120 protein-coding genes, 1 tRNA gene and 2 pseudogenes (1 of these 123 cut by a window edge) are annotated in these 110692 nt (G+C 63.3%); 86 read left to right on the forward strand and 37 right to left on the reverse strand.

Annotated elements, in window-relative coordinates:
- The 35 genes and pseudogenes from tuf to FJW07_RS26550 all read left to right on the forward strand — a co-directional run.
- Window positions 1-225, forward strand: a pseudogene (gene tuf / locus FJW07_RS26380) (elongation factor Tu); the annotation flags it as partial.
- A 69-nt stretch (window positions 226-294) separates the two neighbouring features.
- Window positions 295-603: a 30S ribosomal protein S10 gene (rpsJ, locus tag FJW07_RS26385; protein WP_006205468.1), complete on the forward strand. Its 309-nt coding sequence runs from the start codon at window positions 295-297 to the stop codon at window positions 601-603.
- Between the two features lie 108 nt (window positions 604-711).
- Window positions 712-1431 (forward strand): 50S ribosomal protein L3, encoded by a 720-nt coding sequence (rplC, locus tag FJW07_RS26390; RefSeq protein WP_127252190.1) that lies wholly within the window; start codon window positions 712-714, stop codon window positions 1429-1431.
- Window positions 1431-2051, forward strand: coding sequence for a 50S ribosomal protein L4 (rplD, locus tag FJW07_RS26395; protein ID WP_140646283.1), 621 nt, complete (start codon window positions 1431-1433; stop codon window positions 2049-2051). Before rplC ends, rplD begins: the two co-directional genes overlap by 1 nt.
- Window positions 2048-2341 carry a 50S ribosomal protein L23 gene (locus FJW07_RS26400; protein ID WP_040983033.1) on the forward strand — a complete coding sequence of 98 codons (294 nt, stop codon included), beginning with the start codon at window positions 2048-2050 and terminating at the stop codon, window positions 2339-2341. The genes rplD and FJW07_RS26400 overlap by 4 nt, the downstream gene beginning before the upstream one ends.
- 22 nt (window positions 2342-2363) lie before the next feature.
- Window positions 2364-3197, forward strand: coding sequence for a 50S ribosomal protein L2 (gene rplB, locus FJW07_RS26405; RefSeq protein WP_095818138.1), 834 nt, complete (start codon window positions 2364-2366; stop codon window positions 3195-3197).
- A gap of 16 nt (window positions 3198-3213) precedes the next feature.
- Window positions 3214-3492, forward strand: coding sequence for a 30S ribosomal protein S19 (gene rpsS, locus FJW07_RS26410; RefSeq protein WP_015317982.1), 279 nt, complete (start codon window positions 3214-3216; stop codon window positions 3490-3492).
- A 2-nt stretch (window positions 3493-3494) separates the two neighbouring features.
- Window positions 3495-3884, forward strand: coding sequence for a 50S ribosomal protein L22 (rplV, locus tag FJW07_RS26415; RefSeq protein ID WP_006205462.1), 390 nt, complete (start codon window positions 3495-3497; stop codon window positions 3882-3884).
- On the forward strand, window positions 3884-4618 hold the full coding sequence (gene rpsC, locus FJW07_RS26420; RefSeq protein WP_095765512.1) for a 30S ribosomal protein S3: 735 nt from the start codon (window positions 3884-3886) through the stop codon (window positions 4616-4618). The genes rplV and rpsC overlap by 1 nt, the downstream gene beginning before the upstream one ends.
- 27 nt (window positions 4619-4645) lie before the next feature.
- Window positions 4646-5059, forward strand: a complete 414-nt coding sequence (rplP, locus tag FJW07_RS26425; RefSeq protein ID WP_027170364.1) for a 50S ribosomal protein L16 — start codon at window positions 4646-4648, stop codon at window positions 5057-5059.
- Window positions 5060-5071: 12 nt separating this feature from the next.
- On the forward strand, window positions 5072-5272 hold the full coding sequence (rpmC, locus tag FJW07_RS26430; protein ID WP_140859324.1) for a 50S ribosomal protein L29: 201 nt from the start codon (window positions 5072-5074) through the stop codon (window positions 5270-5272).
- 11 nt (window positions 5273-5283) lie between these two features.
- Window positions 5284-5523, forward strand: a complete 240-nt coding sequence (gene rpsQ / locus FJW07_RS26435; protein ID WP_023675136.1) for a 30S ribosomal protein S17 — start codon at window positions 5284-5286, stop codon at window positions 5521-5523.
- Window positions 5524-5605: 82 nt separating this feature from the next.
- A complete protein-coding gene (gene rplN, locus FJW07_RS26440) occupies window positions 5606-5974 on the forward strand; it encodes a 50S ribosomal protein L14 (protein ID WP_006205457.1) in 369 nt (122 codons plus the stop codon).
- Between the two features lie 12 nt (window positions 5975-5986).
- The gene (rplX, locus tag FJW07_RS26445; RefSeq protein WP_095765510.1) at window positions 5987-6301 is read left to right on the forward strand and encodes a 50S ribosomal protein L24; all 315 of its coding nucleotides are present in this window, start codon (window positions 5987-5989) and stop codon (window positions 6299-6301) included.
- Window positions 6294-6872, forward strand: coding sequence for a 50S ribosomal protein L5 (gene rplE / locus FJW07_RS26450; protein WP_095765509.1), 579 nt, complete (start codon window positions 6294-6296; stop codon window positions 6870-6872). Before rplX ends, rplE begins: the two co-directional genes overlap by 8 nt.
- Before the next feature lie 26 nt (window positions 6873-6898).
- Window positions 6899-7204, forward strand: coding sequence for a 30S ribosomal protein S14 (gene rpsN / locus FJW07_RS26455; protein WP_042642199.1), 306 nt, complete (start codon window positions 6899-6901; stop codon window positions 7202-7204).
- Between the two features lie 12 nt (window positions 7205-7216).
- Complete coding sequence (rpsH, locus tag FJW07_RS26460; protein ID WP_042642201.1) at window positions 7217-7615, forward strand: 30S ribosomal protein S8; 399 nt, start codon at window positions 7217-7219, stop codon at window positions 7613-7615.
- A gap of 90 nt (window positions 7616-7705) precedes the next feature.
- On the forward strand, window positions 7706-8239 hold the full coding sequence (rplF, locus tag FJW07_RS26465) for a 50S ribosomal protein L6 (RefSeq protein WP_140646281.1): 534 nt from the start codon (window positions 7706-7708) through the stop codon (window positions 8237-8239).
- Between the two features lie 138 nt (window positions 8240-8377).
- Window positions 8378-8740: a 50S ribosomal protein L18 gene (rplR, locus tag FJW07_RS26470; protein ID WP_140646280.1), complete on the forward strand. Its 363-nt coding sequence runs from the start codon at window positions 8378-8380 to the stop codon at window positions 8738-8740.
- 148 nt (window positions 8741-8888) lie between these two features.
- Window positions 8889-9452, forward strand: a complete 564-nt coding sequence (rpsE, locus tag FJW07_RS26475; protein ID WP_032933400.1) for a 30S ribosomal protein S5 — start codon at window positions 8889-8891, stop codon at window positions 9450-9452.
- A 25-nt stretch (window positions 9453-9477) separates the two neighbouring features.
- Complete coding sequence (gene rpmD / locus FJW07_RS26480; RefSeq protein ID WP_027170355.1) at window positions 9478-9675, forward strand: 50S ribosomal protein L30; 198 nt, start codon at window positions 9478-9480, stop codon at window positions 9673-9675.
- Window positions 9676-9697: 22 nt separating this feature from the next.
- Window positions 9698-10171 (forward strand): 50S ribosomal protein L15, encoded by a 474-nt coding sequence (rplO, locus tag FJW07_RS26485; protein WP_140646279.1) that lies wholly within the window; start codon window positions 9698-9700, stop codon window positions 10169-10171.
- 258 nt (window positions 10172-10429) lie between these two features.
- Window positions 10430-11770 (forward strand): preprotein translocase subunit SecY, encoded by a 1341-nt coding sequence (gene secY, locus FJW07_RS26490; RefSeq protein ID WP_140657159.1) that lies wholly within the window; start codon window positions 10430-10432, stop codon window positions 11768-11770.
- The gene (locus FJW07_RS26495) at window positions 11767-12357 is read left to right on the forward strand and encodes an adenylate kinase (RefSeq protein WP_140657161.1); all 591 of its coding nucleotides are present in this window, start codon (window positions 11767-11769) and stop codon (window positions 12355-12357) included. The genes secY and FJW07_RS26495 overlap by 4 nt, the downstream gene beginning before the upstream one ends.
- A 210-nt stretch (window positions 12358-12567) precedes the next feature.
- Window positions 12568-12936: a 30S ribosomal protein S13 gene (gene rpsM, locus FJW07_RS26500; RefSeq protein WP_140646276.1), complete on the forward strand. Its 369-nt coding sequence runs from the start codon at window positions 12568-12570 to the stop codon at window positions 12934-12936.
- 141 nt (window positions 12937-13077) lie between these two features.
- Window positions 13078-13467: a 30S ribosomal protein S11 gene (gene rpsK, locus FJW07_RS26505; protein ID WP_006205444.1), complete on the forward strand. Its 390-nt coding sequence runs from the start codon at window positions 13078-13080 to the stop codon at window positions 13465-13467.
- Window positions 13468-13564: 97 nt separating this feature from the next.
- Window positions 13565-14575 (forward strand): DNA-directed RNA polymerase subunit alpha, encoded by a 1011-nt coding sequence (locus tag FJW07_RS26510; protein ID WP_040983001.1) that lies wholly within the window; start codon window positions 13565-13567, stop codon window positions 14573-14575.
- A gap of 104 nt (window positions 14576-14679) precedes the next feature.
- Window positions 14680-15111 carry a 50S ribosomal protein L17 gene (gene rplQ, locus FJW07_RS26515; RefSeq protein WP_140646275.1) on the forward strand — a complete coding sequence of 144 codons (432 nt, stop codon included), beginning with the start codon at window positions 14680-14682 and terminating at the stop codon, window positions 15109-15111.
- 193 nt (window positions 15112-15304) lie between these two features.
- A complete protein-coding gene (locus tag FJW07_RS26520) occupies window positions 15305-16792 on the forward strand; it encodes a DegQ family serine endoprotease (RefSeq protein WP_140646274.1) in 1488 nt (495 codons plus the stop codon).
- Window positions 16793-16839: 47 nt separating this feature from the next.
- Window positions 16840-18150: a replication-associated recombination protein A gene (locus FJW07_RS26525; protein WP_140708832.1), complete on the forward strand. Its 1311-nt coding sequence runs from the start codon at window positions 16840-16842 to the stop codon at window positions 18148-18150.
- Window positions 18151-18449: 299 nt separating this feature from the next.
- Complete coding sequence (locus FJW07_RS26530) at window positions 18450-19274, forward strand: aspartyl/asparaginyl beta-hydroxylase domain-containing protein (protein WP_140708834.1); 825 nt, start codon at window positions 18450-18452, stop codon at window positions 19272-19274.
- 152 nt (window positions 19275-19426) lie between these two features.
- On the forward strand, window positions 19427-20407 hold the full coding sequence (locus FJW07_RS26535) for an RluA family pseudouridine synthase (RefSeq protein WP_140859325.1): 981 nt from the start codon (window positions 19427-19429) through the stop codon (window positions 20405-20407).
- Between the two features lie 43 nt (window positions 20408-20450).
- Entirely contained in the window at window positions 20451-21326 is an 876-nt protein-coding gene (locus FJW07_RS26540; RefSeq protein WP_140859380.1) for a DMT family transporter, read from the forward strand.
- Window positions 21327-21429: 103 nt separating this feature from the next.
- The gene (locus FJW07_RS26545; RefSeq protein WP_140859326.1) at window positions 21430-22221 is read left to right on the forward strand and encodes an ATP12 family chaperone protein; all 792 of its coding nucleotides are present in this window, start codon (window positions 21430-21432) and stop codon (window positions 22219-22221) included.
- Window positions 22222-22416: 195 nt separating this feature from the next.
- The gene (locus FJW07_RS26550; protein ID WP_140859327.1) at window positions 22417-24306 is read left to right on the forward strand and encodes an MFS transporter; all 1890 of its coding nucleotides are present in this window, start codon (window positions 22417-22419) and stop codon (window positions 24304-24306) included.
- A gap of 82 nt (window positions 24307-24388) precedes the next feature.
- Here the strand turns inward: FJW07_RS26550 and FJW07_RS26555 are convergent, their stop codons facing one another.
- Window positions 24389-24580 carry a DUF2735 domain-containing protein gene (locus FJW07_RS26555; protein WP_140657175.1) on the reverse strand — a complete coding sequence of 64 codons (192 nt, stop codon included), beginning with the start codon at window positions 24578-24580 and terminating at the stop codon, window positions 24389-24391.
- Between the two features lie 83 nt (window positions 24581-24663).
- Window positions 24664-24846, reverse strand: coding sequence for a hypothetical protein (locus FJW07_RS26560; RefSeq protein WP_140859328.1), 183 nt, complete (start codon window positions 24844-24846; stop codon window positions 24664-24666).
- Between the two features lie 48 nt (window positions 24847-24894).
- On the opposite strand from FJW07_RS26560, the gene FJW07_RS26565 reads away from it, so the two are divergent.
- Window positions 24895-25932: a glutamine synthetase beta-grasp domain-containing protein gene (locus FJW07_RS26565; RefSeq protein ID WP_140646267.1), complete on the forward strand. Its 1038-nt coding sequence runs from the start codon at window positions 24895-24897 to the stop codon at window positions 25930-25932.
- Window positions 25933-26054: 122 nt separating this feature from the next.
- Here the strand turns inward: FJW07_RS26565 and FJW07_RS26570 are convergent, their stop codons facing one another.
- Together FJW07_RS26570 and FJW07_RS26575 are read right to left on the reverse strand one after the other, a co-directional pair.
- Window positions 26055-27221, reverse strand: coding sequence for a P1 family peptidase (locus FJW07_RS26570; RefSeq protein ID WP_140859329.1), 1167 nt, complete (start codon window positions 27219-27221; stop codon window positions 26055-26057).
- A gap of 30 nt (window positions 27222-27251) precedes the next feature.
- Window positions 27252-27854, reverse strand: a complete 603-nt coding sequence (locus FJW07_RS26575; protein ID WP_140646265.1) for a TetR/AcrR family transcriptional regulator — start codon at window positions 27852-27854, stop codon at window positions 27252-27254.
- A gap of 147 nt (window positions 27855-28001) precedes the next feature.
- On the opposite strand from FJW07_RS26575, the gene FJW07_RS26580 reads away from it, so the two are divergent.
- Window positions 28002-29426: an APC family permease gene (locus FJW07_RS26580; RefSeq protein ID WP_140859330.1), complete on the forward strand. Its 1425-nt coding sequence runs from the start codon at window positions 28002-28004 to the stop codon at window positions 29424-29426.
- A gap of 160 nt (window positions 29427-29586) precedes the next feature.
- Here the strand turns inward: FJW07_RS26580 and glnA are convergent, their stop codons facing one another.
- Entirely contained in the window at window positions 29587-30996 is a 1410-nt protein-coding gene (glnA, locus tag FJW07_RS26585; protein ID WP_140646263.1) for a type I glutamate--ammonia ligase, read from the reverse strand.
- 46 nt (window positions 30997-31042) lie between these two features.
- Entirely contained in the window at window positions 31043-31381 is a 339-nt protein-coding gene (locus FJW07_RS26590; RefSeq protein WP_018428041.1) for a P-II family nitrogen regulator, read from the reverse strand.
- A gap of 348 nt (window positions 31382-31729) precedes the next feature.
- On the opposite strand from FJW07_RS26590, the gene FJW07_RS26595 reads away from it, so the two are divergent.
- Both FJW07_RS26595 and FJW07_RS26600 read left to right on the forward strand, forming a co-directional pair.
- The gene (locus FJW07_RS26595) at window positions 31730-33247 is read left to right on the forward strand and encodes an NAD(P)H-hydrate dehydratase (protein WP_140859381.1); all 1518 of its coding nucleotides are present in this window, start codon (window positions 31730-31732) and stop codon (window positions 33245-33247) included.
- Window positions 33244-35238, forward strand: a complete 1995-nt coding sequence (locus tag FJW07_RS26600) for a hypothetical protein (RefSeq protein WP_140859331.1) — start codon at window positions 33244-33246, stop codon at window positions 35236-35238. Before FJW07_RS26595 ends, FJW07_RS26600 begins: the two co-directional genes overlap by 4 nt.
- A gap of 1 nt (window position 35239) precedes the next feature.
- Here FJW07_RS26600 and waaF read toward each other — a convergent pair whose 3' ends face one another.
- The 4 genes from waaF to FJW07_RS26620 all read right to left on the reverse strand — a co-directional run bounded on the left by waaF (window position 35240) and on the right by FJW07_RS26620 (window position 39262).
- Entirely contained in the window at window positions 35240-36313 is a 1074-nt protein-coding gene (gene waaF / locus FJW07_RS26605; protein WP_246680876.1) for a lipopolysaccharide heptosyltransferase II, read from the reverse strand.
- Window positions 36314-36319: 6 nt separating this feature from the next.
- Window positions 36320-37261: a glycosyltransferase gene (locus FJW07_RS26610; RefSeq protein WP_140859332.1), complete on the reverse strand. Its 942-nt coding sequence runs from the start codon at window positions 37259-37261 to the stop codon at window positions 36320-36322.
- Between the two features lie 56 nt (window positions 37262-37317).
- Window positions 37318-38850, reverse strand: coding sequence for an acyl-CoA carboxylase subunit beta (locus FJW07_RS26615; RefSeq protein WP_140859333.1), 1533 nt, complete (start codon window positions 38848-38850; stop codon window positions 37318-37320).
- Between the two features lie 64 nt (window positions 38851-38914).
- The gene (locus tag FJW07_RS26620) at window positions 38915-39262 is read right to left on the reverse strand and encodes a hypothetical protein (RefSeq protein ID WP_140646259.1); all 348 of its coding nucleotides are present in this window, start codon (window positions 39260-39262) and stop codon (window positions 38915-38917) included.
- On the opposite strand from FJW07_RS26620, the gene FJW07_RS26625 reads away from it, so the two are divergent.
- Entirely contained in the window at window positions 39261-40685 is a 1425-nt protein-coding gene (locus FJW07_RS26625; RefSeq protein ID WP_140859383.1) for a DEAD/DEAH box helicase, read from the forward strand. The genes FJW07_RS26620 and FJW07_RS26625 overlap by 2 nt on opposite strands.
- A 72-nt stretch (window positions 40686-40757) precedes the next feature.
- Here the strand turns inward: FJW07_RS26625 and FJW07_RS26630 are convergent, their stop codons facing one another.
- Window positions 40758-41747, reverse strand: a complete 990-nt coding sequence (locus tag FJW07_RS26630) for an alpha/beta fold hydrolase (RefSeq protein ID WP_140859334.1) — start codon at window positions 41745-41747, stop codon at window positions 40758-40760.
- A 69-nt stretch (window positions 41748-41816) separates the two neighbouring features.
- Window positions 41817-42668, reverse strand: coding sequence for an SDR family NAD(P)-dependent oxidoreductase (locus FJW07_RS26635; RefSeq protein ID WP_140859335.1), 852 nt, complete (start codon window positions 42666-42668; stop codon window positions 41817-41819).
- A 191-nt stretch (window positions 42669-42859) separates the two neighbouring features.
- Between FJW07_RS26635 and FJW07_RS26640 the strand changes: the two genes are divergently transcribed.
- The 6 genes from FJW07_RS26640 to FJW07_RS26665 all read left to right on the forward strand — a co-directional run bounded on the left by FJW07_RS26640 (window position 42860) and on the right by FJW07_RS26665 (window position 47382).
- Window positions 42860-43894: a cysteine synthase A gene (locus FJW07_RS26640; RefSeq protein WP_140708856.1), complete on the forward strand. Its 1035-nt coding sequence runs from the start codon at window positions 42860-42862 to the stop codon at window positions 43892-43894.
- Window positions 43894-44637 (forward strand): alanyl-tRNA editing protein, encoded by a 744-nt coding sequence (locus FJW07_RS26645; protein WP_140859384.1) that lies wholly within the window; start codon window positions 43894-43896, stop codon window positions 44635-44637. Before FJW07_RS26640 ends, FJW07_RS26645 begins: the two co-directional genes overlap by 1 nt.
- A gap of 32 nt (window positions 44638-44669) precedes the next feature.
- A complete protein-coding gene (gene sseA / locus FJW07_RS26650) occupies window positions 44670-45521 on the forward strand; it encodes a 3-mercaptopyruvate sulfurtransferase (RefSeq protein ID WP_140708858.1) in 852 nt (283 codons plus the stop codon).
- Window positions 45521-46084 carry a GNAT family N-acetyltransferase gene (locus FJW07_RS26655; RefSeq protein WP_140859336.1) on the forward strand — a complete coding sequence of 188 codons (564 nt, stop codon included), beginning with the start codon at window positions 45521-45523 and terminating at the stop codon, window positions 46082-46084. The genes sseA and FJW07_RS26655 overlap by 1 nt, the downstream gene beginning before the upstream one ends.
- Before the next feature lie 130 nt (window positions 46085-46214).
- Window positions 46215-46772 (forward strand): OmpA family protein, encoded by a 558-nt coding sequence (locus FJW07_RS26660; protein ID WP_140859337.1) that lies wholly within the window; start codon window positions 46215-46217, stop codon window positions 46770-46772.
- Window positions 46773-46914: 142 nt separating this feature from the next.
- On the forward strand, window positions 46915-47382 hold the full coding sequence (locus FJW07_RS26665; protein ID WP_140859338.1) for a DUF1203 domain-containing protein: 468 nt from the start codon (window positions 46915-46917) through the stop codon (window positions 47380-47382).
- A gap of 425 nt (window positions 47383-47807) precedes the next feature.
- Here FJW07_RS26665 and ald read toward each other — a convergent pair whose 3' ends face one another.
- A complete protein-coding gene (gene ald, locus FJW07_RS26670) occupies window positions 47808-48923 on the reverse strand; it encodes an alanine dehydrogenase (protein WP_140859339.1) in 1116 nt (371 codons plus the stop codon).
- Between the two features lie 206 nt (window positions 48924-49129).
- On the opposite strand from ald, the gene FJW07_RS26675 reads away from it, so the two are divergent.
- Window positions 49130-49603 (forward strand): Lrp/AsnC family transcriptional regulator, encoded by a 474-nt coding sequence (locus FJW07_RS26675; protein WP_040982960.1) that lies wholly within the window; start codon window positions 49130-49132, stop codon window positions 49601-49603.
- Here the strand turns inward: FJW07_RS26675 and FJW07_RS26680 are convergent.
- A complete protein-coding gene (locus FJW07_RS26680) occupies window positions 49600-50259 on the reverse strand; it encodes a 5-formyltetrahydrofolate cyclo-ligase (protein WP_140859340.1) in 660 nt (219 codons plus the stop codon). The two genes, FJW07_RS26675 and FJW07_RS26680, sit on opposite strands and share 4 nt — an antisense overlap.
- 173 nt (window positions 50260-50432) lie before the next feature.
- Between FJW07_RS26680 and FJW07_RS26685 the strand changes: the two genes are divergently transcribed.
- From FJW07_RS26685 to FJW07_RS26775, 20 genes are all read left to right on the forward strand, one after another.
- Window positions 50433-51698 carry an NAD(P)/FAD-dependent oxidoreductase gene (locus FJW07_RS26685; protein ID WP_140859341.1) on the forward strand — a complete coding sequence of 422 codons (1266 nt, stop codon included), beginning with the start codon at window positions 50433-50435 and terminating at the stop codon, window positions 51696-51698.
- 140 nt (window positions 51699-51838) lie between these two features.
- Window positions 51839-53827 (forward strand): bifunctional 2',3'-cyclic-nucleotide 2'-phosphodiesterase/3'-nucleotidase, encoded by a 1989-nt coding sequence (locus FJW07_RS26690; protein ID WP_140859342.1) that lies wholly within the window; start codon window positions 51839-51841, stop codon window positions 53825-53827.
- Between the two features lie 144 nt (window positions 53828-53971).
- Window positions 53972-54100 (forward strand): hypothetical protein, encoded by a 129-nt coding sequence (locus tag FJW07_RS32315; RefSeq protein ID WP_264296002.1) that lies wholly within the window; start codon window positions 53972-53974, stop codon window positions 54098-54100.
- A gap of 101 nt (window positions 54101-54201) precedes the next feature.
- Window positions 54202-54492, forward strand: a complete 291-nt coding sequence (locus FJW07_RS26695; protein ID WP_140646248.1) for a Dabb family protein — start codon at window positions 54202-54204, stop codon at window positions 54490-54492.
- A 70-nt stretch (window positions 54493-54562) separates the two neighbouring features.
- Window positions 54563-55447 (forward strand): VOC family protein, encoded by an 885-nt coding sequence (locus FJW07_RS26700; protein ID WP_140859343.1) that lies wholly within the window; start codon window positions 54563-54565, stop codon window positions 55445-55447.
- On the forward strand, window positions 55444-56289 hold the full coding sequence (kdsA, locus tag FJW07_RS26705) for a 3-deoxy-8-phosphooctulonate synthase (RefSeq protein WP_140859344.1): 846 nt from the start codon (window positions 55444-55446) through the stop codon (window positions 56287-56289). Before FJW07_RS26700 ends, kdsA begins: the two co-directional genes overlap by 4 nt.
- Before the next feature lie 86 nt (window positions 56290-56375).
- Window positions 56376-56582 carry a dodecin family protein gene (locus FJW07_RS26710; protein WP_140657211.1) on the forward strand — a complete coding sequence of 69 codons (207 nt, stop codon included), beginning with the start codon at window positions 56376-56378 and terminating at the stop codon, window positions 56580-56582.
- A 70-nt stretch (window positions 56583-56652) separates the two neighbouring features.
- Window positions 56653-57018 (forward strand): PRC-barrel domain-containing protein, encoded by a 366-nt coding sequence (locus tag FJW07_RS26715; protein ID WP_095818099.1) that lies wholly within the window; start codon window positions 56653-56655, stop codon window positions 57016-57018.
- A gap of 389 nt (window positions 57019-57407) precedes the next feature.
- Entirely contained in the window at window positions 57408-58682 is a 1275-nt protein-coding gene (eno, locus tag FJW07_RS26720) for a phosphopyruvate hydratase (RefSeq protein WP_140646244.1), read from the forward strand.
- Window positions 58683-58837: 155 nt separating this feature from the next.
- Complete coding sequence (locus tag FJW07_RS26725) at window positions 58838-59161, forward strand: septum formation initiator family protein (protein WP_140646243.1); 324 nt, start codon at window positions 58838-58840, stop codon at window positions 59159-59161.
- Window positions 59162-59336: 175 nt separating this feature from the next.
- Window positions 59337-60374, forward strand: a complete 1038-nt coding sequence (pdhA, locus tag FJW07_RS26730) for a pyruvate dehydrogenase (acetyl-transferring) E1 component subunit alpha (protein WP_140859345.1) — start codon at window positions 59337-59339, stop codon at window positions 60372-60374.
- Between the two features lie 15 nt (window positions 60375-60389).
- Window positions 60390-61784 carry a pyruvate dehydrogenase complex E1 component subunit beta gene (locus tag FJW07_RS26735; RefSeq protein ID WP_140859346.1) on the forward strand — a complete coding sequence of 465 codons (1395 nt, stop codon included), beginning with the start codon at window positions 60390-60392 and terminating at the stop codon, window positions 61782-61784.
- Between the two features lie 18 nt (window positions 61785-61802).
- Window positions 61803-62153 (forward strand): hypothetical protein, encoded by a 351-nt coding sequence (locus FJW07_RS26740; RefSeq protein WP_140859347.1) that lies wholly within the window; start codon window positions 61803-61805, stop codon window positions 62151-62153.
- Entirely contained in the window at window positions 62153-63529 is a 1377-nt protein-coding gene (locus FJW07_RS26745) for a pyruvate dehydrogenase complex dihydrolipoamide acetyltransferase (RefSeq protein ID WP_140859348.1), read from the forward strand. The genes FJW07_RS26740 and FJW07_RS26745 overlap by 1 nt, the downstream gene beginning before the upstream one ends.
- Before the next feature lie 189 nt (window positions 63530-63718).
- Window positions 63719-63970, forward strand: a complete 252-nt coding sequence (locus FJW07_RS32150) for a hypothetical protein (RefSeq protein ID WP_246680877.1) — start codon at window positions 63719-63721, stop codon at window positions 63968-63970.
- Window positions 63967-64605: an SGNH/GDSL hydrolase family protein gene (locus tag FJW07_RS26755; RefSeq protein WP_140859349.1), complete on the forward strand. Its 639-nt coding sequence runs from the start codon at window positions 63967-63969 to the stop codon at window positions 64603-64605. Before FJW07_RS32150 ends, FJW07_RS26755 begins: the two co-directional genes overlap by 4 nt.
- Window positions 64606-64623: 18 nt before the next feature.
- A complete protein-coding gene (gene lpdA, locus FJW07_RS26760) occupies window positions 64624-66090 on the forward strand; it encodes a dihydrolipoyl dehydrogenase (protein ID WP_140785015.1) in 1467 nt (488 codons plus the stop codon).
- Between the two features lie 156 nt (window positions 66091-66246).
- Window positions 66247-66504, forward strand: coding sequence for a GlsB/YeaQ/YmgE family stress response membrane protein (locus FJW07_RS26765; RefSeq protein ID WP_140646236.1), 258 nt, complete (start codon window positions 66247-66249; stop codon window positions 66502-66504).
- A 118-nt stretch (window positions 66505-66622) separates the two neighbouring features.
- Window positions 66623-67588: a lipoyl synthase gene (gene lipA / locus FJW07_RS26770; protein WP_140859350.1), complete on the forward strand. Its 966-nt coding sequence runs from the start codon at window positions 66623-66625 to the stop codon at window positions 67586-67588.
- 6 nt (window positions 67589-67594) lie between these two features.
- Window positions 67595-68050 (forward strand): type II toxin-antitoxin system RatA family toxin, encoded by a 456-nt coding sequence (locus FJW07_RS26775; protein WP_140785016.1) that lies wholly within the window; start codon window positions 67595-67597, stop codon window positions 68048-68050.
- Here FJW07_RS26775 and FJW07_RS26780 read toward each other — a convergent pair.
- Window positions 68047-68535 carry a CinA family protein gene (locus FJW07_RS26780; RefSeq protein ID WP_140859351.1) on the reverse strand — a complete coding sequence of 163 codons (489 nt, stop codon included), beginning with the start codon at window positions 68533-68535 and terminating at the stop codon, window positions 68047-68049. The genes FJW07_RS26775 and FJW07_RS26780 overlap by 4 nt on opposite strands.
- Window positions 68532-69761 (reverse strand): bifunctional 2-C-methyl-D-erythritol 4-phosphate cytidylyltransferase/2-C-methyl-D-erythritol 2,4-cyclodiphosphate synthase, encoded by a 1230-nt coding sequence (locus FJW07_RS26785; RefSeq protein ID WP_140859352.1) that lies wholly within the window; start codon window positions 69759-69761, stop codon window positions 68532-68534. The genes FJW07_RS26780 and FJW07_RS26785 overlap by 4 nt, the downstream gene beginning before the upstream one ends.
- A 140-nt stretch (window positions 69762-69901) precedes the next feature.
- On the opposite strand from FJW07_RS26785, the gene dusB reads away from it, so the two are divergent.
- The 8 genes from dusB to hflX all read left to right on the forward strand — a co-directional run bounded on the left by dusB (window position 69902) and on the right by hflX (window position 80110).
- Entirely contained in the window at window positions 69902-70930 is a 1029-nt protein-coding gene (gene dusB / locus FJW07_RS26790; RefSeq protein ID WP_140859353.1) for a tRNA dihydrouridine synthase DusB, read from the forward strand.
- Entirely contained in the window at window positions 70927-72069 is a 1143-nt protein-coding gene (locus tag FJW07_RS26795) for a nitrogen regulation protein NR(II) (protein WP_140859354.1), read from the forward strand. Before dusB ends, FJW07_RS26795 begins: the two co-directional genes overlap by 4 nt.
- Window positions 72066-73526 carry a nitrogen regulation protein NR(I) gene (ntrC, locus tag FJW07_RS26800; protein WP_140657239.1) on the forward strand — a complete coding sequence of 487 codons (1461 nt, stop codon included), beginning with the start codon at window positions 72066-72068 and terminating at the stop codon, window positions 73524-73526. Before FJW07_RS26795 ends, ntrC begins: the two co-directional genes overlap by 4 nt.
- A gap of 121 nt (window positions 73527-73647) precedes the next feature.
- Complete coding sequence (locus FJW07_RS26805) at window positions 73648-75939, forward strand: PAS domain-containing sensor histidine kinase (protein ID WP_140785018.1); 2292 nt, start codon at window positions 73648-73650, stop codon at window positions 75937-75939.
- A complete protein-coding gene (locus FJW07_RS26810; protein WP_140646227.1) occupies window positions 75929-77290 on the forward strand; it encodes a sigma-54 dependent transcriptional regulator in 1362 nt (453 codons plus the stop codon). The genes FJW07_RS26805 and FJW07_RS26810 overlap by 11 nt, the downstream gene beginning before the upstream one ends.
- 181 nt (window positions 77291-77471) lie before the next feature.
- On the forward strand, window positions 77472-78335 hold the full coding sequence (locus FJW07_RS26815) for a D-amino-acid transaminase (protein WP_140708902.1): 864 nt from the start codon (window positions 77472-77474) through the stop codon (window positions 78333-78335).
- Between the two features lie 143 nt (window positions 78336-78478).
- Window positions 78479-78724, forward strand: coding sequence for an RNA chaperone Hfq (gene hfq, locus FJW07_RS26820; protein ID WP_006202172.1), 246 nt, complete (start codon window positions 78479-78481; stop codon window positions 78722-78724).
- Window positions 78725-80110 carry a GTPase HflX gene (gene hflX / locus FJW07_RS26825; protein WP_140785020.1) on the forward strand — a complete coding sequence of 462 codons (1386 nt, stop codon included), beginning with the start codon at window positions 78725-78727 and terminating at the stop codon, window positions 80108-80110. It abuts the gene before it with no gap.
- Here hflX and mazG read toward each other — a convergent pair.
- Window positions 80107-80943, reverse strand: a complete 837-nt coding sequence (gene mazG / locus FJW07_RS26830) for a nucleoside triphosphate pyrophosphohydrolase (RefSeq protein ID WP_140859355.1) — start codon at window positions 80941-80943, stop codon at window positions 80107-80109. The two genes, hflX and mazG, sit on opposite strands and share 4 nt — an antisense overlap.
- Window positions 80944-81013: 70 nt before the next feature.
- A complete protein-coding gene (locus tag FJW07_RS26835; protein WP_140859356.1) occupies window positions 81014-82198 on the reverse strand; it encodes an amino acid aminotransferase in 1185 nt (394 codons plus the stop codon).
- A gap of 146 nt (window positions 82199-82344) precedes the next feature.
- On the opposite strand from FJW07_RS26835, the gene FJW07_RS26840 reads away from it, so the two are divergent.
- From FJW07_RS26840 to FJW07_RS26860, 5 genes are all read left to right on the forward strand, one after another.
- A complete protein-coding gene (locus FJW07_RS26840) occupies window positions 82345-82866 on the forward strand; it encodes a sigma-70 family RNA polymerase sigma factor (protein WP_246680878.1) in 522 nt (173 codons plus the stop codon).
- Complete coding sequence (locus tag FJW07_RS26845; protein WP_140859358.1) at window positions 82863-83636, forward strand: anti-sigma factor; 774 nt, start codon at window positions 82863-82865, stop codon at window positions 83634-83636. Before FJW07_RS26840 ends, FJW07_RS26845 begins: the two co-directional genes overlap by 4 nt.
- A gap of 35 nt (window positions 83637-83671) precedes the next feature.
- Entirely contained in the window at window positions 83672-84388 is a 717-nt protein-coding gene (locus FJW07_RS26850; protein ID WP_140859359.1) for a Bax inhibitor-1/YccA family protein, read from the forward strand.
- A 179-nt stretch (window positions 84389-84567) separates the two neighbouring features.
- Window positions 84568-85443 carry an aldose 1-epimerase family protein gene (locus tag FJW07_RS26855; protein ID WP_140859360.1) on the forward strand — a complete coding sequence of 292 codons (876 nt, stop codon included), beginning with the start codon at window positions 84568-84570 and terminating at the stop codon, window positions 85441-85443.
- A gap of 3 nt (window positions 85444-85446) precedes the next feature.
- A complete protein-coding gene (locus tag FJW07_RS26860; protein ID WP_140859361.1) occupies window positions 85447-85857 on the forward strand; it encodes a hypothetical protein in 411 nt (136 codons plus the stop codon).
- A 16-nt stretch (window positions 85858-85873) separates the two neighbouring features.
- Here FJW07_RS26860 and FJW07_RS26865 read toward each other — a convergent pair.
- The 9 genes and pseudogenes from FJW07_RS26865 to FJW07_RS26905 all read right to left on the reverse strand — a co-directional run.
- Window positions 85874-86215, reverse strand: a pseudogene (locus FJW07_RS26865) (arginase family protein); the annotation flags it as partial.
- 114 nt (window positions 86216-86329) lie between these two features.
- Window positions 86330-87172: an alpha/beta fold hydrolase gene (locus tag FJW07_RS26870; protein WP_140859362.1), complete on the reverse strand. Its 843-nt coding sequence runs from the start codon at window positions 87170-87172 to the stop codon at window positions 86330-86332.
- 352 nt (window positions 87173-87524) lie between these two features.
- Window positions 87525-88346: an MBL fold metallo-hydrolase gene (locus tag FJW07_RS26875; RefSeq protein WP_140859363.1), complete on the reverse strand. Its 822-nt coding sequence runs from the start codon at window positions 88344-88346 to the stop codon at window positions 87525-87527.
- 3 nt (window positions 88347-88349) lie between these two features.
- Window positions 88350-89144, reverse strand: a complete 795-nt coding sequence (locus tag FJW07_RS26880) for a TatD family hydrolase (RefSeq protein WP_140859364.1) — start codon at window positions 89142-89144, stop codon at window positions 88350-88352.
- Complete coding sequence (gene metG / locus FJW07_RS26885) at window positions 89144-90691, reverse strand: methionine--tRNA ligase (protein WP_140859365.1); 1548 nt, start codon at window positions 90689-90691, stop codon at window positions 89144-89146. Before metG ends, FJW07_RS26880 begins: the two co-directional genes overlap by 1 nt.
- An 89-nt stretch (window positions 90692-90780) precedes the next feature.
- Window positions 90781-91836, reverse strand: a complete 1056-nt coding sequence (locus FJW07_RS26890; RefSeq protein ID WP_140657784.1) for a DNA polymerase III subunit delta' — start codon at window positions 91834-91836, stop codon at window positions 90781-90783.
- Window positions 91833-92507, reverse strand: a complete 675-nt coding sequence (gene tmk / locus FJW07_RS26895) for a dTMP kinase (protein WP_140859366.1) — start codon at window positions 92505-92507, stop codon at window positions 91833-91835. The genes FJW07_RS26890 and tmk overlap by 4 nt, the downstream gene beginning before the upstream one ends.
- Before the next feature lie 72 nt (window positions 92508-92579).
- On the reverse strand, window positions 92580-93758 hold the full coding sequence (locus FJW07_RS26900; RefSeq protein WP_140859367.1) for a D-alanyl-D-alanine carboxypeptidase family protein: 1179 nt from the start codon (window positions 93756-93758) through the stop codon (window positions 92580-92582).
- A 122-nt stretch (window positions 93759-93880) separates the two neighbouring features.
- On the reverse strand, window positions 93881-95143 hold the full coding sequence (locus tag FJW07_RS26905) for a septal ring lytic transglycosylase RlpA family protein (RefSeq protein WP_140859368.1): 1263 nt from the start codon (window positions 95141-95143) through the stop codon (window positions 93881-93883).
- Between the two features lie 578 nt (window positions 95144-95721).
- Here FJW07_RS26905 and FJW07_RS26910 point away from each other — a divergent pair.
- Window positions 95722-95811 (forward strand) — tRNA-Ser (locus FJW07_RS26910).
- A gap of 332 nt (window positions 95812-96143) precedes the next feature.
- Complete coding sequence (locus FJW07_RS26915) at window positions 96144-96830, forward strand: outer membrane protein (RefSeq protein WP_181175523.1); 687 nt, start codon at window positions 96144-96146, stop codon at window positions 96828-96830.
- A 327-nt stretch (window positions 96831-97157) separates the two neighbouring features.
- Here the strand turns inward: FJW07_RS26915 and FJW07_RS26920 are convergent, their stop codons facing one another.
- Complete coding sequence (locus FJW07_RS26920) at window positions 97158-97541, reverse strand: autotransporter domain-containing protein (RefSeq protein ID WP_140859369.1); 384 nt, start codon at window positions 97539-97541, stop codon at window positions 97158-97160.
- Window positions 97542-97601: 60 nt separating this feature from the next.
- On the opposite strand from FJW07_RS26920, the gene FJW07_RS26925 reads away from it, so the two are divergent.
- From FJW07_RS26925 to rimO, 3 genes are all read left to right on the forward strand, one after another.
- On the forward strand, window positions 97602-98009 hold the full coding sequence (locus FJW07_RS26925) for a DUF930 domain-containing protein (protein WP_181175524.1): 408 nt from the start codon (window positions 97602-97604) through the stop codon (window positions 98007-98009).
- A 167-nt stretch (window positions 98010-98176) separates the two neighbouring features.
- Window positions 98177-98863 carry a TerC family protein gene (locus FJW07_RS26930; RefSeq protein ID WP_140859370.1) on the forward strand — a complete coding sequence of 229 codons (687 nt, stop codon included), beginning with the start codon at window positions 98177-98179 and terminating at the stop codon, window positions 98861-98863.
- Window positions 98864-99044: 181 nt separating this feature from the next.
- The gene (gene rimO, locus FJW07_RS26935) at window positions 99045-100358 is read left to right on the forward strand and encodes a 30S ribosomal protein S12 methylthiotransferase RimO (protein WP_140859371.1); all 1314 of its coding nucleotides are present in this window, start codon (window positions 99045-99047) and stop codon (window positions 100356-100358) included.
- A gap of 72 nt (window positions 100359-100430) precedes the next feature.
- Here the strand turns inward: rimO and FJW07_RS26940 are convergent, their stop codons facing one another.
- The 8 genes from FJW07_RS26940 to FJW07_RS26975 all read right to left on the reverse strand — a co-directional run bounded on the left by FJW07_RS26940 (window position 100431) and on the right by FJW07_RS26975 (window position 108860).
- Window positions 100431-101498 carry a BMP family ABC transporter substrate-binding protein gene (locus tag FJW07_RS26940; RefSeq protein ID WP_140859372.1) on the reverse strand — a complete coding sequence of 356 codons (1068 nt, stop codon included), beginning with the start codon at window positions 101496-101498 and terminating at the stop codon, window positions 100431-100433.
- Between the two features lie 51 nt (window positions 101499-101549).
- Window positions 101550-102470, reverse strand: coding sequence for an ABC transporter permease (locus FJW07_RS26945; RefSeq protein WP_140859373.1), 921 nt, complete (start codon window positions 102468-102470; stop codon window positions 101550-101552).
- A complete protein-coding gene (locus tag FJW07_RS26950) occupies window positions 102470-103600 on the reverse strand; it encodes an ABC transporter permease (RefSeq protein ID WP_140859374.1) in 1131 nt (376 codons plus the stop codon). Before FJW07_RS26950 ends, FJW07_RS26945 begins: the two co-directional genes overlap by 1 nt.
- Window positions 103597-105174 (reverse strand): ABC transporter ATP-binding protein, encoded by a 1578-nt coding sequence (locus tag FJW07_RS26955; protein ID WP_181182730.1) that lies wholly within the window; start codon window positions 105172-105174, stop codon window positions 103597-103599. Before FJW07_RS26955 ends, FJW07_RS26950 begins: the two co-directional genes overlap by 4 nt.
- Window positions 105175-105418: 244 nt before the next feature.
- Window positions 105419-106396 carry a quinone oxidoreductase gene (locus FJW07_RS26960; protein WP_140859375.1) on the reverse strand — a complete coding sequence of 326 codons (978 nt, stop codon included), beginning with the start codon at window positions 106394-106396 and terminating at the stop codon, window positions 105419-105421.
- Between the two features lie 130 nt (window positions 106397-106526).
- Window positions 106527-107345 (reverse strand): phosphatidylcholine synthase, encoded by an 819-nt coding sequence (pcsA, locus tag FJW07_RS26965; RefSeq protein WP_181167066.1) that lies wholly within the window; start codon window positions 107343-107345, stop codon window positions 106527-106529.
- On the reverse strand, window positions 107342-107956 hold the full coding sequence (locus FJW07_RS26970; RefSeq protein ID WP_140859376.1) for a DUF1326 domain-containing protein: 615 nt from the start codon (window positions 107954-107956) through the stop codon (window positions 107342-107344). Before FJW07_RS26970 ends, pcsA begins: the two co-directional genes overlap by 4 nt.
- Before the next feature lie 13 nt (window positions 107957-107969).
- Window positions 107970-108860, reverse strand: coding sequence for a DUF2182 domain-containing protein (locus tag FJW07_RS26975; RefSeq protein WP_140859377.1), 891 nt, complete (start codon window positions 108858-108860; stop codon window positions 107970-107972).
- 101 nt (window positions 108861-108961) lie between these two features.
- Between FJW07_RS26975 and FJW07_RS26980 the strand changes: the two genes are divergently transcribed.
- Entirely contained in the window at window positions 108962-110173 is a 1212-nt protein-coding gene (locus FJW07_RS26980) for a UbiH/UbiF family hydroxylase (RefSeq protein WP_140859378.1), read from the forward strand.
- Here the strand turns inward: FJW07_RS26980 and FJW07_RS26985 are convergent.
- Window positions 110150-110692, reverse strand: the 3' portion of a protein-coding gene (locus FJW07_RS26985) for an AEC family transporter (protein ID WP_140859379.1). Its footprint extends 420 nt past the window's final position; only the last 543 of its 963 coding nucleotides appear in the window; its start codon lies off the right edge, out of view — the gene reads right to left on this strand; the stop codon is at window positions 110150-110152. The two genes, FJW07_RS26980 and FJW07_RS26985, sit on opposite strands and share 24 nt — an antisense overlap.

The raw sequence follows: 110692 nt of genomic DNA on the forward strand, positions 1-110692 counted from the left end.
ACGCCGTTCTTCACCAACTACCGTCCGCAGTTCTACTTCCGCACGACGGACGTGACGGGCATCGTGACGCTGCCGGCGGGCACCGAGATGGTGATGCCCGGCGACAACATCACCGTCGACGTCGAGCTGATCGTGCCGATCGCGATGGAAGAGAAGCTGCGCTTCGCCATCCGTGAAGGCGGCCGCACCGTCGGTGCCGGCATCGTCGTCACCATCAAAGAGTAATTTGGACTGAAACCGATCTGTCGCGGGCGCGGGAGCTGCCCGCGCCGCGCCAGAACAAGGAATTGACGCATGAACGGACAGAATATCCGCATCCGCCTTAAGGCGTTTGACCACCGGGTGCTCGACGCCTCGACGCGCGAAATCGTGTCGACCGCCAAGCGCACCGGCGCCAACGTCCGCGGCCCCATTCCGCTGCCGACGCGGATCGAGAAATTCACGGTCAACCGGTCGCCCCACGTCGACAAGAAGAGCCGTGAGCAGTTCGAGATGCGCACGCACAAGCGGCTGCTCGACATTGTCGATCCGACCCCGCAGACGGTCGATGCTTTGATGAAGCTCGATCTGGCGGCCGGTGTCGACGTCGAGATCAAGCTCTAAGGGAATGAGAGCGCGGTAAGGGGCGGTGCCCCTGGCCCGGAACTCTAAAGGAACAAGAGGCGTGGAGGGGCGATAGCCCCGACAGGGAACTCTAAAGGAATTGAACCGATGCGTTCAGGTGTGATTGCAAAGAAGGTGGGAATGACCCGCATCTACAACGATGCCGGGGAGCACGTTCCCGTCACCGTTCTCCAGATGGAGAACTGCCAGGTCGTGGCCCAGCGCACGCAGGAGAAGAACGGCTACACCGCCGTCCAGCTCGGCGTTGGCCTCGCCAAGGTGAAGAACACGTCGAAGGCGATGCGCGGCCATTTCGCCGCCGCTTCCGTCGAGCCGAAGGCGAAGGTCGCCGAGTTCCGCGTTTCCGCCGACAACATGATCGACGTCGGCGCCGAGCTGACCGTCGAGCATTTCGTCGCCGGCCAGAAGGTCGACGTCACGGGCACTTCGACCGGCAAGGGCTTCCAGGGCGTGATCAAGCGTCACCACATGGGTGGCGGCCGCGCCACGCACGGTAACTCGGTCTCGCACCGCACGCACGGTTCGACCGGTCAGCGCCAGGACCCCGGCAAGGTGTTCAAGGGCAAGAAGATGGCCGGCCACATGGGCGACACCCGCGTCACCACGCAGAATGTCGAGGTCGTCTCGACCGACGCCGATCGCGGCCTGATCCTGATCCGCGGCGCGGTTCCCGGCGTCAAGGGCGCCTGGATCCTGGTTCGCGACGCCGCCAAGGTTGCGCTGCCGGCCAATGCGCCGAAGCCCGCCGCGATCCGTGCCGCTGCTGCCGCCAAGAACGAAGCCCCGGCCACTGAGGGAGCCGAATAATGGATCTCAAGATCACAACGCTGGGCGGCAAGGACGCCGGCAAGGTGAAACTCTCCGAGGAGATTTTCGGCCTTGATCCGCGCGAAGACATCCTGCAGCGCGTCGTGCGCTGGCAGCTCGCCAAGAAGCAGCAGGGCACGCACAAGGCCAAGGGCCGCGCCGAAATCGCGCGCACCGGCGCCAAGATGTACAAGCAGAAGGGTACGGGCCGCGCCCGTCACCACTCGGCTCGCGCCCCGCAGTTCCGCGGCGGCGGCAAGGCACACGGCCCGGTCGTTCGCAGCCACGAGCACGAGCTGCCGAAGAAGGTCCGCGCGCTTGGCCTCAAGCACGCTCTCTCGGCCAAGGCCAAGAGCGCTTCGCTGATCATCGTCGACGAGCTGAAGCTCACCGAAGCCAAGACCAAGGCGCTGGTGGCGAACCTCGAGACGCTGGGGCTGACCAACGCCCTGGTTATCGGCGGCGCCGAGCTTGACCAGAACTTCAAGCTGGCCGCGACCAACATTCCCAACATCGACGTGCTGCCCATCCAGGGCATCAACGTCTACGACATTCTGCGCCGCGGCACGCTGGTCCTTTCGAAGGCCGCCGTCGAGGCTCTCGAGGAGCGCTTTAAATGACCGACCTCCGTCACTACGACGTGATCGTCTCGCCGGCGATCACCGAAAAGTCGACCATGGCTTCCGAGCAGAACCAGGTCGTCTTCAACGTCGCCAAGAAGGCGTCGAAGCCGGAAATCAAGGCTGCCGTGGAAGCTCTCTTCGGCGTCAAGGTGACGGCTGTGAACACGCTCGTCCGCAAGGGCAAGATCAAGCGCTTCCGCGGCACCGTTGGCCGCCAGGGCGACGTCAAGAAGGCGGTTGTGACGCTGGCCGACGGCCAGTCGATCGACGTCGCGACGGGTCTCTGAGCAAGGCCGCGAGGACAGGACAATGGCACTCAAGAAATTCAACCCGGTAACGCCGAGCACCCGCCAGCTGGTCATCGTCGACCGCTCGGGCCTCTACAAGGGCAAGCCCGTCAAGGGCCTGACCGAAGGCCTGACCAAGTCGGGCGGCCGCAACAACTACGGCCGCATCACGGCCCGCTTCATCGGCGGCGGTCACAAGCGTTCGTACCGCATCATCGACTTCAAGCGTAAGAAGTACGACGTCGTCGGCACGGTCGAGCGTATCGAATACGATCCGAACCGCACCGCCTTCATCGCGCTGATCAAGTATGACGACGGCGAGCTGTCCTACATCCTGGCCCCGCAGCGTCTTGCTGCCGGCGACAAGATCGTGGCCGGCGAAGCGGTCGACGTGAAGCCGGGCAACGCGATGCCGCTGGCCTCGATGCCGGTCGGCACGATCGTCCACAACATCGAGCTGAAGCCGGGCAAGGGCGGCCAGGTCGCCCGTTCGGCTGGCGGTTACGCCCAGCTCGTCGGCCGCGACCAGGGCATGGCGATCCTGCGCCTCAACTCGGGCGAGCAGCGTGTCGTGCACGGCTCCTGCATGGCCACCGTCGGTGCCGTGTCGAACCCCGATCACGGCAACATCAACGACGGCAAGGCCGGTCGCACCGTGTGGCGCGGCAAGCGCCCGCACAATCGCGGCGTGACCATGAACCCGGTCGACCATCCGCATGGCGGCGGCGAAGGCCGCACCTCCGGTGGTCGCCATCCGGTTTCCCCGTGGGGCAAGCCGACCAAGGGCAAGAAGACGCGGTCCAACAAGGCGACCGACAAGTTCATCCTGCGCTCGCGTCATCAGCGCAAGAGCTAAGAAGAGGTAACGCCAAGTGACTCGTTCGATTTGGAAAGGCCCCTTCATCGACGGCTACCTTCTCAAGAAGGTGGACAAGGTTCGTGAAGGTGGTCGCAATGAGGTGATCAAGATGTGGAGCCGTCGCTCCACCATCCTGCCGCAGTTCGTCGGCCTCACCTTCGGTGTCTACAACGGCCAGAAGCACGTTCCCGTCTCAGTGAACGAGGACATGGTCGGCCACAAGTTCGGTGAATTCGCTCCGACCCGGACCTATTACGGTCACGGCGCGGATAAAAAGGCGAAGAGGAAATAATCATGGGCAAGGCCAAAGCTCCGCGCAGGCTTGCTGATAACGAGGCGCGTGCCGTTCTGCGCACGATCCGCATCAGCCCGCAGAAGCTCAACCTGGTTGCCGCGCTGATCCGCGGCAAGAAGGTCGCGACAGCGCTTTCCGACCTCGAATTCTCGGCCAAGCGGATTTCCGGCACGGTCAAGAAGACGCTGGAATCGGCGATCGCCAACGCGGAAAACAATCACGACCTCGACGTCGACGCTCTGATCGTGGCGGAAGCCTATGTCGGCAAGTCGATCGTCATGAAGCGTTTCCACGCTCGTGGCCGCGGCCGCGCCAGCCGTATCGAAAAGCCGTTCTCGCACCTCACGATCGTCGTTCGTGAAGTCGAGGAAAAAGGGGAGGCCGCATAATGGGCCAGAAAGTCAATCCGATCGGGCTGCGTCTCGGCATCAACCGTACCTGGGATTCGCGCTGGTTCGCGAACACCGGCGAGTACGGCCAGCTGCTGCACGAGGACCTCAAGATCCGCAAGTATCTCGAGAAGGAACTCAAGCAGGCCGCGATCTCGAAGGTCGTGATCGAGCGTCCGCACAAGAAGTGCCGCGTCACCATCCACGCCGCGCGTCCGGGCCTCATCATCGGCAAGAAGGGCGCCGACATCGAGAAGCTTCGCAAGAAGCTGACCGAGATGACGAAGTCCGAAACGCACCTCAACATCGTTGAAGTGCGCAAGCCGGAAATCGACGCCACGCTGGTCGCCCAGTCGATCGCCCAGCAGCTCGAGCGCCGCATCGCGTTCCGCCGCGCCATGAAGCGTGCCGTTCAGTCGGCCATGCGTCTCGGCGCCGAAGGCATCCGCATCAACTGCTCCGGCCGTCTCGGCGGCGCCGAAATCGCGCGCATGGAGTGGTACCGCGAAGGCCGCGTGCCGCTGCATACGCTGCGCGCCGACGTCGACTACGGCACGGCCGAGGCGAACACGGCCTACGGTATCTGCGGCGTCAAGGTGTGGGTGTTCAAGGGCGAGATCCTCGAGCATGACCCGATGGCTTCCGAGCGCCGTGCAACCGAAGGCGATGCCGCGCATGGTGGCGGCGGTGCTGGCGGTGAGCGCGAACGCGGCCGCCGTCGCGAGAACGCCTGAGACATTTGAGAATTTGGAGTTAGAACGATGCTGCAGCCAAAGCGCACAAAGTTCCGCAAGCAGTTCAAGGGCCGTATCCACGGTACCGCCAAGGGCGGCACCAATCTGGATTTCGGCGGTTTCGGGCTGAAGGCGCTTGAGCCGAACCGCGTCACCGCGCGCGAGATCGAGGCGGCCCGCCGCGCGATCACCCGCGAGATGAAGCGCGCCGGCCGCGTCTGGATCCGGGTGTTCCCGGACCTGCCGGTCACCTCGAAGCCGACCGAAGTCCGCATGGGTAAGGGCAAGGGCGCCGTCGACTACTGGGCGGCGCGCGTCAAGCCCGGCCGTATCATGTTCGAGATCGACGGCGTCAGCGAGGAGACCGCTCGTGAAGCGCTGCGTCTCGGCGCCGCCAAGCTCTCGGTCAAGACGCGCTTCGTGCAGCGCATCGCAGAATAAGGACAGGCGATCATGAAAGCCGAAGACATCCGGACCAAGACCCAGGATCAGATGACCGACGACCTGGCGGCCCTCAAGAAGGAGCAGTTCAACCTGCGCTTCCAGAAGGCCACCGGCCAGCTCGAGAAGACCGCGCGCGTGAAGCAGGTCCGCAAGGACATCGCGCGCATCAAGACCATCGCCGCGGAAAAATCCGCGGCCAAGAAGGCTTAAGGACGAGAACCATGCCAAAGCGCATCCTGCAGGGCACCGTCGTCAGCGACAAGAACGAGAAGACGGTCGTGGTCAAGGTCGAGCGTCGCTTCACCCATCCGGTGATGAAGAAGACCGTGCGCATGACCAAGAAGTACAAGGCGCACGACGAGAACAACGCCCACAAGGTCGGCGACCAGGTGTTCATCCAGGAATCGAAGCCGATTTCCAAGGACAAGCGCTGGGTTGTCGTCTCTTCGGATCAGGCTTGATCCGGGCGAACGAACCGAATTTTGGACAGACCGGGGAGGGGTGAAGAACCCGTCCCGTTAGAAAAGAAGAAGGCGGCCAGTCATGATTCAGATGCAAACAAACCTCGACGTCGCGGACAATTCCGGCGCCCGTCGTGTCATGTGCATCAAGGTGCTGGGCGGCTCGAAGCGGAAATATGCCTCCGTCGGCGACATCATCGTGGTGTCGATCAAGGAAGCCATTCCGCGCGGCCGCGTTAAGAAGGGCGATGTGATGAAGGCGGTCGTGGTTCGCACGGCCAAGGACATCCGCCGCCCGGACGGCAGCGTGATCCGTTTCGACAAGAACGCGGCCGTTCTCGTCGACAATAAGAAAGAGCCGATCGGCACCCGTATCTTCGGACCGGTTCCGCGCGAATTGCGCGCCAAGAACCACATGAAGATCATCTCGCTCGCGCCTGAAGTGCTGTAAGGAGCCGGACCAATGCAAAAGATCAAAAAAGGCGACAAGGTCGTCGTGCTTGCCGGCAAGGACAAGGGCCGTTCGGGCGAAGTCCTGTCGGTGCAGCCGAAGGAAGACACCGCGGTCGTCCGCGGCGTGAACCTCATTCGCCGTCACCAGAAGCAGACCCAGTCCCAAGAGGCCGGGATCATCACCAAGGAAGCGCCGATCCACCTGTCGAATATCGCGCTGGCCGACCCCAAGGACGGCAAGCCGACCCGCGTCGGCTTCACCATCCAGAAGGATGGCAAGAAGGTGCGCGTCGCCAAGCGTTCGGGAGAAGTCATCAATGGCTAAGGCTGAAACCAAGCAGGCAACTGCCAAGAACGAGCCGCGCCTCAAGAAGGTCTACAACGAGACCATCCGCAAGGCGATGCAGGAGCAGTTCGGCTACGACAACGACATGCAGGTTCCGCGCATCGACAAGATCGTGCTGAACATGGGTGTCGGCGAAGCAACCGCAGACTCCAAGAAGCCCTCGGTCGCGGCCGAGGATCTCGCGCTGATCGCCGGCCAGAAGGCCGTCGTCACCCGCGCCCGCAACTCGATTGCCGGCTTCAAGGTGCGCGAGAACATGCCGATCGGCGCCAAGGTCACGCTGCGCAAGGAACGCATGTACGAGTTCCTCGACCGCCTCGTGAACATCGCGCTGCCGCGCGTTCGCGACTTCCGCGGACTGAACCCGAAGAGCTTTGACGGCCGTGGCAACTATGCCATGGGCATCAAGGAGCACATCGTGTTCCCGGAGATCAACTACGACAAGGTTGATCAGGTCTGGGGCATGGACGTCATCGTTTGTACGACGGCGAAGACGGACGACGAGGCAAGAGCACTGCTCAAGGCCTTCAACTTCCCCTTCCGCCAGTAACGGCAGCGAAAAAGGAAACATCTGAAATGGCAAAGACCAGCTCAGTCGAGAAGAACAACCGGCGCCGCAAGCTCGCCGACCAGTATGCCGCCAAGCGCACGGCGCTCAAGGCCATCATCATGGATCAGTCCAAGCCGATGGAAGAGCGTTTTCGCGCCCAGTTGAAGCTTTCGGCGCTGCCGCGCAACTCGGCCAAGATCCGCATTCGCAACCGCTGCGAAGTGACGGGCCGTCCGCGCGCCTATTATCGCAAGCTGAAGCTTTCGCGTATCGCGCTTCGCGATCTGGGCAATACCGGCCAGATCCCGGGCCTGGTCAAGTCGAGCTGGTAAGGAGACACTGAGATGTCATTGAGCGATCCTCTCGGCGATATGCTGACCCGCATCCGCAACGCCTATGGCCGCAAGAAGTCGAGCGTTTCGACCCCGGCCTCGCGTCTGCGCGCCCGCGTCCTCGAAGTGCTGAAGTCGGAAGGCTATATCCGCGACTACAGCCAGACCGATTTCGAAAACGGCAAGTCCGAAATCGAGATCGAGCTGAAGTATTTCGACGGCGCTCCGGTCGTGCGCGAAATCGAGCGCGTCTCGAAGCCTGGCCGCCGCGTCTATGTCTCGGCCAAGTCGATCCCGCAGGTCGCCAACGGCCTCGGCATCGCCATCCTTTCGACGCCGAAGGGCGTCATGGCCGACCATGAAGCGCGCGAGCAGAATGTCGGCGGCGAGATCCTCTGCCAGATCTTCTGATCCGGCGCGAGATTGATGAATGGGCTTCGGTTCTCGGGATCGCGCCCGGGAACTGGAACCTGAAACGAAAGAAGTGACGAGGACAACAAAATGTCTCGTATCGGAAAGAAACCCGTTTTGCTGCCGCAGGGCGTGACCGCGTCCGTCAACGGCCAGACCGTGACGGCGAAGGGCCCCAAGGGCGAGCTGAAGTTCGTGGTGAACGACGAAGTGCTGGTGAAGATGGAGAACAACGAGATCTCCGTCGAGCCGCGCGACCAGACCAAGAACGCCCGCTCCAAGTGGGGCATGTCGCGCACGCAGATCGTCAACATCCTGCAGGGCGTGAGGGACGGCTTCGAGAAGAAGCTCGAGATCACCGGCGTCGGCTATCGCGCGGCGTTGCAGGGCAAGAACCTGCAGCTGGCGCTCGGCTTCAGCCACGACGTGGTTTATCAGACGCCGCAGGGTATCACCATTACGGTGCCTAAGCCGACCGAAATCACCGTCTCCGGCATCGATAAGCAGCAGGTTGGCCAGGTCGCCGCCGAGATCCGCGAATATCGCGGCCCCGAGCCCTACAAGGGCAAGGGCGTGCGCTATGCCAACGAGCGCATCGTGCGCAAGGAAGGCAAGAAGAAGTAATAGGCCTGGCCCCGAAAAGTTGCAGACTTTTCGCAAAGGGCCAAGCCGCAGAAGTGTAACGCCGCGGGGAGCGGCCGCGGGAGGCTTGGCCTACCGCACAGGGTTGCCCCCGTTTTCTGAAGGCAAGGAACTGACATTATGGCAAGTCCCAAAGAAACCATCCAACGCCGCGCGCAGCGCGTGCGCCGCCAGCTGAAGAAGGTCGCCGGCGAGCGTCCGCGGCTTTCGGTGCACCGCACCTCGAAGAACATTTACGTCCAGGTCATCGACGACGCCAACGGCCACACGCTGGCCGCCGCCTCGACGCTGGAGAAGGACCTCAAGGGTTCGCTCAAGACCGGCGCCGACACCTCTGCCGCCGCCGCGGTCGGCAAGCTGATCGCCGAGCGCGCCACCAAGGCAGGCGTCAAGGAAGTCGTCTTCGACCGCGGCCCGTATATCTATCATGGCCGCGTCAAGGCGCTGGCCGAGGCTGCCCGCGAAGGCGGTCTCAGCTTCTAATGCATGATCCCGAACCGGGAGGTCCGCGCAGCGAAAAGTTGCAGACTTTTCGGATAAGATCATGCAAAGGAAAAATTCGCCGCTGACGACCCCAAGCGGCGTCGGCAAACAGCAACCCGTGCTTCCGGAAAAGAACAAGGACTAGGATATGGCACAGGAACGTAGAGAAGGCGGCCGCGGCCGCGAGCGCGAAGAGCGTGACGACGGCATGGTGGACAAGCTCGTCCACATCAACCGCGTCGCCAAGGTGGTGAAGGGCGGCCGTCGTTTCGGCTTTGCCGCTCTCGTCGTCGTCGGCGACCAGAAGGGCCGCGTCGGCTTCGGCCACGGCAAGGCGCGCGAAGTGCCGGAAGCGATCCGCAAGGCGACCGAGTCGGCCAAGCGCGACATGATCTTCGTGCCGCTGCGTTCGGGCCGCACGCTGCATCACGACGTCGAGGGCCGTTGGGGCGCTGGGCGCGTTCTGCTGCGCGCCGCCAAGCAGGGTACGGGCATCATCGCCGGCGGCCCGATGCGCGCCGTCTTCGAGACGCTCGGCATGCATGACGTGGTCGCCAAGTCGATGGGTTCGTCGAACCCCTACAACATGGTTCGCGCCACCTTCGACGCGCTGAAGAGCCAGATGCATCCGAAGGATGTGGCTGCCGCGCGCGGCATCAAGTACTCGACCCTTCAGGCCCGCCGCGGCACCGCCGTTGCGGCTGAAGAATAGTCGACGCTGACCAGGGATTTCGACCATGGCCAAGAAAGCTACCAAGACCATCACCGTCGAGCAGATCGGCTCGCCGATCCGCCGGCCGAAGGAGCAGCGCGCGACGCTGGTCGGCCTCGGCCTGAACAAGATGCACAAGCGGCGCACGCTGGAAGATACCCCTTCGGTGCGCGGCATGATCGCCGCCGTCCAGCACCTCGTCCGCGTCGTGGACGAGGCCTGAACGGAAGCGCAGGAGAAGAAACATGAAACTCAACGATCTGCGTGACAAGGACGGCGCCACGCACTCCAGGAAGCGCCTCGGTCGCGGCATCGGCTCCGGCTCGGGCAAGACCGCCGGTCGCGGCGTCAAGGGCCAGAAGGCCCGCTCGGGCGTTGCCATCAACGGCTTCGAGGGCGGCCAGATGCCGCTCTACCGGCGCCTGCCGAAGCGTGGCTTCAACAACATCTTCGCCAAGAGCTTCACCGTTGTGTCGCTGGCTCGTATCCAGGCCGCGATCGATGCCAAGAAGCTCGACGCCAAGGCGACCGTGACGGCCGAGGCCCTGGTTGCCGCCGGCGTCATCCGCCGCGCCAAGGACGGCGTGCGCGTGCTGTCCGACGGCGAACTCAAGGCCAAGCTCTCCTTCGACGTCGCCGGCGCCTCCAAGGCCGCGATCGAGAAGATCGAGAAGGCCGGCGGTTCGGTGAAGCTGCCGGAAGCGGCCGCCGCCGAGTAACGGCAATTTGAAGCGCGGCCGACCGGGATGATTTCGCATTTTCCGTCGAACCGCGCTTTGACCGGATGAATTGGGCGGCCGCGTCAACGCGGCCGCTTGCATGTTTACGGTCCGGAGCTTATCTCGTGAGCTTCGGTGACACGCGCCGCCTGAGCTGCGGGCATCGAGCGTGATATGGAAATCAAAAGAAGTAGAGCATGATATCGTCCGAAAACCGCTCCACACTTTTCGGCATCATGGTCTAGCGGAGAATCAGGCATGGCCTCGGCTGCTGAACAACTAGCCTCCAATCTGAATTTCGCGGCCTTCGCCAAGGCCGAGGACCTCAAGAAGCGCATCTGGTTCACCATCGGCGCGCTGCTCGTCTACCGCCTCGGCACCTATATCCCGCTTCCCGGCATCAATCCCGACGCTTTCGCCCAAGCCTTCTCCTCGCAGAGCAAGGGCGTGCTCGGCATGTTCAACATGTTCGCCGGCGGCGCTGTGCAGCGCATGGCGATCTTCGCGCTGGGCATCATGCCCTACATCTCCGCCTCCATCATCATGCAGCTGATGACCTCGGTCATCCCTTCGCTGGAAACGCTGAAGAAGGAAGGCGAGCAGGGTCGCAAGATCATCAACCAGTACACGCGCTACGGCACCGTGCTCCTGGCGCTGATCCAGGCCTACGGCATTTCGATCGGCCTCGAGGGCGGCAACGGCATCGTCAACGATCCCGGCATGTTCTTCCGCATCTCGACCGTCGTCACGCTGGTCGGCGGCACCATGTTCCTGATGTGGCTCGGCGAGCAGATCACCGCGCGCGGCATCGGCAACGGCATTTCGCTGATCATCTTCTCCGGCATCGTCGCCGGCCTGCCCCGCGCGATCTCCGGCACGCTGGAGCTCGGCCGCACCGGCGCGCTGTCGACGGGCCTCATCCTCGCGATCATCGTGCTGGCCATCATCGTCATCGCGCTCATCGTTTTCTTCGAGCGCGCACAGCGCCGTCTGCTCATCCAGTATCCGAAGCGCCAGGTCGGCAACCGCATGTTCCAGGGCGATACCTCGCATCTGCCGCTGAAGCTCAACACCTCTGGCGTCATCCCGCCGATCTTCGCGTCCTCGCTGCTGCTTCTGCCGGCGACGGTCGCGGGCTTCTCGCAGACGACGAACCTTCCGGCCTGGGCCAGCACGATCCTCGCTTCGCTCGGCCACGGCCAGCCGCTCTACATGGTCTTCTATGCGGGCATGATCGTCTTCTTCGCCTTCTTCTACACGGCGATCGTCTTCAACCCGAAGGACACGGCCGACCAGCTCAAGAAGCACTCCGGCTTCATCCCGGGCTATCGTCCGGGCGAGCGCACCGCCGACTATATCGACTATGTTCTGACCCGCATAACCGTCATCGGCGCCATTTATCTGGTGCTGGTCTGTCTGCTGCCGGAGTTCCTGATTTCGGCGACTGGCGTACCTTTCTACCTCGGTGGCACATCGCTTCTGATCGTGGTCAGTGTCACGCTCGACACGGTGGCGCAGATTCAGGGTCACCTGATCGCGCACCAGTATGAGGGCCTGATCAAGAAGTCGAAGTTGCGCGGGGGGAAGAGGAGCAGATGAGGCTGATATTGCTTGGGCCGCCAGGAGCGGGCAAGGGGACGCAAGCACAAAGACTGGTAGAAAAACACGGCATCCCTCAGCTCTCGACTGGTGACATGCTGCGTGCCGCCGTCCAGGCCGGAACCGAGGTCGGCAAGCGTGCCAAGGCGGTGATGGATGCCGGTGAGCTGGTCTCGGATGCGATCGTCAACGCCATCGTCGCCGAACGCATCGATCAGCCGGATTGCGCCAAGGGTTTCATCCTCGATGGTTATCCGCGCACGCTGGTCCAGGCCGACGCGGTGGAGGCGATGCTCGCCGAGCGCGGCATAGCGCTCGACACCGTCATCGAGCTCGTCGTCGATGACAAGGCGCTGGTTGGGCGAATCGTCAAACGCGCCGAAGATGCCAAGGCCGCCGGCCAGCCGGTGCGCAAGGACGACAACCCGGCGGTGTTCGAGGAACGCCTGCGCGAATACTACAAGAAGACGGCGCCGCTGATCGGCTACTACTACGCCAAAGGCAAGCTCAAGACCGTCGACGGCATGGCCAGTATCGATGCCGTGACCGCCGAGATCGGCAAGGTCCTCGCGGCTGCGGCGAAGTAGGCCGGGCCGACAATTAAAGATTGCGCTTGACTGAAGTGGGCCGTTGGGGTATGGCGGCCCGTCTTCCTATCAGGCATGGACTTTGCTTGCCCTTGCGGGCAAGGCGGTCGCTTTGAACCAGGAAACTCCCGCAAGGGCCGGCCTCCACCGGACGCGGGGCAACTTCGACAGCGCCGGGCATGCCCGGCCCACATGGAGAAAGAGAAGAAAATGGCTCGTATAGCCGGCGTCAACATTCCGACTAACAAGCGCGTCGTCATCGCGCTTCAGTACATTCACGGCATCGGCAAGAAGTTTGCCCAGGAGATCGTCGACAAGGTCGGCATCCCGGCGGACCGCCGCGTCAACCAACTGACCGACGCGGAAGTGTTGCAGATCCGCGAGGCGATCGACCGTGATTACCAGGTCGAAGGCGACCTGCGCCGTGAAGTCTCGATGAACATCAAGCGGCTCATGGACCTCGGCTGCTACCGCGGCCTGCGTCACCGCCGCTCGCTGCCGGTCCGCGGCCAGCGCACGCATACCAATGCGCGCACCCGCAAGGGTCCGGCCAAGGCGATCGCCGGCAAGAAGAAGTAATTTAGGGGAGTAAGGGAGTAGGGCAGTAAGGCAATAGGGATTGTGTTTTCCCTACTCCCTTACTGCCTTACTCCCCTACTGCCTTCCCAAGGTGGAGCCGCTGGCATTACGGCGGTGTAGAGATCAACTGAAAGGACTACCATGGCCAAGGAAGCCGCTCGTGTTCGCCGTCGCGAACGCAAGAACATTTCGTCGGGCGTTGCCCACGTCAATTCGACCTTCAACAACACCATGATCACCATCACCGACGCGCAGGGCAATTCGATTGCCTGGTCGTCGGCCGGCGCGCAAGGTTTCAAGGGTTCGCGCAAGTCGACCCCGTTCGCCGCCCAGATGGCTGCCGAGGACGTCGCCAAGAAGGCCCAGGAACACGGCATGCGCATGCTCGAGGTCGAGGTCTGCGGACCCGGCTCCGGCCGTGAATCGGCGCTCCGCGCGCTGCAGGCGGCGGGCTTCACCATCACCTCGATCCGTGACGTGACGCCGATCCCGCACAATGGCTGCCGTCCGCGCAAGAAGCGCCGCGTCTGATTTTTAAGCGCCGCGCGAACGCCACGGCGTTCCTCCGCGGTTTTCCGTGTCGCCCGCCACGATTGGATGGTGGCGGGGCAAAGGAAGGAAGACATTTATGATCCAGAAAAACTGGCAGGAACTGATCAAGCCGAACAAGATCGAGTTCTCGTCGAAGAAGAAGACGCTGACCACGCTGGTGGCCGAGCCGCTCGAGCGCGGCTTTGGCTTGACGCTGGGCAACGCGCTGCGGCGCGTGCTTTTGTCTTCGCTGCGCGGCGCGGCCGTCACCGCCGTGCAGATCGACGGCGTGCTGCATGAATTCTCGTCCATCGCCGGCGTGCGCGAGGACGTGACCGACATCGTGCTCAACATCAAGGAAATCGCCATCCGCATGGAAGGCGATGGTCCCAAGCGCATGGTCGTTCGCAAGCAGGGCCCGGGCGCCGTGCTCGCCGGCGACATCCAGACCGTGGGCGACGTCGAGATCCTCAACCCCGACCACGTGATCTGCACGCTGGACGAGGGCGCCGAGATCCGCATGGAGTTCACCGTCGACACGGGCAAGGGCTATGTGCCGGCAGAGCGCAACCGCGCCGAGGACGCGCCGATCGGCCTGATCCCGGTCGACAGCCTCTACTCGCCGGTCAAGAAGGTCTCCTACAAGGTCGAGAACACCCGCGAGGGCCAGGTGCTCGACTACGACAAGCTGACCATGACCATCGAGACCAACGGCTCGATCTCGGGCGAGGACGCGGTGGCTTTCGCCGCCCGCATCCTGCAGGACCAGCTTGCGCTCTTCGTCAACTTCGACGAGCCGCAGAAGGAAGTCGCCGCCGAAGCCGTCACCGAGCTCGCCTTCAACCCGGCGCTGCTCAAGAAGGTCGACGAGCTCGAGCTTTCGGTGCGTTCGGCCAACTGCCTGAAGAACGACAACATCGTCTATATCGGCGACCTGATCCAGAAGACCGAAGCCGAGATGCTGCGCACCCCGAACTTCGGCCGCAAGTCGCTGAACGAGATCAAGGAAGTGCTGGCGGCCATGGGCCTCCATCTCGGCATGGAAGTGCCGGACTGGCCGCCGGAAAACATCGAAGACCTCGCCAAGCGTTACGAAGACCAATATTGAGCATGAATTCCAAGGATCGGCGGCGAGAGCCGCTCGATCCGACGGTCATGCGGAAAACCATCAGAGGCCGTGGCCTCTTGAGCAACTGAAGAAGGAAAAGAGCCATGCGCCACGGTTTCAAAGGCCGTCGCTTCGCCCGCAGCGTAAGCCACCGCAAGTCAATGTTCGCCAACCTCGCCGTGTCTCTGATCGAGCACGAGCAGATCCTCACCACCCTGCCGAAGGCGAAGGACCTGCGTCCGATCGTCGAGAAGCTCGTCACGCTCGGCAAGCGCGGCGACCTGCACGCCCGTCGTCAGGTCATCGCCCAGATCGGCAATGAAGGCGTCGTCAAGCGCCTGTTCGAAACCCTCGCCCCGCGCTACGCCACCCGCAACGGCGGCTATCTGCGCATCATGAAGGCGGGCTTCCGCAAGGGCGACAACGCCGCGATGGCGGTCATCGAATTCGTCGACCGCGACACCTCGGCCAAGGGTGCCGCCGACCGCGCCCGCCTCGAGGCCGAGGGCGCCAACGAGGAAGCCGCAGCCGCCTGAGGTCAAGCGTTTTCGTCAATGACTTCAAGGGGCCTGCGGGCCCCTTTTTGCATTTGCCGGAGGGGCGGCAGGCGTGCAGATTTTTCGCCCTTGCGCGAACGCTTTTGCGCGACAAGTGTCGCATTTGTGTGCATTAGCCTTTCATTCTGCACAATCGTCGGGACAATGGCGCCCTATCCGGAGGGATTCGAGAATGCATCTCAAACGACTGTTTCTTGTTGCCGCGCTGGCGGTCTTCGCCGCGGCACCGGCCGCAAGACAGGCTTTTGCCGAGGATGCCGCCAAGCCGGCCGATCCGGGCCTCTCCGATGTGCTGACCGACCTCCTGCATGGCGTCGAGGGCGAGAACGGCACGTCCGGCCCCGACAAGCGCGTGCCGTTCGGCCGCGAGGAGGTGCAGCTCTCCTTCGCGCCGCTGGTCAAGCAGACGGCCCCGGCCGTGGTGAATGTCTATGCCTCGCAGACCGCAAAGGTGACGTCGCCTTTCGAGGGCGATCCCTTCTTCGAGGAGTTCTTCGGCCGTGCCCAGCCGCGCGCGCAGTCCTCGCTGGGCTCCGGCGTGCTGGTCGATCCGAGCGGCGTCATCGTCACCAACTTCCACGTCATCAAGGATGCGGACGAGGTGAAGGTCGCGACCGCCGACGGACGCGAGTTCACCTCCAAGGTCATGCTCAAGGACGAGACGCTCGATCTCGCCGTGCTCAAGATCTCGGCCGACAAGCCGTTCCCGGTGATCGCCATCGGCGATTCCGACGCGCTCGAGGTCGGCGACCTGGTGCTCGCCATCGGCAACCCGTTCGGCGTCGGCCAGACCACCACCAGCGGCATCGTCTCGGCGCTTGCCCGCAGCCATATCGGCGTTTCGGATTCGGGCTATTTCATCCAGACCGATGCGGCCATCAATCCCGGCAATTCGGGCGGCGCGCTGATCAACATGGGCGGCCAACTGGTCGGCATCAACACCGCGATCTACAGCCGCAGCGGCGGCTCGATCGGCATCGGCTTCGCCATTCCCTCGAACATGGTGCGCGCCTTTGCCGACGCCGCCAAGGCCGGGCTCGACTTCTTCGAGCGCCCCTATATCGGCGCCGAGTTCGAAATGGTGACGCCGCAGATCGCCGAATCTCTCGGCATGGAGAAGCCGACCGGCGCCCTGGTGTCGTCCGTGGACGCGACCGGGCCCGCGGGCAAGGCTGGCCTGAAGCCTGGCGACGTCATCCTGTCGCTCAACAACACGCCGGTTGAAAGCATCGAGGCGCTCGACTACCGCATGGCGACGCTGTCGATCGGCACCAAGGCGACGTTTGCCGTGCTGAGCAAAGGGCAGCAGGCGACGTTGGAGATTCCGCTGGAGCGCGCGCCGGAAGGCGCCAAGCCCAGCGAAGTCACCTTGCGCGGTCGCAGTCCCTTTTCCGGCGCCAAGGTCACGGAGCTGTCGCCCCGGCTTGCCCAGCGCCTTGGCCTTCGCACGGATATCAAGGGCGTCACCGTCATCGATATCAGCCGCGATTCGCCGGCCGCCGATTTCGGCTTCCAGCCCGGCGATATCGTGCGCGAGGTCAACGGCACCACCATCGACACTGCGGCGACGCTGGCGCAGGTTGCTCAGCAGGACACGCGCTGGTGGCGCTTTACCGTCGAGCGCGGCGGGCAGATACTGCGCCAGGTGTTGCGCTATTGAGGCGGTCTTCCCATCTTTGAAGATCGCTTTTCAACCAAAAGACTTGCATGGCCGATCTGTTCAGTTCCGATGAACCGGAGAAAGTGGCGCCCGGGCGACCGCTTGCCGACCGGTTGCGCCCCAAAAACCTCGGCGAGGTCGTGGGCCAGGAGCATCTGACCGGCCCCGACGGCGCCCTGACCAGGTTGATCGATTCCGGTTCGCTCGGCTCGATGATCTTCTGGGGGCCGCCCGGCACCGGCAAGACGACGGTGGCGCGGCTGCTCGCCGGCGAGACCAATCTTGCCTTTGAGCAGATTTCGGCCGTATTTTCCGGTGTCGCGGACCTCAAGAAAGTGTTCGAGGCAGCGAAGCTGAGGCGCGCCAATGGCCGCCAGACGCTGCTCTTCGTCGACGAGATCCATCGCTTCAACCGCGCCCAGCAGGACGGTTTTTTGCCGGTGATGGAAGACGGCACCGTGGTGCTGGTCGGCGCCACGACAGAGAACCCGTCCTTTGAGTTGAATGCAGCACTTCTGTCGCGAGCGCGTGTGTTGGTGTTCCGTTCGCTGGGCGAGGAAAGCATCGCCAAGCTTCTGGCCCGGGCGGAAGAAACCGAGGGCAGGGCGCTGCCGCTCGACGAAGAAGCGCGCGCCATGCTGATCCGCATGGCGGATGGCGACGGCCGCGCCTCGCTGACGCTGGCTGAGGAAGTCTGGCGCGCCGCCAAGAAAGGCGAGGTGTTCGGCCCGGAGGGCCTGCAGCGCGTCATTCAGCGCCGCGCCCCGATCTACGACAAAGGCCAGGACGGCCATTACAATCTGATCTCGGCGCTGCATAAATCGGTGCGCGGCTCCGATCCGGATGCCGCGCTCTACTATCTTGCCCGCATGTTCGATGCCGGCGAGGATCCGCTCTATCTCGGCCGCCGGCTCGTGCGCATGGCGGTGGAGGATATCGGGCTCGCCGATCCGCAGGCGCTTGTCGTCGCCAATGCGGCCAAGGATGCCTATGACTATCTCGGTTCGCCCGAGGGCGAACTCGCCTTCGCCCAAGCCACTGTCTATCTGGCCACAGCGCCGAAATCGAACGCTGTCTACACCGCCTTCAAGGCTGCGACCGCGGCCGCCAAGGAGTTCGGCTCGCTGCTGCCGCCCAAACACATCCTCAATGCGCCGACCAAGCTGATGAAGCAGGAGGATTACGGCGCCGGCTATCGCTACGACCATGACGAGCCGGACGCATTTTCAGGCCAGGACTATTTTCCGGAGAAGATGGGCCGGCGCACTTTCTACGATCCGCCGGAGCGCGGTTTCGAGCGCGATATCCGCAAGCGGTTGGAATACTGGGCAAAGCTGCGCGGCGAACGGAGCAGCTGAGTTGCGTGCCCCTGCGGTCGGCACGCTTCGTCGCGAAGCCGCGCCATGGCGAAAGCGTCGTCGGCTGCGAATTCCTGGTCGGCGATCCGATCCCTAGGGAAAGATGGGACGAGCTTGGTTTGCCGGCCGTGCATTGAGTTAAAGTGGAGTAACACACTCCAAATATTCATCCGGGCCGACCACCGGGACCGTGCGCGGCATTGTGCCGGGAAACAAAAAATCTTATCAAGACGCACGGCGGGCGGGGGTCGCCGTGATTTTGGCAAACGGAACAGGATCGCGCTCCCGCGCGAATGACAATGACAAAGAAAACCGTCAAGACGCTCCGTAAGGCTGCGATTGCAGTCGTGGTTCTCGCGCTCGCCGTCTACTTCATCCCGATCCTGACCGCCATCTGGGTCGTCTTCGGCCTGATCGACGTCATGCGCAACGACCAGAAGAACCGGAATCTGTTCGAGCGCTATTTCCTCGGCAATGGCCTTTTCACCTGGCTGCTGTCGCCGTTCAACCTGATCGTCGACCTTCTCTGCTACCGCAACCCCGGCGTCTGGAAGCCCGAGCAGTTCCCCGAGGACTATCAGCGCGAGATCAACGAGGTGCTGGGCGTCTTCAACGCCCGCAAGGACGAGATCATCGCCGATATCGACGCCAATTTCGGCACCGGCCGGCGTGGCATGTATGTCTACCAGTGGTACGGCAAGCACAAGATCGACAACGTTCCCGAATTCAACAAGGATTACAAATACATCAAGACGATCGCGGTATCCGTTTTCAGCAAGCGCGAATCCACGTCGTGGCATTTCGGACCGCTGCGGCTCAGCCTGCGCATCCTCTACAACCTGATCCCGGTGAAGGCGGAGATCTTCGTCCAGTGCGGCAGCAAGAAGAACTACTGGTACGACAACCCGCTGTTCATCTTCGACGACACACTCTTCCACCGCTCGGTCAACGAATATGACGGCCGCCGCTATTGCGTCTTCGTCGACATCATCCGTCCGTCTCCGTTCCCGAGGCTGATCGCTGGCCTTCTCTCGATCGTCTCGGTCAGCGTGGAGCGCATCAATTCCGTCTTCTACAAGAACTGGAAGATGATCGGCTCGTCCAAGCCGAAGGCTGCCAACTGACTACGGCCCCGCTTCAATCCAAAGGTCGGCCAGCGTGCGGCCGAACCTCGGATGGCTGCGATTGGGGTAATCGTCGCGCTTTGTTGGGTCTTTGGCTCGCACAATGCCTGCCTTAGTGCTATGGCGCCGCTTTCAAACGGAAAAGCGTATCCATGGCGGGTGTTGAACAGATCACGATTGAGGTCGGCGAGGCGGGCATGCGGCTCGACCGCTGGTTCAAGGTCCATTATCCGGGCCTCGGCTTCGGCCATCTGCAGAAATTGCTTCGGTCCGGCCAGATCCGCGTCGATGGCGGCCGGGTGAAGGCCGACACGCGTGTCGAGCCCGGCCAGTCTGTCCGCGTTCCGCCGCTCGACGTCGATAAGAAGGGCGACGCGCCGCTCACCGGTCACTCGATCCGCAACCAGGGCGATGCCGACGTGCTCGCCAAGATGCTCTTGCATGAGGACCCGAAGGTTTTCGTCTTCAACAAGCCAGCGGGGCTCGCCGTGCAGGGCGGCTCGGGCGTCACCCGCAATGTCGACGACATGCTCGAGGCCTGGCGCAATCAGAAGGGCGAGAAGCCGCGCCTCGTCCACCGCCTCGACCGCGACACGTCCGGCGTGCTGGTGGTTGCCCGCACCCGTCTTGCGGCGATGAAGCTGTCGGAAGCGTTCCGGGCGCGCGAGACCAAGAAAACCTACTGGGCGCTGGTCAAGGGCGTGCCGCCCAAGCGCGAGGACAAGATCTCGACCTGGCTGATCAAGGAGCCGACGGAGGATGGCGACCGCGTGCGCGTGGCCGCGCATGGAGAGAAGGGCGCCGACCACGCCGTCTCCTACTACCGCGTCATCGAGCAGGCGGCGCAGACGATGACCTGGCTGGAGATGGAGCCCTATACCGGCCGCACCCACCAGCTTCGCGTTCACGCCGCCTATATAGGTTGTCCGATCATCGGCGACCCAAAATATTTCGAGGCAGATACCAACTGGGATTTCCCGGGCGGCATTCAAAACCGCCTGCACCTGCATGCGCGCCGCATTATCATCCCGCATCCGGACCAGGGCGTCATCGACGTCACGGCGCCGATGCCGCCGCATATGCGCCAGAGCTGGAACCTGATCGGCTTCGACGACCAGAGCGCGGAGGACTGACTTGGCTGTCGCCCCCGCATTGGATCGTCGCGATGCAGTCGACATGGCCGCGGCTGTCATCATGGTCGGACTGACCTTTTCCTGGGGCCTGAACTACGTCGCCGCCAAGGTCTCATACGCCGGCTACGACCCTGTTTTCGTCTCGGTCGCACGATCGCTTATTGGGGGAGCCTGCGTGCTTGGCTGGTGCCGGCTGCGCGGCATCAAGCTGTTCGAAGCGGATGGGACTTTGCCCGCCGGCATCGTCGTCGGCGTGCTCTTCGGCGTCGAGTTCCTGTGCCTCTATATCGGGCTCGAATACACCACCGTTGCCCGCAACACGCTCCTGGTCAACACCATGCCGTTCTGGGTCCTGATCGGCGGCCATTTCCTGCTAGGCGAGCGCATCAACCCACGCAAGCTCGGTGGGCTTGTTCTGGCCTTCTGCGGCCTGGCGGCGGTTTTCTCCGACGGCATCACTGCCGGCAGCGACGCGACGCTGACGGGTGACCTGCTCAGTCTCGGCTCGGGCATTCTCTGGGCGGCGACCAGCATCTTCATAAAGCGGTCGAAACTGGTGGAAACCAACGCCGAAAAGCTTCTGCTTTACCAGCTGGCGGGTGCAGCTGTCGTTGGCCTGCTGGTGATGCCTTTCGCCGGCCCGCCGATCCGTGCGCTTGCCGCCTTGCCGACACTGGCGCTGCTCTTCCAGTCTTTCTATATCGTCGCCTTCACCTATGTGTTGTGGTTCTGGCTGCTCACGCGCTATCCGGCCGCCGGTCTGTCGAGCTTCGCCTTCCTGTCGCCGGTGTTCGGCGTCCTGTGCGGCGCGGTGCTGTTGGGCGAGCTGCCGACGGCCAGGATAATCCTGGCACTCGGCCTGATCGCCGTCGGGCTGATCATCGTCAATCGCCCGGCGCGCAGACAGCCCGCACCATAGAGCAGCTCGCCGAACGGCGAGCTGCTCCATCTCTTTGTTTTGACGCAATTCCGAACGGAAAACCGCTTCACACTTTTCCCGGAATTGCTTAAAGGAGTTCGGCATGCGCGACATCCTCGAAGACCTCGAAGCCGGAAAGCTGCTTTCCGACCCCGATCCCGTGCGCCGCGCCCAGATCCAGATGAAGACGCCGCTGCCGAAGCGTTTCTACAAGGCTGTTTCGGTGGCTCCCGTCGAGAATGGCTTTGCCGTTCATCTGGACGGCCGGCCCGTGCGCACGCCGGGCAAGGCTGTGATGGTGCTGCCGACCGAAAACGCCGCGGCGCTCGTTGCCGATGAATTCAGCGCGCAAGGCGAGGTCATCGATCCCGTGACGATGCCTGTCATGCGGCTGGTGAACACCGCCATCGACGGCGTCGCCTCGGATCCGCAGGCGGTGCTGGAGGACGTGCTGCGCTTCGCCTCGTCCGATCTTTTGTGCTACCGCGCCGATGGCCCGCAGGGACTGGTCGATCGCCAGAACAAGCTCTGGGATCCGGTGCTGGACTGGGCACGCGGCAGCCTCGGCGCGCGCTTCAACCTTGCCGAAGGCGTCATCCATGTCGAGCAGCCACGCGAGGCGATCGCCGTGCTCGGCGCGCATCTTGGCCAGCGTGTCGAGCCGATGCGGCTGGCCGCCATTCATGTCATGACCGCGCTGACCGGTTCGGCGCTGCTGGCTTTGGCCGTCGATTTCGGTCACCTCGACGGCGAGGAAGCTTGGACTGCCGGCCATGTCGACGAGGACTGGCAGATCGAGCATTGGGGCCAGGATGCGGAGGCCGTTGCGCGCCGCTCGGCACGCAAGCGCGACATGATGGCGGCGGTCAGCCTGCTCGAAGCGCTGCAGGCCTAGAGCAATTCAAGCGCGGCGCCGCTTTCGCAGCGCACCTAATACCAAAGTCATAATCCCATCGTCGCGGTGCCTTTCGCCCGTCCTTTCTGTCATTTTTTCCTTTGTTGGCTGCGTCTTTGAGTCCGCGTTCGGAGGAGCGCGGACGGTGGCGCGCACCCATCGAGGACAGACGGGATCTCACGGGAGGATACATCAATGGCAATGGCTTCGACCGCCGGCGGAACCAGCCGCGGCATGACGCGGGAGGAGAAGAAAGTCATCTTCGCCTCCTCGCTCGGCACCGTTTTCGAATGGTACGATTTCTATCTCTACGGCTCGTTGGCCGCCTTCATCGGCTCGACCTTCTTCAGCCCGGCGATTCCCGAGGCAACGCGCAACATCTTTGCGCTGCTTGCCTTTGCCGCCGGCTTCCTTGTCCGACCGTTCGGCGCGCTGCTTTTCGGCCGCATCGGCGATCTCGTCGGCCGCAAATACACCTTCCTCGTCACCATGACGATCATGGGCCTGTCGACCTTCCTGGTCGGCTTACTGCCCGGCTACGCAACCTTGGGCATCTTGGCTCCCGTGATCCTGATCGGGCTGCGCATGTTGCAAGGCCTGGCGCTCGGTGGCGAATATGGCGGTGCTGCGACCTATGTCGCGGAGCACGCGCCTGACGACCGTCGCGGTTTCTATACGTCGTGGATCCAGACGACGGCGACGCTCGGCCTTTTCCTGTCGTTGATCGTCATCCTTATTGTTCAGGGCTCGCTCAGCAAGGAAACCTACGCTTCCTGGGGCTGGCGCATTCCCTTCATCGTTTCTTTCCTGCTACTTGCCGTTTCAATCTGGATCCGGCTGTCGCTCTCGGAGTCGCCGACTTTCCAGCGCATGAAGGAAGAGGGCAAGGGCTCCAAGGCACCGCTCTCGGAAGCCTTCGGTCAATGGAAGAACGCCAAGATCGCGCTGCTGGCGCTGCTCGGCCTCACCGCCGGCCAGGCCGTAATCTGGTACAACGGCCAGTTCTACGCGCTGTTCTTCCTGACGAACGTGCTGAAGGTCGACGCGCAGTCGGTCAACATCATGATCGCTATCGCGCTCGCCATCGGCTCGATCTTCTTCGTCGTGTTCGGCTGGCTGTCCGACAAGATCGGCCGCAAGCCGATCATCATGGCAGGCCTTGCGCTCGGCATCGTCTGCACCTTCCCGCTGTTCAAAGCGCTGACCTGGGCCGCCAATCCGGCTCTGGCCACCGCGCAGCAGAACACCCGGGCGACGGTGACGGCAGCGCCCGGCGACTGCAAGTTCCAGTTCAACCCGGTCGGCACGGCAAAATTCACGACATCCTGCGATATCGCGACTTCGTTCCTGACCAAGAACTCGGTGCCTTATGATGTGGTGACCACGGCAACCCCAGGCACCGCAGCCTCGGTCAAGATCGGCAACGAGACGGTGGAATCCTATGATGCCGTCGCCGCCGGCGATCAGGCCAAGGCCAAGGACGCGGCCTTCGCCAAGGCGGTGAACATGTCGCTTCAGGACGGCGGCTATCCGTTGAAGCGGGCCGCGGCCAAGGTGGCGGACCAGAAGCTCGACGCCTTCATCGCGGCCAATCCCGAGCTGAAGCTTGACGCGGCGGCCATCCGCGGCGGCGAAAAGGCGGCGGTTCCGACCGACAAGGCGATCGCCGACAAGCTCCTGACCAAGGATGAGGCGGCCGGTGCGCCGGAAGTCACCGTCTACACCGTCCCGGGCGGTGGCGCCTTCGCCATGACTGCCGATCCGGCTGCGATCAACTGGCCGCTCACGATCGGTATCCTGTTCATCCTGGTGCTGTTCGTGACCATGGTCTATGGGCCGATCGCGGCCATCCTGGTCGAGATGTTCCCGACCCGCATCCGCTACACCGGCATGTCGCTGCCCTACCACATTGGCAATGGCTGGTTCGGCGGTCTGCTGCCGGCAACGGTGTTCGCACTCAGTGCCTACAAGGGCGATATCTACTACGGTCTCTGGTATCCGGTGATCATCGCGGCAATGTCGCTTATCATCGGCATGATCTTCGTCAGGGATACGCTCGGCACAGACCTGCACGCCAAGGAATGATCTCGGTCATCCGCTCAAAAGAAGAAAGCCCGGCGCGAGTGATCGCGCCGGGCTTTTCCGTTCATGAAGCTCAAAGAGGCGATCAGCTCTTGCGCTGATTTTCTTCCTCGACGGCTGCTTCGTGGTACCAGCCGTCAAAGTCGGCATGCTCGCCGCGAAGCGTCGCAAGCTCTGCCGCGAATTTGGCCTTGGCGCCTAAATTTGCGGCAGACTTGCGTCCTGCCAGTGGGAACATCAGGATTTTTGCCGACGGACGCGGCTGCACGACTTGCATTGGCGACCTCCTTGCTTGTCCGGGGACTTGCCGATTCAACTTATCCAGCAAGATAGGTTCTGCGATTCGTTTAGGCAATATGCCTACAAAAAGATCATTATTTGCCAATTATTTATGCAGAAATATCGATTGAGCGATCCGAGCGCACAAGTGAGGCGGCTGAGCAAAATCAACGCCTTGCCATGACCCATTTTGCCGCACCCGCCGAAGGCGGAGTGGCATACGAATTGCTTTTTAACGATCGGCAGGCCGGCAAGCCCGGCCATGCGTTGACGCCGCCCACTTGCGGCGCCCAAGCAACGAGAGGCACTGGAATGACCAAATACAAGCTCGAGTATATCTGGCTCGACGGATACGTCCCGACCCCCAGCCTGCGCGGCAAGACCCAGATCAAGGAGTTTGCCGAATTCCCGACGCTGGAGCAACTGCCGCTGTGGGGCTTCGATGGCTCGTCCACCAACCAGGCCGAGGGCCACAGCTCCGACTGCGTGCTGAAGCCCGTCGCCGTCTATCCGGATCCGGCCCGCACCAATGGCGTGCTGGTCATGTGCGAAGTCATGATGCCCGATGGCGTGACGCCGCATGCTTCCAACAAGCGCGCCACCATCCTCGACGACGAGGGCGCCTGGTTCGGCTTCGAGCAGGAGTATTTCTTCTACAAGGACGGCCGTCCGCTCGGCTTCCCGGAGAGCGGCTATCCGGCGCCGCAGGGTCCTTACTATACCGGCGTCGGCTACAAGAATGTCGGCGATGTCGCGCGCAAGATCGTCGAGGAGCATCTCGACCTGTGCCTCGCCGCCGGCATCAACCATGAAGGCATCAACGCCGAAGTGGCGAAAGGCCAGTGGGAATTCCAGATCTTCGGCAAGGGCTCCAAGAAGGCCGCCGACCAGATGTGGATGGCTCGCTACCTGCTGCTGCGCCTGACCGAGACGTATGGCATCGACATCGAGTTCCACTGCAAGCCGCTCGGCGACACCGACTGGAACGGCTCGGGCATGCACTGCAACTTCTCCACCTCCTACATGCGCGAAGTCGGCGGCAAGGCCTATTTCGAGGCGCTGATGGCCCAGTTCGACAAGAACCTGATGGACCATATCGCCGTCTACGGCCCGGATAACGACAAGCGCCTGACCGGCAAGCATGAAACCGCGCCGTGGAACAAGTTCAGCTACGGCGTCGCCGATCGCGGCGCTTCGATCCGCGTGCCGCACTCCTTCGTCAAGAACGACTATAAGGGCTATCTGGAAGACCGCCGCCCGAACTCGCAGGGCGACCCCTACCAGATCGCCTCGCAGGTCCTGAAGACGATCTCCGAGGTTTCGACCGCGGCCGTTTCGGCTGCCGCCTGACTTGTTTCGACGTCACAGGCTTAAGCCTGTGACAAGACGAGAACGACAAAAAAGCCCCGGCGGGTCAACGCCGGGGCTTTTTTGCATGGCAACTACCAGCGAGAAATCTCCGCCGACTATCGTCAACTGGTGATGACGCCACGCGATTTAAGCGCCGCCACCACCCGGCCATGCGGCAGGGCGGGGGTGCGGTTGCCGTCACGACCGACCATATCGTCGTTGGCGACCAGCGCGTTGAGCACGGCCTCCTCGGTCGCCTGCACGACGGCCGTGTAGAAGTCGTCCATGCGGCCCCAGGGAACGAAGTCCATATGGCTGTAGCTCTCCGCGGTCGGCGCGCCTTTCGGGAAGCGGCCGTTGAGCGCATCAGGGTTGGCAGTCGAGAAGGCGAGGAAAATATCGCCGGAAAAATGCGAGCCGGCGGTGCCGGTGCGCGCCAGCCCGAGCGGCACGCGCCGCGCCAGCGCCTTGCACTGTCCAGGCAGCAGCGGCGCGTCGGTGGCGACGATGCCGATGCAGGAGCCGGCGCCCGTCGGCCGACCGCTGAAATACGCCTCCATTGGATTGTCGGCGGTAAGCTCGTGCCCGAGCGGTACGCCAGCGATGCTGATCTCATGTCGCGAACCGAAATTGGCCTGCAGGAAGACGCCGACCGTATAGGCGCGGTGGCCATAATCGACGATCCGCGACGCTGAGCCGGAGCCGGCCTTGAAGGCGTAGCAGTTCATGCCGGTGCCGCCGCCGACGGATCCTTCCTCGATGGCGCCAGCGGCCGCATTCTCGATCGCCTCGATCGCGTGGTCGACGGTGACGTGCGGGCCGTTGATGTCGTTGAGATAGCCGTCCCAGGTTTCGGCCACCACCGGCAGCAGCCATTGGTTCGCCACCTCGGGCTTGTTGCGCGCTACCCAGTCGATGACGCCGCGATGGCAGGGGCCGACGGCATGCGTGTTGGTGATCAGGATCGGCATGGAGAGGCTGCCGGCCTCTTCCAGCCATGAAGCGCCGGTCATCTCGCCATTGCCGTTGAAGGAATGATAGCCGGCAGCCAAAGCCACGCCGATGCCGTCGCGGCCGAGCGGCAGGATCGCGGTGACGCCGGTGCGGACTGGCCCGTGACCCATGTTGAGCTTACCGTCGCCCTTGATCAGCGTTGAATAGCCGACGAGCACACCATCGACATCGGTGATGGCATTGGCAGGTCCCGGCGTGCCCGGCAGGGGAATGCCGAGGCCGCGCGCGCGCGTCTTGCCGGCCGGCGTGGCGGTCAAGTCTATTCGTTGATCCATGCTGAGGATGCTCCGTTGATGAAAGCCGGCTCAGCGTAGGCTGCAGCCGGTCGCGAGTTCGGCGTAACCGGTGAGGATCGCCATTGCCGAGGCGTGGTCGACAGCCGGAACGACGTTGACGAGGTGAAGGCCGAGCCCGTCTTCCAGGACGACGAGACTGCGGGCGATGACTTCGCTCGCAGCATTGAGCACGAAGACGCCGGTGGCCGCGCCCGCTTCGAGGATGCCGACATAGATCGCCACTTGGCGCTCGAACAGCGTGATGTGTCGGGCGGCATAGCTTGCGTCCGAGCGCGAATAGGCGCCGAGCTCCAAGAGAAGTCGGCAAAGCTGGTCGCCCGGATCGGTCGGCAGGCCGCTGTCGAGCATTGTTTTCAGGCGCGCCCTCGGATCGGCGATTGTCGCGACCGCTGCCGCGCGCTGCGTGCAGAAGCGCTCGACCGCCTTTGCCTGCACGTCGTCCAGCAGCTCCTTGAGGCCAGGATAGTAATAGAGCAGGGCGCTCGAGCTCATGCCGGCCTCGTTGGCCACGTCGCGCAAGGTGACGGCGGCAAGGCCGCGTTTGGCGATCATCGATTCCGCAGCCGCTACCAGGATCAGGCGGCGATCGGTCTGTGTCTTGGGTCTGCCCATTTCATTTTCCTGAATACGATTCAATAAAAACTGGCCCGTAGATTTTTGCAAGCCGATATATCGCATATTTGTTGACGCTATGTGTCGACGCGGCTAGCTTCCGTTACGGATAGTAATTTTTATCCAATTAAAAATAGGGGGAGGACAATGTCCACAAACGAAGCCACTACGGCGGCCACGGACAAGGCCGCGCCCGGCGCCAAGGGTCTCGACCGGGCGCTGAACGCGCTGGGCACGCTGATGATCGTGCTATCGGCGGTGACGCCGGCATCATCCGTCTTCATCATTGTGCCGGGCGTCATTGCGCTGGCCGGCACCGGCTCGTTCCTGAGCTTCGTGATCGCGGCCGTCATCGGCCTGTTCATGGCCTTCGTCTATGCCGAGCTTTCCTCGGCCTATCCGATGGCCGGCGGCGAATACACCATGATTGGCCGCACGCTCGGGCGCTTCTGGGGTTTCGTCACGCTGGTGCTCGTGTTCGTGTCGATCGTGCTCATCGTCGCGGTCATCGCGCTCGGCGTCGGCACCTATCTCGGCGTCCTCATTCCCAATCTCAGCCCGCAGTGGGTGGGTGTGGTGACCATCATCCTGGCCGGCGCCGTCGCCGCCATGCGCATCAAGCTCAACGCCTTCGTCACCGGCATCTTCCTCGGCATCGAGATGCTGGCGCTGCTGGTCCTGATCTGGCTCGGCTTCACCCATATCGAGCGGCCGCTCTCCAGCCTTTTCACCGCGCCGCAACTGCTCGACGCCACGACCAACATGCTGGTTCCGGCGTCGGCCGCCATCATCCTCGCATCCACCGCCGTGTCGCTCTTTGCCTATAACGGCTATGGCGCCGCCGCCTATTTCGGCGAAGAGACGCACGACGCCAAGCGCAACATCGGCAAGGTGGTGCTCTGGGCGCTGGTGATCACGGTCGCCGCCGAGCTCATTCCGCTGACCGCGGTGCTGCTCGGCGCGCCAGATCTCGTCGGCCTGCTCTCCGCACCCCAGAAGATCGAGTATTTCCTCGAGGCACGTGGCGGCCATTGGCTGACGGTGGCGATCAGCCTGGCGATTGCGGTGGCCATTTTCAACGCCGTCATCGCCATCATCCTGCAGGCGGCGCGGCTGTTGTTCAGCTCGGGCCGCGACAAGACATGGTTCGGGCCGATCAACAACGCGGTCGCGTCCGTCCATGGCACTTACGCTTCGCCGTGGATCGCCACCATCGTGGTGGTGGTGCTGGCCGCGCTGGCCTGCTTTATCGACCTCAACCTCTTGCTGGTGGTCAGCGGCACGTCGCTGGTGGTGATCTATGCACTGCTCTGCGTCGCGGTCTTCGCCGGCCGCCGCAACGGCACCACCTCGGGGGGCCACTATCGCATGCCGCTGTTTCCGGTGCCGGCGATCCTCGCCTTCGTGGCGCTGGTCTATGTCGCCTACCAGAACTGGCTCGACGCCGCCTTCGGACGCCCAAGCCTGATCGCGACGCTGGCGATCATGGCCGTCGCCGCGATCTACTTCCTGCTGTTTCTGGCACGCCGCGCCGACTGGACGCTGCACGGCCCCGACGAGCTTGCGGGATAGGCGTCAGCCCTCCGACACCTGTCCATGCGAGAACCCCGGCAAAACGCCGGAGTTCTTTTTTGCCGATTGGAAAGCGTGGACGCGAAAACCCGTCTTCAGAGATGAAAAGCCCTTGGAAGTGAGAGCCTTCCAAGGGCGAAACTTTCATTCGATCAGAAGCTTAGACCGAATAGTACATGTCGTACTCGACGGGGTGCGGGGTCATTTCGAAGCGCATGACCTCGGCCATCTTGAGCTCGATGTAAGAGTCGATCTGGTCGTCGTCGAAGACACCGCCGGCCTTCAGGAAGCCGCGATCCTTGTCGAGACTCTGCAGCGCTTCGCGCAGCGAGCCGCAGACGGTCGGGATCTTTTTCAACTCCTTCGGCGGCAGATCATAGAGGTCCTTGTCCATCGGCTGCCCCGGATGGATCTTGTTCTTGATGCCGTCGAGACCGGCCATCAGCATGGCGGCGAAGCCGAGATAGGGGTTCGCGCCCGGATCGGGGAAGCGGACCTCGACGCGTTTCGACTTCGGCGAGTTGCCGAACGGAATGCGGCACGAGGCCGAGCGGTTGCGCGCCGAATAGGCGAGCAGCACCGGCGCCTCGTAGCCCGGCACCAGACGCTTGTAGGAGTTGGTGAGCGGGTTGGTGAAGGCGTTGATCGCCTTGGCGTGCTTGATGATGCCGCCGATATAAAACAGGCAGCTCTCCGACAGGCCGGCATATTCGTTGCCGGCGAAGGTCGGCTTGCCGCCCTTCCAGATCGACTGGTGGACATGCATGCCCGAGCCGTTGTCGCCGAACACCGGCTTCGGCATGAAGGTGGCCGTCTTGCCGTAGGCATTGGCGACCTGGTGCACGACATACTTGTAGATCAGCATCTTGTCGGCGTTGCGCACCAGCGTGTCGAACTTGATGCCGAGCTCGTGCTGTGCGGCGGCGACCTCATGGTGGTGCTTTTCGACCCGCACGCCCATTTCGGCGAGCACGGTCAGCATCTCGGAGCGCATGTCCTGGCAGGAATCGATCGGCGGCACCGGGAAATAGCCGCCCTTGATGCGCGGACGGTGGCCGAGATTGCCGGTCTCGTAGTCGGTGTCGTCGTTGGACGGCAGTTCGGTCGAGTCGAGACGGAAGCCGGTGTTATAGGGATCGGCCTTGTACTTGACGTCGTCGAACACGAAGAACTCGGCCTCCGGGCCGACATAGATCGTGTCGCCGATGCCTTCGGACTTCATATAGGCTTCGGCCTTCTTGGCGGTGCCGCGCGGATCGCGGTTATAGGCTTCGCCCGAGACCGGATCGAGGATGTCGCACAGGATGACCATGGTCGACTGGGCGAAGAACGGATCCATGTGGACCGTATCCGTGTCCGGCATCAGCACCATGTCGGACTCGTTGATCGCCTTCCAGCCGGCGATCGAGGAGCCGTCGAACATGACGCCGTCGGCGAACATGTCTTCCTCGACCTCGACGACATCCATCGTCACATGTTGCAGCTTGCCCCGCGGATCGGTGAAGCGCAGGTCGACGAATTTCACGTCGTTGTCCTTGATCTGCTTCATGATGTCTTTGGCTGTCGTCATGTCATTTCTTCCCTGTGTGATGACGTCCGGAATGATTGAAGGTCGGTCAGATGGCGTCGATGCCGGTCTCGCCGGTGCGGATGCGCACGACTTCCTCTATGTTGGAGACGAAGATTTTTCCATCGCCGATGCGGCCGGTCTGCGCCGCCTTGCGGATGGCCTCGATGGCGCCTTCGACGGCCTCGTCGCCGAGCACCACTTCGATCTTAACCTTGGGCAGGAAGTCGACGACATATTCGGCGCCTCTATAAAGCTCCGTGTGTCCCTTCTGGCGGCCGAAACCCTTGGCCTCAGTGACGGTGATGCCTTGCAGTCCGGCCTCCTGAAGCGCCTCCTTCACTTCGTCCAGCTTGAATGGCTTGATGATCGCTTCGATCTTTTTCATGTAAAAAGTGGCCTCCACTGCCAAGAAGACGGGTTGTGTGCCCCGCTTGCGCCTTCATCAAGCACGAAGCGTGCCAATCCTGAGGAGTGCAGGCGGCGAGGGACGTTTTCGAGCCCATGCCGGGTCCGGATGCACATTCGCGTCATCCGCTGCATCGGATGCATCATGGACGCCCAAACCCTATACATCGCCCCTCCTCACGTTCGCACAAAAAATAGGCAGGCAGCGCAATTTGCAGGCAGAACCCCTCCCGGATGCGACCGCCTTGGCAAGATGATGCCCGGTTGCGCTGGTTTGCTTCGAACCGAAAACTGGACAATGCTTGATCGCATGGAGATCGGCAATCCCATGCACAATGAACTTCTATCGCCGGCCGAAATGGCCGAGGCCGACAGACTGGCAATCGCGGCCGGTCCGCTCGACGGCTATCGCTTGATGCAACGTGCCGGCGAGGCGGTCGCTGCCGTCGTGCTGGCGCGTTATCCGGCCGCAACGAGGGTGCATGTGTTGTGCGGCCCCGGCAACAATGGCGGCGACGGCTATGTCGTGGCGCGGCTGCTGGCCGAGGCGGGCGTGGATGTAGCCCTGTGGACATCCGGCGAGCCGCGGGCAGGCAGCGATGCCGCGCTTGCGGCGGCTGACTGCACTCTGGAACGGCACCTGCTTTCGGCCTTCTCCGCGGAGGCTGGCTCGCTGGTTGTCGATGCGATCTATGGCGCAGGCTTGTCGAAGCCGCTATCCGGCGACGCCAAGGGCGCGGTCGACATCGTGACGGCGATGAACCTGCCGGTTGTCGCGATCGACCTGCCTTCGGGCGTCTCCGGCGAAAGCGGCGAAGTCCTCGGCCCGGCATTTCGCGCTCTCCTCACGGTGACCTTCGCGCGAAAGAAGCCCGGGCACCTGCTTCTGCCGGGCCGAGAGCGATGCGGCGAGATCGTGTTGGCCGATATCGGCATTCGTGACGAGATTATCGACGCTGTCGCGCCGCGAGCCTTCGAGAATCGACCCGCGCTCTGGATCGCGACCTTTCCCGCGCCGGCCGTCGACGCGCACAAATACAAGCGCGGCCACACGAGCGTCTTTTCGGGCGGACCATCCGCGACGGGCGCGGCGCGCCTTTCGGCGCTTGCGGCAGCCCGAAGCGGGGCAGGGGCTGTCACCGTGCTCTCGCCGGCGAACGCCATGCACGTCAACGCGGCGCATCTGACCTCGATCATGCTGCGCAAGGTCGATGCGATCGAAGATGTGCATGACCTTATCGGCAATCGCAGACCATCCGCCTTCGTCCTCGGCCCCGGCTTCGGCATCGGCGACAAGGCACGCGATTTCACCCTTGCCGTGCTCGCCAGGAAACGCCAGGACGGCGGCGTCGAGGGACTTGTGCTCGACGCCGACGGCATCACGTCTTTTCGCAACGCTGCCGCGACGCTGTTCGAGGCAGCCGGCAGACCGGACGCACCGGCGTTGATCATGACGCCGCATGAGGGCGAGTTCGGCAGGCTGTTTGCGGACATTGCGGGTGACAAGGCTCTGTCCAAACTGGCCAAGGCGCGCGAAGCTGCGCGACGCGCCAACGCCGTGATCGTCTACAAGGGCGCCGACAGCGTGATCGCCTCGCCGGATGGCCGCGCCGCGATCAACAGCAATGGCGCGCCCTGGCTCGCCACCGCCGGCTCGGGCGACGTGCTGGCGGGCATCATTGCCGGGCTTCTCGCGCAAGGCATGCCGGCCTTCGAAGCGGCTTGCGCCGGGGTCTGGATCCACGCCGAGGCCGGCAGCCGTTTTGGGCCGGGTTTGATAGCCGAGGACCTGCCTCTGGCCATGGTGCCGGTTCTTCGCGAACTGGCGGAGAGCGCTGTCCGATGAAACGGCTGGTGCTCGCTATCGTAGTCCTTCTCCTGGCTCTATCGGCGCGCGCCGCCGACCGCCCGATCACCATCGTCGACGACCCGCGCATCCTCGCCACGCTCGACGCCAGGGGATACGGTTTCGCCGGCCTGTTCGGCGTCGACGGCAGCGACGACCTGAAATCCCTATACGACGAGGCGCCCGCCTACCACGCCATCGTCGACACGGTGGCCGGCGACGTCGCCGCGTTGCGCGGCGACATGAAGGCTGGCGGCCGCACTCTCTATGAAGTGACCGATGGCAATGTCGGCCGCATCATCGACATGCGCTGGCTGAAGACGAACGCCGCGCGCTTCCGCCTTGTCGGCGTCGTCAACCGGCTCGACCGGCGCGATTTCGCAGCACTTGGCAACGAGACGAGCTGCGGCGAGGTGCGGTTCATCTATCGCCTGGCCTACAGCTTCAAGAAGAACGGCAAGCAACTGGCCTCGCGCCTGCCGTTCAACTTCAGCGCGATATACGGCGTCGCTCAAGACGCCGATGGCGGCTGCGTGGGCGCTGCCGGCCGCTGGACGCCGCAGCTCGACGAAACGGTCGATGCCGGCTGGCTGACCGGAGGACCGCTTGAAAAGGCCTCGCTATCCTTCAAGCAGCTCGAGCTCAACGCGCAGGTGGTGCGCTTTCCTTCCGGCCAGGAAACCGAGTTCGGCGGGCAGGCCGCTTACCTGATGCGCATCTTCAGCATCGATGGTTCGACGGTCGGCCAAAAGCCCCTGGAAAATACGCCGGACATCGCCCGGCTTGCCGAGGATGCTGACCTCAAGGCACGGCTTGCCGACTATGTTCGCGCCAATGCCGCGGCCGTCGATCTCGGCGTCTACGAAATCCCGGATGAATTTCTCGCCCGGAAAGTCGTCTCCTGGTCGACCTTCGGCAGCGCCAGGCAAGCCAATCATCCGTTCACGCCGTTGTTCGACCCGAAGGACTTTGCCGGGCTCGACTATTCCAATCTGAAACTGGTACGCACGCCGGAAGCTCTGGTCGAGCGGCTCGACAACGGCGCCTGCCAGGGCTGCCATCAGGCGGGCTCGACCGCCGGCTTCCATTTCATCGGTCTGGACGACGCCACGACCTCACCGTTGAACCGCCTCGAGGTCGGCATCTCGCCGCATCTGCATGCCGAGATCCCGCGCCGCGAGGCGTGGCTCAAGGCGACCGCCGAGGGCAAGGAGCCAAACCGCTTCCGCCCGCTCTCCTTCGCCCCGCCAGCCGCCTGGAAAGATGCAGGAGAGGTCGATTACACACCGGCCGAAACGGCGATGCCATGCCTGATGCCGGAAGACGCAAGTCGCTTCGGCGGCACCTGGCAATGCGGCACTGGCACGGTTTGTATGCCGATCGCCACTGCTTCGGGCGTAAGAACCAAATTGGCGCAATGCCTGCTGCCCAGGGAGAGCGACAAAATATTTTCCGGCTACCCATGCCTGACCGGAACTATCGCCAGCAACAGCGCACAGCCTTTCAACGACCGCTACAAGATCACCGGCCAGTTCGCCGCCTTCGCGCCGGCGATCTCGCGCACCGCCTATACCTGCCGGCCGCCGAAGATCGGCGTTCCAGGCGGCTTCGCCTATCGCGCCTGCGATGACAAGGATCGCGCCTTCGCCGCCTTCAAACCCGGCAAGCCGATGCCCAGCGAAATCTGTGGACTGGTCGGCGGCAAGAAGTTCGACATCTGCGTGGCCACCAACAATTTCGACCAATGTCTCGGTGGCGCCGTCAACCGCGGCAACCGCCCGGCGTGCTCGGCCGATCATTTCTGCCGCGAGGACTATATGTGCCAGTCGCTGCCGGCGGACACGCCGGGCGCCGCCAAGGTCAGGGGCATCGGCTTCTGCTCGCCGACCTATTTCATTTTCCAGATGCGCATCGACAACCATGCGACGCCATGGGCGACCACGGCTCGCGCGAGCCTGGGCGCGGGTTTCGGAGCGGCGGCCGAGGAATAAGTCAGGCGAATTGCGGCGCGTTTTTTCGGACCGCCGCCGCGAGCGCCTCACGAACCCTGTCTTCAGTCACTGCGCGCGTGTTCTCCACCCAACCCGGCGTCGAAATCGGCGGCTCGAGGAAGATCACCTGCCCGTTGACCGGACCGTGCACATAGGCTCGGTTCGAACCGTAGATGAGCACGCACGGACCGCCCAGCGCGCCGGCGGCATGGGAAATGCCGCCGTCGACGCCGAGAAAGACGGTCGAGGCCGCGATCTGGCACATCGCTTCCGCAATATCGGGTGTGGAGGTGAAATCGATCGCCTCAGGCAGTCGCGCCTTTATTTCCGCAGCGGCCTGCCGCTCGCGCGGCCCGCCGATCAGCCAAACCGACCAACCGCGGGCAGCATGGTCGCGCGCAATCGAGACGAAGCGTTCGATCGGCCATGAGCGCTTGTTGGCAAAATCCGAAGTGTAAAGCGCGAGCGCAGATTTCGCCGGATCGATTCCGTTGCGCCGACGCCAACCGGAAAGCTCCTCGGCGGAGACCACCAATTGCGGAGCCGGCAACGGTCGGTCTTCGGCCGGCGTTTTGCCGAGACGTGCGATTGCGCAGACCTGTTCCGCCAGCCGCGTCTTGCGCGGGCCGAATGCCACCATCGCTTTCAGCCAGCCGGCGGGCAGGCGGTTGACGATGCCGAACTGGAACTCGCGCGGATAGCCGATGCGTTCCGGTATTCCGGCAAGCCACGGCACCAGCGAAGCCTTGGTGCTGCTGGTGAGCATATAGGCCGCCTGATAATCCTCTTCGCGCAGTGTTCGCGCCAGGCGCGCCCGCTCTTTCAGCCCTGGCTTCCAGTCCTTCTCCACTATCCAGACCTTGCGAACATGCGGCATCAGCCGCGCCAGCGGCGCGGCGATCCTCGAGGTGATGATATCGATCGGCTGCCCCGGGAATCTCTCGGCGATGATCTGGATAGCCGCGTGGCAGCGGATGAAGTCACCGATCGCCGGCAGACAGAAAACCAGGATGGGGCGCAATGCGCGATACCTTCTCGATCCGGAATGGCCATCGCCGACGGGAAATGCCTGCATGATTTGTCATGGAAGCGCTTCGCCATCAAGAATGCGGTGGTAGAGCTCGACATAGGCTTTTGCGGCCTTCTCGATCGGAAACCTGTCTGCCGCGGATTCGCGGCATCTTTGTGCCGGCAAACCGCCAATTTCGCCGAAACCGCGCGCGAACTCCTCGTCCGTGTCGAAGAAGCGGCCGGTATCGGCATCGACGGTTTCGGGCAGCGCGCCGCGCGCCGTCGTGAGGACCGGCGTGCCGCACAGCATGGATTCGACCGGCGCATTGCCGAATGGCTCTTCCCACGAAATCGGGTTCAGAAAGGCCTTGGTCTCGCCCAGCAGGCGCACCTTCGGTTCGCCATCGACCATGCCGTGATAGCGGAAGCGGGACGACAGGCTTTTGAAGAAGACACCCTCGCGGCGGGTCTTGCTGCGGCCAAGCAGCTTCCAGCGCGAGCCGCCGGCGATATCGAGCTTGAAATCGTATTTCTTCGCGAGGTCCACCGCGCGGTTGAGACCCTTTCCGGCCCGCGCGATGGCCGCCATGAAAAACAGATGGTCGTTCTTCGACGGCGCCAGGCGATAGGCATCGACCGGAAAGCCGTTGTAGACGAAGGTCTTGCGGCCATGCAGCTCGGCATGGCGGGCGCTGATGAAGCTCCAGTTCGGCTGCGGCCTCGGATAGTCCGGCAGGTGGCCGCGCTCGGTATTGAGCGTCGGAAACGGAACTTCGACCTTCCAGGCATGGAGATGGACGATGTCAGTGTCCTTGGGAACGGCCGCGCGGCATTCGTCATTGGTGACCGCGTGGCGGACCTCGCACATCGGATGCGACGACCCCGCGCCGGCGATCAGCGTCACCTGATGCCCCATCTTGACCATTTCCGTGGTCAGCCATTCGACCTGCCGCTGGATACCGCCATAGCCCTTGCACGGAATAAGGCCCTGGGCCGCAAGTGTTATTCGCATTTCGTCTCCGCGCTCATGTTAGCGGTTGTCGTCCTTTCAGCTGGTGGAAGTCTTATTCACAGCGGAATGTTGTCGTGCTTCTTCCAGGGATTCTGCATGTCCTTGTTGCGCAACATGCGCAGCGCCCGCGCGACGCGGCGCCGGGTCGAATGCGGCATGATCACCTCGTCGACATAGCCGCGTTCGGCGGCGACGAAAGGCGACAGGAAGCGATCCTCGTAAGTCTTTGTATGCGCGGCGATTTTCTCCGCGTCGCCGATATCCTTGCGATAGATGATCTCGACCGCGCCCCTGGCGCCCATCACGGCGATCTGAGCCGTCGGCCAGGCATAGTTCATGTCGCCGCGCAGATGCTTCGACGCCATCACGTCATAGGCACCGCCATAGGCCTTGCGGGTGATGACGGTGATCTTCGGCACGGTCGCCTCGGCATAGGCGAAGAGCAGCTTCGCGCCATGCTTGATCAGCCCGCCATATTCCTGAGCGGTGCCCGGCAGGAAGCCCGGCACGTCGACGAAGGTGACGATCGGGATAGAAAAACAATCGCAGAAGCGCACGAAGCGCGCCGCCTTACGGCTGGCGTCGGAATCGAGCACGCCTGCCAGCACCATCGGCTGGTTCGCGACGAAGCCCACCGTGCGGCCGTCGACCCGGCCGAAGCCGGTGACGATGTTTTTGGCAAAGCTCTGCTGGATCTCGAAGAAATCGCCCTCGTCGGCAACCTTCAGGATCAGTTCCTTGATATCATAGGGTTTGTTGGCATTGTCCGGGATCAGCCGGTCGAGCGACAGGTCGTGATCCGTCACCGACTGGTAGCACTCGATCTCGGGAATTTCGGCGGTGTTGGAGGCCGGCAGCAGATCGACCAGCCGGCGCATCTGCAAGAGCGCCTCGACGTCGTTGTCATAGGCGCCGTCGGCGATCGAGGACTTGGTGGTGTGGACGGAAGCGCCGCCGAGGCTTTCGGCGGTCACCGTCTCGTTGGTCACCGTCTTGACCACGTCCGGCCCGGTGACGAACATGTAGGAGGTGTCGCGCACCATGAAGATGAAATCGGTCATGGCAGGCGAGTAGACATCGCCGCCGGCGCAGGGACCCATGATCAGCGAGATCTGCGGAATGACCCCGGAGGCGAGCACGTTGCGCTGGAAGATCTCGGCATAACCGCCGAGCGCCGCCACGCCTTCCTGGATACGCGCGCCGCCGGCGTCATAGAGACCGATGATCGGCGCGCGATTGCGCAGCGCCATCTCCTGGACCTTGATGACCTTCTCCGCATGCGCCTCCGACAGCGAGCCGCCGAACACGGTAAAATCCTTGGCGAAGATATAGATCGGGCGACCGTTGACGGTGCCCCAGCCGGTGACGACGCCGTCGCCGGCGATCTTGGTCTTCTCCATGCCGAAATCGGTCGACCGGTGCTCGACATACATGTCGAACTCTTCGAACGAGCCCTCGTCGAGGAAGACCTCGATACGCTCGCGAGCGGTGAGCTTGCCCTTCTTGTGCTGCGCCTCGATGCGGTCCTTGCCGCCGCCCATGCGGGCAATCCCGCGGCGGCGCTCGAGTTCCTTCAGCACGTCTTTCATCGCTGGTCCCCAAAACGGATAAGTGATTTGTGGTAATCGCCAGGATAGGGGAGCGCAAGCGCCCTCATTTTTGTTGCACTGCAACATGAAGCCCCTTGCATTTCGGGCCGGACTCGGCCATATGCAGCGGCATAGGCGCTTGGGCCGGGAACGAATCCGGCCTTCTCGACGAATGAGACTGGTTGCGTCTGTTTTCCCTCTTTCCGGCAAATCGGCCCTGGTCGATCGGCAAGCTGGCGAAAAAGCCCCGAGGCATGATGCTTGCGGGCACGACAGCGCAGCCGCGCGGACGATCGTCCGCCGCCTTGTCGTTCCATGATAATTTATCCGACGGCAGGTTGCGCCCTGCCGCCATTGATGTTTGCGGCCACAAGGCCGCGTGAAAGAAGAATATTTTGACCAACGAAAACATGGCGGAACTGAATGGTTTCGCCGCACTTGGAATTTCGGGCGCGTTACTGAAGGCCACTCATGCCGCCGGCTTCGCCGATCCCAAGCCGATCCAGATGCAGGCGATCCCGCCGCAGTTGGAAGGCCGCGACATTTTTGGCATCGCCCAGACCGGCTCCGGCAAGACCGCGGCCTTTGCGTTGCCGATCCTGTCCAAGATCATCGGGCTCGGCACCAAGCGCCGGCCGAAGACGACGCGTGCGCTCATCCTGGCGCCGACGCGCGAACTCGCCGTGCAGATCGAGGACACCATCAAGATCCTCGCCAAGGGCGCGCATGTCTCGACCGCGCTGGTGCTCGGCGGCGTCTCGCGCTTCAGCCAGGTGAAGAAGGTTGCGCCCGGCGTCGACATTCTGATCGCCACGCCGGGCCGCCTGACCGACTTGGTGCGCGAGGGCGATCTCATCCTTGCGGACACCAAATGGCTCGTCCTCGACGAGGGCGACCGCATGCTCGACATGGGCTTCATCAACGACGTCAAGCGCATCGCCAAGGCGACCGCGCCGGACCGCCAGACGGCACTGTTCTCGGCCACCATGCCCGATGAGATCGCAGAGCTTGCCAAGGGCTTGCTGAAGAACCCCGTCCGCATCGAAGTTTCGCCGCAAAGCACCGCGGCAGCCGAGATCGTGCAGAGTGTGGTGCTCGCCCGCACCAAGCAGAAGCGCCAGGTGCTGTCCAAGATGCTCGCCGACGAGGCGATGCGCTCGGTGATCGTGTTCTCGCGCACCAAGCATGGCGCCGACCGCGTCACCAAGGACCTGGCCCGTGACGGTTTCGAGGCTGCCGTCATCCACGGCAACAAATCGCAGAATGCGCGCCAGAAGGCGCTCAACGATTTCCGCGATGGCTCGGTTCGCATCCTGGTCGCCACCGATATTGCGGCGCGCGGCATTGACGTTCCCGGCATCAGCCATGTCGTGAATTTCGACCTGCCGGATGAGGCGGAAAGCTACGTCCACCGCATCGGCCGCACCGGCCGCAACGGCAGGGACGGCATTGCCATCACGCTTTGCGATCCTTCGGAGAACGCCAAGCTGCGGCAGGTCGAGCGTATCATCCGCATGAAGCTGCCGGTTGTTGCCGACCATCTCGGCAGCCCGGATCCGCAGCGCGATCCCAGGGAAAAGACCGAGCGTCATTTCGAACCGGCCAATGATCGCGAGCATCACGGCGCCCGCCGCGATGGCCGCCGCCCTGCCAACGGTGGCGACAACAAGCGTTTCGGCGGCAAGCCTCATGGCGAACGCGCTCCGAAGCCGCAGGGCGAACGCCCGGCTGCCGCCAAGCCGAATGGCTCGAGCAAGCCTGACGGCTTCAAGCGCTTCAAGGGCAACAACAAGCGCCGCTTCGGCGGCAAGCGTCCGGCGAACCGGGCTGCTTGAGCCCAGCAGAACCACGCGAACAGGAACGGCCGGAGCGATGCTTCGGCCGTTTTTCATTTCACTGGCCCGACTTCACTCGCCTGACTGCTGCTGCATCAGCGCCTTCACCCACACCACGATGCGCTGGGTGAGAAAGGCCGTGGTCTGCGGCGACAGCACATCGCCGGCGATGACGTGATTGTCCGGATCGCCGGTGTCGTCGACCGGCACCAGCTCGTGCGAAGCTCCCCAGCGTCCGGCAATCTCGCGCGTGCGGTCGGGTCGCACCACCTTGTCGGAATCGGAGAAGATGAACAGGGCCGGGATCGTCGCCTTCTCGACCGGCGCGCCATAAGCGAGTTCCGTGAGCGCGGCCATCGGCAGCACCGCCTTCATCGGATATCTGGTGGTCCAGAATTTTTCGTGCAGCGCGTTGCGCGCCGGGAAACTGCGCTCCTTGCCTCCAACGAGCTCGGCGAGTTGCCCGCCCCAGGGCATGGTCAGCAACTCGGCGCCGGAGGCCTTGACGCCGAAATTGGGCGATATGAACGCGATCGCGGCGACATCGTCCGAAGCGCCCGGCTGCGTTGCGGCCCACGCCGCCAGCGAGCCGCCGGTCGAGGTCCCGATAACGATCACCTTGTCGCCGATGGCGCGGCCGATGGCCAACGCCTCCTCATAGTCGTTGATCCAGGCATTGACGCTGCCTTGCGCCATTGCCGCGCCATCCTGACCGTGACCGGTCAGGCGCGTGTAGAAGAGGTTGGCGTCCAGTTCATCCGCAATGTCGTCCGGCAAGGGGCGGACCTCGCCCTTCGAGGCGGAAAAGCCATGGATATAGACGATGGCCAAGGGCGTCTTGGCATGGACCATCGGGTTCGCCCAGATGATCTCCTTGTCGAGCCCGTCGCGGATGTTGGGCACGGCAGCCTCTTCACGCGCCAGATAGGCCTGCGGATCTTCGCCGATCGCCGACGGATTGAAACGGATTGTCGTATCGACCGACACGCGCGGGCCAAGGAAGAAACCGGCGACCAGGACGACTGCAAGGCCAAGCACTGCAAGCACGATCCGCCGCCCCATTACAGTCTCCAAGCAATGATTCTCAACCTATGGCCGTCCCCGCCGGCAGGCAATCGCCGTTTCGCCGGCTTATGTTGGCCTGTCGTCGCCGGGCGGATCTTTTTTGCCGGGCAGCCTGCGGTCGAAATGCAATGGCCGCCCCCACCAGTGGGTAGTGAGACCAATGACGAACCGGCAGATCGGCCGCGGCAGCAGGCTGAGCAGTTTCAGGGGCAAGCTTACGTGGTACGGGAAGGTGACTTCGAAGCCGCCCTTCCTGATGCCGCGCGCCATGCGGCGTGACGCGCGATGTACAGGCATCAGGCCCGGCATCGGCAGCTTGTTCTTTTCGGTCAGCGGCGTGTCGACGAATCCCGGATTGATGACCTGAACGCGGATGTTCATCTTGTCGAAGTCGTATTTCAGCGACTCCGCCAGGATGTTGATCGCGGCCTTGGTGCCGCCATAGGCCGCCGTGGTCGGCCAGCCGCAATAGGCGGTGACGGATCCGACCAGGACGACATGGCCGCGTCCGCGCACGCGCATATGCTCGACGACCGGCACCACGCCGTTGACGATGCCGAAATAGTTCACGGCGAAGGAGCGATGGAAATCGCGCACCACCAGGTTCTCGCCGGGTGTGGCGATATAGTTGCCGGCGTTGAAGACGGCAAGCACGATCGGCCCCATCTGTTCTTCGATCGCGGCGGCCGCGCGCGCCATGCCCTGCTCGTCGGTCACGTCACAGGGAAAGGACTTCACATGTCCGGACATCTGCGCCGTTTCGACGATCAGCGTGTCGGCTGGATCTTCCGGCAGCGACGTCACCGCGACGGCATAGCCTTGATTGGCGAGATCCTTGGCCAACGCCCGGCCAAGGCCGCTGCTGCCGCCCGTGATCCAGGCGACACCGTCTTTCGGATTGGCCCGGTAGAGTGCCATGGGATGTCCTGCGAATGTTCCGGTTTGCTCTAGCGGCGGAGAAATCGGTTGAAAAGAGCGGTTTTGCGCATGACGTTGAAATGATCGCGAGCATTGCACCATCCGGAATGCGACTGGACCAGGCAAAATCTTGCCTTGAAACCGCAGCTTCCGGTTTTTAGGGTCTCGCCGCACACATGAAGGAATCCCGCATGCCCCGTTCTGTGATCGAAGCGATCGGCAACACGCCCCTGATCCGGCTCAACAAAGCCTCGGAAGCGACCGGTTGCGAGATCCTCGGCAAGGCCGAGTTCATGAATCCGGGGCAATCGGTGAAGGATCGGGCCGGCCTGTTCATCATCCGCGATGCCGAACAGCGTGGGCTCCTGAAGCCCGGCGGGCTTATCGTCGAAGGCACTGCCGGCAACACCGGCATCGGCTTGACGCTGGTCGCCAAGGCGCTCGGCTATCGCACCGTGATCGTCATCCCCGACACGCAGAGCCAGGAGAAGAAGGACACGATCAAGCTGCTTGGCGCCGAACTGATCGAAGTGCCGGCGGTCCCCTACAAGAACCCCAACAATTACGTGAGGCTGTCGGGCCGCCTTGCCGAGCAACTGGCGCGCTCGGAGCCGAACGGTGCGATCTGGGCCAACCAGTTCGACAATGTCGCCAACCGCGACGGCCATATCCGCACGACCGCGCAGGAAATCTGGGCTCAGACCAACGGCAAGATCGATGGCTTCGTCTCGGCCGTCGGCTCCGGCGGCACGCTCGCCGGTGTCGCGCTCGGGCTCAAGGGCAAGAGCAAGGACGTCAAGATCGCGCTCGCCGATCCGCTGGGCGCCGCGCTCTACAGCTTCTACACCAGCGGCGAACTGAAATCCGATGGCAGCTCGATCACCGAAGGTATCGGGCAGGGCCGCGTCACCGCCAATCTGGAAGATTTCACGCCGGATTTCTCCTACCAGATCCCGGACGAGGAAGCGTTGCCGATCATCTTCGACCTGATCCAGGAAGAAGGGCTCTGCGTCGGCGGCTCGACCGGCATCAACATCGCCGGCGCCATCCGGCTGGCGCGCGAGCTCGGTCCCGGCCACACCATCGTGACAATCCTTGCCGACTACGGCACGCGCTACCAGTCCAAGCTCTTCAATCCGGAGTTCCTGCGCGGCAAGAATCTTCCGGTGCCGGGCTGGATGGAAGAGAAGACCGACATTTCCGTGCCGTTCGAAAAGGTGGCATGATGGTGCGCAAGACCGAGACGCTGTTTCGCGACGACGCCTATCAGAAGTCGGCGGAGGCCGAGGTTGTCGCCGTCAACGACCGTGGCGGCATCCTGCTCGACCGGACAATCTTCTACGCCACGTCGGGCGGACAGCCGGGCGATACCGGCATGCTCGAACGTGCCGACGGCGGCCGCATCGCGATCGCCGCCACCATCACCGGCGAGACCAAGGACGAGATCATCCATGTGCCGGCACCGGAGCACGCACTGCCCGCTGTCGGCGAAAGGCTGAAGCTCTTGATCGACTGGGAGCGGCGGCACCTTCTGATGCGCATGCATTCCGCCTGCCACCTGCTGACCGTGGTCTGTCCGTTTCCGATCACCGGGGCGGCGGTTGCCGAGGACGACAGCCGCGTCGACTTCGATATTCCTGATGCCGGCTTCAGCAAGGAGGATGTGACGGCGAGGCTGATGGAGCTGGTGCGCGCCGATCATCCGATCTTCACAAGGCTGATCACCGACGAGGAGCTCGCCGCCAATCCCGGCTTGGTGAAATCGAAGAATGTGCGGCCACCTGTCGGCACCGGCAATATCCGCCTGGTCTGCATCGGCGACAACGGCTCGATCGACAGCCAGCCCTGCGGCGGCACGCATGTGAAGTCGACAGGCGAGGTCGGCGAGATCCATATCGGCAAGATCGAGAAGAAAGGCCGCGAGAACCGGCGCTTCCGTATTCGCTTCGGACCGATACCGGCGAATTGACGTTAAGGCGAGGCGGGGCAGGGAGAACAAAAATGGCGCAGGACAGCCCTTTCATCGTCGACGCCGATTGGCTGGAAAAGCAGCTTGGCGAGCCAGGCCTCACCATCATCGACGCCTCTTGGTACCTGCCGGCGCAAAAGCGCGACGCCCGCGCCGAATACGATGCCGCTCACATTCCCGGTGCGCGCTTCCTCGACCAGGATGCGGTTTCCGATCCGGATTCGAAACTGCCGCACACATTGGCCTCGCCGCAGCACTTCGCCCAATATGTCGGCGCCATGGGCGTTTCAGCCGACGACACGATCGTCGTCTATGACGGTCCAGGCCTGTTCTCGGCGCCGCGCGCCTGGTGGATGTTCCGCGTCATGGGCGTCTTCCAGGTCTACATCCTGAACGGCGGCATCGACCGCTGGAAGGCCGAGGGGCGACCCGTGACGGCTGAGCCGACGAAGATCGCGCCAAGCGTCTTCCACGCCGATTTCGACGCGGGCCGGGTTGTCGGGCTCGACGAGATGCGCAGGATCGTCGGCGGCCGGAAGAGCCAGATCGCCGACGCGCGCTCTTCAGGCCGCTTTGCCGGCACCGATCCGGAGCCGCGCCCAGGCGTCCGTTCGGGCCATATGCCTGGCGCGCGCAATGTTCCGATCACGGCGCTTGCCGAGAATGGCGAGCTGCTGCCCAAGGACCGCTTGCGCAAGGTGATCGAGGGGGCCGGCATCGACCTGTCGAAGCCGGTCGTCACGTCCTGCGGCTCGGGCATCACCGCGGCGGCGATCACGCTGGCGCTGGAGACGCTCGGCCATACCGACAACCGGCTCTACGATGGTTCCTGGACAGAATGGGGCGGTCTCGGCGACACGCCGGTGGTGACGGGGAAAGAATGATGGAAAACGGCGCGCTGCAAGATATCGATGTCACGGTCACGTTCCTGGAGATGCATGCGGCGCCGGCGGTTTCGCCGCCGATCCCCTACAACCGCCAGATCGCGCTGCTGAAGACGAACGATATCCCACTCCATTTCTATCGCTATCTGATGGATCGCGTCGGGCGCAAATGGCACTGGGTCAATGTGCTGAGGCTGAGCGACGAGGAGCTTGCCGCCGGCCTGCACCGCGAGGATCGCGACATCAGGGTGCTCTATCTCGACGGCGCTCCCGCCGGCTTCTTCGACCTCAAGCCGCATCTGCCGGATGAGGTGGATCTCGCCTATTTCGGCATGATGGAGCATGCGCACGGCCAGGGCATCGGCCGCTGGTTCCTTGGCGCCGCAATCTCGGCGGCCTGGGCGCATGGGCCAAGGCGCGTCACCGTGCAGACCTGCACGCTCGACCATCCGGCGGCTCTCCCGCTGTACCAGAAGCTCGGCTTCACGCCGGTGGCGCAGAAGAAGGAGGTCGTGCATCCGCTGAGCTTCGCCGAGCGCTCGGCCAGCGTCATGCGAGGCTAAGCCGTTCAAAGCAATTCCGAACGGCAAGCTATAACGTCTCACCGCCTGAACGCCTTGTTCATCGCCGCTTCACACTGTCTTTGCCATTGTCCCGGCCGCATTACGAGGCCGGGCTTGTAGGAGAAAAGACATGCTGACCCGACGTACATTCGCCGTAGCCATGATCGCGGCAATTGCCATGCCGAGCCTGGCATCCGCGCAGGCGACCACGCCTTCGGCTGCCACGATCGAGCGCCAGCTCGACGCCGCGCCCAGGAAGAAGCTACGCCCGAACGAGCGCGTCACCATTCGCGAGTTCAAGCGCCGGCCCGATCTGCGGCGCATGGCGCGCTCGATCGACATCCAGTCGATCAATTTCGAATTCGGCTCGGCCGCCATCGCCCCTTCGCAATACGGCAAGGTCGAAATCATTGCCGACGCGCTCCATCGCATCTTGCGGCGCGACCGCGGCGCCCGCATCCTGATCGAAGGCCATACCGACGCCGTGGGTTCTTTCGAATCGAACCAGGTCCTGTCCGAACGCCGCGCCGCGTCGCTGAAGCGGACGCTGGGGGGTGAGTTCGGCGTGCCCGCCTTCGCGCTGGACACCGTCGGCTATGGCGAGGAATTCCTGCTTGTGCAGACCCAGCAGGAGAACTGGCGCAACCGGCGCGTGACACTGCGCCGCTTCGACGATTTCGTGCGGTGAAGCTGAGCCGATAATACCGACGACGGAGGGGCCTGTTCAACGCGGCCGGGCTCTTTCACTTGTGCGCGGCGTCAGTCAGGAATCGGGTGGGAGACGCCGTCGCACAGGCATAATTTCCGGAAATCGACACCGGAGATTTGCCATGGGCATCCAGTTCCAAGCCTTGCCGACCGAAGCCGTGCGCGCCCTGCAGCGAGGAGGGCCCGATGCCTACGGCCGCACCCCGGAGCACCGGATCTCCGATGGCGACGGCGTACCCTGCAGGCACTGCATGAAGAATGTCGCCGCAGGCAAAGGCTACCTGATCGTGGCTTACCGGCCGTTCCCGCAACTGCAGCCTTATGCCGAAACCGGCCCGATCTTCCTGCACGCCGACGAATGCGAGCGCGCCGCCGAGGGCGATGCGCTGCCGGAGATGCTCGAAAGCAGCGACTATATCGTCAGGGGCTATGGCGAGGACGATCGCATCGTCTATGGCAGCGGCGCCGTCACGCCGACCGGCGAGATTGCCGCCCGGGCGCGGACGCTGTTTGGGCGCGACGACATCGCCTACATCCATGTCCGCTCGGCCCGGAACAATTGCTATCAATGCCGCATCGAGCGGGCATGACCCAAAAAAGAAGCCCGCCGATGGTCGGGCGGGCCGTTGGAGGGTCTGACAGAAGCTGTCGGCCAGTGCTGTCCGGGCCGGACTTGTCCGACCCGGCAGGCTCAGGCCGCCAGTAACGGTCCGTCTCTAGGCGTCTTTCTTGTCGAGCGAATGTGAAGCATTTCACACAAGGGCGCATATTGGCGGAAGACGAGAAAAGGCGCATTTCGAGACTGTCGTATTCCCGTCGCACTACTGCGCTAGAAAGCAGTTGTTGATGATTTGCCGACCGCGGATGGACCGGCGGCAGGTCGCGACATTCGAGGAAGCGGGGCTTTTGCTCCGCTTTTTTGTTGCCCGGTTTTCTTGACGCGACCAGTTTGCGCTCAAGAAAAAGCCCGCCGGAGTGACTCGGCGGGCGACAGAAGGAAATCTCTGCGAATTTATCAGGCGGCAAGAACCGCCTTCGGTTCGACCATTTCGTAGCCGAGCGCTTCGGCGACGGCGCGGTTGGTGATCTTGCCCTTATGGACATTGAGGCCGTTGCGCAGGTGATGGTCGTCGACCAGCGCCTTGAGGCCCTTGTCGGCGAGTTGCAAGCCGTAATGCAGCGTCGCGTTGTTGAGCGCGTGCGCCGAAGTGACCGGCACGGCGCCGGGCATGTTGGCGACGCAATAGTGGATCACGCCGTCGACCTCATAGGTCGGATCGGCATGCGTCGTGGCATGCGAGGTCTCGAAGCAGCCGCCCTGGTCGATCGCGACGTCGACCAGCACCGAGCCCTTCTTCATGCCGGAAAGCATTTCGCGGGTCACGAGCTTGGGCGCGGCGGCGCCCGGGATCAGCACGGCGCCGATCACGACGTCGGCCGAAAAGCATTCTTCCTCCAGCGCTTCGACAGTCGAGTAACGCGTATGCACGCGGCCGCCAAAAATGTCGTCGAGCTGGCGCAGACGCGGGATCGAGCGGTCGATGATGGTGACATCGGCGCCGAGGCCGGCCGCCATCTTGGCCGCATGCAGGCCGACGACGCCGCCACCGAGCACGGTGACCTTGCCGGGCAGCACGCCGGGCACGCCGCCGAGCAGCACGCCGCGGCCGCCATTGGCCTTCTGCAGCGCAGTCGCGCCGGCCTGGATCGAAAGGCGACCGGCGACTTCCGACATCGGGGCGAGCAGCGGCAGGCCGCCGCGATCGTCTGTCACGGTCTCATAAGCGACCGCGGTCACGCCCGAGCCAAGAAGACCCTTGGTCTGCTCCGGATCGGGAGCGAGGTGCAGATAGGTGTAGAGGATCTGGCCGTCGCGCAGCTGGATCCATTCGTTGGGCTGCGGCTCCTTGACCTTGACGATCATGTCCGACTTGGCGAACACGTCGGCGGCCGTCTTGGCGATGGTCGCGCCGGCGGCGCGATAGGCGTTGTCGTCGGCGCCGATGCCGGCGCCAGCACCGGTCTCGACCAGCACTTCATGGCCATGCGCGACATATTCGCGGACAGAGCCCGGCGTCAGGCCGACGCGATATTCATGGTTCTTGATTTCCTTGGGGCAGCCGACACGCATCTTTCTTCTCCCTGTCCGCGCCCTTCAGGGGGCGCTCTTACTGTCGCTCGTGCATGTCACCGGGTCGAAAATGCGGAGGGTGGACACGCAACAACCGCAGTCAACCACGAATCGTTCCGTATGTGTTTGCGAATGCACTTGCGGTAGCGGTCGCTCTTCGATAATCGTTGCGCAAAATGACTTGAAATTCGCAGGAACCACGAAAAATGCGGCTCGACAGGATTGATATCGCCATTCTGGAGACTTTGCAGAAGGATGGCCGGATCCCCAATGCGGCGCTCGCGGAGAAGGTCGGCCTTTCCCAATCGGCCTGTTCGCGCCGGCTCGACAATCTGGAGAAGTCCGGAACCATCCGCGGGTATCACGCGCGGCTGTCCAATTCCGCGCTCGGCCACCAGATGACGGCGATCGTGCACATATCGCTGTCGGGGCAATTCGAAAAGACGCTGTCGGATTTCGAGGCGGCGATCAAGCGCTGCCCGAACGTGCTCTCCTGCCATCTGATGTCGGGCGAATACGACTACATCCTGCGCATCGCGGCGAAGGATCTCGTCGACTATGAGCGCATCCACAAGGAATGGCTGTCGGCCATGCCGCACGTGACCAAGATCAACTCATCCTTCGCGCTGCGTGAGATCGTCGATCGCACGGCGGTCGGGCTGCGGCCTGAGATGGCTTAAACCGCTGCGGCTTCGGTCACCACAGTAGTCATTGGAATATCGTGCGGCTGCGGGTAGATGGTCGGGATGCGCTGCAATTCGTAGCCGACGCCGATGACCAGCGGCCTGAACGGCATTGCGGCAAGCGTGCGATCGTAAAAGCCGCCGCCATAACCCAGCCGATAGTTACCTGGATCGATGCCGACGATCGGCGAGATCACGATGTCGGGCAGGACCGGGTCGCCCTCGGCCGGGATCGGAATGTTCCACACGCCCTTTTCCAGCCGGTCGCCCTGTTTGTAGGCGCGAAACACCAGCGGCTGCCCCTTCTCGATGACGACGGGCAGCGCCGTGCGCCCACCGCGCTCGTTGACCGAGGCCATCCAGCCGCGCAGATCCGGCTCACCGCGAAACGGCCAGTAGAGGCTGACCATCCGGCCGGCTATGTCTCCGATCAGCGCGTCGAGGCCGTCCGCGATGCGCGCAGACATGGCCGCGCGCGCATCGGCTGAGACCACAAGGCGGGCGCCGATGAGCCGCTCGCGCTCGGCCTTGCGCCAGCGTCTGACATCCGTCCAGTCGGAGAGCGGCTCCCGGTATTCCGGGTCGAGTTCATGCATAAAGCAGGGCGGCGAGGCGTATTGCGCCGGCCCTTCGTCGTCACGGTTGTCGGCCATGCTTGGCTCCTGTCGATTTGTTTCACGCTATACTCATGGCTGTGCGGTCGCATGTGCATTCACGACGCCGCGCGACGACTCCCGGGCATGGTAATTGCCCGATCCAACATTGTTGCAGCGCACAAAAATACTTACATCACGGGTGACGGTTACACTTGGCGAGACGAAATGAAATGAGCGAAACCGAGCATAACGTCATTGTCGTCGGCGCCGGCTTCGGCGGCCTCGAACTCACGCGTGCGCTGGCGGGAGCTCCGGTGCGCATCACCATGATCGACAAACGCAACCACCATCTTTTCCAGCCGCTGCTTTACCAGGTGGCGACGACGTCGCTTGCGACCTCTGAGGTTGCCTGGCCGATCCGTCATCTGCTGCGCAGGCGCAAGGACGTGACGACGCTTCTCGGCAATGTCACCGGCGTCGACCGCGCCGGCAAACGCGTGCTGCTCGAAGACGGCAGCTCGGTTCCTTATGACACGCTGGTGCTCGCCACCGGCGCGCGCCACGCCTATTTCGGCCATGACGAGTGGGAGCCGTTCGCGCCGGGGCTGAAAACGCTCGAGGACGCCACGACGATCCGGCGACGCATCCTGCTGGCCTTCGAGCAGGCGGAACGCGAAACCGACCCGGCGAAGCGCCAGGCGCTGCTGACGCTGGTCATTGTCGGCGGCGGGCCGACCGGCGTCGAACTCGCAGGCACCATTGTCGAGCTCGCGCATGACACGCTGCGCGACGAGTTCCGCAACATCGACACCCGACAGGCGCGCGTCGTGCTGATCGAGGCTGGCGACCGGATCCTGGCCAATTTCGCGCCGCAGCTTTCCGACTATGCCCGCAAGGCGCTGGAACGGCTGGGCGTCACCGTCGAGCTCGGGCGCCCTGTCACGAAACTGGATGCCGAAGGCGTCGTCTTCGGCGACAGGCGCCTGCCGGCAAGGACGATCATCTGGGCGGCCGGCGTCGCAGCTTCGCCCGCGGCCGAATGGCTGGGGGCTGCGGCCGACCGGGCGGGCCGGGTGCTGGTCGAACCCGACCTCACTGTGCCCGGCAATCCAGACATTTTCGTCATCGGCGACACCGCGCATGTGCTGCGGCCGGATGGCAAGCCAGTACCGGGTGTGGCGCCGTCGGCCAAGCAGGAGGGCAAGCACGTCGCCGCGACGATCAAGGCGCGGCTGGCCGGCGACACCGCGACGCGTCCTTTCCGCTACAAGCATGCCGGCGACCTGGCGACGATCGGCAAGCGCGCCGCCGCCATCGATTTCGGTTGGATCAAGCTCACCGGCTGGCCCGCCTGGTGGCTCTGGGGCATAGCGCACATCTATTTCCTGATCGACTTCCGCAACCGCCTGGCGGTCTCGCTTAGCTGGCTATGGATATATCTTACCGGCCAGCGCAGCGCGCGGCTGATCACCCAGGGCGACGACGACAAGAGCTGATTTCCTCGCCGTCATCGGCTTCATCGAGACGTCACCTTCTCGTGATCGAAAGGCCTTTCGCGCGCGTGGACTCGAAGCCTCATCAGCGCCATGCTCCATGCTTGGGCAGGGGTCGTCGCGTTGTCGAAGAGGAGAAGAAAATGTCACGGCTGCCCGTCTTCCGCCCCGAATTCTCCCGTCGCGAATTCCTGGCTGGCGCCGCTGCCGGCGGCGCGCTGATCATGCTGCATCCGTTCTCCGCCCGCGCCGCGGCCAATCAGGCGCATCTCAGGATCATGGAGACGACCGATATCCATGTGAACCTGCTGCCTTACGATTATTACGCCGACAAGGCGAACGACACGATGGGCCTGTCGCGCACCGCCTCGCTGATCGACGCGGTGCGCAAGGAAGCCGTAAATTCGATGCTGATCGACAATGGCGACTTGCTGCAGGGCAGTCCGATGGGCGACTATATCGCCTACGAGAAAGGCATGAAGGACGGCGATCTGCACCCCGTCATGAAGGGCATGAACGTGCTCGGCTATGAATGCTCGACGCTCGGCAACCATGAATTCAATTACGGGCTGTCCTTTCTCGACAAGGTGTTAGCCGGCGCCAACTTTCCCTTCGTCTGCGCGAACCTGATCCGCGGCACCACGCTTGCCGCGAACCCGCGCGACGACAAGCTCTATCTCAAGCCCTATGTCATCCTCGACAGGAAGATCAAGGACGGGTCCGGGGCCGAGCAACGGATCAGGATCGGCGTCATCGGCTTCGTGCCGCCGCAAATCATGGTCTGGGACCTGAAAAACCTCGAAGGCAGCGTCCAGACGCGCGATATCGTCGAGGCGGCCAAGGCCTGGGTGCCGCAGATCAGGGAGGAAGGCGCCGATATCGTCATCGCGCTTTCGCATTCCGGCATCGATATCAAGCAGGGTGACAAGATGGAGAACGCCTCGTTCTTCGTCGCCGGCGTCGAGGGCATCGACGCGGTCTTCACCGGCCACCAGCATCTGGTCTTCCCCGGCAAGAAGGATTTCCAGGCGCTCGCAGGCGTCGACACCGAGAAGGGCACGCTGCAGGGCAAGCCGGCGGTCATGGGCGGCTTCTGGGGTTCGCATATGGGTCTGATCGACCTGCTTCTGGAGCGCGACGGCTCGAAGTGGCGGATCGTCTCGGCCACCTCCGAGGCGCGGCCGATCTATGAGCGCGTCGACAACAAGAACAAGGCGACCGTTGGCGACGACAAGCGCATCATCGCGGCGCTCGAGCAGGACCACGCGGCGACACTTGCCTATGTCCGCCGCCCCGTCGGCAAGACATCGGCGCCGCTTTACTCCTATTTCGCCCTGGTGGCCGACGATCCGTCCGTGCAGATCGTCAACCAGGCGCAGACCTGGTATCTCAAGGACATATTGAAGAGCACTGAGTGGAAGGACGTGCCGCTCCTGTCGGCGGCGGCGCCCTTCAAGGCCGGCGGCCGCAACGGCGCCGACTACTATACCGACGTTCCCGCGGGCGATATCGCCATCAAGAATGTCGCCGACCTCTATCTTTACCCGAACACGGTGCGCGCCGTCGAAATCACCGGCACCGAGGTGAAGGAATGGCTGGAGATGTCCGCCGGCATCTTCAACCATATCGAGCCGGGTAAAGCGGATCAGCCGCTGATCAACACCGACTTCCCATCCTATAATTTCGACGTCATCGACGGCGTCACCTACCGGATCGACCTGTCGCAGCCGCCGAAATACGATGCCAAGGGCGGCATCGCGAACGCCGGTTCCAATCGCATCGCCGACTTGAATTTCAACGGAAAACCGATTGATCCGGCAGCGAAATTCGTCGTTGCCACCAACAATTACCGCGCTGGCGGCGGCGGCAATTTCCCCGACATCGACGCCTCGAAGATCATCTACGAAGCGCCGGACACCAACCGCGACGTGATCGTGCGCTACGTCGTCAGCGAGGGCACGATCAACCCTTCGGCGGACGACAACTGGTCCTTCGCGCCGCTGCCCGGCGCCAGCGTCGTCTTCGAGACCGGACCGGGCGCTAAGGATCTCATCGCCGACGTGAAATCCTTGAAGATAGAGCCTGCCGGCGAGGGCGAGGGGGGCTTTGCCAGATATCGCATCACGCTTTGACGTCGTGCCGCGTCGACGCGGCTGCCTGGGCGGCCGCCCGCGCCGCCGCTGACGGGAAAGCGCTTCAGGCAAAAAGCAGTGAACTGCCAAAATCGCTGCCCCGGCCGCTCTGGTTCCGGCTGTCCGCATGGGATAGTTTTAGCCATGCGTTATGTGATCGTCATCGCCGCCATCACCTTCTTCCTGTTCTGGGACGGCCTCTACAATCGCGGCCACTACCTCGACGCGACCGTACGGGAAGTGTCACGCATCGTGCGCTACGTCACCGGGTAAGGTCTCGCCGCTTTCGCATCGCGGCGCGACATCGTTGCCGGTTGACGCCCGGGCGTTGCTCCCACAGAAACACCGCTGAACCGAAGACCAGGGAGGCTGGCTTGATCCGGCACATCGTTTTCTTCAGCGTGCGGCGCAGGGAAGATGTCGAGGCTGTGCGCTCGGGCCTGCTGGCGCTCGGCAAGATTCCGCACTCGAAGCATTTCGAGGTGACGCTCAACACCAAGGTCGATCTGTTTTCCAACGCGATCGATGTCGTCGTCTATGCCGAGTTCGAGGACGAGGCGGCCCTTGCCGCCTACAAGGCGGATCCGATCTATGCGGACACGACCAGCAAGGTGAAGCCGCTGCGCGAACTGCGCTATTCGGCGGATGTCGTGGCCGCGGCCTGAAGCGGCAGAGCACGTTCCTTCGGTCCGCCGCTCTTGAACAGCCGGCCGGAATGGGGCACACCGCGCCGGCATGATCAAAAGCTCCGCCCATCCGCTCGACCACCTCGTGCTGCCTACCGGAAGCCTCGATGCCGCGCGGTCGCGTCTGGCCTCGCTCGGCTTTGTCGTCGCGCCCACGGGCATCCACCCTTTCGGCACGCAGAACGCCTGCGTCTTTTTCGCCGACGGCACCTATCTCGAGCCGCTGGCGGTGGGAAATGAACAGGCAGCAGGACAAGCAATCGCGGCCGGCAATGTCTTCATATCGCGCGACCGCCTTTATCGCGAGCGGCTGGGCGAGGAGGGTTTTTCGGCCGTCGTGCTTGGAGCCGGCAATGCCGACGCCGACCATGCGCGCTTTGTCGAAGCCGGCCTGTCGGCCGGCGACATGCTTAGTTTCTCACGCGTGTTCACCGACGCGAACGGAAAGAGCGATACGGCGTCTTTCAAGCTGGCCTTCGCGGCCGCCAAGGAGGCGCCGGACGCCTTCCTCTTCGCCTGCGAGCGCGTCAACGCGCCGAAGATCGATCGCACGGCGCTTCAGGCGCATGCCAATGGCGTGACCGGCATCGTCGAAGTGGTTGCGGTCAGTGACGCGCCTTCCGCGCAGATCGGGCTGATCTCTATCGCCGTCGGCGCGAGTGCCGACGACCTTGGGGCGGGCGACGCGGTGCGGCTGCCGAACGCAATCCTGAGCGTCGTCACGCCTGAAACCTACGCGCAGCGCTTCGGCCTGGCGGCCGAGCCGTCGTCGCATTTCCGGTTTGAGGCGATTGTTTTCTCGATCCGCGACAAAGCTTCAGTTGCGCACGTGCTTGCGGCCGGCGCCGTCGATCACAACATGAGCGGCAATGATGTCGTCGTTCCGCCGGCGCCCGGGCAGGGCGCCGCCTTCATCTTCCGGGAGAACCCATGAGCAAGCCCCTGGCGCCCAATGCATCGGTAACCGTCGGCAAGGTCGTCTTCGCCAACAATGCACCGCTGTCGCTGATCGCCGGCCCGTGCCAGCTTGAATCGCGCCAGCACGCTTTCGACATGGCCGGCGCGCTGAAGGAGCTGACGGAACGTCTGGGTATCGGCCTCGTCTACAAGACCAGCTACGACAAGGCCAACCGCACCTCGCTGTCGGCGACGCGCGGCGCCGGGCTCGATGCGGCGATGCCGATCTTCGACGATCTGCGCAAGGAGTTTGGGCTCCCGGTGCTGACCGACGTCCACACCGAGGAACAGTGTGCGATCGTCGCGCCGCATGTCGATGTCCTGCAGATCCCGGCTTTCCTGTCGCGCCAGACCGACATGCTGGTCGCCGCCGCCAGGACCGGCAAGGTCATCAATGTGAAGAAGGGCCAGTTTCTCGCGGCCTGGGACATGAAGAACGTCGTCGCCAAGATCACCGGTTCCGGCAATCCGAACGTGCTGACCACCGAGCGCGGTGTCTCGTTCGGCTACAACACGCTGGTCTCGGACATGCGCGCGCTGCCGCTCATGGCCGAGATCGGCGCCCCGGTTATCTTCGACGCCACCCATTCGGTGCAGCAGCCGGGCGGGCAAGGCGGCTCCTCCGGCGGCGAACGGCGCTTTGTCGCGACGCTCGCGCGCGCGGCCGTAGCCGTCGGCGTCGCCGGCGTCTTCATCGAAACCCATCAGGACCCGGACAATTCGACGTCTTCGGATGGCCCCAATATGTTGCCTCTCAAGGACATGCCGGCGCTGCTGGAGAAGCTGATGGCCTTCGACCGGATCGCCAAGGGCCACTGATCCGACGCGATCCTGCGCCGGCTTGTGGTTGCACCGGGCCGGGACTACGCTCGTTTCGTAACTGAGCGTCTTGGCAGGAGGAAGCCATGTCCGTTGCCCGCGTCACCGAAATCACGTCGTCGTCCACGAAGAGCTTTCAGGATGCCATCGAGCAGGGCATCGCGCGCGCCGCAAAAACCCTGAAGAACGTCGAGGGCGCCTGGATCCAGGACCAGAAGATCGTCGTCGAAGACGGCAAGATCGCCGCTTACCGCGTCAATATGAAGGTCACCTTCATCCTGACCGACAGCTGAGCAGGTCGTCGGGAACCTTAGTGCGCTCCTCTCATTGTCAATGCATGCATTCAACGAGAGGAGAACCATCATGACCACCCCGTCCGGGCATACCGAAGCCATCGCCGCCTCACGCGTCATCGGCACGTCTGTCTACAACACCGAAGGCAAGAGCATCGGCAGCATCGAGGACGTAATGCTCGACAAGATGTCGAACGGCATCATGTTCGCCGTCATCGGTTTCGGCGGCTTTCTTGGCATGGGCGAGAAGTACCACGCGGTTCCGTGGGCGACGCTCGATTATGACGAGGATCAAGGCGGCTACGTCGTGCCGTTCACCAAGGAACAGCTCCAGGCCGCGCCTGCCTATTCGATCGACGAGCTGACCGGCGCCGACGGCGAAGCCGCCCGCGATGCTTCATTCCAGTATTACCATGTGAAGCCCTATTGGCATTGATCGCACGATCGGCAAGCTGAAAATCGAAAGGCCCCCGACATAAAGCCGGGGGCCTTTGACGTTTACCTACTCCGCTGCGTTGAGAGTCGATAGCTCTGCCGAACTCTGCTGGGGTTTCTGATCGTCGCATGACGTCAGGAACGCCGCCGCGATCAAGAACAAACTCACGATACCGCTCAACTGGGACATGGCGAAACTCCTCCTGTTTCGCCCCGCGCGAATGCGACCATAGATGAGAAGACCGTGCAGTGCGCATGACTTATGATGACAGAAATTTGCGCTTCGTGACTCTTGCCCGCGGCAATAATTGCTGCCCCGCCGATTGCCTTTTGCTCCGCTTTGGCTAAGAGGGGCGCGACGCTTCAATCGATCAATCGGGGACATCGCAAATGACCGCCATCATCGACATTGTCGGGCGTGAAATCCTGGACAGCCGTGGCAATCCGACCGTCGAGGTCGACGTGGTGCTGGAAGATGGCTCGATGGGCCGCGCCGCTGTGCCGTCGGGCGCATCGACCGGCGCGCATGAGGCGGTTGAGGTGCGGGACGGCGGGCCGCGCTATCTCGGAAAGGGCGTTCAGCGCGCCGTCGAAGCGGTGAACGGCGAGCTGTTCGAGGCGATCGGCGGCATGGAAGCCGAGAACCAGATCCATATCGACCAGACGATGATCGAGCTCGACGGGACGCCGAACAAGAGCCGCCTCGGCGCCAATGCCATCCTCGGCGTGTCGCTGGCGGTCGCCAAGGCCGCGGCGGAAGCCGCAGGCCTGCCGCTCTACCGTTATGTCGGCGGCACCAAGGCGCACATCCTGCCGGTGCCGATGATGAACATCATCAATGGCGGCGCGCATGCCGACAATCCGATCGATTTCCAGGAATTCATGATCCTGCCGATTGGCGCCCCGACGCTGCGCGACGGCGTGCGCTGGGGCTCGGAGATTTTCCACACGCTGCGCAAGAAGCTCAAGGATGCCGGCCACAACACCAATGTCGGCGACGAGGGCGGCTTCGCTCCCAACCTGAAGAGCGCGCCTTCGGCGCTCGATTTCATCATGGAATCGATCGAGAAGGCCGGCTTCAAGCCTGGTGAGGACGTGGCCCTCGGTCTCGATTGCGCGGCGACCGAGTTCTTCAAGGACGGCAACTACGTCTATGAGGGCGAGAAGAAGACCCGCGATCCGAAGGCGCAGGCCAAGTACCTTGCCAAGCTCGCTGCCGACTATCCGATCATCACCATCGAGGACGGCCTTGCCGAGGACGATTGGGAAGGCTGGAAGATCCTGACAGACTTGATCGGCAAGAAGACCCAGCTCGTCGGCGACGATCTCTTTGTCACCAACACCGCGCGGCTTCGCGACGGCATCCGCATGGGCGTCGCCAATTCGATCCTGGTCAAGGTCAACCAGATCGGCTCGCTGACAGAGACGCTCGATGCCGTCGAGACCGCGCACAAGGCCGGCTACACCGCCGTCATGTCGCATCGCTCGGGCGAGACCGAGGATTCGACCATCGCCGACCTCGCGGTCGCCACCAATTGCGGGCAGATCAAGACCGGCTCCCTGTCGCGCTCGGACCGCACCGCCAAATACAACCAACTCATCCGCATCGAGGAAGAGCTCGGCAAGCAGGCGCGCTACGCCGGCAAGTCGGTGGTCAAGGGCTGATCCAGCCTGTTCGAACAGTCTGAAAAGGGCGGGTCATTCCCGCCCTTTTTTGTTCCGGCGATCCTCGATAAGGCCGCCCGTAACCGTCCATTAAGCACAATCGGGCGAAATACGACTCATGGCCGCTTGCGTTCGCGGCCGCGAGGGTTCGGGTCATGTGGACACGTCAGCACAAGCAGAGAAACACCGGCAGGCTGATCATCCCTTCGCTTTGCGTGCTCTTCCTGGCCTATTTCGGCTTCCATGCCTATCACGGCGAATTCGGCATCTATTCCAAATATCGGCTGCAGGCCCGGGCGGTTGAATTGCAGGCCCAGCTCGATGCCGTGAAGGCGCGCCGAATTGATTTCGAGCGTCGTGTCCAGTTGATGCATGAAGGCACGCTGGAGAAGGATATGCTTGACGAGCAGGCCCGAAAGGCGCTCAATCTGTCCCATCCCGACGAAATCACCATCATGCTGCCCGCCTCGACGAAATAACCGAATTTCGGTTAATCGTCTTTATTTTCAATGATTCTAATCGCTTAGATGCATGCCAGCCATGCATTTTTCAGCATGGCGCAATGCATTCTTGCGTGTTAGCTTCTCGCAAATCGGTGGGGAGACGATCGATCTCCCTGAATGTCCGCGAAGAGACGCCAACAGGGAGTGACGCATGGCCACCGCCGCCAAAAAAGCGCCCGCCAAATCCAGATCCGACAAACAGCCCAATCTGTCAGCGCCCAAGCCGGCCGATTTCACCAAGGACGAAGAGCTTTCCGCCTACCGGCACATGCTTTTGATCCGCCGCTTCGAGGAGAAGGCCGGCCAGCTCTATGGCATGGGCTTCATCGGTGGCTTCTGCCACCTCTATATTGGCCAGGAGGCCGTCGTCACCGGCATGAAGATGGCGCTGGTCGAAGGCGACCAGATGATCACCGCCTATCGCGACCATGGCCACATGCTGGCGATGGAGCTGTCGCCACGCGGCGTCATGGCCGAGCTCACCGGGCGCCGCGGCGGCCTGTCGAAGGGCAAGGGCGGCTCCATGCATATGTTCTCCAAGGAGAAGCATTTCTATGGCGGCCATGGCATCGTCGGCGCGCAGGTGTCGCTCGGCACCGGTCTCGCCTTCGCCAACCGCTACCGCGAAAACAAGAACGTTTCGCTGACCTATTTCGGCGACGGCGCCGCCAACCAGGGCCAGGTCTATGAAAGCTTCAACATGGCCTCGCTGTGGAAGCTGCCGGTGATCTACATCATCGAGAACAACCGCTACGCCATGGGCACGTCCGTGTCGCGCTCGTCGGCCGAGACCGACTTCTCGCATCGCGGCGCTTCCTTCAAGATCCCGGGCATCCAGGTCGACGGCATGGACGTCCGCGCCGTGAAGTCGGCGGCCGATCTGGCCACCGAATGGTGCCGGTCCGGCAACGGTCCGCTGATTCTCGAGATGCAGACCTACCGCTATCGCGGCCATTCGATGTCCGACCCGGCAAAATACCGCTCCAAGGAGGAAGTGCAGAAGATGCGCTCCGAGCATGACCCGATCGAGCAGGTCCGGGTGCGGCTGCTCGACAAGAAGTGGGCAAGCGAGGACGAGCTCAAGACCATCGACAAGGAAGTCCGCGACATCGTCGCCGACGCCGCCGAATTCGCCCAGAACGACGCCGAGCCGGATCCGTCCGAGCTCTGGACCGACATCGTACTCTAAGGAGAGGGCAAGGACATGCCGATCGAAATTCTCATGCCCGCGCTCTCGCCCACGATGGAAGAGGGCAATCTTTCCAAATGGCTGAAGAACGAAGGCGACAAGATCGTCGCCGGTGACGTCATCGCCGAGATCGAGACCGACAAGGCGACGATGGAAGTCGAAGCCGTCGACGAAGGCACGCTCGCCAAGATCGTGGTTCCCGCCGGTAGCGAAGGCGTCAAGGTCAACGCGGTCATCGCCGTGCTTGCCGTCGACGGCGAGGACGTCGACAAGGCCGGTGAAGGCATCGGTGAAGAAGAGCCCGCCAAGGCCGAAAAAGCCGCGCCGGCGCCGGCACCCGCCGCGACCAAGAGCGACGCTGCCACGCCGGTCGCCGCCGCGCCGAAGGCGGAGATCGCCGCCGATCCGGACATTCCCGCCGGCACCGAGATGGTGTCGACCACGGTGCGCGAGGCGCTGCGCGACGCGATGGCGGAAGAGATGCGCCGCGACGGCGACGTCTTCGTCATGGGCGAGGAGGTCGCCGAGTACCAGGGCGCCTACAAGATCACGCAAGGCCTGCTGCAGGAATTCGGACCGCGCCGCGTCGTCGACACGCCCATCACCGAGCATGGCTTTGCCGGCGTCGGCGTCGGCGCCGCGATGGCCGGGTTGAAGCCGATCGTCGAATTCATGACGTTCAACTTCGCCATGCAGGCGATCGACCAGATCATCAACTCGGCCGCCAAGACGCTCTATATGTCCGGCGGCCAGATGGGCGCGCCGATCGTCTTCCGTGGTCCTAACGGCGCGGCCGCGCGCGTCGCCGCCCAGCATTCGCAGTGCTATGCCGCCTGGTACAGCCATATCCCCGGCCTGAAGGTGGTGATGCCCTACACGGCTGCCGACGCCAAGGGCCTGCTCAAGGCGGCGATCCGTGATCCGAACCCGGTCATCTTCCTCGAGAACGAGATCCTCTACGGCCATTCCTTCGATGTGCCGAAGCTTGATGACTTCGTGCTGCCGATCGGCAAGGCGCGTGTCCACAAGCAAGGCAAGGACGTCACGCTCGTCTCCTTCGGCATCGGCATGACCTATGCGGTCAAGGCGGAGGCCGAGTTGCGCGGCATGGGCATCGATGCCGAGATCATCGATCTCAGGACCATTCGGCCGCTCGACTTCGACACGATCATCGCTTCGGTGAAGAAGACCAACCGTCTCGTGGTGGTGGAAGAAGGTTATCCGCAGAACTCGGTCGGCGACCACATCGCCAGCCAGGTCTCGCAGCGTGCCTTCGACTTCCTCGATGCGCCGGTGATCACCATTGCCGGCAAGGACGTGCCGATGCCTTATGCGGCGAACCTCGAGAAGCTGGCGCTGCCAAACGTTGGCGAAGTCGTCGAGGCGGTCAAAGCCGTCACTTATCGCTGAGCCGGTCGGGAGGAGCGCTTGGAGAACGATCATCAGTTCCGAGTCTTAAGTGTTAACTCGGTCCAGCCATTAACTGGCTGGTGGCTTGAGGAGCGACTTGAGCCGATGGATGAGACAGAGACGCTTTCAATAAACTTTCATCCCATTTTTGGCGTCGCATCGGTGCTAGTGGAATCTTATGGCGGCGTAGAGATGATACTTTCTCTTATCGTAACCATCAGTGAATTGAAGCAGCTCAACTACAATGCGCTGCTTCGCCAAGGCACGATCGATATCAACAAGCAATATCGGGTATACAGACACGACGTCGATTTCGATGTTCTTGGAAAAAAACTCAAAGAAGACGCTGAAGATAGAGGCGACATCTGATGCCAATCAACATCACCATGCCGGCGCTCTCTCCAACCATGGAGGAGGGCAATCTTTCCAAGTGGCTGGTCAAGGAAGGCGATAAGGTTTCGCCCGGCGACGTGATCGCCGAAATCGAAACCGACAAGGCAACGATGGAAGTCGAAGCGGTCGATGAAGGCACCGTCGCCAAGCTGGTGGTTCCGGCCGGCACCGAAGGCGTCAAGGTCAACGCGCTGATCGCCATCCTGGCTGGTGAAGGCGAAGATGCCGCGGCCGCTGCCAAGAGCGGCGGCAACGCCGCGCCAAAGGCCGAAGCGCCGAAGGCGGACGCCCCGAAAGCCGAAACGCCCAAGGAAGCACCCAAGCCGGCAGCGGCGGCCGCGGTGCCCCCGCCGGCGAAGGCCGAGCAGGCTCCCGTCGCCAACGGCCACGCCGCCGGTGATCGCGTCTTCGCATCGCCGCTGGCTCGCCGCATCGCCAAGGATGCCGGCGTCGATGTGTCCGCTGTGACAGGCACCGGCCCGCATGGCCGCGTGGTGAAGGTCGACGTCGAGGCGGCGATCGCTTCCGGCGGCGCCAAGGCCGCTCCGGCGGCGAAGGCGCCCGCCGGCGCTCCATCCGCTCCGGCCCCAGCACTCAAGCCGATGTCGGACGACCAGGTGCTGAAGCTGTTCGCCGAAGGCTCCTACGAGCTCGTGCCGCATGACAACATGCGCAAGACGATTGCGCGCCGCCTGGTCGAGGCGAAGTCCACCATTCCGCATTTCTACCTGACGCTCGACTGCGAACTCGATGCGCTCTTGGCGCTGCGCACGCAGTTGAATGCGGCGGCGCCGATGCGGAAGACCGACAAGGGCGAAGCCCCGGCCTACAAGCTCTCCGTCAACGACATGGTCATCAAGGCGATGGCGATGGCGCTGATGGCTGTGCCGGACGCCAATGCGTCGTGGACCGAGAGCGCCATGGTCAAGCACAAGCACGCCGATGTCGGCGTCGCGGTGTCGATCCCCGGCGGCCTGATCACGCCGATCATCCGGCATGCGGATGAAAAGACGCTGTCGGTCATCTCCAACGAGATGAAGGACCTGGCCAGCCGCGCCAGGAGCCGCAAGTTGAAGCCGGAAGAGTATCAGGGCGGCACCACCGCTGTGTCCAATCTGGGCATGTTCGGCATCAAGGACTTTGCCGCGGTCATCAACCCGCCGCATGCGACGATCTTGGCGGTTGGCGCCGGCGAGGAGCGTGCGGTGGTGAAGAAGGGCGAGATCAGAATAGCCACCGTGATGTCGGTGACGCTGTCGACTGATCACCGCGCGGTCGACGGCGCGCTTGGCGCCGAACTGCTCGGCGCCTTCAAGCGCATGATCGAAAACCCGATGGGCATGCTGGTGTAAGAAGGGAAAAGGCGGTGCGGAAATTCTTCACCAGCCTTTTCGCCTTCGTCCTTTCCGGCTTCGCCGGCGGGCTGGTGGCTCAGGAACTCGCCGTCGCCACCGGTGCCGAGGAAGAATACATCGTCGTTTTCATGGTCTCGGTGTTGGTGGACCGCTGTCGTCACTGTCGTCTTCTTCATGGCGCAGTTCATGGTCGATCCGGTCATGGCCGTCGCCAAGGCGGGAAAGTGGTCGCTGATCGTATTCGCCGTGTTGCTCATCCTGCTGGTCGGCCTGGTGCTCCATACGGATGCCAGCAAGGATGTGATGAAGCGCGACGGGCCGATGGTGGCCGGGCTGATATTGCCAGGCATCGTCACGATGATCGTGCAGTGGCTCTTCGTGCGCTGGCGGGTGGGGCATGTCCGAACAGGTTTTGGTAGAGGCGGGGCGAAGGCGTGAAGACAATTCTGTGCTACGGCGATTCCCTGACCTGGGGCTATGATGCCGCCAGCCTCGGCCGCCATGCGCTGGCAGACCGCTGGCCGAGCGTGCTCGAGGTCGAGCTCGACGACGACGTCGAGGTCATCGCCGAAGGCCTCAACGGCCGCACCACGGCCTTCGACGACCATCTGGCCGGCGCCGACCGCAATGGCGCCCGCGTCCTGCCGACGGTCCTGACCAGCCATGCGCCGCTCGATCTCGTCATCATCATGCTCGGCTCCAACGACATGAAGCCGTGGATCCACGGCAATCCGGTCGCCGCCAAGCAGGGCATGCAGCGCCTGATCGATATCGTGCGCGGCCACGACTATCCGTTCGACTGGGATACGCCGCAGATCCTGATCGTCGCTCCGCCAGCGGTAACGCGCACCGACAATGCGGAATTCAAGGAAATGTTCGCCGGCGGCGACGACGCCTCCAAGCGGCTGGCGCCGCAATATTCCGCGCTGGCCGACGAGGCCGGCTGCGGCTTCTTCGACGCCGGCACCGTCGCTGCCACCACGCCGCTCGACGGCGTCCATCTCGATGCGGAAAACACGCGGCGGATCGGCCGGGCTCTGGCGCCGCTCGTGCGCATTATGCTCTCACTCTAACCCTTAGAAAGAAAAACCGTGGCTGAATCCTACGACGTCATCATCATCGGCTCAGGCCCCGGCGGCTATGTCACGGCGGTGCGTTCCGCCCAGCTCGGCTTCAAGACGGCGATCGTCGAGCGCGAGCATCTTGGCGGTATCTGCCTGAACTGGGGCTGCATCCCGACCAAGGCGCTGCTGCGCTCGGCCGAGATCATGCATTATTCCGACCACCTCAAGGACTACGGCCTGAAGCTCGAAGGCGGCAAGGTCAGCCCCGACACATCAGCCGTGGTCGACCGTTCGCGAAAAGTGTCGCTCAGGCTGAACACCGGCGTCGGCTTCCTGATGAAGAAGAACAAGGTCGACGTGATCTGGGGCGAGGCGAAGCTTTCGAAGGCTCCTGCCGGTGACAAACCGGGCGAGGTCGTCGTTTCGAAGACCGCGAAGAAGGCGATGGAGCCGCAGCCGCCGGTGCCGAAAGGCGTCAAGGGCGAGGGCACCTACACTGCCAAGCATATTATTCTCGCGACCGGCGCAAGGCCGCGCGCGCTGCCCGGCATCGAGCCGGACGGCAAGCTGATCTGGACCTATTTCGAGGCGATGGTGCCGAAGGAAATGCCGAAATCGCTGCTGGTGATGGGTTCGGGCGCCATCGGCATCGAATTCGCTTCCTTCTACCGCACCATGGGCGCCGATGTGACGGTGGTCGAGCTGCTGCCGGCGGTGATGCCGGTCGAGGACGCCGAGGTCTCGAAATTCGCGCAGAAGCAGTTCGAGAAGCAGGGGATGAAGATACTGCTCGAGGCCAAGGTAACCAAGGTCGAAAAGGGCGCCAATTCGGTCACCGCGCATGTCGAGATGAAGGACGGCAAGGTCGAGAAGATCACCGCCGACCGGATGATCTCTGCCGTTGGCGTGCAGGGCAACATCGAAAATCTTGGCCTGGAAGCGCTCGGCGTGAAGACGGACCGCGGCTGCGTCGCCGTCGATGGCTACGGCAAGACCAATGTGCCCGGCGTCTACGCCATCGGCGACGTCGCCGGACCGCCGATGCTTGCCCACAAGGCCGAGCATGAAGGCGTCGTCTGCATCGAGAAAATAGCCAATTTCCCGGGCGTACACGCCATTGACAAGCTGAAGATCCCCGGCTGCACCTATTGCAGCCCGCAGGTTGCGTCCGTTGGCTTGACGGAAGCCAGGGCCAAGGCTGAAGGCAAGGATATCCGCGTCGGCCGCTTCCCCTTCAGCGCCAACGGCAAGGCCATCGCGCTCGGCGAGGACCAGGGCTTCGTCAAGACCATCTTCGACAAGAAGACGGGCCAGCTTCTCGGCGCGCATATGGTCGGCGCCGAGGTGACCGAGCTCATCCAGGGTTTTGTCGTGGCGATGAACCTGGAGACCACCGAGGAAGAGCTGATGCACACGATCTTCCCGCATCCGACCTTGTCGGAAATGATGAAGGAGAGCGTGCTCGACGCCTATGGCCGCGCTTTGAACGCATGACAAGTCACCAACCGGTGACAGATCACCAATCGGTGATAGACGGTCAATCCATGCTAAATTGGTCGGGCGAGACTCACTCGCGGCAGCCGGAGAAAGCTGACGGCAAGGCAGTTCGTATCCGGATGCATCTTCACCTGATCGAGGAGGAATTGGCATATGCATATGAATGGCGTCGGCTGGATTACAGCCATCATCGTCGGCGGTCTGGCGGGCTGGTTCGCCGAGATGGTCATGAAGAGCAACACCGGCATCGTCATGAACATCATCATGGGCATTGTCGGCGCCGTGGTGCTGAACGCGATCCTGCAGGCCCTCAATATCGGGGCCTTCGGTGCCGGCTGGGTGGCCTATCTGATAACCGGCTTCATAGGTGCCTGCCTGCTGATCTTCGTCGGACGGCTCGTTCGCCGCTGAACCGCTATGCGAAAAGGCTGTGGCGGCATGCGCTGCCACGGCCTTTTTCTTTGCCTCGAAAAGTCCTAGATGACGAAAGACAGGTGGCTCGCGAAATCGCGGCCGCGAAGGGTTTGAGATGGTCACAGTCGTAGACACGATCGCCAACCGGCCGCGCCCGCGGCATCCCGAGAAGGCGCACCGGCCCGACCAGGAGGTGCTGCGCAAGCCCGACTGGATCCGCGTCAAGGCGCCGGTTTCCAAGGGCTATGCCGAAACGCGCGAGATCGTGAAGTCGCACAAGCTGGTGACGGTGTGCGAGGAGGCCGGCTGCCCGAATATCGGCGAGTGCTGGGACAAGAAGCACGCCACCTTCATGATCATGGGCGAGATCTGCACGCGCGCCTGCGCCTTCTGCAATGTCGCGACCGGTATCCCGACCGCGCTCGATGCGGATGAATCGGCGCGCGTCGCGCACGCCGTCAAGCAGATGGGGCTGAGCCACGTCGTCATCACCTCGGTCGACCGCGACGACCTGGCCGATGGCGGCGCGCAGCATTTCGCCGACGTCATCCGCGCCATCCGCGCGGCGACGCCCTCGACGACGATCGAGATCCTGACGCCCGACTTCCTGCGCAAGGATGGCGCGCTGGAGATCGTGGTCGCGGCCAAGCCCGACGTCTTCAACCACAATCTCGAAACCGTGCCGTCGAATTACCTGACGGTCCGTCCCGGCGCGCGTTATTTCCATTCGATCCGGCTTTTGCAGCGGGTCAAGGAACTCGACCCGTCGATCTTCACCAAATCCGGCATCATGGTCGGCCTCGGCGAGGAGCGGAACGAGGTGCTGCAATTGATGGACGATCTGCGTTCGGCCAATGTCGACTTCATGACCATCGGCCAGTACCTGCAGCCCTCGAAGAAGCACCATCCGGTGATCCGCTTCATCCCGCCGGACGAGTTCAAGTCCTATGAGACGATAGGCAAGACCAAGGGTTTCCTGTTGATGGCGTCGAGCCCGCTGACGCGCTCCTCGCATCATGCCGGCGAGGATTTCGCCAGGTTGCGCGCGGCGCGCGAGGCGCAGCTCGCGAAGGCCAGCTGACCTTCAATGCCGAAATTCGAGGCGACACGCCGCGTTGCGCACACGCCGCAAGAGATGTTCGCGCTGGTTGCCGACATCGAGGCCTATCCGCAATTCCTGCCGCTCTGTGAGTCGCTCACCGTGCGCTCTCGCAAGGAGCGCGACGGCCGCACCATCCTGGTTGCCGACATGAGCATCGGCTACAAGGCGATCCGCGAGACCTTTACCACGCAGGTGCTGCTCAATCCGGCCGAGCATGCCATCGATGTCAAATACATCGACGGTCCGTTCAAATATCTCAGCAATATCTGGCGCTTCGATCCCGCTGGCGGCGGCTGCGAGGTGCATTTCTTCATCGACTACGAATTTAAGAGCCGCATCCTGGGCGCGGTGATGGGCACGATGTTCGATCGCGCCTTCCGCATGTTCTCGGAAGCCTTCGAGAAACGGGCAGACGTCATCTATGGGGTGAAGCAAGCCTAACGCTCACCGAGCGCGCGCAGCCCAAGCTGCAGCGCGTGCCGCACCGTCTCGTGCCGGATGAATTCGCGGCCCTTGTGACCGAACAGCTGCCGCTCGGCGATAACCGGCTGTCCGGCAAGCGCTATCCCGAACCAGACAAGGCCGACCGGCTTGTCCGTCGAGCCGCCGCCCGGACCGGCAATGCCGGTGACGGCGAGCGAGAGGCTGGCTTGCGAATGCGCCAGCGCGCCTGCTGCCATCTCAAGCACCGTCTCGCGCGAGACCGCGCCATGTGCCTCAAGCGTGGCGGCGGAAACGCCGAGCATCTCCATCTTGGCTTCGTTGGAGTAGGTGACGAAGCCGCGATCGACCACGGCGGAAGACCCGGCGATGTCGGTCAGCGCCGCGATGATCAGGCCGCCGGTGCAGCTTTCGGCCGTCGCCAGCATGATGCCGCGCTGCTGACAGGCCTGGAGCAAAGCGATAGCGAGTTCGGCGTTGCTCATGCCGGCACCTCTCCCGGGTAGACGACGCTGGCGGTGGCGATCGCGGCGATGCCTTCGCCACGCCCAACAAAGCCCAGCTTCTCGTTGGTTGTCGCCTTGATCGAAATACGCTCGCGCGCGATGCCAAGCATGGCCGAAAGCGCCTCCGTCATCGCGGCGCGATGCGGCCCGACGCGCGGCGCCTCGCAGATCAACGTGATGTCGGCATTGGCGATGCGGCCGCCACGCTCGCGCACCAGCTTTGCCGCGTGCTCGACGAAGATCTTCGAGGCCGCTCTCTTCCATTGCGGGTCGGACGGCGGGAAATGCGTGCCTATGTCGCCGGCGCCGCAGGTGGCAAGCAACGCGTCGGTCAGCGCATGCAGCCCGACATCGGCGTCCGAATGGCCGGACAGTTTTCGCCCGTAGGGAATGGCGACGCCACAGAGCGTTACATGATCGCCGGGCTCGAAGGCGTGCACGTCGTAGCCATTGCCGGTGCGAATATCCGGGAAGCGCTGCTGCGCGCTCAAGAGCCGCTGGTCGGCCAATGCAATATCCCTTGCCCAGGTGAGTTTGACGTTGTCCGGCGATCCCGGAACGATCTTGACCGGTATCTGCGCCCATTCGGCGATCGCCGCGTCGTCGGTGAATTCCGTTTTCCCCAAATGATGCGCCTTTTCGTGCGCGGCGAGCAGCGGCCAGAACGGAAAGCCCTGCGGCGTCTGCGCCGCATGAAGGCCGGCTCTCGACACCGTCTCGTCGATCATGCCGGCAGCCGATTCCCGCTTCAGCGTATCGGCGACGGGCAGCGCCGGCAGCGCGCCCTGGCGCTCGCCGATCGCCTCGATGGTGCGGTCGATCAGCCCGGCGTCGACGAACGGGCGCACGGCATCGTGCACCAGCACTTTTGCGGGTGCCTGGTCCCTCAGCGCCAGGAGGCCGAGCCGGACGGAAGCCTGGCGCGAAGGGCCGCCGATCACGGCGACAAGACGATCGCCATGCGCCTCGGCCGCGCGCTGGAAGAGTTCAGCATCGTCGGCATGGATCGCCACGATCACCGGGCCGATCATTGGATGCGAGAGGAAGATATCCAATGTATGCGCGATGACGGCACGGCCGCCGATGCGCTGATATTGCTTCGGACCGTCGGCCTGTCCGGCGCGCGCGCCGCGTCCGGCGGCGACGATCACCACCCCGATCCCACCGCTTGGGCCGGCCGTTTGCTTTTCGCTTGCCTCGCTCATTCCGATCGGTCCTAGTCGGCGTGATGGCCGAAGGCCAGCATTTTCCAAAATGCGCCTTAATGTGACGTCATTGCGCGTTGCACAATGCCACATTTCTGGCTAGAGAATGTGCAACGATTGAACATGCTTGGTTTTTGTGCATGGTTGAACTGACCACTTTGGCATCGCCACTCGATGTCGGCGGCGTGAGAATCCGCAATCGCGTTTTCCTGGCGCCGATGTCGGGCATCACCGACGAGCCGTTCCGGCAGCGCGCCCACGCGCATGGCGCGGGGCTGGTCGTATCGGAAATGGTGGCAAGCGGCGAACTGGCCAAGGGCAGGGCCGGCTGCGACCTGCGCATCCGCCATTCTGGGCTGCCGGTGCATATGGTTCAGTTGGCCGGACGCGAGGTCGTCCATATGGGCGAGGGCGCACGCATAGCGGCGGGCGAGGGCGCCGATATCATCGACATCAACATGGGCTGCCCTGCGAAGAAGGTGACCGGCGGCTATGCCGGTTCGGCATTGATGCGCGACCTCGACCATGCGCTGTCGCTGATCGAGGCGGTGGTCGGCGCCGTTTCGGTGCCGGTGACGGTCAAGATGCGGCTCGGCTGGGACGAAAGCGCGCTCAACGCGCCGAGGCTGGCGCGCCGCGCCGAACAGGCCGGCGTCAAGATGGTGACAGTGCATGGCCGCACGCGCTGCCAGTTCTACCAGGGCAAGGCCGATTGGCGCGCCATCGCGCGCGTCAAGGAAGCTGTATCGATACCCGTGGTGGCCAATGGCGATGTCGGCTCGCCGGAAGAGGCGGCGACAATCCTCGAACAGTCCGGAGCAGACGCGGTGATGATCGGCCGCGCGCACTATGGCGCACCATGGATCGCCGGCGACATTGCCACAACCGCCGCCGGTGCAAGCGCGCAAGCAATTCCGCGCATGCCGCGGGCGCTCGCCGACTACGTCGTGTCCCACTACGAGGACATGCTCTCGCTCTACGGTATCGAAAGCGGCCTGCGCCAGGCGCGCAAGCATCTCGGCTGGTATCTTGACCGCCATACGGCCGATGTTTCAGCCGAGCAGCGCAAACGCATTCTGACTTCCTTCGACCCGCGGGAAGTCGTCGCCGAGCTGCGCCGCGCGTTCACTGACAGCTTGTCCTCGATCAGCCTGCGGAGCGCGGCATGAAGGCCAACGTTCCCCAGCCGGCCAATATGGCGGATGCCGCCAATATCGTGCTCAACACCATCCGCCGCCCGGTCATCATGGTCGACCTCGACGGCTTTATCACTTTTGCCAATGCCGATGCCGAGGACTTCTTCCGCTCCAGCGCGACCATGCTCGCCCGCAACACGCTGTCCAAGCTGGTGCCGTTCGGCAGCCCCCTGCTGACGCTGGTCGACCAGGTGCGCGAACGCCGCGCGCCGGTCAACGAATACCGCGTCGACGTCTCGTCGCCGCGCCTCGGCATCGAGAAGATGGTCGACCTCTATGTCGCGCCGGTGACGGAGTTTCCCGGCTCGATCGTGGTCATGTTCCAGGAACGGTCGATGGCCGACAAGATCGATCGCCAGATGACGCATCGCGGTGCCGCGCGCTCCGTCACCGGCCTGGCCGCCATGCTGGCGCATGAGATCAAGAACCCGCTCTCCGGCATCCGCGGCGCCGCCCAGCTACTCGAGCTTTCCGCTTCCGACGAGGACCGCGCGCTGACCCGCCTGATCACCGACGAGACTGACCGCATCGTCTCGTTGGTCGACCGCATGGAGGTGTTTTCCGACGAGCGGCCGATCGAGCGCTATCCGGTCAACATCCACGTCGTGCTCGATCATGTGAAGGCGATTGCCAAGAATGGTTTTGCAAGGCGGATCAAGATCTTGGAGGAATATGATCCATCATTGCCTCCGGTCTTCGCCAATCGCGACCAACTGATCCAGGTCTTCCTCAATCTGGTGAAGAACGCCGCCGAGGCGATCGGCGCCGACCCGCAGGGCGAGATCATGCTCTCGACGGCTTTCCGCCCTGGCATCCGCGTTTCCGTGCCCGGCACGCAGGACCGCGTTTCGTTGCCGCTGGAGTTCTGCGTGCATGACAACGGGCCCGGCGTCTCCGAGGACATCCTGCCGATCCTGTTCGATCCGTTCATCACCACCAAGCCCAATGGCTCAGGACTTGGGCTGGCGCTGGTAGCCAAGATCGTCGGCGAGCATGGCGGCATCATCGAATGCGATTCGACGCCGCGCGGGACGACATTCCGCATCCTGCTTCCGGCCTGGAAGGAGACCGCGCCCGGCGCAGGCGAGGAAGCTGAAGGAGACCGCACATGACCGCTCGCGGCAATATTCTCGTCGCCGACGACGATGCGGCCATCCGCACCGTGCTCAACCAGGCGCTGTCGCGGGTCGGCCACGAGGTGCGCGTCACCTCCAACGCCTCGACGCTGTGGCGCTGGGTCGCGGCGGGCGAGGGCGATCTCGTCATCACCGATGTGGTGATGCCGGACGAAAACGCCTTCGACATGCTGCCGCGTATCAAGAAGGCGCGGCCCGAGCTGCCGGTCATCGTCATGAGCGCGCAAAACACGTTCATGACCGCCATCCGCGCCTCCGAGACCGGCGCCTACGAATATCTGCCGAAGCCGTTCGACCTGACGGAGCTGCTCAACATCGTCAACCGGGCGCTGGCCGAGCCGAAGCGGCCGAAGCTCGATGCCCGCGCGGAAGACCAGCCGGAGACGATGCCGCTGGTCGGTCGATCCGCCGCCATGCAGGATATCTACCGCATGCTGGCGCGCATGATGCAGACCGACCTCACGGTCATGATCAGCGGCGAGTCAGGCACCGGCAAGGAGCTGGTGGCGCGCGCGCTGCATGAATATGGCCGCCGCCGCGGCGGCCCGTTCGTGGCCATCAACATGGCGGCGATTCCGCGCGACCTGATCGAATCGGAACTGTTCGGCCACGAGAAGGGCGCCTTCACCGGGGCGCAGAACCGCTCCAGCGGCCGTTTTGAACAGGCCGAGGGCGGCACGCTGTTCCTCGATGAGATTGGCGACATGCCGATGGAAGCGCAGACCCGGCTGCTGCGCGTGCTGCAGCAGGGCGAATACACTACGGTCGGCGGCCGCACGCCGATCAAGACCGACGTGCGTATCGTCGCGGCTACAAACAAGGATCTGCGCACGCTCATCAACCAGGGCCTCTTCCGCGAGGACCTGTTCTATCGCCTCAATGTCGTACCGCTGAGGCTGCCGGCGCTGCGCGAGCGTTCCGAGGACATCCCCGATCTGGTGCGGCACTTCTTCAAGCAGGGCGCCAGCGAGGGCTTGCAGACCAAGCGCATTTCGTCCGGCGGCATCGAGCTCATGAAGCGCTACCCCTGGCCGGGCAACGTGCGCGAGCTGGAAAACCTGGTGCGCCGGCTGGCCGCCCTCTACTCGCAGGACGAAATTTCGTCGGAAATCATTGAATCCGAGCTGAAAACGGGCGAAAGGCCGGTCGTGCCCGACGGCGGCGCGCTCATCCCCGACGATCTGTCGATCGGCCAGGCAGTCGAGCACTTCCTGCAGCGATATTTCGCCTCTTTCGCCGGCGAATTGCCGCCGGCCGGGCTCTACCAGCGCATCCTTGCCGAGGTCGAGTATCCGCTGGTGCTGGCTTCGATGACGGCGACGCGCGGCAACCAGATCAAGGCGGCGGAACTTTTGGGGCTCAACCGCAACACGCTGCGCAAGAAGATCCGCGAACTCGGCGTCAACGTCTACAAATCGGCCAGGCAGCCGTAGCGTCACCTCGTCACCTCGGTGAATTTTGTCTGGGAAAGATTATCTTCCCGGCCACACTTGTTGCATAATCGCCACAATGCGTTGCATACATCCGACGCGATGATCGACTCTGTACCGCGACATGGCAGCTGAGGCTCCGACTCTGAACCAACCGCTTTTCAACCAGACCGGCGCGCGCGACGGGCGACGGTTGCTGGCGTTGCCCGGCGTCGTCGCGATTGCCGGCGCGATGATCACGGCGGCGATCTCGTTCGCGATCCTGGTCGGCGCAACGCCGATCGCGCCGACGGCCCACGCGACCTGGGCCTTGATCGCGGCCAATGCCGTCTTTGTCCTGTTCCTCATCGCCTTGATCGCCCGCGAGGTGCGCCGCATCGTCCTCGCGCGGCGCCATGGCAGGGCCGCCTCGCGGCTGCATGTGCGCATCGTCGCCATGTTCGCGCTGGTTGCCGCCATTCCGGCCATCATGGTGGCGATCATCGCCTCGATCACGCTCGACATCGGCCTCGACCGCTGGTTCGAAATCCGCACCAAGACGATCGTCAACTCGTCGCTGTCGATTGCCGACGCCTATGTGCAGGAGAACGCGCGCAACCTGCAGGGCACGACATTGTCCATGGCGTACGATCTCGATGCCTCGCGCACGCTCTACGGCCTCGACCGGGGCGGTTTCCTCGACCTGTTGAACAAGGAAGCCGTCGGGCGCGGACTGGCGCATGCGGCCCTGATCAAGCCGGATGGCTCGTTCGTCATGAACGCCAAGACCGATGCCGATTTCCCCATGCCAGAGCCGCCCTCGGGCGCTGTCGACACCGCGTCCGACGGCAAGCCGGTGCTGATCGAGCCGCGCACCCGCAACATCATGGGCGCCATCATCAAGCTGCGGGAGATCGAAGGGCTTTACCTGTATACGATCCGGCTCGTCGATCCCGACGTGATCAAGGCGCGCCAGATCGTCAGGTCCAACACCGACGAATACCGCAATCTCGAGGACAACCGCCGGACCTCGCAGGTCGCCTTCGCGCTGCCCTATCTGTCGCTCACGCTGATCATCACGCTCTCGGCTATCTGGACCGGCATCGCGGTCGCCGACCGGATCGTGCGGCCGATCCGCCAGCTGATCGGCGCCGCCGATGAGGTGGCGACCGGCAATCTCGACGCTGCCGTTCCGGTGCGCCAGTCCGATGGCGACGTCGCCTCGCTCGGCGAGACCTTCAACAACATGATCCTGGAGCTCAAATCGCAGCGCAACGAACTGCTCTCGGCCAAGGATCTGATCGACGAGCGGCGGCGCTTCTCCGAGGCCGTGCTGGCCGGTGTCACCGCCGGCGTCATCGGCGTCGACCCTTACGGCATCATCACCATCGTCAATCGCTCGGCCGAAACCATGCTGGCGATTTCGGCAAATGCGACGCTCGGCCAGAACCTTTCAGCGGTCCTGCCGCTTGTCGGCCGCGTCTTCGAGATCGGGCGGCAGTCCGGCAAGCCGGTCTATCGCGAGCAGGTAACCTTCTTCCGCAGCGGTCTGGAGCGCACCTTCAATGTCCAGGTCACCGTCGAAGCCGCTGACGACGGCGAGGAAGAGAAATCCTACGTGGTCACGGTCGACGACATCACCGATCTCGTCCAGGCGCAGCGCTCGTCGGCCTGGGCCGACGTCGCGCGGCGCATCGCGCATGAGATCAAGAACCCGCTGACGCCGATCCAGCTTTCGGCCGAGCGCATCAAGCGCCGCTACGGCAAGGTCATTACCGAGGACCGGGAGGTCTTCGACCAGTGCACCGATACCATCATCCGCCAGGTCGAGGACATCGGCCGCATGGTCGACGAGTTCTCGGCCTTTGCCCGCATGCCGAAGCCCGAGATGAAGGCTATCGACCTGCGTGAATCGCTGCGCGAGGCGTCCTTCCTGGTCGAGGTCAGCCGCTCCGACATCGCCTTCGAACGTGATTTCGGCAGCGAGCCGTTGAAAGGCACTTTCGACAGCCGCCTGATGGCGCAGGCCTTCGGCAACGTCATCAAGAACGCGGCCGAGGCGATCGACGGACTTGATGCGCAAGACCGTTCGGACGGCACAATCCGGATTCAGGCCGGGCGCCAAGATGGCGCCATACGAATCGACGTTATCGATAACGGCAAGGGGCTGCCGCGCGAGAATCGCCAAAGGCTTCTCGAGCCCTATATGACGACACGCGAGAAGGGCACCGGGCTTGGTCTCGCTATCGTCAAGAAGATCGTGGAAGACCATGGCGGCCGTCTCGAATTGCACGACGCGCCAGCGGATTTCCATGGCGGCCGGGGCGCGATGATCTCGATCATCCTGCCCCCGGCGATGATCGTAGCCGCGCCGCCACGCGGTGAAGGTCGAAGCGAACACGAAAGAGAAACTGAAAAGGTCGGTAATGGCGTCTGACATTCTCATCGTCGATGACGAGGAAGACATCCGCGAACTTGTCGCCGGTATCCTGAGCGACGAGGGTCATGAAACACGCACGGCGCATGATGCCGACAGCGCGCTCGCGGCAATCGCCGATCGCGCGCCGCGGCTGATTTTCCTCGACATCTGGCTGCAGGGCTCGCGCCTCGACGGCCTGGCGTTGCTCGACGAGATCAAGACCATGCACCCGAACATGCCGGTGGTGATGATTTCCGGCCACGGCAACATCGAGACGGCGGTGTCGGCCATCCGGCGCGGCGCGTACGACTTCATCGAGAAGCCGTTCAAGGCCGATCGCCTCATCCTGGTCGCAGAGCGCGCGCTGGAGACGTCCAAGCTGCGGCGTGAGGTTTCCGACCTCAAGCAGCGCAGCGGCGAGACCTTCGACCTGATCGGCATGTCGTCGGCGATGAGCCAGCTGCGGCAGACCATCGAGCGCGTCGCGCCCACCAACAGCCGCGTCATGATCGTCGGTCCCTCAGGCTCCGGCAAGGAACTGACGGCGCGCGCCATCCACACGCTTTCGTCGCGCAAGACCGGTCCGTTCGTGACGCTGAGCGCGGCCACCATCACGCCCGAACGCATGGAGATCGAGCTGTTCGGCACAGAATCGAACGGCACCGAGCGCAAGGTCGGCGCGCTGGAAGAGGCGCATCGCGGCATCCTCTACATCGACGAAGTCGCCGATATGCCACGCGAAACGCAAAACAAGATCCTGCGCGTGCTGGTCGAGCAGCAATTCGAGCGGGTAGGCGGCACCAAGCGCGTCAAGGTCGATGTCCGCATCATCTCTTCGACCTCGCAGAATCTCGAAGCGATGATCGCCGACGGCCGCTTCCGCGAGGACCTTTACCATCGCCTGGCGGTGGTTCCGGTCATCGTGCCGGGGCTCGCCGAGCGGCGCGAGGACATTCCCTATCTCGTCGACAATTTCATGAAGCAGATCGCGCGCCAGGCCGGCATCAAGCCGCGCCGCATCGGCGACGATGCGCTGGCCGTGCTGCAGGCGCATAACTGGCCGGGCAACGTTCGCCAACTGCGCAACAATGTCGAGCGATTGATGATTCTGGCGCGCGGCGAAGAGGCCGATGCGCCGATCACCGCGGATCTTCTGCCCTCCGAGATCGGCGACGTGATGCCACGCACGCCCAACCAGTCGGACCAGCACATCATGGCGCTGCCGTTGCGCGAGGCCCGCGAGCAATTCGAGAAGGACTATCTGATCGCCCAGATCAACCGCTTCGGCGGCAACATCTCGAAGACGGCCGAGTTCATCGGCATGGAACGCTCGGCGCTCCACCGCAAGCTGAAGTCGCTGGGTGTGTAAAGCAATTCCAGGAAAGGTGCGCAGCGGTTAGGCTCGGCGGTTTCGCCGTAGCTGTCCGTCCGGAATTGCGTAAGACTCCCCAGGGCCGGCTTGCCAGGGGGGCCGGCTTGGCCCACGCGATTGTTCATTACGGCAGGGGCGGAATCGCCTAAGAAAGCCTGATATTTCCCTGAGGATGCCCATGCCGCGCATTGCCTATGTCAACGGGCGCTATGTCGTCCATGCCCAAGCCAGCGTCCATATTGAGGACCGTGGCTACCAGTTCGCGGACGGCGTCTATGAGGTCTGCGAAGTGGCGCGCGGCCATATCGTCGACATGCCGCGCCATCTTGCCCGGCTCAAGCGCTCGCTGAAGGAACTGTCGATCGCCTGGCCGGTCTCGGAAGGCGTCCTGCCGATGCTGCTGCGCGAGGTGGTCAATCGCAACGGCGTTATCAACGGCCTTGTCTATGTGCAGGTGACACGCGGCGTCGCCAGCCGTGAGTTCGTGTTTCCGCCGGCAGGCACGAGGCCTTCCCTCGTCATAACCGCCAGAAAGGCCGATCCGGCCGCGGCGGCGAAGCGGGTGGAAGCCGGCATCAAGGTCATCACGGTGCCTGAGAATCGCTGGGACCGCGTCGACATCAAGAGCACGGGCCTCTTGCCCAATGTGCTCGCCAAGCAGAAGGCCAAGGAAGCCGGCGCCCAGGAAGCCTGGTTCGTCGACACCGACGGCAACGTCAAGGAAGGCGGCTCGTCCAACGCCTGGATCGTCACCCGGGACGGCGTCTTGGTGACCCGGCCGGCCGAGCACGGCATCCTGCGCGGCATCACCCGCACGACGCTTTTCGACGTCGCCGCAAAGCTCGGCCTCAAGATCGAAGAACGTGGTTTTTCGGTCACCGAGGCCAAGGCGGCCAGGGAAGCGTTCATCAGTTCGGCGACGACAATCGCCATGCCGGTGGTCGAAATTGACGGCGCGCCGATCGCAAATGGACATCCTGGTTCCATGACACTTTCGTTGCGGCAGGCCTTTTTTGACGTTGCGGAAAAAAGTCCAGCCTGATAACCGCACAACTGGAATTAACCTCAACTATCTCATTCTGCTTGCCATTGTGTCGGCAAGAGGGGGTTTGCTCGCTTGACAGGTGCCGCGTAATTTGGCGCATTGGCCCGCAAACCGAAGGGGATCGGCGAAAGACAAGAAAAATGGCGGAACGATCGCAAAACCTTCAGGACCTGTTCCTGAATTCAGTTCGCAAGAGCAAAAATCCACTTACCATCTTCCTCATCAACGGTGTGAAGCTGACCGGTGTCGTCACTTCGTTCGACAATTTTTGTGTGTTGTTGCGGCGTGACGGGCACTCCCAGCTCGTCTACAAGCACGCCATTTCCACGATCATGCCGAGCCAGCCGGTTCAGATGTTCGATGGCGAGGAAAGCCAGGGCGCCTGATTGGCACGTGATAAGGACGCGGACCGCAGCGTTCGCGGGAAACAAGGACATCAACTCGGGCCGGAATCCAAGGATCCGACCCGGGCCGTTGTCATTGTGCCGGTGCTTACCCGCCAGCCGCGCGGCGACGATGAGACGAGTCGCCCGCGTCTGAGCCGTTCGGCGGATGCACGCCACGACGAAGCGGTCGGCCTTGCCAGCGCCATCGATCTCAACCCGGTTCACACCGCGGTGGTGACGGTTGCCGATCCGCGGCCGGCCACGCTGCTCGGCAGCGGCAAGGTGGCCGAGTTCGCGGATATCGTGAAGGAACGCAAGGCGGAACTGGTCATTGTCGACCATCCGCTGACCCCGGTGCAGCAGCGCAATCTCGAAAAGGAACTGAACGCCAAGGTGCTCGATCGCACCGGGCTCATCCTCGAGATCTTCGGCGAGCGGGCGCGCACCAAGGAAGGCACGCTGCAGGTCGAGCTCGCCCATCTCAACTACCAGAAGGGCCGCCTGGTGCGGAGCTGGACCCACCTCGAGCGGCAGCGCGGCGGCGCCGGCTTCCTCGGCGGTCCCGGCGAAACCCAGATCGAATCCGACCGTCGCATCCTGCAGGACAAGATCACCAAGCTGAAGCACGAGCTGGAAACGGTGCGGCGCACACGCGACCTGCACCGCGCCAAGCGCAAGAAGGTGCCTTTCCCGGTGGTGGCGATCGTCGGCTACACCAATGCCGGCAAGTCGACGCTGTTCAACCGGTTGACCGGGGCAGGGGTGCTGGCCGAGGACATGCTGTTCGCAACGCTTGATCCGACGTTGCGGCGCGTGCGGCTGCCGCACGGCACGCCGGTCATCCTGTCGGACACGGTGGGCTTCATCTCCGATTTGCCGACGCATCTGGTGGCAGCCTTCCGGGCGACGTTGGAAGAAGTCGTCGAGGCGGATCTGGTGCTTCATCTGCGTGACATCTCCGATCCGGACACGGCCGCCCAGGCCGAGGACGTCGAACGCATCCTCGGCGATCTTGGTGTCGACGCCGCCGACGCGAACCGCGTGATCGAGGTCTGGAACAAGATCGATCTGCTCGACGAAGGTAATCGCGAGCGGCTGCTTGACGAAGGGGCAAGCGGCAAGTCTCCGCCGATAGCCATTTCAGCGGTGACCGGCGAAGGACTGGACACGCTGAAAGCGCTCATCGAAACGCGGGTGTCGGGCGAATTGGAAACGATGACCGTGACGTTGAGCCCGGCTCAACTCGGCCAGGTCGACTGGCTCTACCGCAACGGCGACGTCGTTTCGCGCACCGACAATGAGGACGGCAGCGTCACCCTCTCGCTCACGGCCACGCATAGCGCCAGGCGGGAAATCGAGAGCCGCCTGCATCGCAAGGGCAGCTAATCGGCTGATTCCTTGGCGCTTTTGGCCTGCTGCCAGAGCGCTTCCATTTCGTCGAGCGTTGCCTTCTCCAGTGAACCGCCCGAAGCCTCCAAAGCTTGCTCGAGATAGTGAAAGCGCGAGCGGAACTTGTCGTTGGTGCCGCTGAGCGCCGCTTCCGAATCGAGCTTGAGGTGGCGGCCGAGATTGACGACGGCAAACAGCATGTCGCCGAACTCGTCCTTGATCGGTGCCGCGTCACCGGTGGCGAGCGCCTCGCGCAATTCGCCGATCTCTTCCTCTATTTTGTCGAGGATCGAGGCTGCCTCGCTCCAGTCGAAGCCGACGCGCGCTGCCTTCTCCTGCAGCTTCAGGGCGCGCGTCAGGGCAGGGAGCGCGACCGGGACGCTGTCGAGATAGCCTTTGCCGTGATCTTCCGGATCGAGCCCGCGCGCGAGCCGGGCGTCGCGCTTCTCGGCTTTTTCAACCGCCTTGATCTTCTCCCACATGCCCTTGGCCATGCCGGCGCTGCGCGCCTTCTCGTCGCCGAAGACGTGCGGATGGCGGCGGATCATCTTGGTGGTGATGGCCTCGACGACATCGCCGAAAGCGAACTCGCCGATCTCCTCGGCCATCTGCGCGTGGTAGACGACCTGCAGCAGCATATCGCCCAATTCCTCGCGCAGATCGTCGAAATCGCCGCGCGCGATCGCGTCGGCCACTTCATAGGCCTCCTCGATCGTGTAGGGCGCGATGGTCGTAAAATTCTGCTCGATATCCCAGGGGCAGCCGGTCTTCGGCGCTCGCAGCGCTGCCATGATCTCGATCAGCCGGGAAATGTCTTTGGAGGGCTTCATGAATTGAGCCTATCCTGCGGTCAGCGTCCGACCAATCCTGGCCGGACACTGAAACGAGTTGTCCACAGCCTCAGTCAAGCACCGAAACGATCGCCTTGGCGAGGTCGTCCATGCCGTCCTCCGGCAGGCCGGCCACGTTGATGCGGCTGTCGCCGACCATATAGACGGCGTGCTCGGTGCGCAGGCGTTCGACTTGCGCCTCGGTCAAGCCGAGCCGCGAAAACATGCCGCGATGGCTGGCGACGAAATCGAAGCGATCGGAGTTGGACTGACGCCTGAGGGCTTCGGCGAAGGCGACGCGCAGCCTGAGCATGCGCAGCCGCATCTCCTCGAGCTCCGTCTCCCAATCCTTTCTCAGGCTGGCGTCCTCCAGCACCATGCGCACGGCTGCCGCGCCATGGTCCGGCGGCATCGAATAGAGCACGCGCGCCGCCGCCAGCATCTGGCTCATCGCCACGTCGGCTTGGGCGCCGTCCTTGGCCATGATCATCGCGGCGCCGACGCGGTCGCGATAGACGGCGAAATTCTTCGAGCAGCTCGAGGCGATGACCATTTCCGGCACCTTGCCGGCCAAGAGCCGCAGACCGGCGGCGTCTGCGTCGAGGCCCTCGCCAAAACCCTGGTAGGCAATGTCGACGAACGGCAACAGGCCGCGCTCCAGCAGCACATCGGCGACCTTGGCCCACTGCGCGGCATTGAGATTGGCGCCGGTCGGGTTGTGGCAGCAGCCATGCAGCAGCACGACATCGCCGCTGTTGGCCGTCCTGAGCGTCGCCAGCATCTCGTCGAAGCGGACAGCGCCGGAAGCAGCATCGAAATAAGGATAGTCGCGGACTTGCAGACCGGCGGCGCGCATCACCGGCAGATGGTTCGGCCAGGTCGGGTCGGACAGCCAGACCGTCGCGCCGGCGCGCGTGCGCTGCAGAAGCTCCGCCGCCAGCCTGAGCGCGCCGGATCCGCCCGGCGCCTGTGCCGCGCGGATGCGCGAAGGGTCGGCCTTCTCGCCGAAGGCGAGCTTGATCATGGCGGCGTTGAAGCCGGTATCGCCGGCAAGGCCGAGATAGGTCTTGGTGTCCTGGCTGGCCAGCAGCCGCTTCTCGGCCTCGCGCACGGCGCGCATCACCGGCGTCCTGCCGTCGATGTCCTTGTAGACGCCGACACCGAGGTCGACTTTGCCGGGCCGCGGGTCGTTGCGATAGAGGCCGATCAGGGCAAGGATCTTGTCGGCGGGGGCGGGCTGCAGGGTCTCGAACATCGAAAAGGACTCCAATGGCGGCGGATTGATACGCAAATCGACCCCGCGGCGCCAGCGGTTTCCTCAGACACGGGCGGCACGAAAAGAAATGCCGGGCAGGGGATTAAAATCCCTACATGCTCCGTAAACAGGGCATGAAACGGTCGATGGCACGCTTCGACATCGTTGGGCAGTTGGGGTCGCTGCGGCGCTACGCGCGCTCGCTGACGCGCGACAGCGCCGACGCCGAGGATCTCGTCCATGACGCGCTGGTGCGCGCCTATGAGCGACGCGCGACCTTTCGCTCGGGCGGCAATTTGCGTGCCTGGCTTCTGGCGATCGTGCACAACATCTTCATCGACCGCATGCGCTCGCGCCGCTCCGAGGCGGCGCGCATCGAACAGGCCGGCTTCGTTGCCGACCAAAGCGTGCCGGCATCGCAGGACCATGCGGTGCGCCTGTCCCAGGTCCGGGAAGCGTTTTTCTCGCTCCCGGAGGAACAGCGCTCCGCCCTGCACCTCGTCGCCATCGAAGGGCTATCCTATCAGCAGGCCGCCGAAGTCATCGGCGTGCCGCTCGGAACGCTGATGTCGCGCATCGGCCGCGCGCGTGCCGCGCTGCGCGAGGTGGAAGAGGGCGCGGCGCCGAAAGCCAGGCCTCATCTCAGGATCGTGGGAGACGATCAATGACCGCCATTGTCGACCCCGTAACCGATGCCGACCTCGACGCCTATGTCGACGACCAATTGGATGTCGCCCGCCGCATAGAGGTCGAGGCGTTCCTCGCCGCGCGCCCGGAAGCGGCGGCGCGCGTGATGTCCGATTTGAGGACGCGCGACGAACTGCGAGTCGCGCTTGCGGGCCCCATCGGCATGGCGCGTCCGGCCACGACAGAAGCGGCGCGGCGGCTGGAAAGGGCACTTGCCAGGGGGCGTATCCTTGCCGTGCTGCAGCGGGCCGCGGCCGCGGCCGTGCTGGTCGCGGCGGGCTGGCTGGCCAACGGCATTTTCGGGCCGATCGCGGTGACCAAGGTGGTCGCCTCGACGCAGCCGCCGGCCTATGTCGAGGATGCGGTCAGGGCGCACCGCACGACTTTGGTGCGCGAGACGATGCCGTCGCAGCAGGAGGCGCCGGGCTACGATGCCGACGAGATCCGCGCCGCCACCGCGATCGTCATGCCGTCGCTGCCCGACGACTGGAAGATCCGCGACGTCCAGGTCTACCCCTCGCAATTCGGGCCGAGCGTCGAGGTGGCGGTCGAGACCAAGGATCTCGGTCTCGTCTCGCTGTTCGCCATCAGGCCCGGCACGTTCGACGTCGTGAAGCCCACGGTCGCGCCCTCCAATGACATTTCGACTGCGTATTTCCAGATCGGCGAGGTCGCCTATGCCGTGGTCGGACGCAGCGACGCCGGCAATCTCGACCATGCCGCCGAGAAACTCGCCAGAACGCTCTACTGAAAACAGACCCTCTACCGAGAACCAAGGAGAACCAAATGAACAGCCCCAATCTGGGATACCGAACGGGCGCCGGCGTGCAGGCCGGAGCCGTCTATGACCAGGGCCTGCGCAAGCACATGCTGCGCGTCTACAACTATATGGGCCTCGGCCTCGTCGTCACCGGCCTCGTCGCCTTCTTCGTGGCCTCGACACCCGCGCTCTATGTGCCGATCTTCTCCAGCCCACTGAAATGGGTGGTGATGCTGGCGCCGCTCGCCTTCGTCATGCTCTTCTCGTTCAGGATGCAGACCATGTCGGCCTCGGGCGCGCAGGCGATGTTCTGGGCCTTCTGCGCAGTGATGGGCCTTTCGCTCGCCTCGGTGTTCCTGGTCTTCACCTCGACCAGCATCGCGCGCACCTTCTTCATCGCCGCCACGATGTTCGGCGCCACCAGCCTCTACGGCTACACGACCAGGCGCGACCTGACGCAGTTCTCGTCCTTTCTGATCATGGGCCTGATCGGCGTGGTCATCGCCAGCCTGGTCAACCTGTTCCTCGGCTCGACCGCGCTGCAGTTCGCCATCTCGGTGATCGGCATTGCCGTCTTCGTCGGCCTGACCGCCTGGGACACGCAGACGATCAAGGAGCAGTATGCGGAGAATTTCGACGCGGAATCGCAGCACAAGCTCGCCGTCTTCGGCGCCTTCTCGCTCTATCTGAACTTCATCAACATCTTCCAGCTGCTCTTGAATTTCACCGGTGAGCGCGAATAAGCCGGACCGTAGCAGGCAACACTGCTGACCTCGGCGTGGCCGGAGGGAAACCTCCGGCCATTTTTTGTCGATTGCGCACCAAGGCGTCCAGGACCAAGGTGCGATCTGCCTGCCGCGCTTGAGTTCACGCGCGGCCTTTTGCTAGCCTGCCGGCCAGACCAGCCAGCCGCGAGGACGCAATGGAACAACTGACGCTTCATGCTGACGGCATTTCGGCGACCGTCGTCGGGCAGGGGGCCGAGCTGGTCTCGCTGCGCGATGGCGACGGCACCGAGCTTCTGTGGCAGGCAGGCCCCGTCTGGCGCCGTCATTCGCCGGTCCTGTTCCCGATCGTCGGCCGGCTCAAGGGCGACCAGCTGCGGCATCGCGGCCAAACCCATCCGATGACGCAGCACGGCTTTGCCCGCGACCGGCGCTTTGCCTGGGCGGAGCAGGGGCCGACCTCCTGCACATTGGTGCTGACGGATGATGCCGAGACGCGAACGCACTATCCCTTCGCCTTTCGCCTCGCCATCGGCTACGAGCTGAAACCCCGGCAGCTCGGCGTGACCTTCGAGATCGCCAACACGGGCGACGAGCCGCTGCCCGCCTCGATCGGCGCGCATCCGGCGTTCAACTGGCCGCTGCTGCCGGAACTACCCAAGGAGGCCTACCGGCTGACCTTCGCCGACAATGAACCGTCGCCGGTCCGCCGCCTGAAGGACGGCCTGCTGCTGCCGGACCTGCAACCGACACCCATCGAGGGAAAGACGTTGCCGCTTTCCGAAAAACTGTTCGACGATGACGCCGTCATCCTCGACAAGCCGGCCAGCACCAGTGTGCGCTATGCCGCGGCGCGGGGGCCGGCGATCGAGGTGTCCTGGCAGGGTTTCAACGAGCTGGGCATCTGGTCCAAGCCCGGCGGCGCGCCCTTCCTGTGCATCGAGCCCTGGCACGGCATCGCCAGTCCCGTCGATTTCGACGGCGAATTCGCCGACAAGCCGGGCGTCATGCTGATCGAGCCGGCCGGCCGGCGCGTGCTGAGTTACCGGATAGGCCTCAGCCGGGGACCGTAGGGCATGGCATACGCCATCAAGACCGAAATCGAGGACCCGGCAGCGGAGACGTTCGTGTTCGCCGCCCAGAAAACCATGTATGGCGGCAAGCGCATCGCCGAGGGCGACATCATCTTCCTGTTCGCCAGCGAGAACGAAGGCGGGCAGGGGCTTGTCGCACGCGGCGTCGTGACCTCCTCGGCGGCTATCCCAAGACGCTCCGATCTCGTACGGCAGACGCCGCGCGTCAGCGTTGCCGTCCACCGCACCGCCATGGCAACGAGACGCTTGGGTCGCGATGAGCTCAAGCGCTTCAAGGATTGGAAGGACGGCCGGCCCGAGACCGAGCTCAACTTCAAATTCTACCGCCAGGCGACCAACAAGATCGTTGGTGTTTCAGACGAGGCATCGGCATTTCTGAACAGCTTTTTCTAGACCATCCGATCGGATCTCAGCCGGTCTGCCGGACAATGGCGCCGATCACGTTGACAAGAAGACGGGCGGCCGTGAGCGCCGACACGCCGTCAATATCGGCGGGAGGATAAAGCTCGACAAGGTCGAATCCAGCAATCCTCGCCCGCTTGCCGAGGCCTGCGATCAGATCGATCGCTTGCGTGTAGGTGAGGCCGCCGGGCGTGCGCGCGGCCACTCCCGGCATGATCGATGGATCGAGGCTGTCGGAGTCGAAAGTGACGACGACACGCGCGCCTTCCGGAATGTGCCGCAAAGCGGCTTCGACGCCCTGGGCGTGAACCTCGCGGGCCGTGACAAAGCGGCTGCCGTAGCGCCAGGCAAGCGAGACGGTGCCGAGCGGAAATGGCCGACAGGCAGTGGCCAGAACATTGATGCCGGACAATGTAGCCCAGGCGTCGGCCGCGTTCGGGCCGGCCAGACCTCAAGGACTGTTCTATTGCCGTTCCAGGAAGTCGACCATCAACGACGCAGCTTGGTTGGCATGCGTTTCCAGCAGGAAATGAGGCCCGTCGAGAATGTGTGCTTCCATCCTCGGCAGGGCCTGCATCCATGATAGCGTCTCTGCCAGGTCAAAGAACGTGTCATGCCGACCCCACAGCATCAGGGCGCGAGGCTGCCGGCGCTGCAGATAGTCCGCAATCGCGTCGAAACCAGCGACGTAGTTGCCATAGTCCGCAATAAGCGCGCGCTGCGTCTCGATGCCTCCGGGGCGCTGCATCACGCGCCAGTCTTCCTCCCAGTTCTCCTGCGGAATTTGTGCGGCCACATCGTCGGGAACACCTGCCACATACTGATCGCGCGTGCCCTCGAAGGTCAGATGCGCGGTGGCTTTCGCTTCATTGTCGCGATTCGGATTGGCCCAAAAGTCCTGCGTCGCCTTCCATGATGGCCCCATTCCGCTCCGATGCGCGTTGGCGTTCTGGACGATCAAGCCCAACACCGCATCGGGAGCCTGCATGGCTATCCGCAGGCCGACCGGCGCGCCAAAGTCATGCAGGTAGATGTAGCGCGAGCAGACCGAGAGGTGGCCGAGCAACTCCGAGATCGCATCGGCAAAACCATCAAAAGACGGCTCGGACAGAGCATCGGACATGCCGAACCCAGGCATGTCGGGAGCAACCACATAAGCCACCTTCGACAATGCGGGAATAACGTGGCGAAAGGTCCTGGAGGAACTCGGAAAACCGTGAAGAAGCAGAAGAGCCGGTTTGGAGGGCTCTCCAGCCGTGAGGAAAGACAATTCCGTGCCGCTCGCCAACTCAAGCCGTGAACGCATGCAAAGGTCCTCAAACCGCTCAGCAGGCCAACGCGAGGTTCGGCGGTTGAGTTCCGAGCACTTGCTGCCGCAATGAGGGACGACTCCTGTTCGTACCCGTTAATGCGCAACAGCTCCGTGCGGCTAGCGAGCAGGGCTGTATGACGCAGCGCTTTCGACATCTCTGTGGCCACACCGGAAAGTCGCATAAGATAGATTATGGAACTAACGGGTCGGGCGCATACCCAGGAATTGCTGCGGCTTTCGCTGCTGGCGACGAACTCCGCGGATTACTCCCCGTAACGCTTCGCGACTTCGATATCTCTACCGAACGTTCGACAGACGAACTGCAACACAAACTGAGCAGCTGACGCTATCGTTCTGACTCGTAAGGGATTTCGAGCACCATGCCGTCATAGGCTGGCACCACGTGATCCGGCGTTTCGGCCATCACGGCGGCGTAGTCGAGCGGCACATGCATATGCGTCAGTACGGCATTCCTCGGCGCCAGCTTTTCGATCCACTCCAGCGCCTGGCCGAGCGACAGATGGCTGGGATGCGTGTTGTACTGCAGCGCATCGATGACCAGCATGTCGAGGCCGCGCAGGCGCTCGGCGGTGGCGTCCGGGAAGCCGCTGATATCCGGGCAATAGGCAAGCCCGCCGATGCGGAAGCCCAGCGAGATGATGTCGCCATGGAACTGCGGCAGCGGCTCAAGGGCGAGCGCGCCCCCCTCGCCTTCGACCACGACCGGCTTCGCGTGGTCGATGATGTGAGCCTCGACGATCGGCGGATAAGAGCTGCCGGGTGGCGTCTCGAAGCAATAGCTGAACGCCTGGCGCAGCCGAAGCATGGTCGGCTCGTCGGCATGGACATCGATGCGATGGCGTTGCTCGAGCACGTAGCCGCGCAGATCGTCGATGCCGTGGATATGGTCGGCATGCGGATGCGTGTAGACGACCGCGTCGATGCGCTTGACGGAGGCCAGCAGCATCTGCTCGCGGAAATCCGGCCCGGTGTCGATGACGACCGTGGTACGCGCGCCGTCGGCGGCAATACGCTCGACCAGCGCGGCCGTGCGCATGCGTCGGTTCTTCGGATTCTTGGGGTCGCAATTGCCCCAATCGCCGGTGATGCGCGGCGTGCCGGGCGATGAGCCGCAACCAAGAACGGTAAAGCGCAGCCGGTCGCCCATGCCTCAGCCTGTCGCCCTGTCGGGACGCGGCATCTTGGTGAACAACCGGAAGAAGTTTCCGGTGGTGATATCGGCGATCTCGGCCTCGCTTACGCCGATGGTCTCGGCAAGCACCTTTGCCGTGTTCGCCACATAGGCCGGTTCGTTGCGTTTTCCGCGATGCGGGACCGGCGCAAGGTAGGGTGCATCCGTTTCGACTAGCAGCCGATCGCGCGGGACGTCGGCGGCGATGGCGCGCAATTCGGTGGAATTCTTGAAGGTCAGGATGCCGGAAAAGGAGACATAGCCGCCCAGCGCCACGCCGACTTCGGCCAGCCTGCGTCCGGACGAAAAACAGTGCAGGATGAAGGGGAAGGCGCCCTTCCCTGTTTCGTCCTCGAGGATCGCCGCCATGTCGTCGTCGGCATCGCGCGAATGGATGACCAGCGGCAGGCCGGTCCGGCGCGCGGCCGCGATATGGGTGCGAAAGCCTTGCGCCTGCGCATCGCGCGGCGCCTTGTCATAATAGTAATCGAGCCCGGCTTCGCCGATCGCCACCACTTTGGGATGGTCGGAAAGCCGCACCAGCTCGTCGGCGGTGACGTCCAGCTCTTCCGCGGCATTGTGCGGATGAGTGCCGACCGAGCAATAGACTTCATTGAAAGTTTCAGCGATTTCAAGGATTTGCTGAAAGCGCCTCACGCGCGTCGAGATCGTCACCATGCGACCGATGCCGGCGGCGAGGGCGCGGGCGACGATAGCCGCCCGCTCCTCGGCGAAGTCCGGAAAGTCGAGATGGCAATGGCTGTCGACCAGCATCAGTTGTTGCCGTCCTGCTCGACATAGCGCGGAAACACGCCCTCCGGCGCCGGCAATGCCGCGCCGGGCACCAGCGCGTGGTCGGCGTGGACATGCTCGAAAGCGCGTTTGTCCGCGGGCACGGCCAACAGGTCGAGCAGTTTCGCGGCCGATCCGGGAACGAAGGGCTGGCAAAGCAGTGCCACACGCCGCACCAGTTCGGCCGTTGTCCACAAGACTGTTTCCATGCGCTCCGGGTCGGTCTTCTTGAGCGCCCAGGGCTCCTGCGAAGCGAAATAGCGATCGGCTTCGGCAACAACGCCGAAGATCGCCGCCAGCGCCAGGTGGATGCCCTGCTCCGCCATCGCCCTGCGAGAAACCGCCAACGCTTCGATCGCCTGGTCGAGGATCGCCGTGTCGGCCTCGGTAAGGTCGCCGCGCGCCGGCACCTTGCCACCACAGTTCTTGGCGATCATCGACAACGAGCGCTGCGCCAGATTGCCGAGACCGTTGGCAAGGTCGGCGTTGGTGCGGTTGACGATCGCTTCATGGCTGTAACTGCCGTCCTGACCGAACGGCACCTCGCGCAGGAAGAAGTAGCGCACGCGGTCGAGACCGTAATGTTCGACCATGGCGAACGGGTCGACGACATTGCCGACCGACTTCGACATCTTCTCGCCGCGGTTGAACAGGAAGCCGTGGGCAAAGACCCGTTTCGGCAGCTCGATCCCCGCCGACATCAGGAAAGCCGGCCAGTAAACGGCATGGAAGCGCACGATATCCTTGCCGATGACATGCGTGGCCGGCCAAAAGCTCCATTTCTGGGACTTGGTATCGGGATAGCCGGCGGCGGTGATGTAGTTGGTCAAAGCATCGACCCACACATACATCACATGCTTGTCGTCGCCGGGCACCGGAACGCCCCACTTGAAGGTGGTTCGTGAGATCGACAGATCCTTCAGGCCGGACTTGACGAAGCTCATCACCTCGTTGCGGCGCTCCGCCGGACCGACGAAGTCCGGCTGACTTTCATACAGCGCCAGCAACTTGTCCTGGTAGGCGGACAGCCGGAAGAAATAGCTTTCCTCCTCGTTCCATTCGACTGGCGACCCAAGCGGTTCGCGGCGCACGCCATCCTCGCCGAGCGTGGTTTCGCTCTCGTCGAAATAGGCCTCCTGCCGCACCGAATACCAGCCGCTGTAGCGGTCCAGATAGATGTCGCCATTCGCGGCCATCGCCTTCCAGATCGCCTGGCAGGACGCGTAATGGCGTGGTTCGGTCGTGCGGATGAATTCGTCATTTGAGGCGCCGAGGGTCTCGGTCATCGAGCGGAAGATTGCTGAATTGCGGTCGGCAAGCTCTAAGGGCGTGATGCCTTCCTTCTCGGCCGTCTGCTGCATCTTGAGACCATGCTCGTCAGTGCCCGTGAGAAAGAACACGTCCTTGCCGTCCAGCCGCTGGAAGCGGGCCAGTGCATCGCTGGCAATGACCGTATAGGCATGGCCGATATGCGGCTTGCCATTCGGATAAAAGATCGGGGTGGTCAGATAGAATTTTTCGCGTGCCATGGATGAAATCGCCATGAATGTCTGAATGGGAAGTGTGGCGGTGGATATCTCATCGAGACGGCGATTGCCATCCCGAGGACAAGGCGCATTCACATTCGCATCGCAGAATTCAGGCGGTCGATCATGGTCAGGGCGTGCTGCTTCTTGTCGAGGTTATAGGTCTCGGCCTCAGATATCGTGTTCAGCGCTTCGTGCCAAGCCTCGGACAGCGATTTGGCCCTGTCGAGGTCGCCGGCCAGCGCCGCTTCGCTGGCGGCGGCCGAAAGCAGGTCGAGCGCGCGGCGGTTGAAGATGTCGAACTGGATCGCCTGATCGCGTCCCGCCACGGCCTCGGCAAGGCGGTGGGCGCCGGCAATGTCGGGCTTCCTGGCCGCCACCAGTGCGTCGAGCGCGCCGGCGATTTCCAGCCCGCCATATTGGGTGAGCAGGATCGCGTTGCGGGCGCTGCCCCCTGCCCGCTCGGCAAGTGCTGCGCGCGCGGCCGGATCGTCCGGCGGCGGCGGCTCGACATTTTCCAGCACCGCCATCAGCTCGTCGGCGGCCAGAGGCGCCAGCCGCACCATCTGGCAGCGCGAGCGGATCGTCGGCAACAGGCTGCCCGGTGCGTGCACCACCAGAATGAACAGGGTGCGTGCCGGCGGCTCTTCGAGATTCTTGAGCAAGGCATTGGCGGCATTGATGTTCATGTCGTCGGCCGGATCGACGATGACGACGCGGTAGCTGCCGTCATGCGAGGTCATCGACAGGAAGCGGCTGACCTTGCGGATCTCGTCGACGGTCAGCACCGTCTTGAAGCTCTTGGTCTTGTCATTGGCCGGACGGGTGAGATGCAACACCGAAGGATGCGCGCCGGTGGCAATCTGGCGAAACAGCGAGGAGGCCGGATCGGGAACGGCGAGCGCGCCGGGCGCCGTCTTGAAATCCGGATATCTCAGAAGATGGTGCGCCATGTGGAACGCCAGCGTCGCCTTGCCGATGCCTTGCGGCCCGGCGAAAATCAGCGCATGCGGCAGCTTGCCGGCGCGGTAGGCGCCGGCAAGCATCCCTGCCGCCGTCGCGTGGCCGATCAGCCGCGGCGTTTCAGCCGGCTCAGGCACGCCGTCCAGCGTGTCGTGCTGCTCGGGGGCGATGCGTTCGAAGATCATGCCGGCGCCGTCTCGATCCTTTGTGCCGGCATCCGTTCTTCCAGCGCCGCGAAGACGGCGGCGGTGACGACATCCTCCACCGTATCGGGATCGGCGGAAGCGTCGACGACGATGCAGCGCTCCGGCTCCGCCGCGGCGATGGCAAGGAAAGCCTCGCGCCGTCGCCGGTGGATGGCCAAGGTCTCCTTCTCGAAGCGGTCGGCGGCGTCCCCGGCGCCGCGCCGCGCGGCGGCCCGCTTCAGGCCTTCAGCGGGATCGACGTCGAAGATCAGCGTCATGTCCGGCATCATGCCGTTGATGGCCACTGCCTCCAGCGCCTTCATGAAATCGGCATCGAGGCCGCCCGTGACGCCCTGGTAGACGCGCGAGGAATCGATGAAACGGTCGCACAGCACGATCGAGCCGCGCTCGACCGCCGGCCGGATGACCTGCTCGACATGGTCGGAGCGCGCGGCGGCGAACAGGATCGCCTCCATCTTCGGGCCGAACGGCTCGGCCGCCCCGGACAGGAGCACATGCCTTACGGCCTCGGCGCCGGGCGATCCACCCGGTTCGCGGCTGACCAGCACCTCGTATTTCTTGGCGCGCATGCGCCGCGCCAGCCGCTCGATCTGCGTCGACTTGCCTGCTCCTTCGCCGCCCTCGAAGGTGATGAAAAATCCGCTTGCCAATCGAGACTGCCTTTGCCCATGCTGGCCGCTGTCATAGCTCTCGTCCGACAAAAGGTCCACGAACTTGCCCGATCACAAATGTTTCTGACGCAGCCAGCCGACAGCGAGTTCCTTGGCCGCGTCGAGCGCGCGCTGCGGCAGCGTGCCCACTTTCACCGACTCGGCGGCATATAGAGGCGTCTGCTGGCTCAGCGTGTCGCCTATCCAAACGCGCAGTTCCCCGACCGGTTGCCCTTCCTCGATCGGCGCCGATACCGGACCCTGGTAGACGATCCTGGCGGTCAGCTTGTCGCGGTTGGCTATCGGCAGAAAGATGTCCACGGGGCCTTTCGCTTTCAAGGCGAGGCCAGACTTGGCACCGCCGAAAACCTCTGCTTCGCCGACCACCTCGTCCTTGGCGAAGATCTCGGTCTTCTGGAATGACCGAGAGCCCCAGTCGAGCAGCTTGCGCGCCTCTTCGGAGCGTTCGCGGTCATTTGCCAGTCCGCTGAGAGCGGCGATCACGCGCGTGCCGTTGTGGCTGACGGTGCCGACCAGGCCGAAGCCCGCCTGCTCGCTGGCGCCGGCCACGAAGCCGTCGGCCTCGATGCCCATGGCGATCAGCGGATTGCGGTTCCTCTGCGATATCTTGTTCCAGGTGAAGTCCGGCTGGCCGTAATAGTGGAAGAATTCCGGATAGTCGCGCCACAGATGCAGCGCCAGCATCGTCAGCTCCCGCACCGTCGTCTGCTGGCCGTCCGCCGGCAGGCCGGTCGAATTGACGAAGGTGGATTTCGAGAGGCCGAGCTGACGGGCGCGATCGGTCATCTGGGCGGCGAAATTCGCTTCCGAGCCTGCCATGCCCTCGGCGAGCACGATACAGCCGTCATTGGCCGCCTGCACGGTGACCCCCTGGATCAAATCCTCGACGCGGACCTCGGATTTGAGCTTGGCGAACATGGTCGAGGTCCCGGATGGCGCGCCGCCGGTGCGCCAGGCGTTTTCGCTGACGACGAAAGTGTCGTCGAGCGTGATCCGCTTCGACTTGATGGCGTTGAAGACCATTTCCATCGTCATAAGCTTGGCCATCGAGGCCGGCGGGATCGGCTTGTCGGGGTCCTTGGCGAAGAGCACGGTGCCGGTGTCGGCATCGATCATGAACGCTTGCGTCGCCTTGGTCTCGAAAAGCTGCGCGCATGCAGGCGCGGAGCAAAGCACCGCCAGCACCAATCCCAGAAGGCTGGCGAAAGGTGGAAAAAGGCGCAATTGCATGAAATGTCGACCCAATCTGGGCAATACCGGAAAGCGTGGAGCCACCCGGAATTGCGCAAAACTACCCCGCGGCCAAGCTATCAGGATTGTTTCGACCGGATCAACGGGCCGCGCGAATTTGATCAGTTACGCACAGCCAGCGCATCCGGCGCGCCATGCGACCAGGCTGCCTGAAGCAGGTCGTCGATGCTGCCATGGCCGTTCGGGTAGACGTTGACCGCATACCAGTCATTGCCGTCGAGTTCGGTGCGCTGGATCTCGGCCCGGCCGAACGGCTCGAGCGCCGCGGCCACGCGCTTTGCCTCCGCGGCCTCGTCGAAGGAGCCGGCGGCGACGTAGCCGGATGCGGGCGTCTGTTCCTGGCGATTCGATTTCCGCCACGACTGCAGGACATCGGCCGGCGACATGCCGCCGGCATCGAGCGCTGCAAAGACATCGGCGCGCTTTACCCGTTCGTCCGCGTAAGACAGCGAAGCCATGGCGAAGGGCGAGTTCGACGGGAGCGTAAGATCCGGCCGTTCCGGTACGATCGGCCCGAAATCCGGCAGCACGACATCGCTGGCGCCCTGCACCGAGAATGCAGCCGGCTGCACGGCCGGCTGCTCCGACAGGTCCGGTTGCGAGGCAAAGGCCTCCCCCGAATTGGTCAATTGGCCAGGGAACGGCACGGCGGCCGGCGGCGCGCCCACCGGCAGGCTCGGCGATGGGCCGTTCATGGCCACCATCACGCCGGTCGGCAGGCCGTCCGAAGGATCCGGCCGGTTGTTGCCGGGGTGGTAGGAAGCCACCAGATACCGGTCGTCGTCGCCGTCGAGCGGCGCGCGGCCGACATATTCGACTTTGACCCTGGCCGTGCCGACCTTGGCATAGTCGAGCATCTGCGCCGCGCGTTCGGAAACGTCGATGATGCGGCCTTCGTGATAGGGGCCGCGGTCATTGACGCGCACGATCACCGAGCTGCCGGTCTCCAGATTGGTGACGCGGGCATAGCTCGGCAGCGGCATCGTCGGATGCGCCGCCGTCAGATGCGTCATGTCATAGATTTCGCCATTGGCGGTCAGACGGCCGTGGAACGCATCGCCATACCAGGAAGCAAGCCCGACCTTGGCGTAGCCCTTGTCTTCCTTGGGGTAGTACCACTTGCCGCGCACCTGGTAGGGCTTGCCGAGCTGGTCGCGGCCGCCGCCGCGCCGCATGAACTGGACACGCGGGCTCGCTTTCACGCCATATTCGGATTCGGCGAAATATTCCTTGGAGCGGGCCTTCTTGTAGACCATCCCTTTGGGTTCGGGCTGCGAGGCGCAGGCAGCCAAAAGCAGGCCCGAAAGGGCGCACAGGGCGAAAGCAGAAGCGCGACGAAGACGCGGGCGCGCCGAAATCTGCATGTTTTCGATTGTCCCCTACCGTGCTGCCACCCATCGGGGCCAGAAGTCGCCCGCCAGGCCAACACCTTGATCCCCAATCCCTTTTGCACAGGAATTGCTTATCACGATGTTAATCGATTATGGCCGCAACAGGGCGAGATTATGGCGCGAGGCGGTACCACCAAGCTCGGAAAATCCGCGTTCTTCGAGAATGCCCTGCTGCCAACAACGTCGGCCCACAAGATCGACGGCTTCAAATCCGAATAAGAGTAAAGGTTGTCCGCTAATCCGCCCGCGCATCGGACGGCACCTGCTGGGCCGTCGCACGAGACAGCATGCCACGCTTTGTCAGCGCGGGTTTCTCGTAGGTTTTCTTCATGATTGCCCCCTGTTTGAAATATTAGCAGATTGAGATTGACAGGCTCTTGACGGCACTGTCAATGCAACGAACCGGCTGTCCCCGGCTCCGCAAAACAATGGATTGAGCCGTTCCTGCGATTGACAGGTCTTTGCGCGTCGCACTAGAGCATGGGCGCTCTCGATCCTGTCGGCACGGCCTTTGGCACCAACAGGACGAAGCGCCTCGTGAAGATCACGATGGAGGGATGGCCGAGCGGTTTAAGGCACCGGTCTTGAAAACCGGCGTGGGCGCAAGTTCACCGTGGGTTCGAATCCCACTCCCTCCGCCACAATGACTTGTTTTAATTTAATAATTTAGCATTTTTCAAAGCTTACCCGCCAAAATGCCCGCTATTCGAAATGCTATTGATTCAGACGGCATGCGACGCCATGCAACAGCATCTCTCACCCTCTTGGCAGCTTATGAATCTCCAACCTGACCGGCCCGCCCCTGTGAAAATCCATGCGTCCCGCCGGCCATGACGTGCTCTGATAACGTCCCTTTCCAGGTCGTGTTGCTTCGCCGCAACAGTGCATTGAAATCGCCTGAAGGCTCGGAAGGACAGATATTGCCGCTAAAACGTTGCTCCTATAGCCCCTGATGCGTAACACGGAGCCTGGCATGAAATCGATTCTGCTCGCGACCGCAACTCTCATTGCTTCTACTGGCGGCGCTTTCGCTGCTGGCGTTCTAGCCTCGGACCCGGTGGCGTCTACGTACAACTGGACGGGGCTCTACGTCGGGGCTCAAGCCGGTTACGAGTGGGCGAGGACCAGCTACAGTTTCAACGGCCCTCACGCCCCTTACCCAAGCGGGACTTTTACTCCAAGCGGCTTTGTTGGTGGCCTGTACGTTGGATACAATCACCAATTCGACTCGCCGCTTGTCGTTGGTGTGGAAGGCGATATCGAATACGCCAATGTCAAAGGCAGTTTTAACAAGCCAATTTTAAGTTTGGGTGCCGGTAGCGCCGATTTGCGCTGGCAAGGCTCCGCGCGCGTTAGGGTCGGATACGCCTTCGATCGCTTCCTGCCCTATGTTACCGGTGGCGTTGCCTTTGGCAATTTCCGCTTTGCCGGCGGCCCGGACCCGGCAACTTTGCAATCTTGGACGAAGACCAAAACCGGTTGGACCATCGGTGCCGGATTGGAGTACGCGTTCGCTGATAAATGGAGCGCGCGACTAGAGTATCGCTACACTGACTTCGGGACCGCAAGCGGAAATGAGGCCCCAGTCTTTCCGGATGTGATCGAAACTATGAAAATTCGAGACCACGCAGTTCGCGTTGGTGTGAGCTACAAGTTTTAATCTGCCCACTTGCCTCTGCCATTGCGACCGTCGCAAAGCTCACCAGCAAGCCAGAATGGACCCCTACCTTTACCCCACTTGCCATTCCCTAGGTCGAGCGCACCATTGATCGTTGAATTCGTTGTGAAGTTGTCGCAGATCGACCGCGCCAGCGCCTGTTTGAATATTTGCTGCTCTTCCGCCCAACCTCCCTCTCGCAACCAACAGAAGTTCGGCGAGCTATGGAATCGAAGAGTTTAAAAACCACTCCCTCCGCCACCTTGGATCGCGGTTCAAGCTTCGCAGGATCGGGGCGCGATCCTCGGTCGAGGTTGGTCGCCAGTCCCTCTACCAGTTCACCTTGAGACCGACATCGCCGCCATAGCTCTGCAAGCCGTCACCGAACTTGCCGTCGGAGGCGGCGAACATCGAGGTGTTTGAGTTCCAGTCCATCTTCAGCCCGGCATTGACCACAACCGTGTCCTCGGCGGCCGAGGCGCCCTCGATGACGAAGGAGGTGCCCGGAGCCGCCTGGAAGCTTGGCTTCACCGAGCGGTCCGGCTCGAACTCATGCACCCAGGCCGCGCGGCCCCAGGCCTGCAGCGACTGGCCGTCGCCGACGCCGATCGTGGTACCGAGCTGCAGGCCCAGCGAGACCGGCAGCGAGGTGACGACGCAGTGATCGAAGCTCAGCCCTAGCGCGCCGCCGTCAGACGAAGCGGCTTCCGGCACGCATTGTTGGAACGATCAACGGTTGGTAAAACACCGTTTATTTGATTTCTCGGACAAAATATGCTGCTTCTCGCGCCCATGAAAAAGCTCTGCCTGATGGTTCTGGCGTCGCTGACGCCGGTCTTGCCGGCCAAGGCGATGGACAATGCATTGCGCGCCGGCCTGATGAAACTCGATCCGCAGACTCGCCTCGAGCAGCGCTGTGACGCCGAGGTGCTCGACCGGATCAGCCACGACGATCGCAACTACAAAGCCGACCGCGTCGTGGCCTACGCCTTCGCCACACCGCAAATGAGCGCCGATGCCATCAAAAGCTCGGGCGCCGCCTTCCGCAGCAATGGCCAATGGTACCGGCTGAAGTTCAAATGCCAGACCGCGCCGGACCACATGCAAGTGCTGCAGTTCCGCTACAAGATCGGCGACGAAATCCCGGAATCCGACTGGGCCAAATATAATCTCTACGACTAGTTTTCGGCCTCGCCAGCTTGCCGGCGGCCACCCGAAATCCTTGAGGGCTTGCGCCGCCGGCGTTGTTTTCCGGCGATGTCCAAACCTGCGCCTTGACGCCGATGGACCATGCCTTTAGGGCCGTCTCGGTAAAGGCTACGCTGATTTCAGGCAAGGATTTCTAGTCGATGGAAATATTCACTGCCGCAGGCCTTTCGGCTCTCCTCCAGGTCGTCGCAATCGATCTCGCGCTCGCGGGCGACAACGCGATTGTGATCGGCTTGGCGGCGGCTGGCCTTCCCGCGGATCAGCGCAAGCGCGCCATCCTGGTCGGCATCGCGGCAGCCACTGTCCTGCGCATAGTCTTTGCCCTGATCACGCAATGGCTGCTGAGCATCGGCCCGATGCTGCTCATCGCTGGCGGGCTCCTGCTTCTGTGGGTGTGCTGGAAGATGTGGCGCGAGCTGCGCGTCAGCCACGAGGATGAGCGCGACGCGACGGAAGCACTGTCGAACGGCGATTATAACAAGGACGGCAAAATCGCTGGCAAGGGCCCGCGCAAGACATTCTCGCAGGCCGCTTGGCAGATCGTCATTGCCGACGTCTCGATGTCGCTCGACAACGTGCTCGCCGTTGCCGGCGCAGCCATGAAGCATCCCACGGTGCTGATCATCGGATTGGTCCTTTCGATCGCGCTGATGGGCTTTGCCGCATCCTTCGTCGCGCGCCTGCTGCACAAGTACCGCTGGATCGCCTATATCGGCCTGCTGATCATCCTCTATGTCGCGGTGAACATGCTTCTGGGAGGCGCCGTGCAGCAGTTTCCCGACCATTTTGCCTTCCTGGCGCCATGGTTCGGGCCGGACGGCCACTGACGCCCTTTCAGGCGAGCGTTTGCCGCATCGCCGTTTTCCTGGCCGGCTGGCAGGTTTGCATCTCTGCCGAAGCGTGCTATTGCGCCGCGCGAAATGGCTCAAAGCCGCGCGCGTAGATCGATCTCCGGAGCCTGAGGCTCAATCCTCGACCTCGCTCTCATCTCTTGGAAAAACAAAGTTCATGTCCGCCCCACGCGTCAGTTTCGTCAGTCTTGGATGCCCGAAGGCGCTCGTCGATTCCGAGCGCATCATCACGCGACTGCGCGCCGAGGGCTATGAGATCGCACGCAAGCATGACGGCGCCGACCTCGTCGTGGTCAACACCTGCGGCTTCCTCGATTCCGCGCGCGACGAGTCGCTCAACGCCATCGGCTCGGCGCTGTCGGAGAACGGCCGCGTCATCGTCACCGGCTGCCTCGGCGCCGAGCCGGAGGTTATCCGCGAAAAGCATCCCAATGTGCTGGCGATCACCGGCCCGCAGGCCTATGAGAGCGTGATGGCGGCGGTTCACGAGGCGGCCCCGCCCAGCCACGATCCCTATGTCGACCTGTTGCCGCCGCAGGGCGTGAAGCTGACGCCGCGCCACTACGCCTATCTGAAGATTTCCGAGGGCTGCAACAACCGCTGCACCTTCTGCATCATCCCGGCATTGCGCGGCGACCTCGTCTCGCGCCCGGCCGCGGATGTGCTGCGCGAAGCCGAAAAGCTCGCCAAGGCCGGCGTCAAGGAGATCCTCGTCATCTCGCAAGACACCAGCGCCTACGGCATCGACATCAAATACCAGACGTCGATGTTCGGCGATCGCGAGGTGCGGGCGAAATTCCTCGACCTCTCCGAGGAACTCGGCAAGCTCGGCGTCTGGATACGCATGCATTATGTGTACCCGTACCCGCATGTCGCCGACGTCATTCCGCTGATGGCCGAGGGAAAGATCCTCCCCTATCTCGACATTCCCTTCCAGCACGCCTCGCCACAGGTGCTGAAGAACATGCGGCGCCCCGCGCATGGCGAAAAGACGCTGGACCGCATCCGCGGCTGGCGCGAGGTCTGCCCGGACCTCGCCATCCGCTCGACCTTCATCGTCGGTTTCCCCGGCGAGACCGAAGACGATTTCCAGATGCTGCTCGACTGGCTGGACGAGGCGAAAATCGACCGCGCCGGCTGCTTCAAATACGAGCCGGTCAAGGGCGCGCGCTCCAACGACCTCGGGCTGGAACAGGTGCCGCAGGAGATCAAGGAAGCGCGCTGGCACCGTTTCATGCAGCGCCAGCAGAAAATCTCGGCAGCGCAGCTCGCCAGGAAGGTCGGCAAGCGCCTGCCGGTGCTGATCGACGAGGCGCATGGCACATCCGGCAAAGGCCGCACCAAATACGACGCGCCGGAGATCGACGGCTCGGTGCACATCCAGTCGCGGCGGCCGCTGCGCGCTGGCGAGATCGTCACAGTCAAGATCGACCGCGCCGACGCGTACGACCTTTATGGCTCGGCGGTCTGACAGCCCACGCGAACCCTCGCAAAAAGGGCGCCCTGCGGCGCCCTTTTCCGTTTCGGTTCCGCGACTTGCCGCTTACTGCGGCAGCTTGTCGTCGATGCCCTTGACGTAGAAATTCATGCCGAGCAGCGTGCCGTCGTCGGCGACTTCGCCGTCCTTCAGCCACGGCGAACCATCCTGCTTGGAGACAGGTCCGGTGAAGGGGTTCCAGCCGCCGGCGATCTTCTTCTCGGTCGCCTCCGCCATCGCCTTCACGTCGTCGGGCATGTTGGTGAAGGGAGCGAGCTTGACCGCGCCGTCCTTGATGCCCAGCCACACATTGTCAGGCTTCCAGGTGCCGTCGAGCGCCGCCTGCACGCGGCTGATATAGTACGGGCCCCATTCGTCGGTCAGCGAGGTCAGCTGCGCGTTCGGCGCGAACTTGATCATGTCGGACGACTGGCCGAAACCATGCAGCTTGCGCTCCTCGGCGACCTGCAGCGCGGCGGTCGAATCGGTGTGCTGGACGATGATGTCGGCGCCCTGGTCGAACAGCGCCTTGGCGGCGTCGGCTTCCTTGCCCGGATCGAACCAGGAGTTCACCCACACGATCTTCACCTTGAAGTCGGGATTGACCGATTGGGCGCCGAGGATGAAGGAGTTGATGCCCATCACCACTTCCGGGATCGGGAAGGAAACGATGTAGCCGGCGAGGCCCTTCTTCGATTCCTTGGCCGCGATCTGGCCGAGCACATAGCGGCCTTCATAGAAGCGCGCATTGTAGATGCCGAGATTGTCGCCGGTCTTGAAGCCGGTGGCATGCTCAAACATCACCTTGGGAAACTTCTTGGCGACCTTCACCTCGGCATCCATGAAGCCGAACGAAGTGCCGAAGATGATCTTGCAATTCTCGCGCGCCAGGCGCTCGAAAGCGCGGTCGGCGTCCGGGCCCTCCGAGACGTTTTCGAGATAGGCGGTCTCGACCTTGTCGCCGAGCGCCTTCTCGACTTCGAGCCGGCCCTGGTCGTGCTGGTAGGAGTAGCCGAAGTCGCCGATCGGACCCGTGTAGACCCAGCAGGCCTTGAGCTTGTCGGCGGCCTGGGCGGTTGCCGCCAGGGACAGGGCCGCGGCCGTGGTCATCAACGCAATAAGCAGTTTTTTCATTGTGTTACCTCTCTGAGTTAAGCCTTGGAGCTTCCCGTCTTTTTGTTGTTGTCAACGATCCGGAACAAATGGCTGCCCCAACGAAGCCGGCGTGTTCATCATCGTCAGCCGCTTGTTGCGCGAGATTAGAACGAGAACCACGACGGTTGCCAGATAGGGCAGCGAAGAAAGAAACTGCGAAGGCACCGGAATGCCAAAAGCCTGTGCATGAAGCTGGCCGATCCATACCGCGCCGAAGATATAGGCGCCCGCCAGCACCCGCCACGGGCGCCAGGAAGCGAACACCACCAGCGCCAGCGCGATCCAGCCACGGCCCGCGCTCATGTTCTCCACCCATTGCGGCGTGTAGACCAGCGACAGGTGCCCGCCGGCAAGGCCGGCGCAGGCGCCGCCGAAGATCACGGCGAGATAGCGGTAGCGGATGACCTTGATGCCGAGCGCGTGCGCCGACGTATGGCTGTCGCCGATCGAGCGCAGCGTAAGCCCTGTGCGCGTCTTGAACAGGAACCACATCACCGCCGCGGTCAGCGCGATCGAGATGTAGAAGACCGGATCCTGGCCGAAGATCAGCCTGCCGATGACCGGGATCGAGCTGATCCCCGGGATGTCGAGATTTGGCAATCTCACGCCCGGCTGGCCGACAAAGCTGGTGCCGATCATGCCGGAAAGGCCGAGACCGAGCAGCGTCAGCGACAGGCCGGTCGCCACCTGGTTGGTCGCGAGCGACAGCGTCATGACGGCGAACAGCAGCGAGAACAGCGCGCCGACGATGATAGCGGCAAGCAGGCCGATCCACGGCGACCCGGTGAGGTAGCCGGCACCGAAGCCGCCGACGGCGCCCATGATCATCATGCCCTCGACGCCGAGATTGAGCACACCTGAGCGCTCGACCACCAGCTCGCCGATCGCCGCGATCAAAAGCGGCGTCGCCGCGGTCGCAATGGTCAAAAGGATGTTGACGGCGATGTCCATCAGCGAGCCTCCTCGAGCTTGGGCGCCGCTTCGAGCTGCGCCGCGCCGTTCGGCTTCGTCAGTGCCATGCCGATCAGGCGAATGCGGTAATGGATGAGCGTGTCGCAGCCGAGTACGAAGAACAAAAGCATGCCCTGGAAGACGCGCGCCACCTTGTCGGAAATGCCGAGGGCGCTCTGAACCGCCTCGCCGCCCAGATAGGTCAGCGCCAGCACCAGGCCCGCGGCCACGATACCCAGCGGATTGAGCCGGCCGAGGAAGGCGACGATGATGGCGGTGAAGCCGTAGCCGGGCGATATCACCGGCTGCAACTGGCCGATGGCGCCGGAGACTTCCGAGATGCCTGCAAGGCCGGCCAGCGCGCCGGACAGAAGGAAGGTGAAAAACACCATCCGGTTGAAGCCGAAGCCGGCGAAGCGCCCTGCGCTTGGGCTGGAGCCCAGCACGCGCACCTCGAAACCCTTGAGCATGCGGCTCATCATCAGCCAGACCAGCACGGCGGCCACCAGGGCGAAGACGAAGCCCCAATTGGCGCGGCCGGCATCCGGCATCAGCTCGGGAAGCACAGCGGAATCGCCGAACTGGATCGTCTGCGGGAAGCCATGGCCTTGCGGATCGCGCCATGGACCGCGCACCAGCCAGTCGAGGAAGAGCTGCGCGACATAGACCAGCATCAGGCTGGTCAGGATCTCGTTGGTGCTGAAGCGGGTCTTCAACAACGCCGGGATGGAAGCGTAGAACGCGCCGCCGACCATACCGAGCAGAAGCATCAGCGGAATCACCAGCGGGCCTTCGAATTGCGGGAACAGCACCGGGATGATCGAGCCGAAGATCGCGCCGAAAATGAACTGGCCTTCGGCGCCGATGTTCCAGATGTTGGCCTTGTAGCAGACCGACAAGCCGACCGCGATCAGGATGAGCGGTGCTGCCTTGATCGCCAGCTCGTGCAGCTGCCAGACCTGGCTGATCGGCTCGACGAAATAGATTTGGAAGGCGTTGAGCGGATTGACGCCGAGCAAGGCGAACATGATGGCGCCGGCGATGATCGTCAGCGCGAAGGCGATGAAGGGCGACAGCATCGAGAACAGCGCCGAGCGCTGCGGGCGTTTGACGAGTTCGATGCGCATCATGCCACCTCCAGGCTGTGTTCGGCGTGGCCGGGCTCGGCGCCGCCCATCAACAGGCCGATCTTCTCGAACGTCGCCTCGGCGATCGGCAGCGGCACCGACAGTTCTCCGTTGTGCATGACGGCGATCGCATCCGACAGTTCGAACAACTCGTCGAGGTCCTGGCTGATGACGAGGACCGCCGATCCGCTGCGGGCAAGCTCGATCAGCGCTTGGCGGATGTGCGCCGCCGCACCCGCGTCGACGCCCCAGGTCGGCTGGTTGACGACCATCACGCTCGGCTTGCGGTCGAGCTCGCGGCCGACGATGAATTTCTGCAGATTGCCGCCCGACAGCGCAGCCGCCTCCGGATCAGGCGCGCTCTTGCGCACGTCCATGGCGGTGATGATGCGCTGCGCGGCGCTGTACACCGCGCCGTTCTTGACCATGCCGCCTGAGCCGACGAAAGCCTTGCCGTCGGTGGCGTGACGCGAGAGCAGCAGGTTCTCCGAAAGCTTCATGCGCGGTGCCGCGCCATGGCCGAGGCGCTCTTCCGGCACGAAGGCGGCGCCCATCAGGCGGCGGCCGGTGATCGATAGGCCTCCGGCGTCCTTGCCGCGAATGCGGACCGAGCCGGCATCCTGCTGCAGCACTTCGCCGGAGACGGATTCGAAGAACTCGCCCTGGCCGTTGCCGGCCACGCCCGCGATGCCGATCACTTCGCCGGCGCGCACGGTGAGGTTGATGTTCTTGAGCGGAATGGCGAAAGGGGTCGCCGGCCTGCGGGTAAGTCCGCGGATTTCCAGCAGCGCCGGCGCCGTCTCGATGCCTTCAGCCGGCGCGCGCACCACGGCCTTCACATCGCTGCCGACCATCATGCGGGCGAGCGACGCGGCGGTCTCCTGGCGCGGATTGCAATGGCCGACGACCTTGCCGTGGCGCAGCACCGTGGCGCGGTCGCAGATGCGTTTGACCTCTTCCAGCCGGTGCGAGATGTAGAGGATCGACTTGCCTTCCGAGCGCAGCCGCTCCAGCGTTTCGAACAGCTTGTCGGCTTCCTGCGGCGTCAGCACCGAGGTCGGCTCGTCGAGGATGATGAGCTGCGGCGTCTGCAACAGGCAGCGGATGATCTCGATGCGCTGGCGTTCGCCGACCGAGAGGTCTCCGACCAGCGAATCCGGATCGAGCGGCAGGCCGTAGCTGTAAGACAGCGCCCTCGCCTTCGCCGCGATGCTGCCGATCGGCGAACCGTCATTGAGCGAAAGCGCGATGTTCTCGGCCGCAGTAAGCGCTTCGAACAGCGAGAAATGCTGGAACACCATGCCGATGCCGAGCTTCTTGGCCACGCCCGGACTGGTGATCTTGACCGGCTTGCCGTCCCAGAAGATCTCGCCCGAGTTCGGCTCGAGCGATCCGAACAGCATCTTGACCAGCGTCGACTTGCCGGCGCCGTTCTCGCCGAGCAACGCGTGGATCTCGCCTTTTGCGATATTGAGATCGATGTGATCGCACGCCGTCAGCGTGCCGAAAATCTTGGTTAGACCACGAACCTCAAGCAGGTTCGCCCTGTCATGATTTGCACTCACAGTGCCTCCCATCTGGTTTCCCAGATATGTTCTGTGTTCCCGAAAGCATGGTATGCGCGGCCGGCTCCAGTCGGAAAGCAGCACCCGACTTGAAAGAGCTTCAAGAATTTCAGCGGAAACTCAAGGGCTAAGATAGACCCGTAGAGAACGACAGCAAATCAACAACGCTTTTCGAGCAAGGCCCTGCCTTCGGGGACGGCAAGTCGCCGAAAAACAGGGCAGCCGGCTAAGGCATGATGCCGAAGTGTAAAGCGCTCTAGGGAATGAGGACAGTCGTTCCCGTTGTCTTGCGCGCTTCGAGATCCGCTTGCGCCTTTGCCGCGTCCTTCAGCGCATAGCGCTGGTTGATCTTGATCTCGACGGCGCCGCTCTCGACCACGTCGAAAAGCGCTTCGGCCGACTTCACCAGATCCTCGCGCTTGGCGTTGTAGACAAACAGCGTCGGCCGGGTCGCATAGATCGAGCCCTTCTGCGCCAGGAGCGACATCGAGAAAGGCGGGATCGGCCCGGACGACTGGCCGAAGCTGACGAACATGCCAAGCGGCCGCAGGCAATCGAGCGATGCCGGAAAGGTGTCGGCGCCGACGGAATCGTAGACGACGTCGCATTTCTTCCCGCCCGTAAGCGCCGCGACGCCGGCGACGAAATCCTGATCCTTGTAGTTGATGACGTGGTCGAAGCCATGCGCCCGGGCGAGTTCGATCTTGTCGGCGGAACTCGCGGTGCCGATCACCGTCGCGCCGAGATGCTTTGCCCATTGGCCGAGGATCAGGCCGACGCCGCCGGCGGCGGCGTGATAGAGGATCGTGTCGCCGGCCTTGACGGGGAAGGTGCGGCGCAAGAGGTATTCGGCCGTCATGCCCTTCAGCATCATGGCCGCCGCCTGTTCGTCGCTGATGCCATCCGGCACCTTGACCACACGGTCGGCGGCGATCACCCGTTTCTCGCAATAGGCCCCGACATTGACCGCATAGGCAATGCGGTCGCCGGGCTTCAGCCAGTCGACGCCGGTACCGAGCGCCAGCACGACCCCTGCCGCCTCGCCGCCCGGGATCAGCGGAAAGCCGCCGGGTGGCGGGTAAAGCCCGGAGCGGTGGTAGACGTCGATGAAGTTGAGGCCGATCGCCGTGTGCCGGATCAGGATCTGGCCTTCTCCCGGCTGGCCCGGATCGGCATTTTCATAGGCCAGGACTTCGGGACCGCCATTGGCGTGGATGCGGATTGCCTTGGACATCGCTCAACTCTCTGAAGGATATGGGATATGGACAGGATCTGGAGCATGACCGCGCGCCTGTCGTCGGGGAAGACCATGCTCCAACAAAAGTTCAGGACGACAATTCAACAAATGTCATCCAGATCCAGGATCAGGACTTCTTGGTGCCCAGATTGGGAAACATCTGCATGACGCCTCCGATGCAGGCGAGATAGAGGCCGGTGATCGTGATGCCGATCTTGGTGAAGCTGTTGACCTGCTCTCCCAGCACGCCGATCTTGTCGTAGAAGGCGGCAAGTGCTGCCTGCGCCAGCGCCAGCGCGCCGAAGGCGCACCATAAAAGCGTCATGCCGAGATTGACCGGCCTCAGCCGCACGACGCGCACCGGATGGATGAAATTGATCGGCAGGAAGGTCAAAATGCCTGCGACCACCACAACGGCAAAAGACACCCATTGGCCCGGCTCTATGACGAAGAGCGTGAACACCACCATGTTCCAGACGACCGGGAACCCCTTGAAGAAGTTCTCCTTCGTCTTCATGCCGGTGTCGGCATAGTAGATCGCGCTGGAGACGACGATGATGGCCGCGGACAGGAAAGACAGGTTCTCGCCCATGAAGCCACGCTGATAGAGCGCGAAGGCCGGTATGAGCACGTAAGTGACATAGTCGATGATGTTGTCGAGGAGCTCGCCCGACCACGTCGGCAGGATCTCCTTGACCTCGAGCTTCCTGGCGATCGGGCCGTCGATGCCGTCGACGAAAAGCGCCAGCCCCAGCCACCAGAACATCGCCGTCCAGCGTTCCTCGCTCGCCGCCACCAGCGACAGGAAGGCAAGGAACGATCCTGACGCAGTGAGCAGATGAACGGAGAACGCGCGCGCCTGCGGCCACGTCACCTTCTTCTTCGGCAGCGGAAGCCGCTCTGCGATCTTCTTGGCTGCCTTCCTGGCCGCTGTGTTCTTGCTCACGGTCCCCGCCAGTCCAGCTTGCAGATTTCGGCCGAGCGGCCGGCGAAATTCCAGTTGCGGCCGAAGGCCCGCATCTTGCTCTTGTCGGACTTCGCCACGATGATTTCCGGCGCGATCCAATATTCCGAATTGGTGATCACCGTATCCTTCTCGCGATCCTTGCCGGCAATTGGCGTCACCGCACCGTCTATGATCTTCGGTATCTGGAAGACGCGCGTCTTGTCGCGCGTCTCGTAGGTGATCGGTACCTGCTCGACGCCGAGGAATTTCCCGACCAGGATCGACAGCAGCGATGTCGTGCCGCCGGCCTTGCCGGTGAAGATCTTCGTCAGCGCCTTCACCGCATAGACCGAGGCGCGCTTGTCGATGAACAGTCCGGCCGTCCAGTTGCCGCGGCTCATATAGCCGGGGATTTCCATGATCAGGCCAAGATTGAGGCCCGACAGGTCGACGTCGCCGAAATGGCCCGCGTCGATGCGGAAGCCGGCCCAGGTCTGGCAGTAACCCTCGGTCGGCGGATGGCTGCCGAGCGACAGCACGCAGGGACAGAAAACCGTGCAATTGCAGGAGAGTACCAACTCCCCTTTCATTGCCCAGCTTTGGTCGCTCATCGAATTCTCCCCCTCACGCCGAAACTAATAGCAGGGCAGCCGCCCACACAAGCAGTATCGCACCGGCAACCCGGCTGACCACCCTGCCGGTGATCTGTTTTTCGATCAGGGTGAACAGGCCGATCAACGCCATCCAGAAGACGTTCATCGCGCCGACGGCGAACATCACCAGCATCAGCGCCCAGCAGCAACCGAGGCACCAGGCGCCCTGCTCCAGCCCCAAACGGAAGATGCGGGCTGGTTTGGCGCTCCAGTTGGCGAACAGGATCGAGAACGGGTTGCGGCACTTTTCCAGGCATGCCTGTTTCAGGCCGCTGAACTGATAGAGGCCTGCGACAAGCAGAGCAGCGGCGCCGGCAATGCCGATGGCGGGATCGAGCATCCGGCCGGAACCGGCAAAGGCGTAGATCGCAAGCGTCAACAGCGTGAAGCCCACGGATGCGCCAAGCCATGTGGTAAGGTATCCGGCGACAAGCACCAGCGGATGAACGGCGGGTTCGCCCTTGATTCTCGCCGTGTCGGCGATTTCGCAATAGGTGCGGACCAAGGGCGCCGCCGAAGGCAGCATCGTCGCCACGGCCATCAGGAACCACATCAGCACCAGCGCCGACGCCTGCAGGCCGGCCGGGCCGGCAAGCGGCGCGGGCGCGAGGCAAAGAGCGAAGAAGCGGTCCAGAATACTCGGCAACGGCAGGCTCGGCAGATTCTTCAGCAGCATGTCGCCGGGGACGCCGACGGGGCTGCTTTCAGCGCCACGTATCGCCATCGCGCCGAGCAGGAGCCAGGCAAGAGCGACGCCCATACCGATCGTCAGCATGACAGCGCGGCGCGGGCTGCGCGCCACGCCTGCCGTCGCGCGGGCCGCCCGGGCGAGATGGCTGAAATCATGCTGCTCACCACTCATGACAATCGAATGGGCTGAATCGCCGCGTTGATCAAGCCGGCTGATCTGCCCTATATCCGTACAAAGGCCCGACGGGTCGCCTCGCATTGTGGAAGCCTGGCGTGGAGCACAACGACAAAGCCCGCATCCTGGTTGCCGGCAGCGGTCCGGCCGGCTTGATCGCGGCGCTCGGCTTTGCCGAGGCCGGTTTTGACGTGACGCTGGTCGGTCCCGAGGCCAACACCACCGACGGCCGCACCACCGCCCTGATGAATCCAGCGCTGAAGGTTCTCGACCGGCTGGGCATCCTTGCCGAACTGAAGCCGCAGGCCGCGCCGCTCAAGGTGATGCGCATCGTCGACGCAACCCGCCGGTTGATCCGAAGCCCGACCGTGACCTTTCGCGCCAGCGAGATCGGCGAGGAACAGTTCGGACTCAATTTGCCGAACAAGGTTCTGATCCCCATCCTCGCCAAGGCCGTTTCAGCCCATCGCGGCGTCGAATGGCTGAAATCCATTGTCGAGTCATGGCGCCTGGACGCCGATCAGGCCCGCGCCCGGCTGGCCGACGGCAGCGAAATCTCCGCGTCCCTGGCGGTCGCCGCCGACGGTCGCCTGTCCCCGGCGCGGGAAGCCGCCGGCATTCGCGCTTCTGCGCGGCCCTATCCGCAATCGGCGCTCGTGCTCAATTTCAGCCACCGCAGCGAGCACGGCTTCGTTTCGACCGAGTTCCACACCGAAACAGGGCCGTTCACGCAGGTCCCGCTGCCCGGCAGGCGCTCGAGCCTTGTTTGGGTGGTGAAGCCGGAGATGGCGCAGGAGCTTGCCGCGCTCGACGATACAACCTTGTCGGGGCGTGTCGAGGAACAGATGCAATCGATGCTTGGCCGGGTCTCGGTCGAGGCGGGCCGCCAAGTCTATCCTTTGTCGGCGGCCTCGTCCGGTCGCTTCGCGCAAAACCGCGTGGCGCTGGTCGGCGAGGCAGCGCATGTGTTTCCACCGATCGGCGCCCAAGGCCTCAACCTCGGCATCAGGGATATCGACGATCTAGTTGGAATCGCGAGTGAAAACAGCAGCGATCCCGGATCGCGCCGAAGCCTAGCCTCCTATGACACGAGGCGCCGGCCCGACATATGGGCGCGCAGCGGCGCGGTGAACCTGCTCAACATGTCGCTCTTGTCCGACATGCTGCCGGCGCAGCTGGCGCGCAGCGCCGGCCTCAACGCGCTGGGCGGCTTCGCGCCGCTGCGCGCCTTCTTCATGCGCGAGGGACTGCGGCCCGGCAGCGGTTTTCGCGCGATTGCCGGCGGCTTAAGGAAAGAGGTCGGCCGGTAGGATTCCGTGCCGGATCGCGTAGAGCAGCGCGGTCACCGTCACCACCGAAAGGCATGTCGTGATCAGCACGCTGGCCGAAGCCCGCTGCACCCACACGTCGTATTGCTGCGCGATCACGAAGACGTTGGTCGCCGTCGGCAGCGCCGCCAGCAGCATGGCGGAAAAGACCCAGCTCGGCGAGAAATTGCCGATCCAGCTCAGCACGACATAGCAAAGCAGCGGGTGGACGACCAGCTTCAGCCCGGCGATCAATGCAAGCTCGTGCGGCACGCGGTTGAGCGGCCTGAGCGCCAGCGTCACCCCCATCGCAAACAAGGCGCAAGGCGCGGCCGCGCGGGCGAGATAGTCGAGGAAGCGATCGACAGGCAGCGGCGGGCGGAATTCCACATAGGCGGCGGCGATGCCAAGGGCCGTCGCGATGATGAAGGGATGCAGCGCGATCTTCTTCACGACGCCGAACGCCAGCTGGAGCGGCGGCGCTTTCTCCTTGCCCGACAGCGCCATCATCATCGGCGCGAC

This window comes from Mesorhizobium sp. B3-1-9 (assembly GCF_006439595.1).
GTDB lineage: Bacteria > Pseudomonadota > Alphaproteobacteria > Rhizobiales > Rhizobiaceae > Mesorhizobium.

Coding starts and splice junctions, on each gene's coding strand:
- rpsJ (WP_006205468.1), top strand. CDS start 295: ATGAACGGACAGAATATCCGCATCCGCCTTAAGGCGTTTGACCACCGG.
- rplC (WP_127252190.1), top strand. CDS start 712: ATGCGTTCAGGTGTGATTGCAAAGAAGGTGGGAATGACCCGCATCTAC.
- rplD (WP_140646283.1), top strand. CDS start 1,431: ATGGATCTCAAGATCACAACGCTGGGCGGCAAGGACGCCGGCAAGGTG.
- FJW07_RS26400 (WP_040983033.1), top strand. CDS start 2,048: ATGACCGACCTCCGTCACTACGACGTGATCGTCTCGCCGGCGATCACC.
- rplB (WP_095818138.1), top strand. CDS start 2,364: ATGGCACTCAAGAAATTCAACCCGGTAACGCCGAGCACCCGCCAGCTG.
- rplV (WP_006205462.1), top strand. CDS start 3,495: ATGGGCAAGGCCAAAGCTCCGCGCAGGCTTGCTGATAACGAGGCGCGT.
- rpsC (WP_095765512.1), top strand. CDS start 3,884: ATGGGCCAGAAAGTCAATCCGATCGGGCTGCGTCTCGGCATCAACCGT.
- rplP (WP_027170364.1), top strand. CDS start 4,646: ATGCTGCAGCCAAAGCGCACAAAGTTCCGCAAGCAGTTCAAGGGCCGT.
- rpmC (WP_140859324.1), top strand. CDS start 5,072: ATGAAAGCCGAAGACATCCGGACCAAGACCCAGGATCAGATGACCGAC.
- rpsQ (WP_023675136.1), top strand. CDS start 5,284: ATGCCAAAGCGCATCCTGCAGGGCACCGTCGTCAGCGACAAGAACGAG.
- rplN (WP_006205457.1), top strand. CDS start 5,606: ATGATTCAGATGCAAACAAACCTCGACGTCGCGGACAATTCCGGCGCC.
- rplX (WP_095765510.1), top strand. CDS start 5,987: ATGCAAAAGATCAAAAAAGGCGACAAGGTCGTCGTGCTTGCCGGCAAG.
- rplE (WP_095765509.1), top strand. CDS start 6,294: ATGGCTAAGGCTGAAACCAAGCAGGCAACTGCCAAGAACGAGCCGCGC.
- rpsN (WP_042642199.1), top strand. CDS start 6,899: ATGGCAAAGACCAGCTCAGTCGAGAAGAACAACCGGCGCCGCAAGCTC.
- rpsH (WP_042642201.1), top strand. CDS start 7,217: ATGTCATTGAGCGATCCTCTCGGCGATATGCTGACCCGCATCCGCAAC.
- rplF (WP_140646281.1), top strand. CDS start 7,706: ATGTCTCGTATCGGAAAGAAACCCGTTTTGCTGCCGCAGGGCGTGACC.
- rplR (WP_140646280.1), top strand. CDS start 8,378: ATGGCAAGTCCCAAAGAAACCATCCAACGCCGCGCGCAGCGCGTGCGC.
- rpsE (WP_032933400.1), top strand. CDS start 8,889: ATGGCACAGGAACGTAGAGAAGGCGGCCGCGGCCGCGAGCGCGAAGAG.
- rpmD (WP_027170355.1), top strand. CDS start 9,478: ATGGCCAAGAAAGCTACCAAGACCATCACCGTCGAGCAGATCGGCTCG.
- rplO (WP_140646279.1), top strand. CDS start 9,698: ATGAAACTCAACGATCTGCGTGACAAGGACGGCGCCACGCACTCCAGG.
- secY (WP_140657159.1), top strand. CDS start 10,430: ATGGCCTCGGCTGCTGAACAACTAGCCTCCAATCTGAATTTCGCGGCC.
- FJW07_RS26495 (WP_140657161.1), top strand. CDS start 11,767: ATGAGGCTGATATTGCTTGGGCCGCCAGGAGCGGGCAAGGGGACGCAA.
- rpsM (WP_140646276.1), top strand. CDS start 12,568: ATGGCTCGTATAGCCGGCGTCAACATTCCGACTAACAAGCGCGTCGTC.
- rpsK (WP_006205444.1), top strand. CDS start 13,078: ATGGCCAAGGAAGCCGCTCGTGTTCGCCGTCGCGAACGCAAGAACATT.
- FJW07_RS26510 (WP_040983001.1), top strand. CDS start 13,565: ATGATCCAGAAAAACTGGCAGGAACTGATCAAGCCGAACAAGATCGAG.
- rplQ (WP_140646275.1), top strand. CDS start 14,680: ATGCGCCACGGTTTCAAAGGCCGTCGCTTCGCCCGCAGCGTAAGCCAC.
- FJW07_RS26520 (WP_140646274.1), top strand. CDS start 15,305: ATGCATCTCAAACGACTGTTTCTTGTTGCCGCGCTGGCGGTCTTCGCC.
- FJW07_RS26525 (WP_140708832.1), top strand. CDS start 16,840: ATGGCCGATCTGTTCAGTTCCGATGAACCGGAGAAAGTGGCGCCCGGG.
- FJW07_RS26530 (WP_140708834.1), top strand. CDS start 18,450: ATGACAAAGAAAACCGTCAAGACGCTCCGTAAGGCTGCGATTGCAGTC.
- FJW07_RS26535 (WP_140859325.1), top strand. CDS start 19,427: ATGGCGGGTGTTGAACAGATCACGATTGAGGTCGGCGAGGCGGGCATG.
- FJW07_RS26540 (WP_140859380.1), top strand. CDS start 20,451: ATGGCCGCGGCTGTCATCATGGTCGGACTGACCTTTTCCTGGGGCCTG.
- FJW07_RS26545 (WP_140859326.1), top strand. CDS start 21,430: ATGCGCGACATCCTCGAAGACCTCGAAGCCGGAAAGCTGCTTTCCGAC.
- FJW07_RS26550 (WP_140859327.1), top strand. CDS start 22,417: ATGGCAATGGCTTCGACCGCCGGCGGAACCAGCCGCGGCATGACGCGG.
- FJW07_RS26555 (WP_140657175.1), bottom strand. CDS start 24,580: ATGCAAGTCGTGCAGCCGCGTCCGTCGGCAAAAATCCTGATGTTCCCA.
- FJW07_RS26560 (WP_140859328.1), bottom strand. CDS start 24,846: ATGGCCGGGCTTGCCGGCCTGCCGATCGTTAAAAAGCAATTCGTATGC.
- FJW07_RS26565 (WP_140646267.1), top strand. CDS start 24,895: ATGACCAAATACAAGCTCGAGTATATCTGGCTCGACGGATACGTCCCG.
- FJW07_RS26570 (WP_140859329.1), bottom strand. CDS start 27,221: ATGGATCAACGAATAGACTTGACCGCCACGCCGGCCGGCAAGACGCGC.
- FJW07_RS26575 (WP_140646265.1), bottom strand. CDS start 27,854: ATGGGCAGACCCAAGACACAGACCGATCGCCGCCTGATCCTGGTAGCG.
- FJW07_RS26580 (WP_140859330.1), top strand. CDS start 28,002: ATGTCCACAAACGAAGCCACTACGGCGGCCACGGACAAGGCCGCGCCC.
- glnA (WP_140646263.1), bottom strand. CDS start 30,996: ATGACGACAGCCAAAGACATCATGAAGCAGATCAAGGACAACGACGTG.
- FJW07_RS26590 (WP_018428041.1), bottom strand. CDS start 31,381: ATGAAAAAGATCGAAGCGATCATCAAGCCATTCAAGCTGGACGAAGTG.
- FJW07_RS26595 (WP_140859381.1), top strand. CDS start 31,730: ATGCACAATGAACTTCTATCGCCGGCCGAAATGGCCGAGGCCGACAGA.
- FJW07_RS26600 (WP_140859331.1), top strand. CDS start 33,244: ATGAAACGGCTGGTGCTCGCTATCGTAGTCCTTCTCCTGGCTCTATCG.
- waaF (WP_246680876.1), bottom strand. CDS start 36,313: ATGCAGGCATTTCCCGTCGGCGATGGCCATTCCGGATCGAGAAGGTAT.
- FJW07_RS26610 (WP_140859332.1), bottom strand. CDS start 37,261: ATGCGAATAACACTTGCGGCCCAGGGCCTTATTCCGTGCAAGGGCTAT.
- FJW07_RS26615 (WP_140859333.1), bottom strand. CDS start 38,850: ATGAAAGACGTGCTGAAGGAACTCGAGCGCCGCCGCGGGATTGCCCGC.
- FJW07_RS26625 (WP_140859383.1), top strand. CDS start 39,261: ATGGCGGAACTGAATGGTTTCGCCGCACTTGGAATTTCGGGCGCGTTA.
- FJW07_RS26620 (WP_140646259.1), bottom strand. CDS start 39,262: ATGTTTTCGTTGGTCAAAATATTCTTCTTTCACGCGGCCTTGTGGCCG.
- FJW07_RS26630 (WP_140859334.1), bottom strand. CDS start 41,747: ATGGGGCGGCGGATCGTGCTTGCAGTGCTTGGCCTTGCAGTCGTCCTG.
- FJW07_RS26635 (WP_140859335.1), bottom strand. CDS start 42,668: ATGGCACTCTACCGGGCCAATCCGAAAGACGGTGTCGCCTGGATCACG.
- FJW07_RS26640 (WP_140708856.1), top strand. CDS start 42,860: ATGCCCCGTTCTGTGATCGAAGCGATCGGCAACACGCCCCTGATCCGG.
- FJW07_RS26645 (WP_140859384.1), top strand. CDS start 43,894: ATGGTGCGCAAGACCGAGACGCTGTTTCGCGACGACGCCTATCAGAAG.
- sseA (WP_140708858.1), top strand. CDS start 44,670: ATGGCGCAGGACAGCCCTTTCATCGTCGACGCCGATTGGCTGGAAAAG.
- FJW07_RS26655 (WP_140859336.1), top strand. CDS start 45,521: ATGGAAAACGGCGCGCTGCAAGATATCGATGTCACGGTCACGTTCCTG.
- FJW07_RS26660 (WP_140859337.1), top strand. CDS start 46,215: ATGCTGACCCGACGTACATTCGCCGTAGCCATGATCGCGGCAATTGCC.
- FJW07_RS26665 (WP_140859338.1), top strand. CDS start 46,915: ATGGGCATCCAGTTCCAAGCCTTGCCGACCGAAGCCGTGCGCGCCCTG.
- ald (WP_140859339.1), bottom strand. CDS start 48,923: ATGCGTGTCGGCTGCCCCAAGGAAATCAAGAACCATGAATATCGCGTC.
- FJW07_RS26675 (WP_040982960.1), top strand. CDS start 49,130: ATGCGGCTCGACAGGATTGATATCGCCATTCTGGAGACTTTGCAGAAG.
- FJW07_RS26680 (WP_140859340.1), bottom strand. CDS start 50,259: ATGGCCGACAACCGTGACGACGAAGGGCCGGCGCAATACGCCTCGCCG.
- FJW07_RS26685 (WP_140859341.1), top strand. CDS start 50,433: ATGAGCGAAACCGAGCATAACGTCATTGTCGTCGGCGCCGGCTTCGGC.
- FJW07_RS26690 (WP_140859342.1), top strand. CDS start 51,839: ATGTCACGGCTGCCCGTCTTCCGCCCCGAATTCTCCCGTCGCGAATTC.
- FJW07_RS32315 (WP_264296002.1), top strand. CDS start 53,972: ATGCGTTATGTGATCGTCATCGCCGCCATCACCTTCTTCCTGTTCTGG.
- FJW07_RS26700 (WP_140859343.1), top strand. CDS start 54,563: ATGATCAAAAGCTCCGCCCATCCGCTCGACCACCTCGTGCTGCCTACC.
- kdsA (WP_140859344.1), top strand. CDS start 55,444: ATGAGCAAGCCCCTGGCGCCCAATGCATCGGTAACCGTCGGCAAGGTC.
- FJW07_RS26710 (WP_140657211.1), top strand. CDS start 56,376: ATGTCCGTTGCCCGCGTCACCGAAATCACGTCGTCGTCCACGAAGAGC.
- FJW07_RS26715 (WP_095818099.1), top strand. CDS start 56,653: ATGACCACCCCGTCCGGGCATACCGAAGCCATCGCCGCCTCACGCGTC.
- eno (WP_140646244.1), top strand. CDS start 57,408: ATGACCGCCATCATCGACATTGTCGGGCGTGAAATCCTGGACAGCCGT.
- FJW07_RS26725 (WP_140646243.1), top strand. CDS start 58,838: ATGTGGACACGTCAGCACAAGCAGAGAAACACCGGCAGGCTGATCATC.
- pdhA (WP_140859345.1), top strand. CDS start 59,337: ATGGCCACCGCCGCCAAAAAAGCGCCCGCCAAATCCAGATCCGACAAA.
- FJW07_RS26735 (WP_140859346.1), top strand. CDS start 60,390: ATGCCGATCGAAATTCTCATGCCCGCGCTCTCGCCCACGATGGAAGAG.
- FJW07_RS26745 (WP_140859348.1), top strand. CDS start 62,153: ATGCCAATCAACATCACCATGCCGGCGCTCTCTCCAACCATGGAGGAG.
- FJW07_RS32150 (WP_246680877.1), top strand. CDS start 63,719: ATGGTCGATCCGGTCATGGCCGTCGCCAAGGCGGGAAAGTGGTCGCTG.
- FJW07_RS26765 (WP_140646236.1), top strand. CDS start 66,247: ATGCATATGAATGGCGTCGGCTGGATTACAGCCATCATCGTCGGCGGT.
- lipA (WP_140859350.1), top strand. CDS start 66,623: ATGGTCACAGTCGTAGACACGATCGCCAACCGGCCGCGCCCGCGGCAT.
- FJW07_RS26775 (WP_140785016.1), top strand. CDS start 67,595: ATGCCGAAATTCGAGGCGACACGCCGCGTTGCGCACACGCCGCAAGAG.
- FJW07_RS26780 (WP_140859351.1), bottom strand. CDS start 68,535: ATGAGCAACGCCGAACTCGCTATCGCTTTGCTCCAGGCCTGTCAGCAG.
- FJW07_RS26785 (WP_140859352.1), bottom strand. CDS start 69,761: ATGAGCGAGGCAAGCGAAAAGCAAACGGCCGGCCCAAGCGGTGGGATC.
- dusB (WP_140859353.1), top strand. CDS start 69,902: ATGGTTGAACTGACCACTTTGGCATCGCCACTCGATGTCGGCGGCGTG.
- FJW07_RS26795 (WP_140859354.1), top strand. CDS start 70,927: ATGAAGGCCAACGTTCCCCAGCCGGCCAATATGGCGGATGCCGCCAAT.
- ntrC (WP_140657239.1), top strand. CDS start 72,066: ATGACCGCTCGCGGCAATATTCTCGTCGCCGACGACGATGCGGCCATC.
- FJW07_RS26805 (WP_140785018.1), top strand. CDS start 73,648: ATGGCAGCTGAGGCTCCGACTCTGAACCAACCGCTTTTCAACCAGACC.
- FJW07_RS26810 (WP_140646227.1), top strand. CDS start 75,929: ATGGCGTCTGACATTCTCATCGTCGATGACGAGGAAGACATCCGCGAA.
- FJW07_RS26815 (WP_140708902.1), top strand. CDS start 77,472: ATGCCGCGCATTGCCTATGTCAACGGGCGCTATGTCGTCCATGCCCAA.
- hfq (WP_006202172.1), top strand. CDS start 78,479: ATGGCGGAACGATCGCAAAACCTTCAGGACCTGTTCCTGAATTCAGTT.
- mazG (WP_140859355.1), bottom strand. CDS start 80,943: ATGAAGCCCTCCAAAGACATTTCCCGGCTGATCGAGATCATGGCAGCG.
- FJW07_RS26835 (WP_140859356.1), bottom strand. CDS start 82,198: ATGTTCGAGACCCTGCAGCCCGCCCCCGCCGACAAGATCCTTGCCCTG.
- FJW07_RS26840 (WP_246680878.1), top strand. CDS start 82,345: ATGGCACGCTTCGACATCGTTGGGCAGTTGGGGTCGCTGCGGCGCTAC.
- FJW07_RS26845 (WP_140859358.1), top strand. CDS start 82,863: ATGACCGCCATTGTCGACCCCGTAACCGATGCCGACCTCGACGCCTAT.
- FJW07_RS26850 (WP_140859359.1), top strand. CDS start 83,672: ATGAACAGCCCCAATCTGGGATACCGAACGGGCGCCGGCGTGCAGGCC.
- FJW07_RS26855 (WP_140859360.1), top strand. CDS start 84,568: ATGGAACAACTGACGCTTCATGCTGACGGCATTTCGGCGACCGTCGTC.
- FJW07_RS26860 (WP_140859361.1), top strand. CDS start 85,447: ATGGCATACGCCATCAAGACCGAAATCGAGGACCCGGCAGCGGAGACG.
- FJW07_RS26870 (WP_140859362.1), bottom strand. CDS start 87,172: ATGCGTTCACGGCTTGAGTTGGCGAGCGGCACGGAATTGTCTTTCCTC.
- FJW07_RS26875 (WP_140859363.1), bottom strand. CDS start 88,346: ATGGGCGACCGGCTGCGCTTTACCGTTCTTGGTTGCGGCTCATCGCCC.
- FJW07_RS26880 (WP_140859364.1), bottom strand. CDS start 89,144: ATGCTGGTCGACAGCCATTGCCATCTCGACTTTCCGGACTTCGCCGAG.
- metG (WP_140859365.1), bottom strand. CDS start 90,691: ATGGCACGCGAAAAATTCTATCTGACCACCCCGATCTTTTATCCGAAT.
- FJW07_RS26890 (WP_140657784.1), bottom strand. CDS start 91,836: ATGATCTTCGAACGCATCGCCCCCGAGCAGCACGACACGCTGGACGGC.
- FJW07_RS26900 (WP_140859367.1), bottom strand. CDS start 93,758: ATGCAATTGCGCCTTTTTCCACCTTTCGCCAGCCTTCTGGGATTGGTG.
- FJW07_RS26905 (WP_140859368.1), bottom strand. CDS start 95,143: ATGCAGATTTCGGCGCGCCCGCGTCTTCGTCGCGCTTCTGCTTTCGCC.
- FJW07_RS26915 (WP_181175523.1), top strand. CDS start 96,144: ATGAAATCGATTCTGCTCGCGACCGCAACTCTCATTGCTTCTACTGGC.
- FJW07_RS26925 (WP_181175524.1), top strand. CDS start 97,602: ATGCTGCTTCTCGCGCCCATGAAAAAGCTCTGCCTGATGGTTCTGGCG.
- FJW07_RS26930 (WP_140859370.1), top strand. CDS start 98,177: ATGGAAATATTCACTGCCGCAGGCCTTTCGGCTCTCCTCCAGGTCGTC.
- rimO (WP_140859371.1), top strand. CDS start 99,045: ATGTCCGCCCCACGCGTCAGTTTCGTCAGTCTTGGATGCCCGAAGGCG.
- FJW07_RS26940 (WP_140859372.1), bottom strand. CDS start 101,498: ATGAAAAAACTGCTTATTGCGTTGATGACCACGGCCGCGGCCCTGTCC.
- FJW07_RS26945 (WP_140859373.1), bottom strand. CDS start 102,470: ATGGACATCGCCGTCAACATCCTTTTGACCATTGCGACCGCGGCGACG.
- FJW07_RS26950 (WP_140859374.1), bottom strand. CDS start 103,600: ATGATGCGCATCGAACTCGTCAAACGCCCGCAGCGCTCGGCGCTGTTC.
- FJW07_RS26955 (WP_181182730.1), bottom strand. CDS start 105,174: ATGGGAGGCACTGTGAGTGCAAATCATGACAGGGCGAACCTGCTTGAG.
- FJW07_RS26960 (WP_140859375.1), bottom strand. CDS start 106,396: ATGTCCAAGGCAATCCGCATCCACGCCAATGGCGGTCCCGAAGTCCTG.
- FJW07_RS26970 (WP_140859376.1), bottom strand. CDS start 107,956: ATGAGCGACCAAAGCTGGGCAATGAAAGGGGAGTTGGTACTCTCCTGC.
- FJW07_RS26975 (WP_140859377.1), bottom strand. CDS start 108,860: ATGAGTGGTGAGCAGCATGATTTCAGCCATCTCGCCCGGGCGGCCCGC.